97 protein-coding genes (1 of these 97 running past the window's edge) are annotated in these 115,343 nt (G+C 63.4%); 60 read left to right on the top strand and 37 right to left on the bottom strand.

Annotated elements, in window-relative coordinates; genetic code table 11:
• Positions 1 to 418, bottom strand: partial view of an AraC family transcriptional regulator gene (locus AC3WJI_RS02410; protein ID WP_492755638.1) — the 5' portion only. The gene continues 395 nt to the left of window position 1, outside the view; the window shows 418 of its 813 coding nt (coding positions 1-418); the start codon lies at positions 416 to 418; its stop codon lies off the left edge, out of view.
• A 134-nt stretch (positions 419 to 552) separates the two neighbouring features.
• On the opposite strand from AC3WJI_RS02410, the gene AC3WJI_RS02405 reads away from it, so the two are divergent.
• Together AC3WJI_RS02405 and AC3WJI_RS02400 are read left to right on the top strand one after the other, a co-directional pair.
• Positions 553 to 1,248 carry an O-methyltransferase gene (locus tag AC3WJI_RS02405; protein ID WP_492755637.1) on the top strand — a complete coding sequence of 232 codons (696 nt, stop codon included), beginning with the start codon at positions 553 to 555 and terminating at the stop codon, positions 1,246 to 1,248.
• Positions 1,245 to 1,991: a siderophore-interacting protein gene (locus AC3WJI_RS02400; protein WP_492755636.1), complete on the top strand. Its 747-nt coding sequence runs from the start codon at positions 1,245 to 1,247 to the stop codon at positions 1,989 to 1,991. Before AC3WJI_RS02405 ends, AC3WJI_RS02400 begins: the two co-directional genes overlap by 4 nt.
• 102 nt (positions 1,992 to 2,093) lie before the next feature.
• Here the strand turns inward: AC3WJI_RS02400 and AC3WJI_RS02395 are convergent, their stop codons facing one another.
• Positions 2,094 to 3,029 (bottom strand): AraC family transcriptional regulator, encoded by a 936-nt coding sequence (locus AC3WJI_RS02395; protein ID WP_492755635.1) that lies wholly within the window; start codon positions 3,027 to 3,029, stop codon positions 2,094 to 2,096.
• A gap of 92 nt (positions 3,030 to 3,121) precedes the next feature.
• Here AC3WJI_RS02395 and AC3WJI_RS02390 point away from each other — a divergent pair, with 92 nt between their 5' ends.
• Complete coding sequence (locus tag AC3WJI_RS02390) at positions 3,122 to 3,868, top strand: SDR family NAD(P)-dependent oxidoreductase (protein WP_492755634.1); 747 nt, start codon at positions 3,122 to 3,124, stop codon at positions 3,866 to 3,868.
• A gap of 257 nt (positions 3,869 to 4,125) precedes the next feature.
• On the opposite strand, the gene AC3WJI_RS02385 is transcribed toward AC3WJI_RS02390, so the two are convergent.
• Positions 4,126 to 4,860 (bottom strand): SDR family NAD(P)-dependent oxidoreductase, encoded by a 735-nt coding sequence (locus AC3WJI_RS02385; protein WP_492755633.1) that lies wholly within the window; start codon positions 4,858 to 4,860, stop codon positions 4,126 to 4,128.
• A gap of 82 nt (positions 4,861 to 4,942) precedes the next feature.
• Between AC3WJI_RS02385 and AC3WJI_RS02380 the strand changes: the two genes are divergently transcribed.
• A complete protein-coding gene (locus AC3WJI_RS02380) occupies positions 4,943 to 5,347 on the top strand; it encodes a winged helix-turn-helix transcriptional regulator (protein ID WP_492755632.1) in 405 nt (134 codons plus the stop codon).
• 402 nt (positions 5,348 to 5,749) lie between these two features.
• Here the strand turns inward: AC3WJI_RS02380 and AC3WJI_RS02375 are convergent, their stop codons facing one another.
• Positions 5,750 to 6,556, bottom strand: coding sequence for a helix-turn-helix domain-containing protein (locus AC3WJI_RS02375; protein WP_492755631.1), 807 nt, complete (start codon positions 6,554 to 6,556; stop codon positions 5,750 to 5,752).
• Positions 6,557 to 6,687: 131 nt separating this feature from the next.
• On the opposite strand from AC3WJI_RS02375, the gene AC3WJI_RS02370 reads away from it, so the two are divergent.
• Positions 6,688 to 7,248 (top strand): carbonic anhydrase, encoded by a 561-nt coding sequence (locus AC3WJI_RS02370; RefSeq protein ID WP_492755630.1) that lies wholly within the window; start codon positions 6,688 to 6,690, stop codon positions 7,246 to 7,248.
• Positions 7,249 to 7,296: 48 nt separating this feature from the next.
• On the opposite strand, the gene AC3WJI_RS02365 is transcribed toward AC3WJI_RS02370, so the two are convergent.
• Positions 7,297 to 7,737, bottom strand: coding sequence for a hypothetical protein (locus tag AC3WJI_RS02365; protein WP_492755629.1), 441 nt, complete (start codon positions 7,735 to 7,737; stop codon positions 7,297 to 7,299).
• Positions 7,738 to 7,880: 143 nt separating this feature from the next.
• On the opposite strand from AC3WJI_RS02365, the gene AC3WJI_RS02360 reads away from it, so the two are divergent.
• Positions 7,881 to 8,693 carry an SDR family NAD(P)-dependent oxidoreductase gene (locus AC3WJI_RS02360; RefSeq protein WP_492755628.1) on the top strand — a complete coding sequence of 271 codons (813 nt, stop codon included), beginning with the start codon at positions 7,881 to 7,883 and terminating at the stop codon, positions 8,691 to 8,693.
• Positions 8,694 to 8,766: 73 nt separating this feature from the next.
• Here the strand turns inward: AC3WJI_RS02360 and AC3WJI_RS02355 are convergent, their stop codons facing one another.
• The 3 genes from AC3WJI_RS02355 to AC3WJI_RS02345 all read right to left on the bottom strand — a co-directional run bounded on the left by AC3WJI_RS02355 (position 8,767) and on the right by AC3WJI_RS02345 (position 11,097).
• Positions 8,767 to 9,396: a LysE family translocator gene (locus tag AC3WJI_RS02355; protein WP_492755627.1), complete on the bottom strand. Its 630-nt coding sequence runs from the start codon at positions 9,394 to 9,396 to the stop codon at positions 8,767 to 8,769.
• 33 nt (positions 9,397 to 9,429) lie between these two features.
• Positions 9,430 to 10,128: a dienelactone hydrolase family protein gene (locus AC3WJI_RS02350; protein ID WP_492755626.1), complete on the bottom strand. Its 699-nt coding sequence runs from the start codon at positions 10,126 to 10,128 to the stop codon at positions 9,430 to 9,432.
• 84 nt (positions 10,129 to 10,212) lie between these two features.
• Positions 10,213 to 11,097, bottom strand: coding sequence for an MBL fold metallo-hydrolase (locus tag AC3WJI_RS02345; protein ID WP_492755625.1), 885 nt, complete (start codon positions 11,095 to 11,097; stop codon positions 10,213 to 10,215).
• Between the two features lie 87 nt (positions 11,098 to 11,184).
• On the opposite strand from AC3WJI_RS02345, the gene AC3WJI_RS02340 reads away from it, so the two are divergent.
• A complete protein-coding gene (locus tag AC3WJI_RS02340; RefSeq protein WP_492755624.1) occupies positions 11,185 to 12,096 on the top strand; it encodes a LysR family transcriptional regulator in 912 nt (303 codons plus the stop codon).
• A 43-nt stretch (positions 12,097 to 12,139) separates the two neighbouring features.
• On the opposite strand, the gene AC3WJI_RS02335 is transcribed toward AC3WJI_RS02340, so the two are convergent.
• The gene (locus AC3WJI_RS02335) at positions 12,140 to 12,991 is read right to left on the bottom strand and encodes a LysR family transcriptional regulator (RefSeq protein WP_492755623.1); all 852 of its coding nucleotides are present in this window, start codon (positions 12,989 to 12,991) and stop codon (positions 12,140 to 12,142) included.
• A 157-nt stretch (positions 12,992 to 13,148) separates the two neighbouring features.
• Between AC3WJI_RS02335 and AC3WJI_RS02330 the strand changes: the two genes are divergently transcribed.
• Positions 13,149 to 13,925 (top strand): SDR family NAD(P)-dependent oxidoreductase, encoded by a 777-nt coding sequence (locus tag AC3WJI_RS02330; protein WP_492755622.1) that lies wholly within the window; start codon positions 13,149 to 13,151, stop codon positions 13,923 to 13,925.
• Between the two features lie 691 nt (positions 13,926 to 14,616).
• Here the strand turns inward: AC3WJI_RS02330 and AC3WJI_RS02325 are convergent.
• Positions 14,617 to 15,429, bottom strand: coding sequence for an SDR family NAD(P)-dependent oxidoreductase (locus AC3WJI_RS02325; RefSeq protein ID WP_492755621.1), 813 nt, complete (start codon positions 15,427 to 15,429; stop codon positions 14,617 to 14,619).
• On the opposite strand from AC3WJI_RS02325, the gene AC3WJI_RS02320 reads away from it, so the two are divergent.
• Positions 15,418 to 15,753: a winged helix-turn-helix transcriptional regulator gene (locus AC3WJI_RS02320; protein ID WP_492755620.1), complete on the top strand. Its 336-nt coding sequence runs from the start codon at positions 15,418 to 15,420 to the stop codon at positions 15,751 to 15,753. The two genes, AC3WJI_RS02325 and AC3WJI_RS02320, sit on opposite strands and share 12 nt — an antisense overlap.
• 168 nt (positions 15,754 to 15,921) lie before the next feature.
• Here the strand turns inward: AC3WJI_RS02320 and AC3WJI_RS02315 are convergent, their stop codons facing one another.
• The 4 genes from AC3WJI_RS02315 to AC3WJI_RS02300 all read right to left on the bottom strand — a co-directional run bounded on the left by AC3WJI_RS02315 (position 15,922) and on the right by AC3WJI_RS02300 (position 22,031).
• Positions 15,922 to 18,999, bottom strand: coding sequence for a S41 family peptidase (locus AC3WJI_RS02315; RefSeq protein ID WP_492755619.1), 3,078 nt, complete (start codon positions 18,997 to 18,999; stop codon positions 15,922 to 15,924).
• 148 nt (positions 19,000 to 19,147) lie between these two features.
• Positions 19,148 to 20,359: an MFS transporter gene (locus tag AC3WJI_RS02310; RefSeq protein ID WP_492755618.1), complete on the bottom strand. Its 1,212-nt coding sequence runs from the start codon at positions 20,357 to 20,359 to the stop codon at positions 19,148 to 19,150.
• A gap of 41 nt (positions 20,360 to 20,400) precedes the next feature.
• Positions 20,401 to 21,597 (bottom strand): aminotransferase class V-fold PLP-dependent enzyme, encoded by a 1,197-nt coding sequence (locus tag AC3WJI_RS02305; RefSeq protein WP_492755669.1) that lies wholly within the window; start codon positions 21,595 to 21,597, stop codon positions 20,401 to 20,403.
• A 17-nt stretch (positions 21,598 to 21,614) separates the two neighbouring features.
• Positions 21,615 to 22,031 (bottom strand): ester cyclase, encoded by a 417-nt coding sequence (locus tag AC3WJI_RS02300; RefSeq protein WP_492755617.1) that lies wholly within the window; start codon positions 22,029 to 22,031, stop codon positions 21,615 to 21,617.
• 103 nt (positions 22,032 to 22,134) lie between these two features.
• On the opposite strand from AC3WJI_RS02300, the gene AC3WJI_RS02295 reads away from it, so the two are divergent.
• The 3 genes from AC3WJI_RS02295 to AC3WJI_RS02285 all read left to right on the top strand — a co-directional run bounded on the left by AC3WJI_RS02295 (position 22,135) and on the right by AC3WJI_RS02285 (position 24,455).
• A complete protein-coding gene (locus AC3WJI_RS02295) occupies positions 22,135 to 22,992 on the top strand; it encodes a LysR substrate-binding domain-containing protein (protein ID WP_492755616.1) in 858 nt (285 codons plus the stop codon).
• Between the two features lie 94 nt (positions 22,993 to 23,086).
• Positions 23,087 to 23,896, top strand: a complete 810-nt coding sequence (locus AC3WJI_RS02290; RefSeq protein WP_492755615.1) for a winged helix-turn-helix domain-containing protein — start codon at positions 23,087 to 23,089, stop codon at positions 23,894 to 23,896.
• Positions 23,897 to 23,954: 58 nt separating this feature from the next.
• Positions 23,955 to 24,455, top strand: a complete 501-nt coding sequence (locus AC3WJI_RS02285; protein WP_492755614.1) for a YybH family protein — start codon at positions 23,955 to 23,957, stop codon at positions 24,453 to 24,455.
• 16 nt (positions 24,456 to 24,471) lie between these two features.
• On the opposite strand, the gene AC3WJI_RS02280 is transcribed toward AC3WJI_RS02285, so the two are convergent.
• Positions 24,472 to 25,410, bottom strand: coding sequence for a LysR family transcriptional regulator (locus AC3WJI_RS02280; RefSeq protein WP_492755613.1), 939 nt, complete (start codon positions 25,408 to 25,410; stop codon positions 24,472 to 24,474).
• Positions 25,411 to 25,580: 170 nt separating this feature from the next.
• On the opposite strand from AC3WJI_RS02280, the gene AC3WJI_RS02275 reads away from it, so the two are divergent.
• The 4 genes from AC3WJI_RS02275 to AC3WJI_RS02260 all read left to right on the top strand — a co-directional run bounded on the left by AC3WJI_RS02275 (position 25,581) and on the right by AC3WJI_RS02260 (position 28,074).
• On the top strand, positions 25,581 to 26,201 hold the full coding sequence (locus AC3WJI_RS02275) for an NADPH-dependent F420 reductase (protein ID WP_492755612.1): 621 nt from the start codon (positions 25,581 to 25,583) through the stop codon (positions 26,199 to 26,201).
• Positions 26,202 to 26,268: 67 nt separating this feature from the next.
• Positions 26,269 to 26,862 (top strand): malonic semialdehyde reductase, encoded by a 594-nt coding sequence (locus tag AC3WJI_RS02270; RefSeq protein ID WP_492755611.1) that lies wholly within the window; start codon positions 26,269 to 26,271, stop codon positions 26,860 to 26,862.
• 532 nt (positions 26,863 to 27,394) lie between these two features.
• Positions 27,395 to 27,526, top strand: coding sequence for an excalibur calcium-binding domain-containing protein (locus AC3WJI_RS02265; RefSeq protein WP_492755668.1), 132 nt, complete (start codon positions 27,395 to 27,397; stop codon positions 27,524 to 27,526).
• Positions 27,523 to 28,074 (top strand): hypothetical protein, encoded by a 552-nt coding sequence (locus AC3WJI_RS02260; protein WP_492755610.1) that lies wholly within the window; start codon positions 27,523 to 27,525, stop codon positions 28,072 to 28,074. Before AC3WJI_RS02265 ends, AC3WJI_RS02260 begins: the two co-directional genes overlap by 4 nt.
• Before the next feature lie 122 nt (positions 28,075 to 28,196).
• Here AC3WJI_RS02260 and AC3WJI_RS02255 read toward each other — a convergent pair whose 3' ends face one another.
• Entirely contained in the window at positions 28,197 to 29,165 is a 969-nt protein-coding gene (locus AC3WJI_RS02255; protein WP_492755609.1) for a hypothetical protein, read from the bottom strand.
• A 316-nt stretch (positions 29,166 to 29,481) separates the two neighbouring features.
• Between AC3WJI_RS02255 and AC3WJI_RS02250 the strand changes: the two genes are divergently transcribed.
• The 7 genes from AC3WJI_RS02250 to AC3WJI_RS02220 all read left to right on the top strand — a co-directional run bounded on the left by AC3WJI_RS02250 (position 29,482) and on the right by AC3WJI_RS02220 (position 35,399).
• Positions 29,482 to 30,231: an SDR family NAD(P)-dependent oxidoreductase gene (locus AC3WJI_RS02250; RefSeq protein ID WP_492755608.1), complete on the top strand. Its 750-nt coding sequence runs from the start codon at positions 29,482 to 29,484 to the stop codon at positions 30,229 to 30,231.
• Positions 30,232 to 30,284: 53 nt separating this feature from the next.
• A complete protein-coding gene (locus AC3WJI_RS02245) occupies positions 30,285 to 30,710 on the top strand; it encodes a hypothetical protein (protein ID WP_492755607.1) in 426 nt (141 codons plus the stop codon).
• A 25-nt stretch (positions 30,711 to 30,735) separates the two neighbouring features.
• The gene (locus AC3WJI_RS02240; RefSeq protein WP_492755667.1) at positions 30,736 to 31,995 is read left to right on the top strand and encodes a cytochrome b; all 1,260 of its coding nucleotides are present in this window, start codon (positions 30,736 to 30,738) and stop codon (positions 31,993 to 31,995) included.
• Between the two features lie 54 nt (positions 31,996 to 32,049).
• Positions 32,050 to 32,601 carry an RrF2 family transcriptional regulator gene (locus AC3WJI_RS02235; protein WP_492755606.1) on the top strand — a complete coding sequence of 184 codons (552 nt, stop codon included), beginning with the start codon at positions 32,050 to 32,052 and terminating at the stop codon, positions 32,599 to 32,601.
• Positions 32,598 to 33,245: a response regulator transcription factor gene (locus tag AC3WJI_RS02230; RefSeq protein WP_492755605.1), complete on the top strand. Its 648-nt coding sequence runs from the start codon at positions 32,598 to 32,600 to the stop codon at positions 33,243 to 33,245. The genes AC3WJI_RS02235 and AC3WJI_RS02230 overlap by 4 nt, the downstream gene beginning before the upstream one ends.
• Before the next feature lie 80 nt (positions 33,246 to 33,325).
• Positions 33,326 to 33,706, top strand: a complete 381-nt coding sequence (locus AC3WJI_RS02225) for a response regulator transcription factor (protein ID WP_492755604.1) — start codon at positions 33,326 to 33,328, stop codon at positions 33,704 to 33,706.
• Positions 33,707 to 33,854: 148 nt separating this feature from the next.
• Positions 33,855 to 35,399 (top strand): sensor histidine kinase, encoded by a 1,545-nt coding sequence (locus tag AC3WJI_RS02220; RefSeq protein WP_492755603.1) that lies wholly within the window; start codon positions 33,855 to 33,857, stop codon positions 35,397 to 35,399.
• Positions 35,400 to 35,441: 42 nt separating this feature from the next.
• Here the strand turns inward: AC3WJI_RS02220 and AC3WJI_RS02215 are convergent, their stop codons facing one another.
• Positions 35,442 to 36,263: an alpha/beta fold hydrolase gene (locus AC3WJI_RS02215; protein ID WP_492755602.1), complete on the bottom strand. Its 822-nt coding sequence runs from the start codon at positions 36,261 to 36,263 to the stop codon at positions 35,442 to 35,444.
• A 344-nt stretch (positions 36,264 to 36,607) separates the two neighbouring features.
• On the opposite strand from AC3WJI_RS02215, the gene AC3WJI_RS02210 reads away from it, so the two are divergent.
• From AC3WJI_RS02210 to AC3WJI_RS02170, 9 genes are all read left to right on the top strand, one after another.
• Positions 36,608 to 37,369 carry an SDR family oxidoreductase gene (locus tag AC3WJI_RS02210; protein WP_492755601.1) on the top strand — a complete coding sequence of 254 codons (762 nt, stop codon included), beginning with the start codon at positions 36,608 to 36,610 and terminating at the stop codon, positions 37,367 to 37,369.
• The gene (locus AC3WJI_RS02205) at positions 37,366 to 37,818 is read left to right on the top strand and encodes a hypothetical protein (RefSeq protein ID WP_492755600.1); all 453 of its coding nucleotides are present in this window, start codon (positions 37,366 to 37,368) and stop codon (positions 37,816 to 37,818) included. The genes AC3WJI_RS02210 and AC3WJI_RS02205 overlap by 4 nt, the downstream gene beginning before the upstream one ends.
• A 46-nt stretch (positions 37,819 to 37,864) precedes the next feature.
• Positions 37,865 to 38,329, top strand: coding sequence for a carboxymuconolactone decarboxylase family protein (locus tag AC3WJI_RS02200; protein ID WP_492755599.1), 465 nt, complete (start codon positions 37,865 to 37,867; stop codon positions 38,327 to 38,329).
• 63 nt (positions 38,330 to 38,392) lie between these two features.
• The gene (locus tag AC3WJI_RS02195) at positions 38,393 to 39,133 is read left to right on the top strand and encodes a sensor histidine kinase (RefSeq protein WP_492755598.1); all 741 of its coding nucleotides are present in this window, start codon (positions 38,393 to 38,395) and stop codon (positions 39,131 to 39,133) included.
• A gap of 2 nt (positions 39,134 to 39,135) precedes the next feature.
• Positions 39,136 to 39,765, top strand: coding sequence for a glutathione S-transferase N-terminal domain-containing protein (locus tag AC3WJI_RS02190; protein WP_492755597.1), 630 nt, complete (start codon positions 39,136 to 39,138; stop codon positions 39,763 to 39,765).
• Between the two features lie 5 nt (positions 39,766 to 39,770).
• On the top strand, positions 39,771 to 40,535 hold the full coding sequence (locus tag AC3WJI_RS02185) for an SDR family oxidoreductase (RefSeq protein ID WP_492755596.1): 765 nt from the start codon (positions 39,771 to 39,773) through the stop codon (positions 40,533 to 40,535).
• Between the two features lie 19 nt (positions 40,536 to 40,554).
• Positions 40,555 to 41,334, top strand: coding sequence for an alpha/beta fold hydrolase (locus AC3WJI_RS02180; RefSeq protein WP_492755595.1), 780 nt, complete (start codon positions 40,555 to 40,557; stop codon positions 41,332 to 41,334).
• A complete protein-coding gene (locus AC3WJI_RS02175; protein ID WP_492755594.1) occupies positions 41,331 to 42,572 on the top strand; it encodes a ferritin-like domain-containing protein in 1,242 nt (413 codons plus the stop codon). Before AC3WJI_RS02180 ends, AC3WJI_RS02175 begins: the two co-directional genes overlap by 4 nt.
• Positions 42,573 to 43,058: 486 nt before the next feature.
• Complete coding sequence (locus AC3WJI_RS02170; RefSeq protein ID WP_492755593.1) at positions 43,059 to 43,958, top strand: HEPN domain-containing protein; 900 nt, start codon at positions 43,059 to 43,061, stop codon at positions 43,956 to 43,958.
• Between the two features lie 1,158 nt (positions 43,959 to 45,116).
• On the opposite strand, the gene AC3WJI_RS02165 is transcribed toward AC3WJI_RS02170, so the two are convergent.
• The 4 genes from AC3WJI_RS02165 to AC3WJI_RS02150 all read right to left on the bottom strand — a co-directional run bounded on the left by AC3WJI_RS02165 (position 45,117) and on the right by AC3WJI_RS02150 (position 46,670).
• Complete coding sequence (locus AC3WJI_RS02165) at positions 45,117 to 45,314, bottom strand: DUF6771 family protein (RefSeq protein WP_492755592.1); 198 nt, start codon at positions 45,312 to 45,314, stop codon at positions 45,117 to 45,119.
• Positions 45,315 to 45,527: 213 nt separating this feature from the next.
• On the bottom strand, positions 45,528 to 45,704 hold the full coding sequence (locus tag AC3WJI_RS02160; RefSeq protein ID WP_492755591.1) for a DUF3606 domain-containing protein: 177 nt from the start codon (positions 45,702 to 45,704) through the stop codon (positions 45,528 to 45,530).
• 173 nt (positions 45,705 to 45,877) lie between these two features.
• Positions 45,878 to 46,378 (bottom strand): DNA -binding domain-containing protein, encoded by a 501-nt coding sequence (locus tag AC3WJI_RS02155; RefSeq protein WP_492755590.1) that lies wholly within the window; start codon positions 46,376 to 46,378, stop codon positions 45,878 to 45,880.
• 16 nt (positions 46,379 to 46,394) lie between these two features.
• Positions 46,395 to 46,670, bottom strand: a complete 276-nt coding sequence (locus tag AC3WJI_RS02150; RefSeq protein WP_492755589.1) for a transcriptional regulator domain-containing protein — start codon at positions 46,668 to 46,670, stop codon at positions 46,395 to 46,397.
• 590 nt (positions 46,671 to 47,260) lie between these two features.
• Here AC3WJI_RS02150 and AC3WJI_RS02145 point away from each other — a divergent pair.
• From AC3WJI_RS02145 to AC3WJI_RS02130, 4 genes are all read left to right on the top strand, one after another.
• Positions 47,261 to 47,797, top strand: coding sequence for an RNA polymerase sigma factor (locus AC3WJI_RS02145; protein WP_492755588.1), 537 nt, complete (start codon positions 47,261 to 47,263; stop codon positions 47,795 to 47,797).
• Positions 47,798 to 48,081: 284 nt separating this feature from the next.
• Positions 48,082 to 48,777, top strand: a complete 696-nt coding sequence (locus AC3WJI_RS02140; RefSeq protein WP_492755587.1) for a FecR family protein — start codon at positions 48,082 to 48,084, stop codon at positions 48,775 to 48,777.
• A gap of 134 nt (positions 48,778 to 48,911) precedes the next feature.
• The gene (locus tag AC3WJI_RS02135; RefSeq protein ID WP_492755586.1) at positions 48,912 to 51,974 is read left to right on the top strand and encodes a TonB-dependent receptor domain-containing protein; all 3,063 of its coding nucleotides are present in this window, start codon (positions 48,912 to 48,914) and stop codon (positions 51,972 to 51,974) included.
• 37 nt (positions 51,975 to 52,011) lie between these two features.
• Positions 52,012 to 54,435: a S9 family peptidase gene (locus AC3WJI_RS02130; protein WP_492755585.1), complete on the top strand. Its 2,424-nt coding sequence runs from the start codon at positions 52,012 to 52,014 to the stop codon at positions 54,433 to 54,435.
• Here the strand turns inward: AC3WJI_RS02130 and AC3WJI_RS02125 are convergent.
• The 3 genes from AC3WJI_RS02125 to AC3WJI_RS02115 form a co-directional block, all read right to left on the bottom strand.
• Complete coding sequence (locus tag AC3WJI_RS02125) at positions 54,369 to 56,102, bottom strand: asparagine synthase-related protein (protein ID WP_492755584.1); 1,734 nt, start codon at positions 56,100 to 56,102, stop codon at positions 54,369 to 54,371. The genes AC3WJI_RS02130 and AC3WJI_RS02125 overlap by 67 nt on opposite strands.
• 106 nt (positions 56,103 to 56,208) lie before the next feature.
• A complete protein-coding gene (locus tag AC3WJI_RS02120) occupies positions 56,209 to 56,856 on the bottom strand; it encodes a lasso peptide biosynthesis B2 protein (RefSeq protein WP_492755583.1) in 648 nt (215 codons plus the stop codon).
• A gap of 246 nt (positions 56,857 to 57,102) precedes the next feature.
• Positions 57,103 to 57,729, bottom strand: coding sequence for a GntR family transcriptional regulator (locus tag AC3WJI_RS02115; RefSeq protein ID WP_492755666.1), 627 nt, complete (start codon positions 57,727 to 57,729; stop codon positions 57,103 to 57,105).
• Between the two features lie 315 nt (positions 57,730 to 58,044).
• Between AC3WJI_RS02115 and AC3WJI_RS02110 the strand changes: the two genes are divergently transcribed.
• On the top strand, positions 58,045 to 58,548 hold the full coding sequence (locus tag AC3WJI_RS02110; protein WP_492755582.1) for a helix-turn-helix domain-containing protein: 504 nt from the start codon (positions 58,045 to 58,047) through the stop codon (positions 58,546 to 58,548).
• Between the two features lie 467 nt (positions 58,549 to 59,015).
• On the opposite strand, the gene AC3WJI_RS02105 is transcribed toward AC3WJI_RS02110, so the two are convergent.
• A complete protein-coding gene (locus AC3WJI_RS02105; protein WP_492755581.1) occupies positions 59,016 to 59,294 on the bottom strand; it encodes a hypothetical protein in 279 nt (92 codons plus the stop codon).
• Positions 59,295 to 60,174: 880 nt separating this feature from the next.
• Between AC3WJI_RS02105 and AC3WJI_RS02100 the strand changes: the two genes are divergently transcribed.
• The 3 genes from AC3WJI_RS02100 (at position 60,175) to AC3WJI_RS02090 (ending at position 69,560) form a co-directional block, all read left to right on the top strand.
• A complete protein-coding gene (locus tag AC3WJI_RS02100) occupies positions 60,175 to 62,265 on the top strand; it encodes a putative bifunctional diguanylate cyclase/phosphodiesterase (protein ID WP_492755580.1) in 2,091 nt (696 codons plus the stop codon).
• Positions 62,266 to 62,517: 252 nt separating this feature from the next.
• Positions 62,518 to 63,711, top strand: coding sequence for an SGNH/GDSL hydrolase family protein (locus AC3WJI_RS02095; RefSeq protein WP_492755579.1), 1,194 nt, complete (start codon positions 62,518 to 62,520; stop codon positions 63,709 to 63,711).
• A 434-nt stretch (positions 63,712 to 64,145) separates the two neighbouring features.
• Complete coding sequence (locus AC3WJI_RS02090) at positions 64,146 to 69,560, top strand: autotransporter outer membrane beta-barrel domain-containing protein (RefSeq protein WP_492755578.1); 5,415 nt, start codon at positions 64,146 to 64,148, stop codon at positions 69,558 to 69,560.
• Positions 69,561 to 69,589: 29 nt separating this feature from the next.
• On the opposite strand, the gene AC3WJI_RS02085 is transcribed toward AC3WJI_RS02090, so the two are convergent.
• Positions 69,590 to 71,617, bottom strand: a complete 2,028-nt coding sequence (locus AC3WJI_RS02085) for a S8 family peptidase (protein ID WP_492755577.1) — start codon at positions 71,615 to 71,617, stop codon at positions 69,590 to 69,592.
• 948 nt (positions 71,618 to 72,565) lie between these two features.
• Between AC3WJI_RS02085 and AC3WJI_RS02080 the strand changes: the two genes are divergently transcribed.
• Both AC3WJI_RS02080 and AC3WJI_RS02075 read left to right on the top strand, forming a co-directional pair.
• The gene (locus tag AC3WJI_RS02080) at positions 72,566 to 73,339 is read left to right on the top strand and encodes a metallophosphoesterase (RefSeq protein ID WP_492755576.1); all 774 of its coding nucleotides are present in this window, start codon (positions 72,566 to 72,568) and stop codon (positions 73,337 to 73,339) included.
• A 46-nt stretch (positions 73,340 to 73,385) separates the two neighbouring features.
• On the top strand, positions 73,386 to 73,724 hold the full coding sequence (locus tag AC3WJI_RS02075) for a PilZ domain-containing protein (RefSeq protein ID WP_492755575.1): 339 nt from the start codon (positions 73,386 to 73,388) through the stop codon (positions 73,722 to 73,724).
• A 93-nt stretch (positions 73,725 to 73,817) separates the two neighbouring features.
• Here AC3WJI_RS02075 and AC3WJI_RS02070 read toward each other — a convergent pair whose 3' ends face one another.
• The 3 genes from AC3WJI_RS02070 to AC3WJI_RS02060 are packed head-to-tail and all read right to left on the bottom strand — an operon-like array spanning position 73,818 to position 77,271.
• Entirely contained in the window at positions 73,818 to 75,062 is a 1,245-nt protein-coding gene (locus tag AC3WJI_RS02070; protein WP_492755574.1) for an oligosaccharide flippase family protein, read from the bottom strand.
• The gene (locus tag AC3WJI_RS02065) at positions 75,059 to 76,186 is read right to left on the bottom strand and encodes a glycosyltransferase family 4 protein (protein ID WP_492755573.1); all 1,128 of its coding nucleotides are present in this window, start codon (positions 76,184 to 76,186) and stop codon (positions 75,059 to 75,061) included. The genes AC3WJI_RS02070 and AC3WJI_RS02065 overlap by 4 nt, the downstream gene beginning before the upstream one ends.
• The gene (locus AC3WJI_RS02060) at positions 76,183 to 77,271 is read right to left on the bottom strand and encodes a glycosyltransferase family 4 protein (protein ID WP_492755572.1); all 1,089 of its coding nucleotides are present in this window, start codon (positions 77,269 to 77,271) and stop codon (positions 76,183 to 76,185) included. The genes AC3WJI_RS02065 and AC3WJI_RS02060 overlap by 4 nt, the downstream gene beginning before the upstream one ends.
• Before the next feature lie 91 nt (positions 77,272 to 77,362).
• On the opposite strand from AC3WJI_RS02060, the gene AC3WJI_RS02055 reads away from it, so the two are divergent.
• From AC3WJI_RS02055 to AC3WJI_RS02035, 5 genes are all read left to right on the top strand, one after another.
• Positions 77,363 to 77,632 (top strand): hypothetical protein, encoded by a 270-nt coding sequence (locus AC3WJI_RS02055; RefSeq protein WP_492755571.1) that lies wholly within the window; start codon positions 77,363 to 77,365, stop codon positions 77,630 to 77,632.
• 142 nt (positions 77,633 to 77,774) lie between these two features.
• Positions 77,775 to 79,079: an O-antigen ligase family protein gene (locus AC3WJI_RS02050; RefSeq protein WP_492755570.1), complete on the top strand. Its 1,305-nt coding sequence runs from the start codon at positions 77,775 to 77,777 to the stop codon at positions 79,077 to 79,079.
• 8 nt (positions 79,080 to 79,087) lie between these two features.
• Positions 79,088 to 79,888, top strand: coding sequence for a glycosyltransferase (locus AC3WJI_RS02045; protein ID WP_492755569.1), 801 nt, complete (start codon positions 79,088 to 79,090; stop codon positions 79,886 to 79,888).
• Positions 79,889 to 79,956: 68 nt separating this feature from the next.
• A complete protein-coding gene (locus tag AC3WJI_RS02040; RefSeq protein WP_492755568.1) occupies positions 79,957 to 81,141 on the top strand; it encodes an acyltransferase family protein in 1,185 nt (394 codons plus the stop codon).
• Between the two features lie 40 nt (positions 81,142 to 81,181).
• Complete coding sequence (locus AC3WJI_RS02035; protein WP_492755567.1) at positions 81,182 to 82,354, top strand: acyltransferase family protein; 1,173 nt, start codon at positions 81,182 to 81,184, stop codon at positions 82,352 to 82,354.
• Here the strand turns inward: AC3WJI_RS02035 and AC3WJI_RS02030 are convergent, their stop codons facing one another.
• A complete protein-coding gene (locus AC3WJI_RS02030) occupies positions 82,355 to 83,479 on the bottom strand; it encodes an acyltransferase family protein (RefSeq protein ID WP_492755566.1) in 1,125 nt (374 codons plus the stop codon).
• A 142-nt stretch (positions 83,480 to 83,621) separates the two neighbouring features.
• Here AC3WJI_RS02030 and phbB point away from each other — a divergent pair, with 142 nt between their 5' ends.
• The 6 genes from phbB to AC3WJI_RS02000 all read left to right on the top strand — a co-directional run bounded on the left by phbB (position 83,622) and on the right by AC3WJI_RS02000 (position 92,654).
• Entirely contained in the window at positions 83,622 to 84,344 is a 723-nt protein-coding gene (phbB, locus tag AC3WJI_RS02025; RefSeq protein ID WP_492755565.1) for an acetoacetyl-CoA reductase, read from the top strand.
• A 130-nt stretch (positions 84,345 to 84,474) separates the two neighbouring features.
• Positions 84,475 to 85,857: an exopolysaccharide biosynthesis polyprenyl glycosylphosphotransferase gene (locus AC3WJI_RS02020; RefSeq protein ID WP_492755564.1), complete on the top strand. Its 1,383-nt coding sequence runs from the start codon at positions 84,475 to 84,477 to the stop codon at positions 85,855 to 85,857.
• 60 nt (positions 85,858 to 85,917) lie between these two features.
• The gene (locus AC3WJI_RS02015) at positions 85,918 to 86,484 is read left to right on the top strand and encodes a polysaccharide biosynthesis/export family protein (RefSeq protein WP_492755563.1); all 567 of its coding nucleotides are present in this window, start codon (positions 85,918 to 85,920) and stop codon (positions 86,482 to 86,484) included.
• A gap of 17 nt (positions 86,485 to 86,501) precedes the next feature.
• Positions 86,502 to 87,872: an outer membrane beta-barrel protein gene (locus AC3WJI_RS02010; protein ID WP_492755562.1), complete on the top strand. Its 1,371-nt coding sequence runs from the start codon at positions 86,502 to 86,504 to the stop codon at positions 87,870 to 87,872.
• Positions 87,873 to 87,897: 25 nt separating this feature from the next.
• On the top strand, positions 87,898 to 89,988 hold the full coding sequence (locus tag AC3WJI_RS02005; protein WP_492755561.1) for a GumC family protein: 2,091 nt from the start codon (positions 87,898 to 87,900) through the stop codon (positions 89,986 to 89,988).
• A 239-nt stretch (positions 89,989 to 90,227) separates the two neighbouring features.
• Positions 90,228 to 92,654, top strand: a complete 2,427-nt coding sequence (locus AC3WJI_RS02000) for a hypothetical protein (protein ID WP_492755560.1) — start codon at positions 90,228 to 90,230, stop codon at positions 92,652 to 92,654.
• Between the two features lie 83 nt (positions 92,655 to 92,737).
• On the opposite strand, the gene AC3WJI_RS01995 is transcribed toward AC3WJI_RS02000, so the two are convergent.
• From AC3WJI_RS01995 to AC3WJI_RS01980, 4 genes are all read right to left on the bottom strand, one after another.
• Positions 92,738 to 94,393: a TolC family protein gene (locus AC3WJI_RS01995; RefSeq protein WP_492755559.1), complete on the bottom strand. Its 1,656-nt coding sequence runs from the start codon at positions 94,391 to 94,393 to the stop codon at positions 92,738 to 92,740.
• Between the two features lie 35 nt (positions 94,394 to 94,428).
• The gene (locus tag AC3WJI_RS01990) at positions 94,429 to 95,766 is read right to left on the bottom strand and encodes an HlyD family type I secretion periplasmic adaptor subunit (protein WP_492755558.1); all 1,338 of its coding nucleotides are present in this window, start codon (positions 95,764 to 95,766) and stop codon (positions 94,429 to 94,431) included.
• The gene (locus AC3WJI_RS01985) at positions 95,766 to 97,526 is read right to left on the bottom strand and encodes a type I secretion system permease/ATPase (RefSeq protein ID WP_492755557.1); all 1,761 of its coding nucleotides are present in this window, start codon (positions 97,524 to 97,526) and stop codon (positions 95,766 to 95,768) included. The genes AC3WJI_RS01990 and AC3WJI_RS01985 overlap by 1 nt, the downstream gene beginning before the upstream one ends.
• A 297-nt stretch (positions 97,527 to 97,823) precedes the next feature.
• On the bottom strand, positions 97,824 to 98,894 hold the full coding sequence (locus tag AC3WJI_RS01980) for a calcium-binding protein (protein WP_492755556.1): 1,071 nt from the start codon (positions 98,892 to 98,894) through the stop codon (positions 97,824 to 97,826).
• A gap of 468 nt (positions 98,895 to 99,362) precedes the next feature.
• Here AC3WJI_RS01980 and AC3WJI_RS01975 point away from each other — a divergent pair, with 468 nt between their 5' ends.
• Both AC3WJI_RS01975 and AC3WJI_RS01970 read left to right on the top strand, forming a co-directional pair.
• Positions 99,363 to 100,664, top strand: a complete 1,302-nt coding sequence (locus tag AC3WJI_RS01975; protein ID WP_492755665.1) for a UDP-glucose dehydrogenase family protein — start codon at positions 99,363 to 99,365, stop codon at positions 100,662 to 100,664.
• 1 nt (position 100,665) lies between these two features.
• Positions 100,666 to 101,643 (top strand): SDR family NAD(P)-dependent oxidoreductase, encoded by a 978-nt coding sequence (locus tag AC3WJI_RS01970; protein ID WP_492755555.1) that lies wholly within the window; start codon positions 100,666 to 100,668, stop codon positions 101,641 to 101,643.
• A gap of 40 nt (positions 101,644 to 101,683) precedes the next feature.
• Here AC3WJI_RS01970 and AC3WJI_RS01965 read toward each other — a convergent pair whose 3' ends face one another.
• Complete coding sequence (locus AC3WJI_RS01965) at positions 101,684 to 104,398, bottom strand: VCBS domain-containing protein (protein WP_492755554.1); 2,715 nt, start codon at positions 104,396 to 104,398, stop codon at positions 101,684 to 101,686.
• Between the two features lie 289 nt (positions 104,399 to 104,687).
• Between AC3WJI_RS01965 and galU the strand changes: the two genes are divergently transcribed.
• Entirely contained in the window at positions 104,688 to 105,554 is an 867-nt protein-coding gene (gene galU / locus AC3WJI_RS01960) for a UTP--glucose-1-phosphate uridylyltransferase GalU (RefSeq protein WP_492755553.1), read from the top strand.
• A 626-nt stretch (positions 105,555 to 106,180) separates the two neighbouring features.
• Positions 106,181 to 107,479, top strand: a complete 1,299-nt coding sequence (locus AC3WJI_RS01955; RefSeq protein ID WP_492755552.1) for an exopolysaccharide biosynthesis polyprenyl glycosylphosphotransferase — start codon at positions 106,181 to 106,183, stop codon at positions 107,477 to 107,479.
• A 159-nt stretch (positions 107,480 to 107,638) separates the two neighbouring features.
• Here the strand turns inward: AC3WJI_RS01955 and AC3WJI_RS01950 are convergent, their stop codons facing one another.
• The gene (locus AC3WJI_RS01950) at positions 107,639 to 108,046 is read right to left on the bottom strand and encodes a hypothetical protein (protein ID WP_492755551.1); all 408 of its coding nucleotides are present in this window, start codon (positions 108,044 to 108,046) and stop codon (positions 107,639 to 107,641) included.
• 41 nt (positions 108,047 to 108,087) lie between these two features.
• Between AC3WJI_RS01950 and AC3WJI_RS01945 the strand changes: the two genes are divergently transcribed.
• Together AC3WJI_RS01945 and AC3WJI_RS01940 are read left to right on the top strand one after the other, a co-directional pair.
• Entirely contained in the window at positions 108,088 to 110,862 is a 2,775-nt protein-coding gene (locus tag AC3WJI_RS01945; protein WP_492755550.1) for a M10 family metallopeptidase C-terminal domain-containing protein, read from the top strand.
• 1,298 nt (positions 110,863 to 112,160) lie between these two features.
• Positions 112,161 to 113,207, top strand: a complete 1,047-nt coding sequence (locus AC3WJI_RS01940) for an IS110 family RNA-guided transposase (RefSeq protein ID WP_492755549.1) — start codon at positions 112,161 to 112,163, stop codon at positions 113,205 to 113,207.
• 204 nt (positions 113,208 to 113,411) lie between these two features.
• Here the strand turns inward: AC3WJI_RS01940 and AC3WJI_RS01935 are convergent, their stop codons facing one another.
• Positions 113,412 to 114,407: an esterase-like activity of phytase family protein gene (locus AC3WJI_RS01935; RefSeq protein ID WP_492755548.1), complete on the bottom strand. Its 996-nt coding sequence runs from the start codon at positions 114,405 to 114,407 to the stop codon at positions 113,412 to 113,414.
• A gap of 361 nt (positions 114,408 to 114,768) precedes the next feature.
• On the opposite strand from AC3WJI_RS01935, the gene AC3WJI_RS01930 reads away from it, so the two are divergent.
• Positions 114,769 to 115,343 (top strand): lamin tail domain-containing protein (locus tag AC3WJI_RS01930; RefSeq protein ID WP_492755547.1); only part of this gene is annotated, 575 nt, incomplete at its 3' end.

Raw genomic sequence — 115,343 nt, 5'->3', positions numbered from 1 at the left:
GCCGTGAGTTCGCACCGCCCTCCTCATAGAGGAGTGGCAGATTGGCGGAGCGGATCAGGAGTTCGCGCAGCAATGGCGTGACCGACACCGCGCTGCAGGTGGCCGGAAGGTGGACGGCGACATTTTTGGCAACAAAGGCGCCGTAGCCCTCCAGCGCACCCGTCACCTTCATCGCGTGGACCGCGCCGCCCGGTATCCAGATGGCACTGCGCGGCGGAATGATCCACAGGCCGCCTTCGACTTCGCAGCTCAGCGCGCCCCTCTGTACGAGCAGCAGCTGGCTCTTGGCGTGATGATGCGGATCCAATTCGAAGTCGCCGAATGTTTCGGACGCGAAGCCGTACGTTACGACCGGCCGCGGCACATCGTCGGGTTCGACCCAGTCGGTCGCATCGGAGAGGTCGTTCAGGAGCGGCATGGGCAGCCCCCGCCCTCAATGGCGGATCTGAATAACAATCTGTCGAGCCTTCGGAATGACGCCAGCTCCGGCGTCTCCTATCTGCTCGGTTCGCATCAGTCGAGGCCAATCGGCCTCCCATAGCGAGGGCATCCATGACTAGTTTGAACAGCGGCCTCGTCGGCCAAACGCTTATGCAGCTTCACCAGGCTGCTGAAGCGGCGGACGCACCCTTCATCCGGAAGATGATGGCCGACCTCGAGACGTCGGGCGAAACGATCGAACAGGCAGCGAGGCAGCTGATCGCCGACGAGCGCAGCGACTATCGCAAAGTATATAATGGGCACGCCGAGCACTTCTTGTCCGTGACGCCACGCTATGGCCGCTTCCTCTACGCGATCGCTCGCGCCTGCAAGGCGAGACGGATTATGGAGTTTGGCACTTCGATGGGGATCTCGACGATCTATCTCGCCGCGGCGCTGCGCGACAATGGTGGTGGGCAGCTTATTGGCTCCGAGCTAGAGCAAGGCAAGGTGGCGCGGGCACGGGCGCATGTTGAAGCGGCAGGCCTTGCCGACCTGGTAGACATTCGTGAGGGCGATGCGCTCGACACGCTCAAAGATGTCGGCGGTGAGGTCGATCTGGCGTTGGTGGACGGCGCCTGGTCGCTGTACCTGCCAGTGCTCAAGTTGATCGAGCCGCGGCTGCGGCCCGGCGCGGTGATCCTGGCCGAGAACGCCTTTGCAGACGATTACCTCGAGTATGTCCGCGATCCCGCGAATGGCTATCTCGCATATACGCTTCCGATCGACGAAGGTCGCGGCAATGAATTTGCCGTGCGAGCCCTGTGACGGTGCCGGTGGTCTCGGATCGTAGGGCTGCGAAGGCACCTGGCAGGCTCAGCAAAGCGCTGCTCGGCCTGTTCATGAAACGGGTTGCCATTGCGGCGGTCGAGGACGTTGCGGATGGCTTTCGGCTCGTCACGCTGAGAGGGCCGGCGCTTGAAGGCGCGTCTTGGGTGCCAGGACACAAGGTCCAGGTCGCGATGGGCTCCACATTCGTCGCGCGGACCTACACTCCAATAGATTGGAGCGCCGCCGCGGGAAGCGCTCGCATCCTAGGCTATGCGCACGGCGGCGGCCCGGGAAGTGCGTGGTTGCGCGGCCTCAGGGTGGGCGACGAATGCGAACTCTTCGGACCGCGCAGCTCGCTCGATCCCAGTAGCGCGACGTCGCCACTGGTCGTGTTCGGCGACGAAACCTCGATCGGGCTCACGCATGCGCTGGCATCGACAAACCGGCTTGATCCCATGAACTGCTGCTTCGAAGTCAGCGATGTCAGAAGCGCCCGCCAGGTCTTGGCGTGCCTCGGCCTCGACGGGGTAACGCTGGTCGCCAAGCGCGATGCGGATGCACACGTCTCGGACATGGAGGCCGCGCTCGGCCCGCCCATTGCCGCTGGCGGCTCTTTCGTGTTGACGGGTAAAGCGAGCACGATCCAGCGGCTTCGACAAAATCTCAGGTGGGAAGGCGTTTCAACGGCACGCATCCTCGCCAAGGCATATTGGGCGCCCGGGAAACGAGGACTCGATTGACGCCGAACCCAACTGCGGCCCCGCTGGATCTCAGCGGCGGTGTGCGAAAGGACCCAGTGGACGTTCAGCGCTTCTTGAGCGTCACTCTAAAGCGACACCCTTTCATGTTTGAAAAAGCGGGTCGCGTGCAGCCAGATCGCCGGCCGCCCTTTGTCGTGCGTAGGTGGTCGGCGAAGCGCCGACATGGCGCGAGAAGGCGACGCTGAAAGTGCTCGCCGAGCTGTAGCCGACCTGCCGGGCAATCTCAGCGACGCCGAGCTTGCCATCCCCCAGGGACCGTTTGGCGAGCACCATGCGCCAATGCAGGAGGTACTCCATCGGCGCCATGCCGACGGTGCGCCGGAAGCGCTCGAAAAAGGTCGAGCGCGACATCGCGGCGGTCTTGGCCAAGCTAGGCACGTCCCAAGCGGCCGCCGGGCGTTCGTGGATGGCACGCATTGCCGCCGCCACCCGCTCGTCGCCTAGCCCGCGCAGGATGCCCGATGGGCAGTGCGGACCGGACGAGCGAAGCGCTTCGATGAACAGCACCTCCATTAGCCGGGCGAGGACAACATCGCGCCCTGCCCGTTCGCCCCTGGACTCCTCAACTGCCAGCTGGATCAAGGTCGTCAGGCGCGGCTCCCCGCGCGCGTGGATCAGTGACGGCAGCAGTGATACGAGCAACGCGGCGTCCGGCGAGCCGAAGGCGCAATGACCGACGAGCATGCGGACATCCGGGTCGCCGACTTGGTCACCTAGGCGGAAGACGTTAGGATCGATCTCGACTGGCATGCTGTCGAGGCCGATCGGGGGCGCACCAAGGGTGCTCGATGAAGTGAAATCATGGGCGGCCGGGATCAGCACGAAGTCGCCGCGCTCGATGAGCAGCGGTGCTTCGCCTGGAATGTCCAGGCGGACGGTCCCCTCGAGCGCCGCAAAGAAGAAGGCGCGGCCGTCCTCCACCCGGCGGACGCGCCAGCGACCTGCCGCCTCTACGAACTTGGCATAAGACAGGTCGGGCTGAAGCAGGCTGACAACCTGCGCGAGGGGATCGGTCAACTCTGGACGCTCGCCAAACAGATGCGGACGGACGAACGTAGCATGTCCCGGCGAGGATGCCATCTGATGGCGTGACTATGACAGGAGCTTGCATGCCGACAATTCTGATTACCGGATGTTCCTCGGGCTTCGGGCTGGAGATTGCCCGCCACTTCGTTGCGCGCGACTGGGACGTCATTGCGACGATGCGAACGCCGCGCGAGGATGTGCTGCCCACGTCCGAGCATATGAGAGTGTTGCCGCTCGACGTGACCAGTGCCGACAGCATCGCCCATGTCGTCGAGGCGGCGGGGCCGATCGACGCGCTCGTCAACAATGCCGGCATCGGCTTCCTCAACGCCCTGGAGGGCACGCCGGTCGAGGCTGCGCGCCACATTCTTGAGACCAACACGCTCGGCACCATCGCCATGATGCAGGCGGTGCTGCCGCAGATGCGCGAGCGGCGCGACGGCGTCGTCGTCAACGTCACCTCCTCGGTGACCTATCGGCCACTGCCGCTGCTGTCAGTCTACACGGCAAGCAAAGCGGCCGTGAACGCCTTCTCTGATAGCGTCGCGCTGGAGCTTGCGCCCTTCAACGTGCGCGTCCGGGTCGTTCTGCCGGGCCGGGCACCGGCGACGCGCTTTGGCGACAATGCCCGCGCGTTGATGACCGGCGGCTTCCCTGAGGCCTATATGCGGTTGGTTGAGCAGGTGATGGCCGGCTGGCAGCAGGACCCCGGACCGACCACCTCGTCTGAGGACGTTGCCGAGGCGGTCTGGCGCGCGGTGACTGACATCAACGCGCCGACGTATCTGCCGGCGGGTGCCGACGCGATCGCTTCGTCACAGGCAGGTTAGAGCGATCGACGGGCCCGCAGTCTTGTGGGCCCGCTTGCAGCCAGTGAGAGACTATGAGCCTCTCAGTCGAGTTGCTTCGTGGAAACCTGATTCGGCCACTCAGGTCAAGCTTCGTGCTTTCCAACTCCGGAAGCTCGTTCATATCCACGCCGCGTCTGCTTTCGCTCAATAGAAGAGAGCACATCGGGGGTTTAAGTCACGGGTCTGGCAGTATTGATCACGAAGCCAGCGGGCTTTTCGCCCGCTGGCAGAGTTACTTAAATTTGCGCCAAACCTCCATCGGTGAACAGCTCGCTACCGGTCATGAAGCTGCTGTCGGAGGAAGCGAGAAACGCGGCAGCCGCGGCGACTTCGGACGGGTCGCCGACATGCCCTATCGGGGTGGCAGCTCCCATCTCGATCATCGCATCGCGACCGACGACCTCGGCTGCCAGTTCGGTCAGCGTTGGTCCAGGCGATAGGACGTTAACGCGAATACCGGTTCCGCGCAGGTCCTGCGCCCAGCTGCGCGCCAAGTTGCGGACAGCTGCCTTCGACGCGCTGTAGATGCTGAACGCAGGCGTTCCCATCACCCCGGTGGTCGAGCCCGTGAGGACGACCGAACCACCCTCGCCCATCAGCTCCAGTCCCTTCTGCACCGTGAAGATCGTGCCCTTCACATTGATGTTGAAGGTCTCGTCATAATGTTCAGGCGTAATCTCGGTTAGCGGCATCAGCGCGCCGGTTCCGGCATTGGCGAACAGGATATCCAGCTTGCCGCGCTCCTGCTTCACTGTGCCGAACAGCCGGTCAAGGTCGCTGGCAACGGTTACCGAGCCCGCCACGGCGCGGGCATTCGGGCCGAGATCGGCCGCTGCCGCGTCCAGCTTTTCCTGCCTCCGCCCAAAGATGTAGACGAACGCACCTTCCTCGATGAAGCGCTTCGCCGAAGCCAGGCCAATGCCCGTGCCGCCACCGGTGATAATCGCGGTCTTGCCTTCCAGTCGGTTCATACGTGCCTCCAGTTCTTGGTTGCACGCAGCTGGCGTGTTGCCTACCTAGCGACAAGTATGCACCTTTAGGTAAGTACCCGAAATGTCTGATGTGTTGCAAACCACCATCGCCGGCCCCGCTCCAGCCGCCCCCGGCTTCACCTGCGGACTCGACGCAACGCTCAAGATCATCTCGGGCAAATGGAAACCGCTCATCCTATATTTCCTGCTACGCGGGCCGACGCGCTACGGCCAACTCAAGCGTGCCGTGCGCGATGTTAGCGACAAGGTGCTGATCCAGCAGCTAAAGGAACTGGAAGCCGACGGCGTGTTGCGGAGGAACGACTACAAGGAGGTACCGCCACGCGTGGACTATACGCTGACGCAGCTGGGCCAGAGCCTTGCCCAGGCGCTTGAGCCCTTATGCATCTGGGGAACCGAGAACATGGTGGAGATGCAAAAGATTTTCGCCGAGCGGGATAGCTGGCTTCGCGAGAAGCGCACCTAGCTGCGCCTTCCAACGAACAACCATCCGGCTCCGGGTTGGACGCGAGCTGTGCTGAACGGCTGAAACTGACGTTTGCCCATCGTCAGCTTTGCGACGGAACGACCCAGTTGCGGACATTCGGGGCCCCCTTCCCGCTTCCCACCTTCGGACATTCGTCAGAAGCGGCCCCGACGGCAGCTATGCGCCCATTATCAGACCTTCAGGCAGCACCACGGCCTGCCCGACAGCTGACATTGGTAGGAAAGACCTTAGTACATGCCGGCGCCACCGCTGACGGTCTCGCAACCTCTCGTTCAGCGCGAACCCACGATCACCGTCTGGAACATAACAAGGGCCCGGAGGGTGATTTTCTTGTTCTCAACATCCTTGAAGGAAAAACACCTTTTTAGGGCGGCCGCTCATTCAGGTTCCCTCGAGGAGCCTGAGGTGTCTGCGCTCGGTTGCCTCATCTGCGGGGAACAGGCACTCGATCCGCAGTTCCTGTGCAGCGATTGCGGTCGGTGCGCCGACTGTTGTCACCATCGAGAAATAGCGCAGGACCGCTCCGCTCTTGAGAAAGCCGATCGGGATCATCGGGAGATCGGTGCCGCTGGGCCTGCCTACCGGCGCGGCCTCGAACCCTGAATATGCGAGCAGCTCTTCGATGAGTTGTTGACCGGCCTGGTCCAACACGCGTCCCACCGCCTCTCGGCGGACACGATCGATCAACGATCGAGCTACCTGATCCCAATCGTCTATGAACGGTCGCAAACAGGCTGGATCGAAAGTCAACCGCAGGAGATTGCGCGGCTGCGGCCACTTCGAGAGGTCTACAAAACAACCGAAAAAGCGTGGGGCAACACTGTTGGCGGCCAGCACGTTCCAGTGCCGGTCCAGCAGGACCGCCGGGTATGGCTCCTGCTGATCCAACATGCGTCGGGCAGCGGAGGTGATCGCGCGCATCTGCGGCGCATCCCAAGCCTGCTCCGGATAGAGCGGCGCGTAGCCGGCGGCGAGCAGCAGGGCATTTCGCTCGCGCAGGGGCACGTCCAGCGCTTCGGCGACAGCGAGCAGCTTATCGCGACTTGGCACGCTGCGCCCGCTTTCGACGAAGCTGAGGTGCCGCTGCGACATATCGGCGTCGAGCGCGGTCTCAAGCTGGCTTTTGCCCCGCTGGCTTCGCCAACCGCGGAGCAGTTCACCGAGTCCGCGGTCTGGACCGACTGCCATCAAAGCTTACTCCCAAGTCGCGCTCACATAAGATCGCCGAGATCTACACGCTATTACCTCGAGCGTAATTGAGTATGTGATCTCCTCGTCTCATCCTGCGGCATCAATCTGCGAAGCAAAGAGAGACGACCATGAGCTACATCGATAGACTTCTGGCTAGAAACGAGGACTTTGCCCGTGAGCAGGGGGCTGCCGGCACTCTCATGCCATCGCTGCCGCAACAGCTGCCGCACGTAAAAGCGGTGATCATCGGCTGCGCCGACATGCGAGTGGATCCCGCTCAGCTTCTTCAGCTCGAGCCGGGAGAGGCCGTTGTGATGCGCAATATCGGCGGACGCGTCACGCCAAGCCTGCTGGAGCAACTGGGCCTGCTCGGCCGCATCGGCGAAGTGGCACATGCGATCCCTGGCGGCGGCGGAGAGTTTCATATCATTATCCTGCACCACACAGACTGCGGCATCTCGCGCCTCGTTGGCAACCCCGAGATGCTGGCCGGCTATTTCGAAGTCCCGGAAGGGGAGCTGATGGAGAAGGCCGTCACCGACCCGGAGGCGGCAGTTGTAGCGGACGTGGCGGCTCTGCGCGCCGTTCCGGCTCTGCCCGCCCAATGGATGATCTCCGGGCAGGTGTACGACGTCGCAACCGGCGCCGTGCGCGTGATCGTGCCCGCCGCTCCGCTCCGTGCCTGCTAAGTGCGGAGTAGGTGGCCTATCTCACTCGTCGCTGTCACAGCGTTTCCGCTACCAGCAGGCACAAGAACCGGCGGCCACTGCCCAGAGGCTGGCGATGTGAAATCGTTCGGCTCGGTTGATCAGGCCGCGCCACCCCGCAGGAGGCGTCTCCGGGTCCCAGTCCATCGTGTCGCTGTTGATCCGCATGGTCGCGACTATCCGGGCATAGATCCAGAAGATGTCACCTGCGAGTGCGACACTGCGGAGCATCAATTCCAAACCCGCTACCGACACCATGGTCAGGGCGATGGTGGTGAAAAAAGCCGGGCCAAACACGGCAGGTACGAGGGCGCGGAGCCGGCGGATGAGAGCCTGGCGAAGCCGGATCTGATCTGCCTCGCCAAGAAACGTTGGTTGGACCACGAAGCCATAATGTGAGCCGACCTCTATACCCACCAAGGTTCCCGCAGAGAAAAGGTTGATAATCGACAGCAGCGACAACCAGGACATCACGCACTCCGAACGCGAGGTTAGCCCCAAGAAGCATCAGTCGGTGCATCGGCGCACCTGCGTTGTGCGCAGATAACATCTGCTCGCTCTCCGCACCTTCTTTATTCACGGCCCTCGGCATTGCTACGCGCTCGGAGACAAACATGATTATCGACCTCAAAGGCCGCCGGGCCATTGTGACCGGTTCATCCGCCGGAATCGGCCGCGCCACTGCAGAAGGGCTCGTTCGTGCCGGCGCGTCTGTGATCGTCAACGGTCGTGGATCTGAACGCGTTGATCAGACGGTGAGCGAGATGCGCGCCGCCTTTCCGGAAGCCGAGATTGGCGGCATCGCCGCCGATCTCGCGACCGCGGAGGGCGCCAGCATCCTTCTGGATCAGGCACCTGATGCCGACATACTCGTGAATAACGTCGGAACCGCGTTCATCCGGGACTATCGCGGGCTCGACGACATCGTGGCCATACCCGACGAGGATTGGATGGAGCTGTTCCAGCTCAACGTGATGAGCGGCGTGCGTCTGTCGCGTCACTATCTGCCGCGCATGGTCCTGAGCGGTTGGGGACGTGTGGTCTTCGTCAGCAGCGAATCCGCTGTTAACATTCCCAAGGAGATGCTCGATTACGGCATGACCAAGACCGCGCAACTCGCGGTCTCGCGTGGCTTGGCCGAGGCGGTCGCGGGCACTGGCGTCACAGTCAACGCCGTGCTCCCGGGGCCGACCCGCTCCGAGATCCTAGGTAACTTCATGACCAAGCAGGCTCAGGAGCACGGGATCACCCTTGAGGAGGCGGAGCAGGGCTTCCTCCAAGCGCTCCGTCCGACGAGCCTCATCCAACGTTTCGCCACGACCGAAGAGGTCGCCAACATGATCGTCTACGTCTGCTCGGAACAGGCCTCTGCAACCACCGGAGCGGCTCTACGGGTTGACGGGGGCGTGGTGCGTTATCTCGCCTGACGGGCTCCCGCCGAGCGTGCGAGGGCCATCACCGCGCCCGTCGGCCTGCGCCTAGACCGCCGAGGCGCACGTATCAGGCAGGCTTGGCCTTGAGCAGCAATATTCCGAAGCCGATAAAAATGGCACCAGTCAGGCGATTGAACATGCGCTTGATAGACGGACGTGCGAGGTAGCGTGAGAGCGACCGGCCGCCGGCTGCGTACACGACGTACCAGAAGCATTCGATCGCCGCGAACGTGGCTACCAAGATCGCGAACTGCGGGGCCTGCGGCGTGGTCGAGCTCACGAACTGCGGAAGGAACGCTGCGGCGAAGAGGATGAGCTTGGGATTGCTGATACCGATCGCAAAACCGCCGCGGAACAGGGCGATGCGGGAAAGAACCTGAGGTAGGTCGCCCGCGCCGACGTCCAGCGGCGCAACCTTGCTCCGCCATGCCTTCATGCCGAGGTAAAGCAGGTATGCGACGCCGGCATATCGCATGACCTCGAACGCGCCGGGTAAGGCGAGCAGAATTGTCGTTAGCCCCGCGGCGGAAGCGGAGAGAATTGCGACAAGAGCCAAGAGGCAACCAGCCATCGCTGCGGCGCTGCGGCTGAACCCTACATCGACACTGCGCGACAGGATGTGCAGCATGTTCGGACCTGGTGTTCCCGACAGCACGAAGACCGAGCCAGCGAACAGCCACCAGACGTGCATGTTCATGAGTTCACCCTCGTATCGCTGTTCCGGACCCTCTTACACTTCAGCAGGCCTACCCTGCATCGTTGAAAACAGGGCGAGCAACTTGCTCCAACCACGCTCTGCTTGTTCTCGGTCGTAGACGGGGAAATCGGGCAACATCCATCCGTGCGCAGCAGGGTAAACTTCCACCGAAAAACTTACGCCCGCATCCTTCAACGCGTCTTCGAGACGTTCTGCCATTTCGGGCGGATAGCTGGAGTCGTCTTGCGCTGCGGCGATATAAACCTCCGCTTGCAGCTTCGTGGCAAGCAGGTGCGGACTCGCGGGGTCATCGGTCGCGAGACGGCCGCCATGGAAGCTCGCTGCTGCAGCAATGCGGCCCGGCCATGTACCCGCGGCCGCGATCGCCATTCCGCCTCCCATGCAGAATCCGACCACGCCCACACGCCCGGCCAGCACATCGTCGCGCGTGTCCAGATAGGCGAGCAGTGCGCCAGTATCCTGGGCCGCTTTCGCGTTGTCCGTCGTCGCCATTAGCGGTCCGAGCACCGCGCGAAAATCGCCGGCGAGGACTTCCTGGGGCACGAACGGTCCGTACGATCCGTAGCGATAGAATAGGTCCGGCAGCAGCGTTACAAAGCCCGCGTCCGCGATCCGCTGCGCCAAGTCCAACATCGCAGGCCTGATGCCGCCCGCATCCATGTAGACGATTACCGCCGGCAGGGTGCCATGCCTGCTCGCGGGTGTGAACACGAAGCAAGGGCACTCGCCGTCCGAGGTCGGAAGCAACAGTCGTTGATGCGGCACGGCTAAACTCCGATTTTCGAATCGTGCGGCTCAGACGTACGTCCATGCCCATCCCTTACCCTTCTTGCTGACCCGGCCCGCGCCTGTCGACGGAAAGTGCGAGCTGAAGAAGATCGCCTCATGATCTGCGGCGAAATCGAGCGCCCAACCACGCGAAGCAAGCGTCCGCTCACGCACCGGATCGAACACTGACATCAAGTCCGGCCTGGCGACCTGTATGGGATGGTGGAGGACGTCGCCCGCGAAGATCGCACGCTCGCCGGCACTCTCCAGCAGGATCGACGCATGATCGTGCGTGTGCCCGGGAGTCGAGTGGAAGCTGAAGCCCGGGATCTTCTCACGACCGTCGACCACGATCTGTTCGGCCATGCCAGCCTCGACGATGGGGGCGACGCTGTCGGCCTGCACCTGAAAGCTCGTCCGGTTCCGCTCGCTGAGGTTCGCGGGATCCGTGAAATAGGCATATTCGCTGGCCGAGAATACGTGTCGGGCATTGGGGAACGTCGGCACCCAGCGGCCGTCCACCAATCGGGTGTTCCAGCCGACATGATCGACGTGCAGGTGGGTATGCAGAACATAGTCCACCTCCGCCGGAGCTACGCCCGCAGCCGCCAAGCGGGCGAGGTACGGAGTGTGGAGGTGGTCGAAGTACGAGGCGTTTGGCCTCGATTTATCGTTACCAGCGCCAGTGTCGACGATCACGGTCAGGGCGCCGATCCGGATTATCCAGCTATGGATGCTGAGCAATAGATGGCGGTGGGCGCCGTCAACCGTTTCGGGCATGGCGGCGAGAAGCTCTTCATCTTCAAAGCTCCACTCCGGCAGCAGCTGCTTCGGCGTGAACGCGTCGATCGCGCAATCCTCGACGCGGAACACACGGGCATTGCCGACCTGGTATTCGCGCACATTAGGCATAGAACTTTCCATTGCCCCCAAATAGGGACGGACACTGCTGACTGGAAAGCCGCTGTGGCTTGATGCTCTCATGATCGTGAGTCACGAATGCGCGCAGGTGAAATCCTAGAGCTCAACACCTTCCTGGCCGTCGCCGAGACAGGCCGCTTTGCAGCCGCCGCCGCTCGGCTTGGCGTGACCCCGTCAGCAGTGAGCCAGTCGATCCGTCGCCTAGAAACGAGGTTTGGCGTTCGATTGCTCAGTCGCACCACGCGCAGCGTTGCCCTGACCGCGGCGGGCGAGGCCCTGTTGCACGAGGTGAAGCCGGCACTAGCGCGACTGGCGACCGCCAGTCAGGCCGTCGATCAAACACAAGAAGCGCTTGGGCGTGCGGTTATCGGACTGTCCGCCGTGGCCATGGAACTCCTGCTCATTCCCGTTGTCGACGCGTTCCGGGCTGCGCATCCCCAGTTCAGGCTCGATCTGGTGGTGGAGGACAGGCTCTCCGATCCTGTGGCCAGCCGGTTCGATGCGGTGATCAGACGCGGAGACCTCCTGCAGCAGGACATGATCGCGCGGCGGCTGGATGCGGACGACGAACTCATTTTGGTAGCGGCACCATCGTGGCTGGCGATGCGCGACGTCCTTCATCCCCGAGACCTCGCCGACCAGCGGATCGGAATACGGCGTCCTCGATCAGGTGCGATGCTTCCCTGGTCGCTCAGGCGGCGAGACGAGACAGTGAAACTGCGCGGGTCGCCAACGATCGTGGTTGAGAGCTCGATCGCCGCCCGTCTGTATGCGATTGCCGGGCAAGGAGTCGCCCTGCTCGCGAGCAAGTTCGTCGCCCAGGCGATCGGCAAAAATGTGCTTCAGAGGGTCCTCCCGGAGTGGAACTGGCCAGCCGCAGGTTTCCACCTCATGTATGCCGATCGTGGAAGCTTGCACCCCGCTATTCGCGAGCTCGAAGCGGCGATGCGGCGTGAAGCCAGTAGTTCGGCTGACACCCCTTGCGTATGACACGGTTGGCGTGGGTCGACCGGCATCAACTGCGCACCTTGCCTCAGCGTCCTTTAAGGACATCGACGACAGCGCGCACTGCCGATGAGAGCGGTGCGCCTGCAGCGTAATATAGGTGGAACCCGGGGTAGGTCGGCGACCAGTCCGCGAGCACGCGGACCAACCTTCCATCTTGGAGCATCGGTGTCACGATTTGATCGACGCCGTGCCAGATACCGATTCCCCGCAGTGCGGCGTCCAGCATGAGATCGGCGTCGTCGGTAACGAGCGTGCCTGTCAGGTCCAGGACAACTGTTTCGCCCCCCCGCTCGAAAGTCCACCGATAGAGCGCCCCGCCGGGGCCGCTGCGGCAGCCAATGCAGCGGTGAGCCAGAAGGTCAGCGGGGTGGTTCGGCAAGCCATGAGAGGCGAAATAGTCGGGCGAGGCGACGATGGCGGTTGTGAAAGGCTTGGTCAGAGCCACCGCGATCATGTCCTGTGCCACTTCGCTACCCAGCTGAATGCCCAGATCGAAGCCGTCGACAAGGTCGCCGGGGCGCTCGACGGTCCGGGCGTCGAGCGTCACATGGGGAAATCCGACGGCCAGTTGCTCTATGATCGGCGCGACGATCATCTGGATCGCCAGCCGGGGCGCGGCCAAGCGCACTGTTCCGCTTGGCGCGCCCTCAGGAGTACCAATCGCTGACATCGCCGCGTCCATCAACGCCAGCGCTGGCGCGAGGTCCTGTAATAGCCGCGTCCCGGCTTCAGTCGGTGTAACGGCCCGGGTTGTACGGTTAAGCAGGCGGTGACCCACCCGGTTCTCGAAGGCACGCACCGCATGGCTCAGTGTGGACGGCTTGAGCCCGAGGTCTTGGGCGGCGCGCCTGAAGCTACGAGCCTCGGCGACTGCCACGAAAGCTCGCGCCTCGGCATATTCTCCAGGCGTCAAACGTCTTGTCATTGGTGATTCTCACACAGCTCCCTGTTGCTCGGCAGCCCGCTTATCTGGTGGCACGCGGACGTTATCTGGAGCGCATTGGCACGCAAATCCAGAGAGAGCATGGCTGAGAATGAACAATCCAAAATCTGAACGACTGGCCGACAAAGTCGCGATCGTCACCGGCGCCGGCAGCGGGATCGGGGAAGCCGCCGCTCGTACCTTCGCTCGCGAAGGTGCCCGTGTCGTGCTGGTTGGACGACGCGAGGCGCCTCTCGAACGTACCGCTGAAGTGATCCGTGCTGCAAATGGGAGCGCGAGCGTAATTGCCGGCGATGTGTCGAACTCGGGGGACGTCGACCGCGTAGTCGCCACCACAATCGATCGGTTCGGGCGGATCGATCACGTCTTCAACAATGCGGGCATCCAGGGCTCGGGCGGACTGATCATCGACATGTCCGAAGGGAGCTTCGACGAGCTGATCGCCATCAACCTGAAAGGGCCGTGGCTGATGATCCGGGCTGCGTTGCGCGCGATGATACAGGCGGACCAGCCTGGCGCGATTGTGAATACGTCGTCGTTCCTGTCGACAGCGGCCACAGTCGGTACTTCGGCCTACTCCGCAAGCAAGGCGGGCCTGGACGCTATGATCCGCGCAATCGCGTTGGAGGCAGGGCCGCACCATATCCGGGTCAACAACATTAGTCCGGGGGTGATCGACACCCCTATGCTTCGCGCCCATGGCGACGCGATTATCCCGCCGCTTGCCGCCCGCGCAGCGCTCGGCCGGATCGGCACGCCGGAGGACATTGCCGACGTCGCGGTCTGGCTGTGCACGGACGAAGCACGTTTCATCACCGGTCAGTCGATCCTTGTCGACGGCGGCTTCAACATTCCCGGGCCGCGGTGACGCGCCGGCGTGCAAGATGGTAGGGTCAGCTAGACGAAACTATGCCGACCTCGGCATTTTAGTCACTAGGTGATCACCAACGTAGATTCCAGTCAGAAGACACGCACGAAACGTTAGGAAGTCGGTCCAAAGCTGGTGAGCTGTGTCGAGGTTGCACTTTCGGGAGAGGAAACGATGCTGAGGATATACTGGGCTGCCATGGCATTGTTGCTCATCGGAGCCGCGCCAGCGCCTAGCATGTGGAATGGCACATGGCGCTTCGCGCCGGAGCGGAGCAGCCCGGGCACAAGCGGTTCGGCGGCGGCTGCCTACCGGTTCAAGGTAGAAGAGGATGGAGCCTTCGCTGGGAGATCCCGTCGCCGCGCGAGGTGCTCAACGGCCGCCTGGATGGGCGCCCGATGCCGATCGCCTATCCTGGAGCGCCACCCGGCCTTACGCTAGCTGTAACCGGCGTGAGCGCTGGTGAGTGGACCTATCAGGTCGCAAAGGATGGTCAGGTGATGGGCGGAGGCCGGATGGTGCTCATCGACGGCGCGTCGGCCTGGGTGGACCTGACCTGGGGACGCGACGGTCCAGGTCATGGACACATGCTCGTCTACGTTCGATCCTAGCTAGATTACGAAGCGCCGCCGATTTCGAGTCGAAGTTGAGGAGATTTGCAGAAAGCCAGAACCCTGATGGTAAGCGCCGTCTACGGCAGCGAAGAGAAGCCACCATCGACGTGCAGGTTCGTACCCGTAATGTAACCAGCTCGTGGACTAGCCAAAAAGGCGACGGCATCCGCAAGCTCCTCAAGCCCGCCGACACGTCCGAGCGGCAGGGCTGCAAACAGTGTCAGCACGCCACGCTCGATGTCTTGCCATGGCGCATCTTCAGCAGCGATGCCGCGAGCAGTGGCCGCTGCACGGAAGCCTTGTTCAAGCTTGGCGCTTCTGATCGTCCCAGGCGATACGGTGTTCACGGTCACCCCGTTGACGGCAACCGCCTTCGCCATCGACGAAGTTATCGCGTTTATTGCTGCCTTCGCGGCGGAATAGTCCGCGCCGGTGACAGGAGGCATCGTAGCAGCGCCGCTTGAGATGTTGATGACTCGTCCCCAGCCTGTTGCCCTCATCGCGGGGAGCAAGCGCGCACTCATCCGCACCGCGGCGAGGACGTTGCGATCGAACGTCGCTAGCCAGTCCGCCGCGCTTGCGGTCTGCCAGTCTGTCTTGGGGCCCGATCCGCCAGCGTTATTGACCAGAATGTCTATGGTACCAAGATGGTCTTCTGCATCGCTCGCCAGCCGCTCCACAGCATCGTCATCGGTTAGGTCGCCCAGGACGGCGAAGGCCCGGCCTCCCTTGGCGCGAATGGCGCCAACAGCCGCGTCCGTCTGCGCACGATTTCGGCCGTGCACGGCAATTGTTGCGCCTTCGCGTGCCAGCGCGGAGGCGATGGCTTCGCCGATGCCTTTGCTGCTTGCGGTCACCAGCGCCGTCTTCCCGCCGAGTTGCAGATCCATCACGCCAAACCCACCTTTACAGTCGAGTGGCAGACGTCGAGCAATGCGGTGGACGAGACAAGTACGCACAATAAAGTTCCTGCGAGCGCCGACCGAAGAGAGGCTTGCCTTGGCCCGGACGGTGCTGCCGAACATGTCGTCCGCGTCATCCGGATGGTTCAGGGTCGCTGGAAGCTTGCCATTCTGTTCCGACTCTTCGCTGACCCTGCACGGAGGTCATCTCAGTTCTTGCGCGATATTCCGGGCATGTCACAGAAGATGCTGACCCAGCATTTACGGGAGTTGGAGGCCGACAGCCTCATTGAGCGGATCGACTTCCGCTAGAAGCCGCTTCGGGTAGAGTACCGGTTGTCACCCGAGGGCCGTAAGTTGATGCCTTTGCTCGTCGAAGCACGGAGGTTCTCCGAAGGCCATCCGTAGCCGGGCGAGCCTCAACAGGTCGGCGAGCCGGCCTTCGCACCATTAGCTCTAGCCGACCACGCCGTAGCGTCGCTACCTCTTAGGGGCTGGTTGTCCGGTGATACCGCCGCTCCCGCCCAGCACTGCACGGATCGCAGCTTGGAGTTGCGGGTCCTTTCCGGACTCGAGATCATGAGGGGTCAAATCGGCGTCGACATCGGGGCTGCTGCCCTCGTTCTCGATGATCAGGCGGCCCTCAGCGTCGCGTAGCGCGTCCTTCGGAACCGTCACAAAGGTGCCGTCGACAAGAGACCACGGCGCCTTGACTCCCCGGACGCCGCCCCAGGTGCGCCGTCCGACAACCGGGCCCATACGCCACTTTTGGAAGAAGTAAGGGAATTGATCGCCGTCCGACATCGAAAACTCGTCGGTGATCACGACGAGCGCGCGCGGGGAAACTGCTCCTGGGAGGGTGGTCGAGGCGCCGTTCCTGTTGACGAATCCACCGGCAAGCGGGCGGCGTAGCAGGTCGAGCACCCACTGGCTGGTGAAGCCACCCGTGTTGCCGCGAAGATCGAGCACGAGCCCTTGCTTGTCCGTCTGAGCGTAGAACTGGCGGAGCAGGTCCTCCGCGCCGGCACCGTTGAAGTCCGACAGGTACATATACCCGACTTTGCCGGCAGAGAGGCGGTCGACGGACGCACGATTGCGCTCGATCCAGTCGAGCTTCCTGATCTCGCTTTCATCCTCGACGGCGTCGACTTCGACCGTGCGAGGTGAGCCGCCGTGCCCGCGTGCCACCGTCAGGGCAATTTTGCCGCTCTTGCCCAGGAGGAGCGCGAAGGGATCGTCGCCCACCCTCAGCTGCTGGCCGTCGATCGCGAGCAGCAGGTCGCCTTCCCGGACATCGAGTGACGGGTCTCCGAGCGGAGCGCGAAAGCGCGCCCGGCTGGGATCACCGCGATAGATGCGGGCAAGTGCAAAGCGGCCGCTCTCTGCGTCCGGAACGAAGTCAACGCCCAGCAGCGCCGTATCGACGCCGGGACGCGGGTCGCCGCGATCTCCGCCGCCGATGAACACGTGGCTCGTCGACAGCTCGCCTTGCATCTCACCGAGCAGGTAGATGAGGTCCTCGTGCGATCCTACCAGCGGCACCAGCCTGGCATAGGCCTGGCGAATGGCGCGCCAGTCGACGCCGTTCATCTTCGGATCCCAAAACAAGTCCCGATAGAGGCGCCACGCCTGCTCGAACATGACACGCGCTTCCGCCCGAGGGTCGACGGTGACCGTGGCTTTCGAGAGGTCCAGCCGTTCGGCCGGCGCGTTGCTATTTAGCTGAACCACCTCCCATCCGCCTCGCCGCCGGACGAGCGCTGTTGCTCCGTCGGGGGATAGCGCGAAACCGTCGATATCGTCCGACACCACCCGATCGCCTGCGGTCTTCAGGTCCAGTCTGCGCAGGGTCGTCGCTTCGCCGGGCAGGTCGCCCGATAGACCGCTGGCTGCTGTCGCGCGGTAGAACAGTGCCTGGCCAGCCACCTCGAGATCCGCAAAGCCGCCCGAAGATCCGGCACTCACCTCGACGGCGTTCGCCGTGAGGCTCGACAGACTCTCCACAGGGCTGCCGCGCTGCCCCACTGGGGACGGGTTGGGGAGGGCCACTGAATACAGCCCATCCGATTTCAGCGAGGCGACGGTTCCATCGCGGTCCCGGTCCGACACAAAGGGGCGTTCGTGGCGGCGCGACACGAAGTAGAGCCGCCGGCCATCGGCCGAGAACACCGGGTCGTGATCATCCTCCAGCGCAGCGCTGATGACGTGGTCCCGCTCTGCCGCGACGTCATATAGATGGATAGCGCGCAACTGGTTTGCCCGGAGCTTGCTGTAGGCGAGCCATTTGCCGTCGGCCGACAGGCGAGCGTCACGGATTTCGGCGAACGGATCGGTGTCGACGTGCTGGGCTCCGCCTTGGGCGACGTCGACCAGCCAGAGCCCATGCTGCGCGTCGGCGACCACGAGCTTAGCACCGTTGGCAGACCAGCGCGGGGTGTAGAGATAGCCCGACGTGAAGCGCGTCAGGCTGCGCGCCGGACCGCCTCCGACCGGCATGACGGCGACCTGCTGATTGCCTCCCCGATCTGTGATAAACGCCAGGGTCCGGTTATCGGGCGAAATGGACGGTCGGCCCTCCACGACCGCCAGCGTGTTGGTCAGATTGCGCACCTCGCCCCGACGATCGGCCCGGATGAGATCGCCGCGAGCAGCAAGAATTGCGGCCGATCCTCCGGCCGTTGCAAAATCCGATCTGCTTGCGAAGCGCGCGAGCGGAACCTCGCGTCTCGTCATGCGGCCACCATCTGGGACCTGGACCCGCACCTTCCGCAACACGCCGTGCGCCGGATCGAGATGGTACAGGCTGCCGCCCTGCTGGAAGGTGATGCCGCCCGGCCCGACGGACGGCATGTCGATGTCCAGGTCGGTGAAGCGCGTCAGCTGCCGCGCGGCGCGTGTATCGAGGTCGACCGCCCAGATGTTCGCCCGCCGTTCCTGACCGCGGTCCGACAGAAAGAAAATCTGCCGTCCCACCCACATCGGCACCGTATCGATACCGGCCCAAGTGGTGACCCGTTCAAGCGCGCGGCTTGAGAGATCCAATGTCCAAATGTCAGGGGCCTGGCCGCCCCGGTACCCCTTCCAACGGTCGCCGCCGAAATTGCGGAAGCTCCGGTCAAACGCGAGCTTCCGGCCATCTGGAGACAGGCTGGAGGTGCCTGAATGGCCGAGCCGCAGCGATGTCGCCAGGCCGCCCGTAACCGGCACAGAGAAGGTCTCGTACTGATGGTAGAGCGCTGCTGTCCGAACCGACACGAAGAGGATGTTCTTGCCATCGGGCGTCCAGCCGTTGACGACATTGTCATAGGTGTCGAGGGTGGGGCCGTGCGTCAGGCGCTTCGGTATGCCGCCAGCCGCCGGAATCACGTAAACGTCTGACCCGCCCTCGCGTCGCCAGGTGAAGGCGATCGAGCGCCCGTCCGGCGAGAAATGCGGACCGAGGACTTGCCCCGGATCGCTCGTGAGGGGGCTGGCCGTGCCTCCGTTCAGCGGAACGGTCCACAGGTTGCCATAGGCAACGAACGCGATCCGGTCGGTGCCGGCATTGGGAAAGCGCATCAGCACGGCCGGCGGCGATGCTTCCGATGCAATAGCGGCACACATGGACGTCACGAGCGCAAAAAGAGCGCCGATGGCGCGGAGACGAGGCATAGCGAGACCTTCAGGGTGATCGAGAGGGAAGGAACAAGAGCAGGGGATCGCGCTGTCAGGAGCGGACTGGGCTCCCGGGGCGGAACTTGAGGGCGAACAGCAGGATCTGCAGGGCGGACAGCAGCGCCATGACCAAGAAGGCCGTCTGCAGCCCGGCCGCCTGCGCGGCGACACCGGAGACCAGCGCCCCAGCCGGCAGGCAGCTCCAGCTGATCATCCGGTAGATCGAGTAGAAGCGGCCGACCATCCCGGTGGGTACGGTCTCCTGCACGATCCTTCGAGAGTTGACACTCCACAGCGACGAGCCGCAGCCGGCCAGAAAAATCGCTGCCCCGACGGTCACCGGGTCGCTTGTCACCGCGGGCACACCAAGCATGGCTGTAGTTCCAAGGACATTGGTGAACATAGCCCGGCGTCGGCCGAGCAGGCGCGTGAGTGGCACGGCCAATACCGCGCCCACGAACCCTCCGGCCCCAAGCATGGCCACAAGCACACCGTATTTCTCCGATGAGAGGTGCATCGGCCCGGGTGCTACCGCGAACAGGACGATCAGCGTCCGCCACGCGCTCCAGCACGCCGCGACCGCGCCGACGAGCAGCGTCATGTAGACGAGGTCCTGCCGGCCAAGGAGAAACCGCAGGCCTGCAGCGCCCTCCGTTGTCATGCTCTGTTCCGCCGCCACGCTTCGCACGCGGTAGTGGCCGCGCAGCGCGATCGTTGCCCCGGACGCGATCAGAAAACCGGCTGTTGCGACCAGCAGCATCGTGCCTACGCCAATGGCGAAGAGCAGCCCGCCCAGCGCCGGACCTATGCTCTCGCTGCCGAGAGTCTCGATCGCCGTGATCCAGGCGTTCGCTCGCGGAAGCCGGGCTGGCGAGACCGCCATTGGTACGATCGCCGTTTCGCCGGTCATCGCGACGACTTCGGCGACACCGAGCACCACGGCCGCCGGGTAGAGGATAACCAGGTTCCTCATGCCAGCGGCGAAAACCACCAACAGCACGACGGCCGAAGCAAGGCGCGCGATGTGCGCGCCTGCCAGCAGCATGCGTCGATCGAGCCTGTCGACGAGGACTCCGACATGGAACGAGGTGACAAGCCATGGTGCGCTGAAACACGCAACCAGTGCACCGATCGCGATCGGGTCACTGGTCATCTTGGCGGCGAGTAGTGGCAGCCCGATGCGGATGATCCCGTCGGCCAGGTTGGCGAGCCCGGTCGCTAAGACGAGCGCGACAAAATTACGGCTATGATCGGTCCCGGGCATGTCGCCAGGAGCGCTTAAGTGATGCTGCTGTTTTGAAGCCATCAGGCGAGGCCCGTGGCCAGCTCGCGGTCGAGGACGTCAACCAGGCGGTCGATGTCATCGCGGGTGTTATACGCATGCGGCGATACGCGGAGCACGTCGTTCAAGCCAGCCCGGGCAAAGGCAATCGGCACAAAGGCTCGGCCGATCGCTGTCACGTCGATCCCATGCCGAGCCAGCTTGTCGCTCAGCTCCGACGCCGGGATGCCATCGGCCACAAGGGTGATGATGCCGGACTGCGGGTCGCCGGGCTCGAGCAGCCTCAGCCCCGGCAGGCGCGCCAGATGCGAGAGAGCGTACCCGGCCAGGTCGCAAATTCTCTTGTGGACGTGCTCGATGCCAAAGGCGAGTTGCTGCTCGATCGCATTGATAAACCCGAGCCGCAGAGCAGCGGATCGCTCCGCCGTCTCGAACCTACGGGCACCTTCTCGCCAGCTTCGCCCAGAAGGCGTCTGAGTCAATGATCGATAATCAGATGTTGCGGGCACCAGCGCGTCGGCGAACGCTGCCCTGACGTAGAGGAGCCCGGTGCCACGCGGGCCACGCAGCCACTTGCGACCGGGTGCCGACAGCGCGTCGCACCCGATCGCCTTCACGTCGGTCGGTAACTGGCCGACAGCCTGGGCGGCATCGAGCAGGAACGGCACTCCGGCCGCACGCGCGAGGGAGCCGACGGCAGCGACCGGGTTGACGATGCCGGAGCCCGACGGCACCCAGGTCAGAGCGATGAGGCGCACATCACCGCCGTCGATCGCAGCGGCAAGCGCGTCGAGGTCGACAGTGCCGTCGCGCCGACTGGGAACCACTTCAACCGCTGCGCCAGACCGCTCCGCAGCGAGCAGAAGGGCCGCATAGTTGCCGCCCCACTCGGTTTCGCTGGTCAGGATCACGTCACCGCGCTTGAACGCCATCGCGCTGAGAATGGCCTGCCATCCGCGAGAGCTGCTCTCGGTAAAGGCGACCTCCTCAGCCGAGCAGCCGAGCAGCTCGGCCGCCAGCGTGTAGCCGCGCCGAAGCACGGGCTCCGCAAGTTGATCTGCCCGGTACGAGCCTTCCGCCATCTCGCGCTGCAGGTGAGACTGGATCGCGCCGATCGTTGTCGCCGACATCAGCGAAGCCCCCGCATTGTTCAGGTAAACTCGCTGCGACCTCGCTCGGCCTTCCGGGTGCGCCGTGCCGGCACGCCGCCCGGTGCCCATTTGCGTCAAGGCACCGGTCATCCGGCACTAAGCTGCGTGTAGAGTTCGAACGCGCTCCGCTCGACCCAGCATTCCGCCAGCCGATCTCCTTCGACGCGCCAGATGGCGAGGCCCGTGAACGCGATTGGGCGCTGGTCCGCGGGAAGGCTGAACATGCCGTTGTTGCGGCCGCGTGTGATCCAACGCGACACTACGCGGTCCCCCGATGCATTGGTGATGATCTCGAGATGCTCGTTGGTCGCGTCCGTAATCAAGGTCTGCATGGCCACGACCCACGCCTTGAACGCGTCCCTTCCCTCGACCACCGACCCTGCCGTGGTGATGCGGTAATCGGGTGTCATGAGCTCGTCGATCGCTGCCAAGTCGTGAGGCGGCGCCCAGACACGCCGGAAGAACTCCCGTGCGAGTGACTCACCTTGTTCGACCTGGCCCATCTCTGACCTCTTAGGCGCGCGACTTTCCGCAAGAGTCTCCGGATCACCGCTGCTACGCAAACGAAGGTTTGTACGGCCGGTCATAAGCACTCATAATGCCCCTATGATCAGGAACATCGATGTCGCGCTGCTGCGCGCGTTCGTCTGCACTATCGACCACGGGAGCCTGACGGCCGCCGCCGCCGCGCTCAGTCTCACGCAAAGCGCGGTTAGCCAGCAGCTGCTTCGGCTCGAGCGACTCCTCCAGGCCCAATTGCTCATCCGCGATCATAATGGGTCGAGGACAACCCCTGCCGGCGCGAGACTGCTCGAAAGAGCAAGGGCGATGGTGGCGATGAACGACGCATTGTGGATCGAAATGACAGGTCGAGAGGTGACTGGCCGGGTCCGCCTTGGCGCGCCTGACGACCTGATCGGCACCGTCGTCCAGCCGGCTCTGAAGCGGTTCTCGTCGACCTTCCCCGACGTCGAGCTGTCCGTGCTCTCCTCCCCATCTCCAGAGCTGATGAGCGCCCTCGAAACAGGCCAGATCGACCTCGTGCTAAGCGAGCAACTCGACCCGGTGCCTGGGCATGAGCTACTTCGCAGAGAAAGACTTGTCTGGATCGGCGCTCCTGGCGGGAATGCGTTTCGGCGAACGCCGATGCCGGTGTCCCTTACCGCGCCGGGGTGCGCCTTTCGCGCGGTCATCAGGAAGGCGCTCAACGATGCCGGGCGACCATCCAATCCGGTCCTTGACGGCGAGGGAACCGAGGCAACGCTGGCCGCAGTCCGCGCAGACCTCGCTGTTGGCGTTTGGCTGGAGTCGATGGTGCCCGAGGGATTGGAGGCGCTCAACGAAGATGAGCTGCCGAGGCTCCCCGAGTTCGCCATCCAGCTCGGGCTGCCTTCGAGGTTCCCGGCATCGGCGGCCACACAGATGCTCGCGGACGAAGTGCGCCGCGAGCTGGCCATGATGTAGCCGGGTAGCGCTCAAGCGGGATCGAGAGGAACGAGCGATGGCTCCGCACCGAGCCGGCTTGCGCGCAGACGAGCCACACCGCACTATCTTGGCGGTGACGGCTCAACAATTCACAATTGGACGTTGGCATTTCGACCCCTCGAGCCCGCTCCTGCGGGCCGGGGACGACGAGCGCCGGCTGGAAGAGCGCGCTGCCCGCACGCTCGAGCTCCTTTGCTGCCGGCGTGGCGACGTCGTCAGCAAACAGGATTTGATTGCAAGCGTCTGGGGCGGTCGATCCGTCAGTCCCAATAGCGTCGCTGTGGTGATCAGCGACTTGAGGCGCGCGATAGAGGACGACCCGAGTGCGCCCGAACATATCCTGACCGTCAACAAGCGGGGCTACCGGCTGGCTATCCCGCCCCAGGCGGAAGCCGTCGGCGACACCGCCTCCGCCCGCCTGCGGCGCCGCCCGATTGTGGTCGGCGCAGCGGCGGCCGGACTGGTTGCCATGGCTCTTGCCGCCTTCATGATCCATGGCGCAACGACAGCGATCGAAATTTTCGCCGAGCCCGTCGTGAACGACACTGGTCGTCGCGATCTAGACGCCGTCTCGCGCGCCCTGACTCCCGTGGTCGTCGACGGCGCCATTCGGATCGGCTCCCAGGTCACGCCCGGCAAGCCCACAGGTCCCGCTACCGGCCGCCGGCGCATAGCGATCCGATCGCGCCTGATCCTTTGGAACGGTGCGCCGGAGGTGGCGATCACAGCGGTCGATGCCGATACCGACAAGGCAATCTGGTCAGGCTTTGCGGCAGGACCGATAGAGGCGCTCGCCCGCAACACGACGAAACAGCTCGCCCGGCTGAAGGCCCCGCTTGAGCGGGAGAGCCCTTCGCGAAGAACCTCTTTACCGTTTCTTTAATTGGTGTCCGAGCCAGCAGACCGCATCCCGCTCCTCCCTTCTGCTCGAGGAGTTACACATGCCCATTCGTTCTTGGACAGCCCGGTCGGCGATCGTCGCATCGCTCTTTCTGGCGGCTCAACCAGCCACGGCGTCGATCAGGGAGGACACGGCCGACGTCGACCATCTAATCGCTGCCTATCACGAGGCAGTGGTCTCGCACGATGCTGCCCGACTGACCGCGCTCTTCGTCCCGACGGGCAGTGCGTGGTTCAGCGTCCTCTCGGATGAGGGGCTCGCCCGGGCGCGAGCGAAATCACCGGCAGCATCGAAGATCCGGCCAGGGTCCCTGGAGGCGTTTGCCAAGCTGGTCGCGACCTCGAAGTCGAGCCTCGACCCGCGTCATACCGACCTACGGATCACGAGTGACGGCGATGTTGCTACCGTGACATTCAAGTTCACGTTCCTGATCGACGGGAAGGTGCAGAACCGCGGAGCCGAGAGCTGGCAGCTCATCAAGGGTAATGACGGATGGCGCATCGTATCCATCGTGTTCTCATCCACTCCGCCAGCCATCTAACCGAAGCTAGCCACGCCTACTGCACGGCGACAGCCAGGCGTGGACTTGCCACGGATCCCTGTTCCTGATCTTCGCCCGCGAGCCGCGAAGCGTAATCCCCCAGGCGACTGCTGATGAAGTCTAGGAACAGGCGTACCCGTTTGGTCCGACGCGTCTCGCCATGCGTCAGCAACCAGAGCGTCCCGTGAGAACCGGCTCGGGAGCCCGGCACTCTGACGAGCCCATCGCTAGAGTCGCCTACGAAACAGGGCAGGACACCAAGCCCGACCCCCTGGTAGATGGCTGAAAAGTGTGCGCCGGCTTCGGGCGCCCGGAAGGGGGTCGGCGCTTCAACTACATCACTCACCCGGGCCCATTCCGGGGTGGATGCGCTACCCTTGATGACCCATCGAACGGGACGGTTGCGATCCGCAAGCCAGTCCTCGTACACGCCCTGTGCCATGTAGACGGCGCTATTCACCACCGGCCCTTGTAGACCATGCAGGTTCGGCGGGAGCGCATTTCGATCTCGAACGACACGAAGAGCGACGTCAGCCTCCCTGTTTGTGAGGTTCACGGTAGCTTCGGACGATAATATCTCGATCTCGATTTCCGGGTAGGCACGTCCGAAATTCGCGAGATCCGGCATGAGCAGATGGGTAGCGAGAGTCGGAGCCATCGCAACGCGCAGCAAGCCGCCGGCGCCTTGGTCTCGCCCGAAAACGCGCGTCTCCAGCTGCCTTGTTGACGACTCGATCTGCTCCGCCAGTCCTTGGACTTCCTCGCCTATGTCCGTGAGCCGATAACCCGATGGCAGCTTCTCGAACAATCTCGCGCCAAGGCGACTTTCAAGCTGGGCTATACGTCGCAGGACCGTCGTATGAGTGACGTGTAGCCGTTCCGACGCTGCTCGGAGCGATCCGCTGCGGGCGACGGCAAGAAAGTACCGCACGTCATCCCAATCAAATGTGTTCATTGATGCACCACATTCCGGTCATCTAAGCGGGTTCAATAAGTAGCCTACGCTACAACAGGCACCGGTGCAAATCTGCACCGCCCCTGTGCCGAGTTCATGACTGATCGATTATCGCCCACGTCGTTATCTCAGGCGGGCGCCGAAAACCTCGAGCTTTTCGCCGCCGCACTTTGCATGATGGAGTTGGTCAGGTGAGCTATGCGATCGTTGGGTTCGGCAGGATCGGTCAAGCCTTAGCAAAGGCGTTCGACCGCGCGGGAATCGAGGTTGCGGTGGCGGCAACCCGAGCGCCGGAGGAACTTTCCTCGATCGCTCACGCTATCGGGCCGGCTGTGCAGCCGAGCGCCCTTGCCGAGGCGCTGGAAGCAGACGTGATACTTCTCGCCGTGCCCTTTCAGGCGCACGGCGAAGTGGCTAGTCAGCGATCTGACTGGACCGGCAAGACCATCATCGACGTTACGAACGCCTATGGTGTGAACCCTTCTGTTCTAGGCGACCGGCCATCGTCCTCCGTCGTAGCGGCGTCATTCCACGGCGCGAATGTGGTCAAGGCCTTTAACCACCTGCCGGCGTCGACGCTGGCACAGGACCCGGCCGTCAATGGAGGGCAAAGGGTGATCTTCCTTGCCAGCGATTCGGAAGATGCCGCTGCCGACGTAGGATCGCTTGTCGAAACTCTGGGCTACTCGCCGCTTTATCTCGGCAAACTGACGGAGGGCGGCACCCTTGTGCAGGCAAAGGGCAGCAGCTGGGCTCACCTCATCTTCCAAGATCTCGTAAAGTTCGGATGAAGCTGACGCCAATTCGTTCGTCGACATCGGCTGGCTCGACTAGGCTCGCCGCACGGAGGATATACACATGAAGGTTGCTCTACCAGAGCCATCGCTGGACCAAATCTTCCGATCCGCTCGCACCTATTATGGGTGGACCGATGACGCTGTGGAGGAATCGACCCTCCGCGAACTGTACGATCTACTGAAGTGGGGCCCGACCTCGGCGAACAGCTGTCCTGCTCGCTTCGTGTGGGTACGTACCGAGGAAGGCAAAGAGCGGCTCGCGGCACTCGCTATGGAGAAGAATAGAGCCAAGATTCTGGCGGCGCCGGTAACAGTCATCATTGGGAACGATCTGGCGTTCGCCGACAACCTGCCCAAGCTAATGCCGCACAACACTGATGCAATCCGCGCTGCGCTCGCCCCGACGGCTGTCGCGGAAGCGACTGCGGCTAGGAACGGCACGCTGCAAGGAGGTTATCTGATCATCGCGGCGCGAGCTCTCGGCCTGGACTGCGGACCGATGTCGGGATTTGACAATGCCAAGGTCGATGAGGCGTTCTTCGCAGGCACCAGCATTCGCTCGAACTTCATTTGCAGTCTCGGCCACGGTGACGAGGCATCACTGTTCCCGAGGATGCCTCGGCTGAGCTTTGAGGAGGCAGGGCATTTCGCTTGAAGTTTACGTCGGCGGAGGTACCCCACCTACAGGGGGCCTCACGACCAGAGATCTCGATCGCGTCCGGCCAAAAGCTTCCGGTCGGCTAACCGAACGCAAGTGCCGCCGCTCAAGCACGTCTGCAATCGGGGCGATAGCCGTCATTCGATGCCCGCAACCGACGAACGGCAGCTATTTCGGATCTCGAGCCGAAAAGCTGACAGTCGGCAAGCGGCCCGGGAGCTGCCATCCTTGCGTCCGGCGCGCCGACCGACTGGAAGCGGGCCGGGAGCGGTCCATCTGCTTTTGGCTTCGTAGGTAACTAAACGGACGTGCGCAACCTCGGGGCTCCGCACCTATCGGCATGCTTAGCGGCGTCTTGACTTCATATCAGTGGCAGAGGCCACCACGCGTTTGGACGAGGAGACGGAGGATGAGCTTGCCTTTATCTGCGCTTGCGATTTCAGCGGCGACCACGATCTTGGCTACCTAGCCCTCGAACGCAGATCAAAAGCGTGAGGCGCGAGCCCATCCGACAACAAGCGGATGAGAGATCTTATCGAGCTCGACACGTTTCGCAGATTGCACCCAAACAACAACCGCCGGGGCGACACCAATCCGGCGCGATTTTCCGGGGTACAGCCGAGAGTCAGGCCGCGATGGTGACGGAGTGGGATGCGAATGAATGAACAGGACGGACTCTCTGAAATCATGGTCGATGCGACGCCGAAGTTAGCCGACGGTGGTGCTCTAAAGCGCAGGGCTGAGCTGACACAGCCTGTGTTTGGAGCGCTGCTGATCACGGGGGTTCCTCCCGTCATCTTCCTAGCCATGCTTATTCCTAGGGCGGTCGACCTCAACCAGCACAGGCCGGCGACAGCGCTCACCGCACTCGAGATACTAGCGCTCTTCGTACTGATGGCAGCCGCTTTGATAATTTCGGTTATCGCAGGTGCTGGCCTGAAAAGAGCGCTAGTTGAACCGCCGTACAAGCGGTCGTTGTGGATCGTTGGCGTTCTCCAGCTTGCGGTCTTTGCTCAGCTACTTTTCGCAGGTTTCATCAGCAGAGAACTGCTTGGCACCATGAACCCGCTGCCCTCGAACGTCACGGGACCTATTTCAATCGCTGCCATCGCTTGGGTCTTTCTGGTGGGATATGTAGCGAAGATCCCGTGGGATGGCGCTGTGAGCATCGTCGCCGATCCAAACTTTAGCCGCAGACGCTCCCTCTAGGCAGCCCGGTTCCAGCACGTTCGCGACTGCAAGCGGGCCGATTGCGGACTGGCAGCTAACGGGCTGGACTACGCGGAAAGCTGCCAAGCCGAAGCTAACCTTAACAGATAGGCAACTGTGAGCTAATAGATCGCCGGCGGATCGCTCGCCGGAAAGCTCTCCTCAAGTGCCTCGTCCAGTTCGCGATCGAGCGCCTCGACGCGCGCGTCTGCCGCAAGCTGTCGAGTCAACCACAAAGCGAGATTGCGCGCATAGGCTCGGATCGAAAGCTGCGCCTCGGGTGAACGCGCGATGCCGTCGCCCGGAGCCTCCTCAACGAAGCTCGGACAGCCTTTGGCGGGATCCCAATTATAGTCGGCAAAATGATGGAAGGTTGATTCCGCCCAGGCTGGCCCTCCGGCTGCCGAAGGCTCGAAGGCAACAGCGATGTTGAAGGTCCGACCAGTGATCTTGCTGGTGCCGGTTGCGATCACGCGAGCGCTGCCATCCGTCGGCGGCGCGCCGACTGCGCCCTCGTGCGGATGCGCGGGCAAGAACCGGATCGATCCTCCCGGCAACGCCGGGTCCCGCAGTACCGGATGAGGGTCACCGACAATCTCGATCTCCTGAAAGTCGCCGTTCGCTCCCGAATGGTAATTCGGCCAGAGGATGCTGGTGGTCTGGTCATCGTCGATCGCATGGCGGCTCGTGTCGGGATCGGGATGCTTGCTGTGGAAGAAGTGCGCCTCGCCGACCCCGCCGAGCGTACATACGGAGCAGCCCAGGTCCATGTGGTCGCGCGTGACAAGCAGCCCGCCACCATTCTGGCGGAAGCGGCTGATCGCAGCGCAGTCCTCGGTCATCAGGCCGTCGCCGGTGTCGACGGCGAACAACCAGAGCGCGGCATAGTCGGAGCGGTCGAGCGTGGAAAGCACGGGGTCCGGAGCGCCTGGCTCGGCCCGGTCGCGGGTCGTGACGGTAAAGACCGGGGCACCGTCAGCGTCCGTCAGCCCGGCGAGATGGTCCCGCAGCATCGAAAAGCGCGATATGTTCCAGTCGTCATCGACGGACGGGATCGTGGTCTGCAGCAGGATCTTGGTCGGCGACGCCATGTTTCACTCCCGGGCATCTGCGGCTGTGGAAGAGCCGGACAGGTAGGACGCTCGACTGCCATTTCGTTGGCCGCAGGGTGAAATCGGAAAAACCCCTGCGTTCATCATCCCTGTCACGTCCGATTAACACGGCACCCCAGGTGGCTCCAGCATCTGCCACAGCCCGCGCCCGGTTCTGGCGGAAGCGAGCGCTGGACACATCTGGCCAGTGGCGTGGCAGAAGCTCGACCCTTGGCCATGCGGGTCTCGACCAAGGGACAGATAACGAGGGAACTCGCATCGCCTACCTCCAACCCCAATCAAGGCTGGAGGAATCATGACCCTGCTCAGCGGCAAGACGGCGATGATCACGGGCGGCACGAGCGGGATCGGCTTCGCGATCGCCCAACTGTTCGCTGCCGAAGGCGCACAGGTGATCGTATCGGGCCGGCGCGTGGACGCCGCGAAACGGGCTGCCGACCTCATCGGGGGGAACGCAGACTATGTCGTAGGCGATGTCAGCGATCCGGAGTTTCACGCCTGGGCAGCGGACGTGATCGGTGAGCGCTTCGGTGGTCTCGATATCTACATCGCCAATGCCGGCATCAACACCATCCGTCATTCTGGGGAGGTCCCCGAGGCCGAATATGACGCCCAGTTCGCCGTGAACACTCGCGGTGTATTTATCGGGGTCCAGAAGATGCTGCCGCTGATGCGTGACCACGGTGCGATCGTGATCACGGGTTCGCTCGCCAGCGACAAGGTGCTTGATGGTCACGCCGTCTATGCCGGCTCTAAGGCAGCGATTGGCGCATTCGCGCGCAACTGGGCGCTTGAGCTCAAGCACCGCGGCATCCGCGTCAACGTGCTCAGCCCAGGACCCACCGACACCGAGATTCTGGGCAAGCTGGGCGTCTCGCCCGACGAGCGTCCCGCGTTCGAGGCCCAGATGGCGGCCGCGATCCCGCTTGGGCGCTTGGGACGCCCCGACGAGATCGCACAGGCTGCGCTCTTCCTGGCGTCCGATGCGAGCAGCTTCGTCACAGGGGTCAACCTTCGCGTCGATGGCGGCATGGCGCTGGTGTGATCCCGCTCCCAGTTCCGCCGGCTTTCAGCACATCCACAGATAAGGAAGAACCTATGTCCAATCCGACCTTTGACCCGGCCATCACGGACTTCATCGCCGACGTCGTCCATATCGGCAGCGCCTACGACCTCGACGGCATGGAGCGGCTCTACACCGAAGACCAGACGTTCCTGATCCTCACGCCGGAAGGCACGGTGAAGCGCTTCACGCGCGCCGAAGCGTTTGCCGAGTTCCGATCGCGGCGGGACGCCGGCGAGCCGCCGCTCTCCACCGAGTATCGCGTGCTCCATGTCGAACAGCAGGGAAATGACGCGGTAGCCTTACTCTATCGCCGCATGAGTCCTGCTGCTCCGCCGGTCATGTACGAGCTCCGGCTGCGCAAGCAGACGCGCGGCTGGGCAGTCGCCGGCGAGACCGTCACGCCCTGGCCAGGCACCACTGGCGGTGCGTTCCTGCCGCCTCGTCAGCACGCCGCGTGACACCCGACGACCGGAGAACTGGCGCATGACCTTCCCGTGGGCGAAGCAATATGAGCCGAAGCATCCAGTGATGCGCTGGATCGACGGGAAGCTGCCGCTGCCGCGCTTCGTCTATAACGCCACTGGCGTGGGCTATCCTGTTCCGCGCAACATCAACTATTTCTGGAACTTCGGCGTGCTCAACGGCGCTGCGCTGCTCATCCAGATCGTCACCGGCATCGTGCTGGCAATGCACTATGCCGCGAGTACTGGACTCGCCTTCGAGCGGGTCGAGCACATCATGCGCGACGTCAACAACGGCTGGCTCATCCGCTACGCGCACATGAACGGGGCGTCGCTCTTCTTCGCCTCGGTTTACGTCCATATGTTCCGCGGCCTCTATTTCGGATCATACAAGGCGCCGCGCGCAATGGCGTGGCTGCTCGGGCTCGTCATTCTGCTCCTGCTGATGGCCACGGCTTTCATGGGCTATGTTCTTCCTTGGGGGCAGATGAGCTTCTGGGGAGCACAGGTCATCACTGGTCTGTTCGGCGCTATTCCAGTGATCGGCGAGCCGATTCGAGTTTGGTTGCTTGGCGGCTTCTCGCCCGACGGCGCCACGCTCAACCGCTTCTTCGCGCTCCACTATCTTCTGCCATTCGTTATCGTCGGGGTCGCGATCCTCCACGTTTGGGCGATCCACATCCCTGGCTCGAGCAATCCCACCGGAGTCGAGGTACAAGGGCCTCAGGACACGGTGCCCTTCCATCCCTACTACACCGCCAAGGACGGGTTCAGCCTCGCGGTGGCCCTGACGCTCTTCTCGGTGGTGGTTTTCTTCTACCCCAACGCTTTCGGACATCCCGACAACTACGTTCCCGCCAACCCGCTATCGACGCCGGCGCATATCGTGCCCGAATGGTATTTCTGGCCGTTCTACGCGATCCTGCGCGCATTCACGGCCGATTTCATCCTCCCGGCAAAGCTGTGGGGGGTGCTCGCAATGTTCGCGTCGATTCTGGTGCTGTTCTTCCTGCCGCTTCTCGACCGCTCACCGGTCCGTTCCGGGCGCTACCGCCCCCTCTTCCGCGCATTCTATTGGTTCGGCCTGATTCCCTGCGTGCTGGTGCTTGGTTGGTGCGGCGGTGCTCCTGCGGAGCCGCGCTACGTCATCGTCTCGCAGATCGCCGCGATCTACTACTTCGCGCACTTCCTGATCGTTCTTCCGATCGTCGGGCAGATCGAGAAACCATTGCCGTTGCCGAGTTCGATCACGGCGTCCGTCCTCAGCGGTGCCAACCCCTGATCGTCCATCCGACCGACATTGCCTAACTAAACGCGGACTGATATTGTCCGCGTTATGGCACATCTCTCGGTCAGCGTGGAATACGGCATTCACTGCCTGCTCTGGCTGGTGGGGTCCGGCGAGACGCCGCTCAGCAGCCGCGACCTGGCCGAGCTCCAAGGCGTTTCGCACAGCCTACTCGCCAAAATATTCCCCAAGCTCGAAAAGGCAGGAATCGTGCGCGCCTCGGAGGGCGTGCGCGGCGGCTATGTGCTCGGCCGACCGGCCGAGGAAATCACATTCCTCGAGATCGTCGACGCGATCGACGGGCGGAAGCCCTTGTTCGACTGCCAGGAAGTGCGCGGGCGCTGCGCCGTATTCGACAATCAGCCTCCGGACTGGGCGACGGGGGGCGTGTGCGCGGTGCATGTCGTGATGCTGCAGGCGGAGAAGGCGATGCGCGACACGCTCGCCCGGCAGACATTGGGCCAGTTGGCTCAGGGTTTTTCGGACTTCGCGCCCGCCGAGTTCAAGGCCGGCGTGGCGACCTGGATCGGGGCGCGCATCGAAGGGCGTGTCCGCAAGACGGCCGCGCCCGGTCGGTCAGAAAGGGAGGGTGGAGCATGACCTTTCTCGCAACGCTCGACGAGCGCCCACTGGTGCTGATCGTCGACGACGACGCGGCCGTGCGCACCTCGCTCGAGGAACTGATGCTCTCGGTCGGGATCGACGCGACGGGCTTTGGTTCTACGCGCGAGCTGCTCGAGGCGGAACTGCCCGAGCGGCCCGGCTGCCTCGTCCTCGACGTCCGCATGCCGGGCGCGAGTGGTCTCGACCTGCAGCAGCATCTCGCTGCCACCGGCAACGCCAAGCCGATCGTCTTTCTTACCGGACACGGTGATATCCCGATGACCGTGCAGGCGATGAAGGCCGGCGCGGTCGATTTCCTGACCAAGCCTTTTCGCGATCAATCCCTCCTCGACGCGGTGACCGCGGGCATCGAGCGCGATATCGCCCGTCGAGCCGATGCAGCACTCGTGAAGCAGCAGGTCGACCGCTACGCGACACTGACCATGCGTGAACGCCAGGTGCTGGCAGAGGTCGCACGCGGGCGGCTGAACAAGCAGATCGCCTTCGACCTGGGCATCACCGAAGTGACGGTGAAACTTCACCGCAGCGCCGTCATGAAGAAGATGCGCGCGGCTTCGATCGGAGAGCTGATCCGCGCCTGGGACCTGCTTCCGCCAGAGCTGCGCGAACGCACCACCTAGACCATGGTATGGTTACGAACACACCGGAATTCAGCGACATCCGCGGGAGGCCGAGCCGGCCGCGTCATTGAGGACTGTGTGTGCGCCAGCCGCCCCTTATTGCGATCGTGGATGATGACGATGCCGTTCGCGAAGCGCTGTTCGACCTTCTGCAAGTCGAGGGTCTCCCTGCCCGTACCTTTCGCGACGGTGCCGAACTGCTCGCTGACGCGGCGGCAGATGATTTTGCCTGCGTCATCACGGACGTCCGCATGGGCGAGATCGATGGGCTCGAGCTCCAGCGGCGGCTTCGCGCCCGCGGCTGCCCGGTGCCGGTGATCTTCATCACCTCCTCGGTGGAGGATGCCACACGCATACAGGCGATGCGCGGCGGCGCCGTGGCCTGGTTCACCAAGCCGGTCGCAGACGAGGCGCTGCTGGCGACGTTGCGCTCGGCACTGGATGCAATGCGAGGGGCATGAAATGACGGCGGGCCCCCTTTCACTCGCGGGGAGCGAGCGCGCAGGCAGCGCCGTCGGCTCCGGCCGCCTCCTGCCCCGCCCTGGTACCAGCGCTCAATATGCTGCTGCCACCGCCTGGTGGGCACTCGACATCTCTGCTGCCCGGCCCATGATCGACGCGATCGTAAGCGGTGACGCACCGGCGGACTGGGTGGGCGCCTTGCTCGCCGAGGTGCGCATCGCAGACATCGACGACAACAATCTTCATCTGCTGGGTCCGCTCGGTGGGCGCGGCCGCATGATCGGCGAATTGTTCACGCGCTTCTGCCCGCCCGAGAGCTGGCGAATTGGTGCGGACCTGATCATGGCCGCAGTCGCCAATTATCCCCCCGGCGCGCCGCTTACCCGGGAAATCACCTCGATCGCCTTCGGGAATGGCTGGACGACCGTCTCCACCGATCCGGCGCACCCGGACATCGTATTCATCGCCGTCGGAGGCGTGCTGGCGGACGATCGCTCGCTCTGGGCGGTACGCGCAAGCGAGGAGCGCTACCGCAACCTTTTCCACAACATGCCCAGCGCGCTGATCCAGGTGGATTCGCGCGCGATGCGGCCGATCTTCGAGGAATTGCGCCGTCAGGGCGTGACCGACATCGCCCGCTATCTCGACGAGACGCCCGAACTGGCGCTCCGTTCGCGCGACATCGTCAGGGTAACCGACGCCAATCGTAGCGCGATCGAGCTGCTCGGGGCGAAAGACGTCACCCAGATTCTCGGACCGGTCGACTTCGTGTTCGCGGCGTCGCCTGACAGCGCCAAGCGCGTGATCACCGCCCATTTCGAAGAGCAGCGCAACTGGGTCGAGGTAATGAAGCTGCGCACGCTCGACGGCCGGCTACGCGACGTCGAGCTCTCGGTGACCTACCCCACGCCGCCCGAACGGCTGGACGTGACAATCCTCGGCTTTATCGACATCACCGAACGGCTGCGCACCGAGACGCAGCTTCGTCAGCTCGAGGCGGATTACTCGCGCGCCGCACGCATCTCGATGCTCGGCGAGCTCGCCACGTCGATCGCGCACGAGATCAATCAACCTCTTTCGGCAATCGTCACCAATGCCGAGACCAGCCAGCGCTGGCTGTCGCGCGACGACCCCAACCTCGCCAAGGTGCGCCAGCTCACCGCGCGTATCGCCGAAAGCGGGCGTCGCGCGAGCGCCATCGTGCAGCGCATCCGCGGCATGGCGGCGAGGCGTGCGCCGGAGCGTACCCGGCTCGACCTGAGCGCGGTCGTCGAGGAGGCCCTGCTTTTCGTCCGCCACGAGATCGAGTCGCGCTCAATTCAGCTGTCGACTTCGTTCGACGCCGGACTGCCGCACGTCCATGGCGACCGGGTGCAACTACAGCAAGTGGTCGTGAATCTGCTGGTCAACGCCGTGCAGGCGCAGGGCGTTGGCGGCGGGCGGATCGAACTGGAGACCGCCGCGAGCGCGGACAATATGGTGGTCTTCACCATCCGTGACGGCGGCCCCGGCATCGTACCGCAGGACCTTGATCGGATCTTCGGCAGCTTCTTCACCACCAAAGACGATGGCATCGGCATAGGCCTGGCGCTCTGTCAGTCGATCATCGCGGCGCACCAGGGGACGATCACTGCCTTCAACCATCCCGACGGCGGCGCCGTCTTCCAGTTCTCGCTACCCGCCTCGCGGTAACGCCCGGCGGCGCTTGGGGGACTCCGCCGGGCGCCTGCGCGCTCAGCTGCGCAGGAAGGCGAGCAGATCGGCGTTGAACCGGTCCGCATGGGTAGCGGTCAGCCCGTGCGGCAAGCCCGCATAGAAAAGGGTCTGCGCACCCTTGATCAGCTTGGCGGACTTGTAGGCAGAGTCGGCGATCGGAACGATCTGGTCATCGTCGCCGTGCACGATCAGCGTGGGCACGTCGAACTTCGCCAGATCCGCGGTAAAGTCGGTCTCGCTGAAAGCCTTGATGCAGTCATGGGCGTTCTTCAGGCCTGCCTGCATGCTGATCAGCCAGAACTCGTCGAGCAGGCTCTGCGGCACGTTCGCGCCCTCGCGATTGGCGCTGAAGAAGGGGATCGCAAAGTCGCGGTAGAATTGCGAGCGGTTGGCGAGAATGTCGCGGCGCAGCCCGTCGAACACGCTCAGCGGCAGCCCCTCGGGATTGGCCTCGCTCTGCACCATGATCGGAGGGACCGCGCCGAGCAGCACCGCTTTTTTGACGCGTGCGGTGCCGTGCCGGCCGATATAGCGCGCGACCTCGCCGCCGCCGGTCGAGTGGCCGACCATGACGATGTCCTTGAGGTCGAGAGCCGTGAACAGCTCGGCGAGATCATCGGCATAGCCGTCCATGTCGTTGCGCGAAGCAGTCTGGGCCGACTTGCCGTGACCCCGGCGGTCGTGGGCGATGCAGCGATAGCCCTGCTCTGCGAGAAACTGCATCTGGATGCTCCAGGCTTCGGAGCTCAGGGGCCAGCCGTGCGAGAAGGTAACGACCGAGCCTTGGCCCCAGTCCTTGTAATAAAGCTCATGTCCGTCGCTGGTGGTGAACATCGGCACCGTATTTCTCCTTGTGCGCCTGCGCGGACCGCTGCGGCCCGCCTCCCGGCAGGATGGCGCTAAGCGCAAGCAGGGCTGCGCATCGACCGGACCATGGCACTGGCGCGGCCCGCCGCCGGTAGCGGCGATGCTCTCGGTGGGATGGGGCGCACCAACCCTGGCCGCCTTTCTGGGCGACAGATTTACATCCGGCGTGGCCGACCTGCACTTTGGGAGAGGGCCCCCTGCCGATTGATCAGCCTGGCGCATGCCTCGGCATGATGGAGGCGCGGCGCCCGATCCGCGATCCTCCACCACGTGATCCGGGCCATCTCTTCCCATGCCCGGCGATAGAGGATCGAAACATGCGCATCGTCGTAATCGGCGGCACCGGACTCATAGGGTCGAAAGCGGTCTCTCGACTGGAGCAGGAGGGGCACGAGGTGCTCGCCGCGGCGCCGGACACTGGCGTCAACACGCTCACCGGTGAAGGTCTGGACCGCGCTCTTGCCGGCGCCGAAGTCGTGATCGACGTCTCCAACTCGCCGTCGTTCGACGACAAGCCGGCGATGGACTTCTTCCAGACCACCGGGCGCAACATCGCCGCGGCCGAGAAAGCCGCCGGAGTTCGGCATCACGTCGCCTTGTCGGTCGTCGGCACCGACCGACTGCAGGACAGCGGCTATTTCCGCGCCAAGCAGGTTCAGGAATGGCTGATCAAGGATTCCGGCATTCCCTGGACGTTGGTCTACGCTACCCAGTTCTTCGAGTTCCTGCGCGGCATCGCCCAGTCGGCAACCGAAGGTGACACGGTCCGCCTCCCCTCCGCCCGATTCCAGCCGATGGCTGCACAGGACGTCGCGGCAGCGGTGGCAGAGGCAGCGCTAACGGGTCCGCTCGACGATGCGATCGAGGTCGCAGGCCCGGAGATCTTCCGCATCGACGAGTTGGTCGCGCGGGTGCTCGCGCATGACGGCGACCGTCGCCAGGTCGTCGCCGATCCGGAGGCGCTTTATTTCGGCGTCAGGCTCTACGACGACACGCTCCTGCCGGGACCTGCCCCTCGTCTTGGCAGCTCCAGCTTCGACTGGTGGGTCGCCAATGTTCCGCCGCCGGTGAAGCAATGACTGCGCGTCGCGACACGCGCGGCGTGGATGCCTCGGGCTTCCGCCAGGTCAGCTTTTTCTTCGCATCGCTGCTGGGAACGGCCGCGCTCATCAACGGCGCCTATATGCTGATATCGCCCGCCGGATGGTATTTCGCGGTGCCGGGGGTGACCACGACCGGTCCGTTCAACCAGCATTTCATCCGCGACATCGGGATCATCTTCCTGTTCATCGGCACCGCCTTTCTGATCGGGCTGCTCCTGCGCGACTATCGGGTGGTGCTGTGGGGTGGCGCGACGCTGTGGCTCTGCTGCCATGCGCTGTTCCACCTTTGGGAAGTCGCGGCCGGCATCTGCGGCCCCTCCGTCCTCTTGCGCGACTTTCCGGCCGTGTCGCTGCCCGCGCTCATCGGCCTCGTGCTGACGCTCTGGGCGGAGCGCGAGCGTCGCACATCGCATGCGGCAGGCTGACCCCTTTTCCCTGGAACCCTCTGGTTCCCATCCAAGGAGACTATCCGTGACCCCTCGCATGAACATCTTCCAGGTCGCTCCCGAAGGCACCAAAGCGATGATGGCGGTGGAAGCCGCGATCGAGAATAGCGGCCTTGACCATGGCCTGCTCGAGCTCGTCCGACTGCGCGCCTCGCAGATCAACGGCTGCAGCTACTGCATCTACATGCACGTGAAGGATGCGGTGTCGAAGGGCGAGAACCATGCCCGCATCCATGTGCTCGACGGTTGGCGCGACTCGCCGCTGTTCAATGAGCGCGAGCGCGCCGCGCTCAACTGGACCGAGTCGCTCACCCGCGTCTCCAAGACCCATGCCCCGGACGCCGATTATGCGATGCTCCAGGCCCAGTTCAACGAGACCGAGATCGCCTGGCTCACCCTGCTGATCGGCGCGATCAATCTGTGGAATCGGGTCCAGATCGGGCTGAAGGCCGTCCATCCGGTCGAGTCGCCGGCCGCGGCCGCTGCCTGAGCCCCTGCGGCTGCGGGGCACGTCCCCCAGGCCCCGCAGCCGCCCTTCTTCGAGGAACCGCCCGTGAACCCGCATCAGGCCACCGGCACGCCCGTGCCCGAGATACTGCCGCCGCTCGACGCGGTGCCGTTGGAACCCGGCGCTCTCGCGGTGGCGGGCATCGTTCACGATCTCGGCAACCTGATCCAGATCGCCACGTCGGCGATCAACATCGTATTGCGGGCCCCGGGGATGCCGGCCGCGCATACCGGGCCGCTATTGCACCGCGCCCGCCTTTCGCTCGATCACGCCGGCGCGATTGTTCGGCAGAACCTGGCCCGGGTGCACGCGCCGGCGGTCGCGCCATGCGATCTCGCGGCGAGCCTCGCCGATGTCGCAGCCCTGGTCGGAGCGCTGGATGCGCCCGCCCTGCGCCTGGAAATCGAGGCCGCGCGGGACCTGCCGATCGCGCTATGCGACGGGGTGGGGCTGCGCCGCGCTTTGCTGAATCTCGTTCTCAATGCCCGCGACGCCATGGCGGGCAACGGCACGGTGCGGATCGAGGTGCGACCCGGCCACGCGACGGTCGATCTGCTTGTCGTCGATCACGGTATCGGGATGAGCCCCGACGCAATCGCCCGGGCCTTCGATCCGCGCTTCACCACCAAGCGGGATGGCCTGGGCGGGATAGGGCTACCGATGGTCGCGGCCTTTGCCCGCAGTGCCGGCGGTACCGTCCGGATCGATAGCGCGCCCGGTATCGGCACTGCGGTGACGCTGCGCGTGCCCGTCGCCCCACCCGAAGACGTCAACGAGGAGATCTGACCATGAAGCTCTATTATGCGCCCGGCGCCTGCAGTCTGTCCGGCCGGATCTCGCTGCACGAGGCGGGCCTGCCGGCGGAGTTCGAGCGGGTCGACATCAAGACCAAGACCACCGAGCTCGGCGAGGATTATCTAGCGATCAATCCGAAGGGCTATGTCCCGCTGCTGGTGCTCGACGAAGGCGAGGCGCTCAGCGAGAATGTCGCAATCCTCGCACATATCGCCGACCGCCATCCCGCGCTCGGACCAGGGGGCCCGCTCGGCCGCATCCGGCTGATCGAGATGCTGTCGTGGCTGTCGACCGAGCTCCATGTCGCGTTCAAGCCCTTCTGGCATTCGCAGGACCCGGCAGAGCGCGCCGCTGCGAGAAGGGCGGTGGCCGACCGCCTCGCGCTCATCGAGGCGCAGATCAATGAGCTCTATCTGTTCGGCCCGCGCTTCACCGTGGCAGATGCCTATCTGTTCGTCATGCTGCGCTGGGCGGTGGCCTTCGACGTACCCCTCTCGCCCCAGATGATCGGCTATTTCGAAAGGGTCGCTGAGCGGGAGACCGTCCGTCGCGCTCTGGCTGAGGAAGGGCTGGCGCCACCTCTTCCGGCGATCGACGCCGCCTCATTCGAGGGCCTCGTATGAAGATCGTGGTGATCGGCGGCAGCGGCCGCATCGGCACACGCCTCGTGCGCAATCTGCGTCAGGCGGATCTTCGGGTGTTCGAGGTCGCGCCGCGCTTCGGCGTGGATACCGTGACCGGACTCGGGCTCGACGACGCGCTAGGCGATGCGGAGATCGTCATCGACGTGTCCAATTCGCCGTCCCTCGACGGAGCGGCCGCGCTGCGCTTTTTCGAGGCGTCGAGCCGCAATCTGCTCGCGGCAGCGCGACGTGCCGGGGTGCGCCACCACGTCGTGCTCTCGATCGTCGGTGTCGATCGTCTCGCTGCCAGCAATTACTTCCGCGCCAAGCGGATCCAGGAGGAGATGGCGGCGGACTCCGGCATTCCCTTCACGCTCCTGCGCTCTACGCCGTTCTTCGAGTTCATTGCCGATGTAGTGCAGGACGGCACGGCCCGCGACATCCCGATAGCGCCGGCTTTCGTCCAGCCGATCGCCGGCGAGGAGCTGGCCGACCTGCTCGCCGACGCCGCCTTCAGCGATCCCGCAGGCGGAGTTATCGAGGTTGCAGGCCCCGACCGCCTCCGCCTCGATGAGGTCGCGGCCGAGATCGCGACTGCGCACGAAGACGGGCGCCGCATCGTTCCCGACATGGGTGCGCGCTACCTGGGCGCTGAGCTCTCCGAGGATTGCCTGCTCCCGGGCCCGGATGCCCGCATCGCGACCCTACGCTTCGACGACTGGCTGCGCGACAGCCTCCAACCCTTCCGCATCCCGATCACTCAACGCTGATCTTCTCGAGGAGACTTCCATGCGTCTTTCCACGCTGCTGCTTCCCGCAGCACTCCTGCTCGCAGGCACCGCGACTGCCCACGACACCTCGCCCCCCGAGAAGCCCGTGATCGTGCTCGTGCACGGCGCCTTTGCGGAATCCGCGAGTTGGGAGGCGGTCATCACGCGACTGGAGCGGGATGGCTACACGGTCATCGCGGCCGCCAACCCCTTGCGCGGCGTCGCAAGGGACGCGGCTACCGTGGCCAGCATCGTCAAGTCGGTCAAAGGGCCGGTGGTGCTTGTCGGGCACAGCTATGGCGGTCCGGTGATCACGGAGGCGGCGAACGGCAACGGCAACGTGAAGGCGCTCGTCTACGTTGCGGGGTTCGCGCCCGACACGGGCGAGTCCAGCCTCACGCTGTCCGCCAAATTCCCCGGCAGCACGCTCGGCGATGCCTTGTACCCGATCGCGCTGCCCGACGGTGACGAAGACCTCTACATCCGAGCCGACAAGTTCCACGCCCAATTCGCCGCCGACGTGCCCGCCGCCCAGGCCGCGGAAATGGCTGCGACACAGCGCCCCGTCACCTTGTCGGCACTGGGAGAGCCTTCGCGCGTCGCCAGCTGGAAAGAGCTGCCTTCCTACATGATCTACGGCACCGCCGACCGGAACATCCCGGCAGCAGTGATGAAGTTCATGGCCGAGCGCGCGCATGCCCGCAGGACGGTCGAGATCGCCGGCGCCTCGCATGCGCTGATGGTCTCGCACCCGGGCGAGGTCGCAGCGCTGATCGAAGAAGCGGCGGCCGGCAAGTGAGCGTGGAATCGGTCACGCGCGAAGCGGTGCTTCACGCGCTGTACGAGGCGGCGGAGCTCGAGCACAATCTGATGTGCACCTATCTCTATGCCGCCTTCAGCCTGAAGAATGGCGAGGCGGAAGGACTGAGCGCGTCCGAGGCCGAAGCGGTGACGCGCTGGCGCCGCGCCATCCTCGGCGTCGCCGTCGACGAGATGAGCCATCTGGTGGCCGTGTGGAACATCACCTCGGCGCTTGGGGGTACGCCGCGCTTCGGCCGCACGAATTTCCCCCTCGAGCCCGGATACCTGCCGGCCAACATCGTCGTGCGGCTCGCGCCCTTCGACGAGGACGTGATCCAGCACTTCATCTATCTTGAACGACCCGATCCCTCCGAGGAGCCCGACGGGAACGGCTTTGCCGCGCCTGCGCCGGAAGTTCGAACCCCGGCAGCATTTCGCCTGACCCCGACCGGTTTCGACTATGCGACGATCGGCGACTTCTACCAACGCCTCGAAACCGAGCTGCGTAGGCTGGTGGAAGATCTCGGCGAGCACACCGTCTTCTGCGGCGATCCAGCCCTGCAGCTGAGCGCCGCCGAGAACCGCCTTAAGGGTGCGACGGTCGTCACCGATCTCGACAGCGCGCTGGCAGCGCTCGCGGAAATCGTTGTCGAAGGGGAGGGCGCGCCCGAGCATCGCGAGAACTCACATTTCGCACGCTTCCAGGCAGTCCGGACCGAGTTAAGACAACTCCAGACCGCGAACCCTGCATTCGCGCCCGCGCATGCCGCCGCAGTCAATCCCGTCCTGCGCAAGCCGCCACATCCAGAGGGTAAGGTCTGGCTCGAAAATGCAGAGGCCATCGCCGCGGTCGACGCCGCCAATGCGACCTATGTTCTCGCATTGCGCCTTCTGGCCGGCGCCTACGCGGTGCCCCGCCCGGATCCGCGCAAAACGCTCTTCGTCAGCGCCGCCGTCGCCCTGATGCACGCCATCGGTGCGTTGGGCGAGCGTGCCGCGAGGCTTCCTGCAGGTCCGGCGAACCGGGAGTACAACGCCGGGATGTCGTTCACTGCACCGCGGGAAGCGTCACCATTCCCGCAAAGCCCGGCCACGATCGGGATCTATGCCGAGCGCCTTGATCAGGTGGCAGCGGCTATCAAAGATATGGATCCGATGGATCCCAGGTGCGCGCACGCGCGGCAGATCGTGAAGGATCAGGCAGACCGCCTCCGAGCGGCGTTGGCCCCGGTTTGATGAGAGGACGATGATCCTGAGAACGAAGCGAACGCCGGCGTTCAATTGGACCGGACGCTGCGCTTCGGGTTCGCAATTTAGTAGAAGCCCACGGGCCAGCATCGTCCTTGTGTCGGTCGTTCACATCCCTGCCAAGGCAAGACGATAAACGGCCGGTTCCGGGGGGCGCCGAAACGAAGCTGAACGACCAGGATTGGGCGCGTAGCTGCCACACGAGCTTCATGAACGAACGTCCGCTTTCGTCGCTGCAGCGCCCGAAAGCAGACCGGCCGCTATCCCCCCATGGTGGCCATCCTAGCTGCATGAACAAGCGGCGGCTTTCGCGACTGAGTGCCGGGCCAGTGAGTGACGGGGATTGCGCGCTAAGCGGAATCTCCCAGCGCCCAAATGGCTGTCCGTCCGCGTTGACTCGCTGATACGAAGTCGGTCGAGCGGCACCGCATCCCACTTGCCAATCTGGCCATGCCTGCCAGAGTCGGATCAGACATGCGAACCGATCTCGATCATTTGCCCCAGGCGAAGCAGCGCGAACTCGCGCTGCTGGTGCGTATTCTGTTCGAAGAATTCGCCGAGATTTCTGCGCGAACGACCGACCCGAAAAGGAAAGCGGCGCGAATCCTCAAGCTGGTGCTGTACGGATCGTATGCGCGGGGAGACTGGGTCGATGATCCGATTGGCGGCTATCATTCGGACTATGACATCCTCGTGGTCGTCAACGATGAGCGGCTTACGGACATCACCGAATATTGGGCGGCAGCCGACGACCGGTTGATGCGCGAAGTGACCATAGCGCAGGCGCTCAGCGCGCCGGTCAACTTCATCGTCCACACGCTCAGGGACGTAAATGGGCAGCTCGAGCGCGGGCGGCCATTTTTTGTAGACATCCTCAAGCAAGGGATCGCGCTCTACGAGGCCGAAGAGAACCCATTTGCGGCACCACGAAATCTTCCTCCGGAAGATGCCGCGGCCGAAGCCAGACAACATTTCGAGCGCTGGTTTCTCAGTGCGGTTGATTTTGCTCGGCTAGGCGAGCTCGCGGAAGCAGAAAGTATGCAGAACAAGGCTGCCTTTTTGCTTCATCAGGCGGCAGAACACTTCTATCACTGCGTTCTGCTGGTGCTAACGCTGTACAGTCCAAAGTCGCATCGTCTCAACTTCCTTCGCTCACTCGCTGAAGATATTGCGCCTACGTTAATCGAGGCATGGCCACGCGACGACAAAGACAGCCGGCGCCGCTTCGAGCTGCTCCGGCAGGCATATGTGAACGCGCGCTACTCCCCGCACTACAAGATCACCTCCGAAGAGCTGACCTGGCTCGGCGAGCGTGTCGCGGTGCTCCGCGACCTGGTCCGGGCGGTCTGCGAAGAGCGGCTTGCGCGCGACTGACGGCGCCCCCCTAATGGCGTGCTGCCTTCGCGCAAAGTTTGCGACGAACCCTTGTCCTCGAGACAGCCTTATGACTTCACGCGGGCGCTCTGATCAGCTCCTCGCACCACGCTTTTCGCCGCAACACCAGGACTATCAAAGTCCGCCCCCAGCGGCGTCTAGCCGGCGGCAACGCCGCAGCACAAGAAGGCTCACCGGCAGAGCGGGCGGAGCAGCGGCGTCGAACCGGGCTTCGAGCATCGGACGGCAATTGTCGACCGCGCCGAAACCGGGCGCGCCGCCCGCCCGCGTCGCCGGAGTGCCGCGGGGCCGTGATCTGGCGCCGCACTCTGCCCGGCGCGCAGCGCCGGCAGTCTGGGTCCTCAGCCCCGCTCTTTATCTAAGGCGGCGCTGGACGCGCCGAGGCACGGGGGGCCAGGGCATGCCCGCGGTAGTCGCTTCTCAACTGCCCTCGATAGCGACGCGAGGCCAGCCCATTTTCATAGCGATGACCGCCTCCGACGATGCCCGATGCAGTTGACCGTCCCACGCCCGATCGGCGTGACCTTCGTCCAATCGGTCGCCGGCGTTTCCGCCAATCCCTTCGCCCACACCGCATAGCGCTTGGCCATCTCGTCACCAAAGGCGCGGCGGTCGCGCGGCGTCTTCAGCAACTCGCAATTATTGTCTACGGTGGCGGCGACATCGGAGGATCGAGCGGATCACATGCGGACGGACGAAGCCGCCCTGCCCGCGCGCATCGGCATCCAGGCCGATCACCAGATCGAGCACCGCGTCAAACAGCCGCTTGGCATAGTCCGCCTCGCTCGCCTCGGGTCACGCTAAGGTGTCAGTCATGTGTTCGCTCCAATTCGTTGAACGCCATGCAAATGCTCTGGAGATGGATCACCCGGCAGCGCCGAGACATCGCGCACGTAGAACGTCCTTGGCGCCGCATTCGCCGTCATTGCCGCAGGCCGTGCGATGCGGCTCAGCTACGCGGACGATCGTCCTAGCAGCCCTCAGATGCCAGGCGCATCGCGACCGCGACCGACATGATCTGCTATTCGATGTCCCATCGCCCCGCCGAGGCCAATGCCCCCTGCCGGTCCGACCCTTGTCTAGACGGCGTGTGCGACCGCGAGCGCCCTACGGTCTGGGCCGTGGACGCCGGCTCGGTCACAGTGCCAGCGCGAGCTGGTCGGGATGCGGTTCCGGCGCGAAGCCGTCCTCGAGCCGTTCCAGCACTGTCTCGGCCAAGGCTTGCGCGGCGCGCTGGCGCAGGCGCGGATCGCGTACCGTGAGGCCAATCTGCGCCCAGGCGGGCGCCGCGAGGATGGCGGCTGTCAGCGCCGAGGATGATGCGACTCGTTCCATACGTCTTTTTAGAACGAAAAGTGAACGACAGGAAAGAGGGGCGTTGCTGCCTGAGGGCCGAGGAAGAAAAGCACCCCAAGCCCCGTCCCCAACTCGCGGCTCCCGAATGGCCCTGGCGACGATGTGGCGTGCACCCGTTGCGCGCCCGAGAGGGCGGCCGGCTCGGCCCTGCGGTTTTGCGGCGGGGAGGAGCGTCCCCGCCCCGCCGTTCACTCAATCGCGCAGATACTGGCGGACCTTGTCCGCCGACGAACCGACCGCGTCCACCGCCTGCTGCAGGCGTTCCCGGGTCACGCCGAGCGCCACGGTCCAGTAGCGCACTTCATGATCCTCGCCCATCGCGATCCGGTCGCGATCGGGCGATCCGACCTTCCTGCTATCGTCACCCATCACGCTTTCTCCATCGTTGCGATGAGAAAACGCCGGATACCCGCCGCGTTTCCTTAGAAGCGCTGGCGCGCAAGAGGAGACGATGCCCGTTGAGGAGCGAACACCGCGACAGGCGCGTTCGCGCGGCTTCGCCCGCCGGACCGCCGCGCACGGCAGCCCGCGTGCGAGCGCCGTCAAGAGACCAGGCGGAGATAGCCGCCATCGCGCAACGCCTCTCCTTGACGAACGAGGCGGCGGACCCGCGAGCGCAGAAAGTCGGCGCCGTCGCGCCAGTCCTCGACGGCGCTGTGCCCGAACAGCGCACGCGCGATGTCGCGGTGGCTGGCGCCCGCCTGCCGCGCATCGATCGTCCGCAGCAGCGCGATCCAGCGATCCGCGCGCGGATCGCGCGGAAACAGCTCCGCCGGCATCCGCCCGAGCCGCCACAGGCCGGCGAGTCGCCGCAGGGTGAGGAGCTTGGGCTCGAGGTCGTGCAGCCCCTCGATCGCATAGCGCAGGCGCACCGGACCGCTCAGTAGCGCACCGCTGCGCAGCGACAAATGGATCTGCCGGGCGCCCTCGCCTAGAACCAGCTGCTGGGCGGCACCCGGTACCGTCAGCAGCTGCACATCGATGGCGAGGCGCCGCAGGTCGAGACTGTCGCGGTCACCCGCGGGCGCAGCAAGAGCGTCCACCGTCACCACCCCGCGATCAACTTCCTCGCGCCACATCGGGCAGGCCGTGCCGGCGTCGTGCTCGGGATCCTCGCGGAAAGCTCAGCCCCCACCGCGCCGCACCTCCCGGCGGCGCCTCGACCGCGAGGAGGCGCAAACCGCGTGCCCGCCGGACAGGGGGCGCCTCGCCAACATCGGCGCGGTAGCGCGGATTGCGGCGCAGAAACTCCCAGGCAAAAGCCTGGCGAGGAAGCGTCAGCAACGGCCGATAATCGGCCGCGTCCCGCCAGTCCGGCCCGATCTTCGAAGGCACGCAATGCCTCGCTATCCGCCTCGCTAAGGGGCCAGCAGAGCATGGCCCAGGACCGTTGTCGCGGCACGCGCCGAGTCGCCGCGCGATCTCGGCGCCGCCCGCAAGGATCTGCGCGAGATTCGGCAAATTCCGGGTAGTGAACCGGCAAATTCCCTCGCGACGCAGGGTCCCGCCTGCCGCAGGCGTGGCAACAGACGGGCAAGGATGGCGATTCGCGCGATGCTGCCGGGTTGCGGCGGGGGATCGGCGCGGGCACGCTCGAGGGGTCGGGTGCCGTGAAACAGCGCCGGTCCGGGAGCCGGGGTAATGGCAGCGGACCGTCCGCAACTAGCGGGCCTTTGCACGAAGGTTCCAACACCCGACCCCCTCCCCGCGCTCGCCTGCCATTTGCCAAGCGCCGGCGGCTGGGACAGCATGGTCCTGCCGCCGACGCATCGGCGGCAGGGGCGTGGAAACCCCTGTGCAAGACCGGCGCGTCCCGCGCGCCTTCTGCGCGGAGACGCGTGCGCGAGCGTCGGCGAATAGCCGGCCGCCGCGCCTGCATGGGATTCCTTGAGCAGCAAAGCCGCCCCCGGACAGGGAGTGGAGCCATGGCGGGCGCGGATCCGCGAGCGGAGCAGGACAGGCAGGCGGACGCGGCGCGGCGTCGGTTGATCCTCGACGCGCTCTATCGACGCCACGCCGGCTGGCTCGGCCGGGCGCTCGCCTGGCGGCTGCGCGCAACGCCGCTCGAGGTCGACGATCTCGTCCAGGAAACCTATCTGCGCGCGGCGCGCTACTCGCCGGAGGAAGCGCAGCGCCACCCCCGCGCGCTGCTGCTGCGCATCGCGGTCAACCTGGCGCGCGACCAAATGCGGCGCAACAGCGTGCGCGGTGGGCTTGCCGACCCGATCGACACGCTGGACGAGGTCAGGCTCGGCCGTATCGAGCCCGAGCAGCATGCGGCGCTGGCGATGAAGCAGGCGATCCTCGCTTTGCCGCCGATTTACCGCGATGTCTTCGTACTGAGCCGCTTTACCGGTTTGACCTATGAGGAGATCGCGAGCCATGTTGGCGTCTCGGTGAAAACGGTCGAGTGGCGGATGGGCCGGGCGCTGGCGATGTGCGCGGCGACGCTGCGCGACTGAAGAGCGAAGCCTATGGGGACGGACGAGATGCGCGCGGACGAGCAGGCTGGCCAATGGCTGGCCCGGCTCAACACGCGCTCAGTCACCACCGAGGAGCTCGAGGAATTCTACGCCTGGCGCAGACTGCCGGGAAATGCCGAGCGCTATGCCCGCCTCGAAGCCATGTGGCGGCAATCGCGGGTGCTCGGCGACGATCCGGATTTGGCCGCCGCGGTCCACGACGCGCTCGAGCGGCCGCGGCTCGGCAGCCGGGGCTGGCGGCCGAGCCGCCCCGCCGTGGCTCGGTGCTTGCCGGCGCGGCGGCGGTTCCGGTCGCGGCGAGCGCCGGCTGGCTGCTGCTCGGCCGGGGCCGCTCCTACGAGACCGCTATCGGCGAGCAATTGCTGGTCCGCCTGGCCGACGGGTCGCGCATTCGCCTCAACACGGACAGCGCGCTCCGCGTGCACCAGGGCAATGGTAGCCGCCGCGTCACGCTCGATCGCGGCCAGGCCTTTTTCGAAGTCCGCCATGACCCCGAGCGACCGTTCGAAGTGCTGGCCCGCGACATGGTGGTCCGCACGCTGGGTACCCAGTTCGACGTCCGCCGCGCACTCGCGCAGATCGCGGTCGTGCTCGCCCAGGGCGCGGTGCTCGTCGCCGGCGGCCGCGATGGCCGCGATACACGGCTGACGCGCCCCGGCGAGCGCGCGACGCTGCTGGCGGACGGCACGATGCAGGCCGCCATGGTGGATCTCGAGGCCGCAACCTGCTGGACTTCGGGCCGGCTGATCTTCCGCAGCACGCCGCTTGCCCAGGCAATCGCCGAAGCCAATCGCTATAGCGAAGAGCGTATCCGCCTCGGCGATGCAAGCCTGGCGGATGCCAAGGTCGACGGCACGTTCGAGACCGGCGATATTGCCAGCTTCGTCGCTGCGGTGTCCGGATTGTTCTCGCTGCAAGCAAAGCGCACGAAAAACGCTATCCTTCTCACGCGCGGCTGAGCCACGCTTCTGGCGAAATAAATGGCGAGCCGCAATTAGGGTCGCGCCCGCACCAGCGCGTTACTTCATCGATCGCGGCTCGATTGCGCGATTTGGGTGAACGGCCGGCAACCCCGGCTCGCGGGGAGAAGGTCATGGGGGATAAAGACAAGATCGTCGGGGGCAAGCGATCGGTGCTGCTAGCGGGTCTCGCTGGCGCGGCGGTGATCGTCACCGCTGCGCCGGCCGAGGCGACACAACAGGTCCGCGCGTTCGACATCGCGGCAGGGCCGCTCGGCGACGCGCTCGCCGCTTATGCACGCATCACTCGCCGCCAGCTGCTCTATTCGAGCACGCTGGTCTCAGGGCGCCGGGCGGGCGCGCTCCATGGCAGGTTCTCGGACGATCAGGCGCTCCGGCGGCTGCTCGACGGCAGCGGGATCGAAGTGCGTCAGGCGGGCAAGGCATTCATCCTGGTGCGGCGCCCCACCCCGCAGCCGCAATCCGCGGCGGTGCGGCCCCGCGCCAAGCCGCGCGCGGCACGGTCGCAGCCCGCGCCGGCCGCAAGGCGGGCGGGCGCGGACGCCGCAGCGCAGGAAAGCGACGAGACCGTGGTCGTGACGGGCTCGAACATCCGCGGCATCTCGGAAGGCGCCTCCCAGGTGATCGTGGTCGACCGAAGCGAAATCGAGCGCGCCGGACATGGGACTGTCGGCGACGCGATCGCGGCGCTGCCGCAGAATTTCGGCGGCACCGGCACCGAAGACACCAGCCTCACCGCCGCGGACCAGACCACGCAGAATATCGGCCTCGGCACCAGCGCCAATTTGCGCGGGCTCGGTAGCGATGCCACGCTGATCCTGGTCAATGGCCGGCGCATGCCGGGCTCGGGCGGCCAGGCGGACTTCACCGACATCTCGCTGATCCCGCTCGCCGCGGTCGAGCGGGTCGAGGTCCTCACCGACGGCGCCTCCGCCCTGTACGGCTCCGACGCAGTCGGCGGCGTGATCAACATCATCTTGCGCAAGTCGCTGGAAGGCGGCGAGAGCCGCCTCCGGCTCGGCACCACCACGCGCGGCGGCGCCGGGGAGGTCCAGGCCGGTCAGGTGCTTGGGGTCCGCTGGGCGGGTGGGCACCTGCTTGCAGCGTACGAATATATGCATCGCAGCCGGCTGCGCGCGGACCAGCGGGCGTTCACCCGATCCGCCGACTTGCGTCCACTCGGCGGAAGCGACTGGCGCTCCTATTTCGCAACACCGGGCACCTTGCTGGCGATCAGCCCGGCGGGATCGCTGGTGCCGGCCTTCGCAATCGCGCCGACGAAGAATGGCGTCGGGCTGACGCCCTCCGACTTCACGCCGGGCCAGAATTATTCGAACTTCCGCGAGGGCACCGACGTGCTGCCGCGCCAGGATCGCCACAGCGTCTATCTCTCCGGCGCGCAGCAGCTGAGTGGCGAAGTCGAACTGTTTACCGAAGCGCGCTATGCGCGGCGCGACTTCGAGAGCTTCGGCCAGGCGACGACGACCTTGGCGCAGGTCACGCCCCGCAACCCCTATTTCTACAGCCCGACCGGTGCACCCTCCGCGCTCATCGGCTATTCGTTTCTCCGCGAAATCGGCCCGATCCGCCAGCCGGGCAGCGTCGACAGCTGGAGCGTCACCGCCGGGGCGACGCTGCGCCCACTGGCAGATTGGCGCGTCGAGGCCTATGCGACCCGCGCGCGCGAGTTCACCCGCACGGCCTATGCCAACATCGTCAACACCAGCCTGTTCGCGGAAGCGGTCGGCACCGTGCCCGACGACCCCGCCACGCCGTTCAATCCGGCGATCGACGGCTATTTCAATCCCTATGGCAACGGGTCTGCCAATAGCGCACGGATACTCGACTTCATCCGCCAGGGCTTCGCGCACAATCGCACGACTAGCCGGCTGACGACGATCAACATCAAGGCTGACGGAAAATTGTTCGCCTTGCCAGGCGGTAACGTGAAGGTCGCGGTGGGTGCCAACTTCCGACGCGAGGGGTTCGGCCGCAGCGGCGAGAATTACTTCTCGGGTACCCACCCCACGCCGCTCGGCGACACCGATATAGGCCGGTCGGTCGGTGCCGGCTTCGCCGAGCTTGCCCTCCCCTTGTTCGGAGAAGCCAATGCCCGTGCCGGAATGCGCCGGCTGCAGCTGTCCGCCGCGCTGCGTCACGAGCGATATAGCGACTTCGGCAGCACCACCAATCCCAAGCTCGGCCTGATCTGGGAGCCGGCCAAGGGACTGTTGGTTAAGGCGAGCTACGGCACCTCCTATCGCGCGCCGGTGCTGCGCGAGGTGCGCGACGCGGTGCAAGTCTCCTACGTCCAGCTGCGCGATGCGGCAGGCGTGCTCACGCCGGTCGTCACGCTGTTCGGCGGCAATCCGCGCCTGCGGCCGGAAACTGCGAAGACGCTCAGCTTCAATACCCGCTACGTGCCCGATTGGGCGCCGCGCTGGCGCGCCGAGGCGACCTGGTTCCAGACGGATTTCCGCAACCGGATCGAGCGCCCGGCCGCGGACAATCTCAGCGAGGCGCTGTCGGATGCGATCTATTCGCCCTATATCACGCGCGTCGACCCGGCGCACGACCCGGCCGACCGCGCGCGGCTGATCGCCCTGATCGACGATCCGGGCTCGCTGATCAAAGGCTATTTCCCGCCCGAATTCTACCGGGCGATCCTCGACGGACGACTGGTCAATTCCGCCCAATTGCGCGTGCGGGGGATCGATCTGCTCGTCGCAGGCGACCTCGCGCTGGGCGGCGGTGCCGCATCGCTCAGCCTCAATGTTTCGCACATGCTCGACTACCAGCGCCGGATTACGCCCAAGGCGGCGCTGGTCGAGCGCGTCGGCACCTTGTCCAATCCCCCGGCTTGGCGGCTGCGCGGCACGCTCGGATACGATCGCGGAGCATGGGGCGGCTCGGCGACGATCAATCATGTCGCCGGCTATCTCGACGATGTCAGCAATCCGACGCGCGCGGTCGGGAGCTGGACGACGCTCGACGCGCAGATCCGCTTCGCGCCGGCGACGATGCGCGATGCCGGTTGGAGCGTCGCGCTCAGCGCACAGAACCTGCTGGACGCGGATCCGCCCTTTGTCGATCAGTTGACCGGGTTTGGCTACGGCGCGGCGAGCGCCGACCCGCTGGGCCGTTTCGTCTCGCTGCAGATCGTCAAGCGATGGTGACCCCGGCCTAATCCCTCCAGCTTTCGGAACTTCTGCCATGCGTTTTCCATGGATTGCAGTCCTGTGCCTGCTGGCGGAGCCGGCGGCTGGGCACCCCTATACGATCGACGACCTCCTGCGGCTCGAGAGCTATGGCCAGGTGCTGACCGACCCGGTCGGACGCTGGGCGATCATCGAGCGTCGGGACCGGTACGACAGTGCCCCAAGCTACAGTTATGACTGGGCAGTCCGCCGCGCTTTGTCGAAGCTTCTCGTCGCAGACCTCGCCACCAGCGCGCGTGCCGCTCCATTGTTCGCGCAAGCGCGCGATGCCGGCTATTGGGCGGGCGGTTTCTCGCCTTCGGGCAAGCGGCTCGCCGTATTCCGCTTGCAGCGGGACCGGCTGCAGCTTGGCGTCGTCGAGATGGCGACGCGCACCGTGCACTGGCTGGCCCTGGTGCCGGATATGCCCGCAGCGCAGCCGGGCCCGGTCTGGATCGATGACGATCATTTGCTCGCAGTGTCGCTCGACGATCGCGGCCTACCCGGCCTGCTCCAGACGCCGACCAATGCGCAGCGTGCAGCGCGCCGCGGCTGGGCGCTGGCGGAGCGCGGCCGCGAGCCCTCGTCGAGCATACTCGGCAGCGGGCGCTTTCTCGACTTGGGTACCCGCTATCGCGGCCGACATATCGTCGAGGTCAATCTGATCGACGGGGCGACCAAAGACCGGTTCGCCGGCGATGTGCTCGACCTGGCGCTATCAGGCGACCGGCGGCACCTCGCGATCCTAAGCAAGGGGCCGGCCGTCCAGCCCGACCCCAAGGCAGCGGTCGATCCGGCGTTCGAGCCGCGGCGGCAACGCCTCACGCTGCTCGAACTGGCTAGCGGCGCGCGCCGAGACCCGTGCGGATGCGACGTGCTGCCAAGCCTGCTGCATTGGTCCCCGAGCGGCGCACAGTTGCTGTTCTACGGCCGTCAGGACGGCGCGCCCTGGTCGACCGGGCGGCTCTATCGCCTGGACGTGCGCCGCGGCGTCACGACCGGGCTGCCCGCCGGCATCGTGCCAGTCACCCAGATCGCCGGCGGCAGCGCGCGCTTGGTGCGCGCCGCCTGGATGGGCCAGCGCGCGATCGTGTATGCCGAACGCACGTCCGACAAGCGGCGCGATTGGTATCTCCTCGATGCCCATGGCGCCGCACGTGCCTTGACGGCCGTCTTCGCGAGCACCCCGCCTGAACTGGCGTCGGCCCGGGCGCCGGGCCTGTTCATCGGGGATGTCGACGGACTCTGGCAAGTGGACCTTGGCGGTCGACGCGCACGCGTCGCTCCGGCACCAGTGTCGCAGGTGCGGCCGGTGCTGCTCGACGGGCACGCTCTAGGGACGCGCGGCTGGATAAATGCGACGCCCGCGCGCGTATTCGCGGTGCTCGATAGCGGCACCGGTCGTCGCGCCGTGATCGAAGATCCTAGCGGTCATTTTCGCGCCTGGCCGATCCTGCCGCGCGATGCGATCCTTGCCGCGGCGCAGGCCGGGGCGATCGTCTACCGCGAAAATGCGCGCGGAATCGGCACGCTGGTGTATGTCGGCAGCGGCGGTGAGGTCGAACTCGACCGCGTCAACGGGCATCTCGCCGCGGTCGACCTGCCCGAACGCGTGCTTCTGCACAGCCGTGCCCCTGACGGCAGCTTACTCAACCACTGGCTGCTGCTACCGCCGGCCCGAGCCGGTGCGCGAGCACCGCAATTGGTCGTGGTGCCCTATCCCGGCTACCCCTATGGCGCTGCGCCGCCGGCAGATTCCAGCCCGGCGACGCCGACGACGATGACTCATCCGCTGCTGCTCGTGGGCCAAGGCTATGCCGTGCTGCAACCCAGCCTTCCATTGCCGGACGGTCCCGGCGAGCCACTGGCCGCGATCGAGAGCGTGCTCGCCGCCGCGGTCGCCGCGGCGCAGGCGAGCGGCCGCGTCGCCCCTACCCGGCCGTTTCTGCTCGGCCATAGCTATGGCGGCTACACCGTGCTTGGGATGGCGGCGGTCAGCCGCCGCTTCGGCAAGGTGGTCGCGGCGGATGGCGCCTATGATCTGGCAGCTGCGTACGGCGCGATGGATCCGCGGATTGATTATGCCGAGAATGGCGTGTCGCTGACCATCCCGATCGGCTGGGCCGAAAGCGGCCAGGGCCGAATGGGTGCCCCACCCTGGGCGGATGCGGCCCGCTATCAGCGCAACAGCGCCTTCTACGGTGTCGCGGACATCGACGTACCGGTGCTGCTCGTCCATTCCGATCTGGACTATCTGCCGCAGGCACAGGCCGAACGCATGTTTCTGGCGCTCTTCCGGCTTGGCAAGGACGCGATGCTGTTGCGGTATCGCGGCGAGAGCCACAGCCTGACCAGTCCCGCAAACCTGCGCGACTATTGGACCCGCGTCTTTGCTTTCCTTGCCGACGATTCGCCCAGGACACCGTCGTTCCCCCAATAGCGCGCCCAGGCCTCGAAGCTTGCATAGACGACGATCAGGCGCGAGCTGTCGCTCCAGATCAAATTCTCCTCGCGCAGCGCCGCGTCGATGCCAGCACCGTCGAGCAGTCCCTCGGCGACGAGTACGCCCTGCAAGAGGAAGTCACGCAGCCACAGACGGTTCTCCGCGACGGCCCGCCGGTAATAATTGGTCGCATCACCCTTGTCGCGCCGCGCCTGAACAACCGGCGGCAACCAATCGCGGAAGACCTCACGGGCCAATGCGCGATCGCCGGGGCCTGCCGCAAGTTGGTAGGTCGGGATAGCCAGGCAGGCCTCGACGACCGGCTGGGCCAACAGCGGATGAACCAGGGCAGCGACACGACTGCGCCAGGTTGGACTGTTGAAGTGCTGGCAATTGGCGATGGCTTCGAACTGGATCCGCCGTGCCGGTGCCAGATGTTGGTCCCCCGCCAACCAAGGGTGTCGCCGTGCCCTTGGTGCGTCGGCAAGCGCCGCTTTGCCGAGGTGCTGCCCGGGCAAACCAGCCAGCACGGGGTGGCGGCGCCAGAGCAGGTCGCGCAGCATCAGGCCCTCGACGTGCCAGAGCGAGCGATGCGCGCGCCGCGCCGCGTCATAGGCGATCTGCGAGAAATGTGCGCGCCATCCGACGGCGCGCGCATAGTCGACTGCGACGAGCGCGGTTGGCAGATTTGCGAAGACAGCGTCGCCGCCCTGGCCGGTGAAGATCGCTGTCGAATCGAACGCGGTGGCGACGCCGATGCTCGCGCGTTCGAGGACCGGGTCGAGCCCGTACAGAATCGGCTCGACCGGCTGTTCGCCGGAAAAGATTTCCTCAAACCGCAATTCGTCGGCCTTGGCCGTCACTTCGACCAACCTGGCTTGCCATCGATCGGCGACGGCCCGCGCCTCAGGGCGTTCGTCTCCTCCGGCATGCGCAACCGCGAAGTTGACGCAGCTGACATCGACTGGGACGGCCGCGCTCGCCAATGCGCCAAGCACGATCGCGGAATCGAGGCCGCCCGACAATTCGAGGGTCACGCTGTCGTGCGATGCCGCGAGGGCGCGGACGCAACCGGTAACTGCGCGGCGCAGCCCCTCCGCGCGCGGCGCGCGCGCGGCGTGCGGCGCCGCCAGCGTCGGCTGATCGGGCCAGAGCTGCCGGATCGCGCCAACCGAAATCCCGTCGCACCGACAGGCGCTGCCGGCGGCGACCTGATGAAGGCCAGTCAACAATGCGCAGTGCGTCGGCAAAAGCGGATCGGCCAATGCCGCTGACAGCAGCGCTCGGTCGATGCGAAGGGTGATACCAGCCGCCTTGCGCAGCCAATCCGGAAGAGCGGGCGCAATTAGCTGGAGACCCTCCGCCTGCGCCACGAACGCTGGAAGGCCACCGCCCGGATCGCGTAGCAGCGTCACGCCAGCAACGCCTGCAACGCGCCGGATTGCGATGTAGGACCCCCAGACCGCGCGAAATAGGGCCGCATCGTCAAGCAACGCCAGGCGATCGGGATCCGCCGGCGTTGCCGGAGAACTCTCGAGAAGCGCGCGATCGAACGCAGCCCCGATGATCACCAGATTTCCTGTCGCGTCGATCGACGCCCGGACCGCGCGGGCGTTCGTTTGCGAGAATATTGCCAGTCCCGGCTTTGCAAGTTGCAGGCGCAACTGCGGGGCATGTTCGGCGAGCGCACACTTGAGCGTCGCGATTGCCGACGGATCCGGGGTCTGCGGGGGCCAGACCGCGGCAATATAGCCTGGGACGGGAGGAGGTTCAGACGGCGACAATGGGCGTGAACCATCGAACATGCTCGAGGCTGTCGTTCAAGACGACACCCTCATGTTCCACCCAGCAATGGGCCTCGAACGGATAGGTTCTGACCCCGAATACCCAACGCGTGCGGACGCCGCAGTGAAGCAGCAAGTCGATGAGGAACATCGAGCTCGGCAAGCAGTCGCCGAGACCCGGAAACAGCGGTTGCGCGGCGCGCGCCGCCCGCGCGATCCGGTAAACGTCTTCCACTTCCCGGGCCTTCGTCGCGCGCCCCTTGCGCCGGGCGACCGACGCCAACCAGCGGCATGGCCGGGTAACCCCCAGGCGGAGCGTGTAAGCTGCCGCAAGGCAGAGGCGAGCGGCCAGAAGTGGCGTCCATCGACGGCGCCCGCCAGGCAATGCGTCGAGATCGGTGATGGCCTGAATGGCCGGCGGATCGTAGCGCGCCGGGGCATCGATCGTCCCGAACAATCCCGCCGCTTCGAGCGCATCGATCATCTCACCGCTCGGCCTGAAGCGATTATTGCCGGTCAGTGCGGTTTTCAGGCCCATGGCGAGGTCGCGCGGTACGCAGAAATATGCGTCGGCGCGGGAATCGAGCAGCACGAGGTCGCCTTCGATGTCGGCCAGATAGACGCCGGGGAGCATTCCGTATTGCATGAGAGCATTGAAAGAGAGGCGGCGGTCAAGCCGCCTCTCGATCGCCTTACGGCCGCGGGATGCCGAGGAACAGCTCGCCGGGCTCGTTAGGCTGCACCAGGACGATCGCCTTGGTGAGCGTGCTGACCCGTCCGACGCGGACCAGCCGTGAGTTTGGCTTGTTCATGTTGACCTCCAGGGTTGCTTAGCCGCACCGTGCGGCCTTCTCCTGCAGACGCCCTGCGGCCTCTATTCTCAAACTATATGACGGCTATTTCTTCCACGGGATGCGGCGGCGAGGGCAAACGCGACCGGCTCGGCGCGACTGCGACGCCGATCGAAGTCGGCCCGCACGACATCGCTCAATTCCCTCCAGGCGTGCCGGGCGAGCAGGTCGAGCGATTTTTGGACGAAGTCTGATCCGCCCAGCAGCGCGAGCTCCGTCTGCCGTGCTGGCGTCAGGACCTCGACATAGACGTGACCGGCCATGACCATGCGCGTGCTGGAGGACAGGGAGACGAGAGCGCGGTGCACTTCGCCAGTTTCGTCGTTGGGCGTCGCTAACGCGCCTGGTTCGAGCCTGACACGAACCGGCGCTGGCCGATTCAACTGCGGTTCGGCCGCATCCTTCAGCGCTGCGAGCACATGCATTTCGCAAAGGTCGTACAGCTCGATGAGATCGAACCAGGAGGGCAAAGGCACGAAATAACCGTGCCGTCGACGGTCATCGACCAGCCGTTCGCCGGAAAGCCTCGCCAGCGCTTCACGCACTGGGGTCGGACTGATGCCTAAAGTGGCCGCGACTTCGGTTACGATGATCTGGTCGCCGGGCAATCGCCCGCCGGCAGCCAAGTCCCGCCTGAGGGCTCGGTAGGCACGCATGAAAGGATCGCGTCGCTCAGGTACAGCCAAATTGGATGATTCGCTCACTCGCTAAGCATCCGGGCAATTGCCTGGACGTCCAGTGATAGCCGCCTCAATCCTAATGACTTGAATCCGTTTTGGACCCGAAAGGCGAATTTCGGCGGCTATAGCGCATTTGCCAGGTTGGTTCTGGCAAGATGTTGCGGCAATCGCGTGCAAGAGCGTAGGATTGCCGGCAGAAAGTGGTTGGTAGCGATATCCATTTGCGCGACGCTAGCTAAGGATGAAGCTGGTTGGGCAGAGGCATCGTCCATCGTCGTGAGCGAGGAGAGAATGAAGAGCAAGGAGGAGCGCGCGGATATTGTCTTGCTTTCGGCTGCTCTCAAGGCGGTACGCAAGGAGCGACGAATGCGCGCGAGCGAAGTCGCAAGAGCAATGCAGATGCCGCTGCGCTCTTATGAGCATTTCGAAGCGGGGCGCGGACGTTTTACCTTCGATCGCTTGGTCCGCTTCGCCGAAGTCACCAACAGCGACCCTCTCGGCATCGTCGCGGTACTCGCGCTCAAATCGCCAGAGTTCGCGCTGCGCTGCGCGGACAACAAATTGATGACGATATTGATGATCGCGATCAGTGAGTTGAACGAGGATCTAGGCGACGACATCGTCTTCTTGGAACCCGGGATCCTGATCGGGGCCTTCACGCGCGTCGCAAAGGACCTGACTGCACACATTGCAAAGCGCGACCTTTTCGCCGAGACTTGGCTGGAAGAGCGCAGGGAAAAGGTTCAGGGCGCTCGCCCTCTCGCGACGCGCCGACTGCGACGCACGGCGGACTGAGTAACGCGCGCGATAATCGATAGGCGTCGGGACCGCCGGCTGACCTTCGTGCCCGGAAGATTGCTATTGTCTACTCCCTGAGAGGGAAGCGCGAAGAGCCTGTACGGCCAAGATCAATGCCACTGCACCAAGACACTCGTCAGGCCTCTCCAAAACATTAGTCAGGTATCTCCGCCAAATTCCTATCGGCGGAAGCGCCTCAGTTGCCCGCTCAATTCGCGGTCAGGGCCCTGAGCCACAAGCTTGACGGGCTCTGACGCCGCGTTTGCCTGGCTTCAAAATGGTGATTCAGCTTGCGCAACACATCGGCACTTTGACGCTGGGCATTGGCAGGCATCGTCGACTCCCCCTTGCGGGCCAATTGAACAGTATCGCTGTTCGCCGCCTTGCGGCTTTGACGTGCGCAAAGCACTCTCGGATTTGGCCGATCAGGGAAATTACGGGAGCCGACCGCTCGCGCCCCCAGGCTAACTCGGCTGCCTTTCGCGCAGCCGGTCCCGTCCCTTACGCGTGATCGAGGCCTGATAGATCCGCGGACCTCCGTTATCGATCACTAGCGCCTCGTAGCCGAGCATTCCGCTGTCGCTGAGCTCCTCAATGGTGTCGAGGAATGCCAAGGCACCCACGCGTCCGCTCAAGCCCAACGCGCCAGGGGACAGGTTTGTGGTGTTCGGCCAAGCGTCCGACAGTAGCCGCAACAGGTGATCCCCTGTCGCGGTGCTTTGCTTCGTCAACGACATCGTCATGCCCGCTCGCTGCGCCCAATCTTAAATATCATTCAAATCGAATGCGGCAACGCGCGCTGCAGGAACGATGATCCTCGGCGGCGCAAACCGGCTGTGGACAAACTGGGCGTTCGGTTCCCACCGTCGGGACGTCTCACCGGAAGCCGGTGGCTTTGACGTGCGCGCCTGCAACAAAGCATGGGGACGGCGAAGATTGCGCTTTTAAACCGCGCTGGTTGCCAAAGGCGACTCCGCGGAATTTCTTCGGGCAAGATTCAAGCTGGAAACATGGAGTTCGACGCCATTGACGGCGCGGTCGCCAAGCGCGGCGCCTTGCCTCGCGCCGGCTATCTGCGTCGCGGCGGTTGCATGGCAATACCCATGTTTGCGGCACCCCGTGCAGGCGGGCCAATATCTGTCCGGTGCGCACCCGACCACGGACCCATTTTAGAACTCGGGACTCAGAGCTCGAAGTTCGGGGCTCGAGGCTCCCGCGGCAAGCGGGCAACGATCTGGCCTGGCGGATAACCCGCTTACGCATGTTTGCCGGGGGCGCTGCCTACACATTCTTAAACAGGAGATGGTCAAATCATCTTGTGCTGCCGGAGTATCAAATATGCCACGCCTTGCAGAAGTCACGGGACCAGCGTTGACCTCTCACCCTAGCGCCCGCGCGGAGCGGTTTGAGCAATGCCCGAGATGCCGACAATGGTTTGATGCTCGCGACCTGATTGAGGTGCTCGAGCACGATCTCGATCGCTCCGTCCAAAACCGGATGCATTGACACACAACCAGCAACGCCGTGACCACGATGAAGGCGCGAGAGAATCCTCACATCGCGCTGATCCCAACCTATGGGTAAGCCTTTTGCGGGTACGTGCCTCGCGTACAGGAGGTGTTGTTGCGACTTTCGATATCGAGCCGCGTTTCGATCGCGTATAGCGCGGTGCTTGCCTTGTCGCTGCTGCTCCTGGGTGTCGGCCTGGTCGTCGGCAATGGCGTGCGCAGCGCCAACCTTGGCGTCGAAATGCTAAGCGAAACCCTTCAGAGGCTCGGCGATCAAGATAGGGCACAGGAAAGACTTCGGCTCGCAATCGGCGAGTCGACGCGCGCCGCTGAGGCGAGGAAAGTTGTGCCGCGCCTGCGCTGGCAGTCGCTATCAAGCCAAGTGCAGGAGTTCGAGCGCATGTCCGCCGCGGTGGTCGCGCCGCCTTCGGCTCCGCCTTACCTGCGCGCCGCCATTCAGCGAACCAAGATCGCTGCCATGAATTTCGCTCCTGCTTGTCGACGCTTGATACTTGTAGCCCGCACTGATCCGAATACGATCAAGGCGGCGATGCCGCGCTTCATCGACACGCTCAAGCAACTCGAGCGCGCGCACATGGAAGCCCGTGATTTGGTGGCACGGCAAATCGGGGCGGCGGCCAAAGCTAACGCTATCGAGAGCGGACGGAACATCAACGGCGTCCTTGTCGCCGGATTTGCCATAGTGATGATCGTTTTTTGGATGACCACTTGGCTTCGTACCCGACTATTGTCCCCGATATCTGTCATTGCCACGCGCCTTCGCGAGTTCAACGAGGACCGGCCTGAAGGTTCCATCCCCGGATTAGCGCGCGACGACGAGCTGGGCGACCTCGCCCGCGGACTCGCGGAATATCGTGCGGCGGTCGAAGAGCGCCGGGTCGCAGAAGGACGTGCCGCATTCCTGGCCCACCATGATGCCCTTACGGGTTTGGCCAATCGTCTGCTGTTCGAGAACCGACTGGAGCATGAAATCGCCCGTGCGCGAAGGACAGGCGACGGTGTTGCGGTGCTTGCGATCGACGTTGATAATTTCAAGGCGATCAACGATCGGCACGGGCATGCTGGAGGTGACCGCGCGCTCCAGCGGATGGCGCAGCTCCTGTCGCGTTGCGCGCGAAAGGCAGATTTGGTCGCTCGTCTGGGCGGAGACGAGTTTGCGATTATCCAGTCCGGCTCAGCGCAACCCGAAGCTGCGGAAGCACTGGTCTCCAGGCTATTCAAGGCAAGCGCCGCGACCGCGAACGAGGATATCGCGATCCGCATGAGCGTTGGCGTGGCAGTCTCCGCGCCGGAATGGGCTAGCGACGACCTGTATGACCTGGCGGATCTCGCTTTGTATCGGGCAAAATCCGCCGGCCGCAATACCGCCCGTTTCTTCGACGCCGGCCTGCAGGAACAAGAACGATTGCGGCTGCGGCTCGCGCGCGACCTCGAACAGGCTCTGACGGCCGACCAGATGCACTTGGTGTTCCAACCCATCGCCGATGCGGCGTCACTGCGAATCCGCGGCTACGAGGCGCTGCTGCGCTGGCGGCATCCCGCTCTGGGAGACGTGCCCCCTGAGCGCTTCATTCCTATAGCGGAGTCATCCGGCCTCATCGACACGATCGGACAATGGGTAATCGAAAAGGCAATGGCGGCAGCGGCTACCTGGGCTCCCGAGCTCTCGCTCTCGCTCAACCTTTCCCCGATCCAATTTCGCCGTCCCGGTCTTGCGAGCCAGCTCGTAGCGATCGCTGGACGACACGGCGTCAGCGTCGACCGGCTCGAGTTCGAAGTAACCGAGAGCGCGACACTCCTCGGTTACCAACGCGAGGAGGTGCTCTCGACCTTGCAGGCGCTTCATGCTGCAGGTGCCTGCGTTGTAATGGACGATTTCGGCACCGGCCACTCCTCGCTCAGCAACCTGAAGGATTTTAACTTCGACAAGCTCAAGATCGACCGAAGCTTCGTCGCGGCAATGAACCATCACAGGCCCTCTGCCTCGATCGTGCGTGCGACCATCGGGCTGGGGAAAAGTCTCGGGCTGACGATCGTTGCGGAGGGTGTCGAGGATGAGGGCCAGCTCGCCCAGCTACGGCATTGGGGTTGCGACCAGGTGCAGGGCTATCTGATCGGACGGCCGACCAGGCAGGTCGCGCCGTCTGGCGTCCCGTCCACCGTCCTGGGGTCTGCACCGTCCTGATGCTGCGGGACGCGCGCGCCGTCCCAAGCGATGCCACAGCGTCAACAGCAAATCTTGTCCTGACGACCAGCTTCTTCTCGTCCGGACGGGCCGCAGGAGTCGGCCAGTCAAGGCGCCCCGAGTCTCCGGACGCGACGGTTTGACCGACATTTGCTGCTGGCTGGCGGATTGGACACGTGGTAGTTTTGGCGTGCCATCGAACGGGAGCACTCGCTTGCGGTTTAGGGCGGCATCTATCGTTCGCGGAGGACCATGATTCGTACTCATTTTGGGGTTGTTGCCTCAATCTGCCTGGCAGCAGCGTTGAGCGGCTGTGGCGAAACGTCGGGCGGAAAAGCATCCCCAACGCCGGTCCCGAGCCCGTCGCCGTCACCGACCCCCACCCCCACCCCAACGGGCGACATTCCCCGCAACGCCAAGATCGCCTTTATCGGATCTTCGGTGGTAAACGGCGTCGGCGCCAGCTCTACCGCCGCGAGTTGGACGACCAGGATCGCGCAGTATCTCGATACTCGCTTTCTCATGGTGGAGAGCCGCACCTTCGCGGCGAATCGAACGGGCGCGGAATTTGGCGCCTACCGGATCGATTCGGACCTGGATCGCGCGGCGTTCGTCCCGGACATTGCTTTTGTCTCATTCACCAATGACGATACCGACCCCCTGGTCGTGAAGACGTTCCAGGATGCGATTATCTACAAGCTGCGGCAACGGAACCCCAACGTGGTCGTGGTGCTGGTCGCCGTCGCGCGGGACGCCGATGAGGCGGAGCGTCGGGCGAACATCGTCCCGGCGCGCGTCGCAGCGACCAGCCAGTTGGCGGCGGCTGAGGGTGCCGGGGTCTTGTTCATCGATGCGGGCGCAGCGCTCTGGGAGGAAGTGATATCCGGTCGGCAGACGTTGAACAGCCTCTTGCAAAGCGGCTTTCCGACCGACGCTGGTTATAAGCTATATGCCGATGCGATCGCAGCCGACCTCGGCCCCCGCCTGGTAGGGCTGAGCGGCGCTGGTAGTTCGTCATCGGCCTACATTCTCGATTCTAAGCTCCAAAATGCGCGGCTCGTCGACGGCACCAGCGTGACGGGGGGCAACTGCGCGGCGTATTCCGAAAACAGCGAGCAATATCTCTCGCATGGAATGGTGTGCACCGCCGGCCAATCCTTCACGCTGAACTTCACGGGAACGACTCTCGGCATCACGCGGGGGACGATTGGCAATGGCGGCAATCTCGATTGCACCGTCGATGGCGGAACACCGCAAACGATCTCGTTCTACGAGGCCGGTCTGAACCTCGCGGCACTGCGCCCCTTGCGCGTCTATGAGGGGCTGGCCAACACCTCCCACCAGCTGAGTTGCGCCGTGAGCAGTACCTCGCCTTCTGGATCGGGCGGAAGCCGGGTCATCATCGGAAGCTTCATGCTCAGCTCGGGACGCGTGCTGACCAACTGACCACCTGCTACGGCGCCGCGCTTGAGCGCAGCTGCCGTCCCTTATTTCCCAGCCTGACTGATCGCATGTGACGGCCTGATCGCTATCGCAGATGCGCGCCTGCGTCTGGGCATGGTTCGCGACCGATTGTCCCGTCATCAGCGCGCGTCCCTGTCTGCCAGGGGCGACGATGGCGTCTGGGGCGCCCCCATCGCTTGCCGTGGCAAGAATGCACCTGCTCGACTGAAGGACTGATGGCCTGCCGGCAACCCCGGGCTTTGGACCCAAGCGAATGCGGGGCGTCCCCTTTTGGTCCGAAAAAGTATGAAGAAAATCTTGTAAAATTTGTTTAAGATCTAATGAACCACGTGACCAGCTGGGCGTTGGCAAGGGTCTGAAGATCCGCTCGGCTCGGTTGCCGGGGTGGGAGTTGCACCGATGTCCGGGGGGTTGATTTGACCGAGAAGTTCGCATTCCGCGCTTGCGCGGGTTTCCGCTCGCTTGCCCTTGCCGGCACGTCGTTTGCCGCACTCGTCTCACTTGGCGGCGGCGAAGCCGCAGCCCAGGCGTTGCAACCGGGCTATTCCCCTGCGGCGAACAATGGCGGTGGGTCGAATCCTGGACGCGCGGACATCATCACCGACAGCGGCACTACCGGCACGATCAGCGGCGATTACAAGCTACGTGGCACCAGCGCCCGTCGCTTCCGGTTCGAAAGCCTTACCGTCGCCGAACGGCAAGCCCGCGGAGAGGTGCTCGCGGGGTATGATCAGGTCGATGGCAAGGTGAACGTGGCGCTCGGCGCCGATCAAAAGCGGACCACGGTCGTCTATCCTGACCAGATAAAGGGTACCACCGTAGCGACGACCGTTTATAGCAACGACTTGCTGAAAGCGGTCAACGCCACCAGCCGCGACACCGCAGCCTATTACGACACCGGCGCTCCAGTGTATGGCGACCTTCGGCTCGCCGATATCAACGCTTCCAAAATTACAATCGCTACCGGCAACAAGGCCAAGAGTGTCTACGATACCGTCAACCTCGCGATCGTAACCGCGGATAGTGGCTCGACGCTCTATAACGTCACTGCCGCCAGCAACATCGTCTACGATTCGGTCACGGCAACGATGAGTGGCATCGATCAGGACGGCCTGCGCCAACGCGCGACCCAAGACTATGATGTCAAGGTCACGAGCTTCTCGGGCGTGGCATTCAATGGCAACGACAAAGTTACGGACTTAGAGAGTCTCAAGCGCTATAACACCAGCATCATCGCCCAGCTTCAGGCCGGCACGATCACGCCTAGCCAATATGAGAGTCTCATCCAGGCCGCGGCACAAACCACCACGCGCACCGTCACTGTGCGGAATGACCCGCTCGACCGATATCACGCGCCGCCGACCACAAGCGAGCGACTGTTCATCAAGCTCGACGGATCGACGCTCGTCACAACCGCGGACTCGCGGCTGGTCGGCATGGCGCAAGCCGACAAAAATACCGACGGCGGCAATACCCTCGTGCTTGCGCAAAATGGCTCGGCGATCACGAATAACGGCGTCATCGCACAGGCGGGCGCCGCGCCTGGCATCCGGCTCGATGGCGCCGGGACAAGCTTGACCAATAGCACCTCCGGCGTGGTCGGGATCGGCTACGAGGTATTGGATCGTTCGAGCGGCGTGGCCGTGCCTACGGGGAACGATAGCCGGGCCTATACTACGAACAATGTCGCAATACTGGCGAGCAACGGCGCCACGGTGCTCAATGAAGGCATCATCAACGTTGCCAATCGGGACATCGCCAGCCTTCCGAACAACCCGGAATACGGCAAGGCCAATGTCGGCATCGCCGTCGGCTCTGGCGCTTCGGTTGCGAACCGGGGAACCATTCTGATCGGCGGCGGCGACAGCGTTTCCGCCAATCAGCTGGGCTCGTTCGGCGGGGCTGTGGGAATCGTCGCATCGTCCGGCGGCAGCGCCCTCAATGCGGCCGGCGGCACGATCCGCGTCGGCACCACCTTTGCCGAGAACGCGACGGATCTCGCCGGCGTGCGAGACGTGGTTTCGGTCAATCCCGCGTCCGGCATGACTTCGATCAACGGTGGCGGCAGCCTGGTCAACGCCGGTACGATCCGCCTGGGCTCTCTCGTGCAGAACGGCGCAGGCATGACGATCGCCGGAGACGGCGGCACAGCGGTCAATGGCGGAGCGATCATCATCGATCCGTCGGCGGCAACCTCTCCGACCAAGCGCAACACCGCGATCTCGGTGCTCGGAAGCAGCGTGGCGGGCGCGACCAACGCGCTGAATGCCGCCACCGGCGTGATCACCATCGGCGGCGTCAATGGCGTCGGCTTGCTGGTGGAGAATGGCGTGGTCGGCGGCTCGGCGCGCGCGGTCAACGATGGAACGATCATCGTCGACGGCGGGATCTCGAGCGACCGCCTGCGAAATTATGGCATTTACGTCGCGAATGCGAGTTCCTCGGCCGTGCAGAACGGTTCGATCCAGCTGACCGGCGAGGGCGCGATTGGCGTGCACGCCCGCAACGGCGGCGTGGTCGACATCACCAGCGGAGGGACGGTCGATTTCCGGGGCGTTCGGCAGATCGGCTATTACGCGCTTGGGGCCGGCTCGTCGATCGGCGGGATTTCCACCACGACGGTGGTCGATACGCGCGGCTCGACCGGGCTGCGAGTTGAGGGCGGTGCAGTGTCGCGGAGCTCCGGACAAAGCTTCCTGGTGTCCGGCCAGGATGCAATCGGCATCGTCGGAACCGGCGCCTCTGTCGGTACCACCGTCGATGCGTCGGGAGTGCGAATCGAGGTTTCCGGATCGGGTGCGACGGGTCTGCTGATCGAGGGCGGTGCTACCGGCGTGATCAGCGGAGCGAGCGACATACGGCTCACCGGGGCGTCCACCACTGCGGCAGTCGTCGACGGTCAAGCGCATGATATCGATGGGGTAGCGGTTGGTGGCCCGGTCGCTGGAACGCTGCTGACGGCGAACGCCAATTTGACGTCCAGTTTCAACAATGTGAGCGGCTACATTGCCCGCAACGGCGCGGCCTTGGTCAATAGCGGATCGATCGGGCTCACCGGCGCCGGCAGCACCGGCATCCGCGCCTCCACGGGCGCGACGGTTACGAACAGCGGTTCGGTCAGCGTCGACGGTGCTGGAAGCGTGGGGCTCAACCTCACCGGCGCGGGAACGACCGCAGTGCATAGCGGAACGATTGGCGGTCGCGGCGTCGGCATTCGAATTGCCGAGGGTGCCGCCTTCACCAATAACGGGACGGTCGCAATGACATCCGGCACGGGCATATTGCTCGACGGTGCGACCTCGGTCCTCGCCGGAACGGGCGCCAGCGCTGTGCGCGTCGATGACGGCACGGCCGCACTGCGGTTGACCAATGCTGCCTCGGCGACGACGGCGGGTAGCTTCACGGGGGGCGGGACTGCGCACGCAGTGCTGATCGACAACGGCGCAGGCGCGCTCACGCTCGGCGCCGGGTCGGTCACCAGCACGGGCACCGGCAACGGAATCGAAAACCGGAATAGTGCGAACGCGTTGCGCCTCGACGGTACGGCAGTGACGGCAAACGGCAGTGGATCGGCGATCCGGACCGCAGTGGCGCTAGTCAGCGGCTCGACGGCAACGGTGACCGCGGCGGGCACCAATAGCATCGGCTTCGATTACCGAGAGCTGGACGGCGGGCCTGCGAGCGGCGACCTGGTGCTCGATGCCGGCATGGCGATCACCGGTTCGGGCGCGGGGGCGATCGGAGCTCGTCTCAACACCACTGGCGCGGTGCGCGTGACGGGGCAGATCTCGGTCACGAACGCGCAAGGTGGGGCCGCAATCGTCACAGGACCGGTGCGGTCGCTGGACAATAGCGGCACGCTTCGCTCGATCAGCGTTGTTGCCCCGGTCGTCGACCTGTCGGGCGGCGCCGCGGCGTTTAGTAATAGCGGTACGATCACGGCAGCCACGTCCTCGGCGACGGCGATCCGCGGGGGCGATAATGGCCAGGCGGTGACCCAGTCGGCCGGCACCATCACCGGCGCGATACGACTGGGCAACGGTTCGGACACGTTTCTGATGACCGGTGGCACGCTCGATGGCGCTTTCTCGGCAGGCGCTGGAAATGACAATGCGACGTTCCGCGGCATCACGGACGCTAACATCGCCGGTCTCACCGACATTGGCGGAAACGGCGTTGCGGGCGGCGCCGACACCCTCACCTTCGATGCCAGCCGCACGACCGGAACCCGCAGGATCACTGGCTGGAACGCAGTCAACCTGACCAACGGCTCGACCCTGACCTCGGACGGCGACCTACTTCTGGTCGGCGGAGGGGCGGCGCGGATCGACTCGGGCTCTACCTACTTCGCCGGAAACGGCACGCGCGCGGTGTTGGGCGCTGCCACGGGCGGCACGGCAACGATCACCAACGCCGGTATCATCGACCTGACCAATGGTGGCTCGGGCGCTACCGATACCCTCACCATCCGAGGCAATTATGTGGGCCAGAACGGAGTTCTGCGGTTGCAGACGGTGCTGGGCAGCGACGGCTCCGCGTCCGATCGGCTGATCATCGATGGCGGCAGCGTAAGCGGAACGACGACGATCCAGGTCACCAATCTCGGGGGTCTCGGCGCCCGGACTACCGGCGACGGCATCGAACTGGTTAGTGCAATCAACGGTGGCACGACCACGGCGCTGACGACGGGCACGGGCTTTGTGCTCGCCGGCGAACATGTGGATGCGGGCGCTTTCGAGTATCGGCTGTTTGCATCCAATCTCGCGGGTACTAACCAGAGCTGGTATCTGCGCACGCAAGCCAACACGCAGACCGAGATTCCGACCGATCCGGGAACCCCGACGCCGGTCGACACGACCTTCCGCCCAGAGGTTCCGCTGCTCGCGTCGCTGTCGGGCGCGCTGCGCCGGGACGACTTGGCCATGCTGGGCACCTATCATCGCCGGATGGGCGACGAGACCGAAAGCGCCAGCATCGATCCCTCGCGTGCGCAGATCCCGGGCCGTTTCTGGGGCCGTGCACTGCTCGACGACGGGGTCTTCCGCTCGACCGGCGACGCCCGCCAAACTTCGGACGGGCGCGTGCGCGGTTTCCAGCTGGGCGCGAACCTCTTCCGCTACGGGACCGCGGGTGGCGAGATGCATTTCGGCGTCTATGGCGGGTATAGCGAGGGCCGCTACGACACGCTGGGCTACGCCGGCGGCGTCGAAAACCGCGCGGTCGGCCGGCTCGACCCGGAAACGCGCTATGCGGCGCTATATTGGTCGTATCTCGCGAACAGCGGCTTTTATTTCGACACGGTGGTCCAGGGCAGCTGGTATAGGGGCGACGCAAGCGCGAGCACGGGAACCAAGCCGAAGATCCACGGCTCCGGTGTGCTCGCGTCCGTCGAACTCGGCTATGCCCTGCCGCTCTCGCCGAGCTGGAGCATCGAGCCGCAGGTCCAGCTCGTGGCGCAGGGGACGTCGCTCGACCCCACCGCCATTCCGAACGCCACGGTCCGCTACGCCGACCCCGGCCATTTGACCGGCCGCGCTGGCGTTCGCGTCCGCGGACGCTTAGCCGGCGGACTTCAGCCTTATGTGCGCGCCAACCTCTGGAAGACGTTTGCGGCGACCGACCGCACGCTGTTCGTCACGCCCGCGGCGACCACGATCATTCGCTCGCCGGAATCGGCGCTGTGGGGTGAGACCGGCGCTGGCCTCACATGGACGCTGGGATCGCGCCTGTCGCTCTACGGAGAAGTGGATTACCGCAAATCGCTCGACGACGGCCGCGGCTTGATCGGTCATTCGACAAGCGCGTCGGTCGGCTTGAAGTTCGATCTCTAGAGGAGCGGCCAAACCGGCCGCTCCATTCGTCAAAACATCAGCGTGTACCCTGCGAGGCCTCGCACCGTATCGTCGGTCAGGTCTCGCATCACGCCGATCCGCAGATTGGACCGGAGAGTGCCGCGCACGAAACCGGCTGTGAGCTGCAGCCGGCGAACGGTGCTGGCAAGATCGGCATTCGTCGAGCCCAGGATGAGCGAGTGCGTGGCCTGATCGTAGCCTCGCCCAAAGGTCAGGCTGGCTTGACCGCGCTCGATGGTAAGCGGCTGCGCGATGCCGAAACTCAGCAGTCCGCCAAGCGCTGGTCCCGTTGCCTGCAAGCCCGCTCGAGTGGCCCAGAGCGCCGATGCGCCCGTCACCACCGAGACCGGGTCGATCTTCAGGCGCGTAACCCCTAGCGAGCCATAGGCTTCGATATCCCAGCCCGGCACGAACGCGTATTTATGGTGTAGTTCCATCATGCCGGTCCGCGTGCCGCGACCAAGTGCGAGCGGCCCGCTCTGGACCGCCACACCGAGGATCGAGCCACTCTCGTCGACCCATGAGGCGCGAATTTCGGTGTCGCCATGGGCGAGTGAAACCGTCGTGGCCTTCGCCCGGGACCGCCCGCTCCTTCCGCTGGCGAAGCTCACGCCGATGCGGCCGAGCGCCGTTTCCTGATCCACCGCCACGCTGTTGCCGGCTTGGGGCGTGTAAGCGAGGATGCCGTCGGCGAAGGGCGCGAGCCCCATGATGTCGTTTTGCAGCGACTGTTGCGCATTGTAGCCGACACGCACACCGGTCCGCCCGGCGCGATAGGCCACCTCGCCCGATGTCATGACCTGGCGAAACGCACTGCTCTCCGGACCGACGCGGTAGCGCGCATAGCCCAAGGTCGCGCTAAGCGGCCCCGCGTCGAACGCGCTCCACCCGCCCTGGCTGAGCTGTCCAAGGCGGCGACGCAGCCACTGCCCATCGGTGGTCTCCGCGGACACGACCATGCTGGCCAGCGAGCCCTGGAAGTCACGGCCAAAACTGTCGAGCACGGTGACGTTCGATAGCGCCGTCTGGATCGAGCCGGTCCCGACGGCACCAGGCACGACCATCGCGGTATTCGACATCGCGCTTTGCGACGTGCCGTTCGAGAGCACCGGGTTCACCGGAGAAAGTGCGGCCTCCGCGTCGACCAGACCGGCGCCGAAGACCGGATCAACTCCCGGGGCGCCGATATCCCTGGCCGTTGACAGGATGACCTGCCCCGCCTGCTGGCCGGTCAGCTGCGGCCATTTGCTGAGGATGGTAGCGACAAGCCCGGAAACCTGTGCGGCCGCCGAACTCGTGCCCGAAAAGCCTCCCACCGAACCGTCGAGCCGAGTGGTCACATTGGTGCCGGCCGCCGTGACGGTACGGTCCGCCATGTTTCCGGCCTTGTTGGAATAGCCCGCAAGTGCGTAGCTAGTTTGTGCCTGGGTATCGAGGGCAACGACGAACAGCCAGGCATTGCGGTTATCGTCGCTGACGTTGACAGCATCGACCGGGTTGTCGCCCCCGCTGTTGCCGGCGGCGTTTACGAGCAGCCCGCCCGTCGACCCGTAGCGCGCTACGGCATTGCGCAGCGCGACGTTGAACCCCTGCGAGGCCAGCGAGCGATTTACGACCTTGATCCCGACATTGGCAGCGTAATCGATCGCTTCGCCGTCATGAGCGAGTGCTTCTGTTCCGGTGGTGTAGTTGTAGTCGGAGGTGCGCAGGATGGCGATCTTGGCATCCGGTGCGATGCCGACCGTGCCGTGACCGTCGGCTCGTGCGGCGATGATGGCCGCAACCGCGGTGCCATGATCCGATCGCGCGTCGCTGAGCTGATCGCGCTTCGTCGTGGTCCCGTCGCGCGTCTCGTATCCGAAGTCCTTAGAGAGCGGCGAGATTTGTCCCGCGAAGTCAGGGAGCGCTGTGTTCACGCCATCGTCGAGGACTCCGACTGTTACGCCCGCACCAGTCCAGCCGTGGTCAAGAGCATACAGCGCACGGACGAACTCGTTGGCCACGTAGTTCTGCCGAAATTCAGCCGTATCATTCACGGACCGGATGGGCTGCTGTGCAGCGGGCGTGACAATAGCAGACCCGTTTCCCCCGGTGGGGTCGGTCTGCGAGGGCGTCGGAGTGGGCGTGACACTGCTGGCGCCATCGGGAGGCGGGGCGGAGACTACGGGCGCGCTTCCGCTCGAGTTCACACCACCCCCGCCGCATGCGGATAGGGACGCCATCGCCAAGATGCTAGCCGAGAACGAAAGGTACCGCATTGACGCACTCCAGTTTCCTGCGAGCACGCCTAACGCGGATTCCCCAATTTATATTTAATGCAACGGTAGCGTTATTGGGGTGTAGCCTCAGTATATTACCGATCCGTTAACTACACATTGTCCTCCAAAACCGGGATTTTCGCGAGACGGGCTTCAATCTGCACTGGGAAACAGGCCTTATTATCATGACGTCGACGATCCGATGACGCGCCGATTCACGTGGTGCAACGGGACCCGGATCGCTTTGACTCTGTCCGCGGCGGCGAACATGCGAATCAGGAGAACGAAGCGCTGGAAATGGCCGGAAGCGCGCAATCCGTAGTGACAGGCTCCCGGCCACCGACAAGCCCGTCACGAGGGATCGATGACGAACACGCTAACGTATCAACAGCCTAGACCCTTCACCACGTCGAAAATACCTTCATTCGTCTCCCTCCGTTTCACCAAATCGCTGTCGAGCCGGGAGCCTGAGCCGGCTCGCAATGGCAACCTGCAATGGCTGCGGTCGACTCGCTTCGCTCCACGGGCTATGCGGACGATCCCCCGCCCGGCACGTCCGGGCTGCGGGCGGCAGATCGCGAGGCCCCATTTCTCTATCTGCCGCCCGCTCAATATTGCAGTATGACGGCCCGCGGCCCGAGCGCCGCGTAACATCTCGGTACAAACGCCCAACAACATCATGCGTCGTGCACGACTTGTGAGCTGCGCTAAGAAGTTTCAAAAGCGATGGCGACAATCGGAATTAGGAACTGGCAGCGGCCCGGCGCTGATGACCGACGCCGCCCGCACGCCCCATCGCTACCCGAGGGGGTGCGGCTCTACGTCATGAGTGACATTCACGGTCAGACTGCCCTGCTGGCCCGGCTTCTCGATCGGCTAGCGCTCGATGCAGAAAAGCGAGGTCCAATCGATTGCCGAATCTTGATCCTCGGCGACCTGATTGATCGTGGCTCGGGTTCAGCGCAGTTGCTGACCTTTTTTTCCTCATTAGGCAGCGCGAAGGTTATCTGTCTGCTCGGCAATCACGAGAAGGTCTTGCTCGACGTGTACGAGGGAAACCTTGAAGCCGCGTCGGTCTGGTTTCGTTTTGGCGGCTGGGAAACGCTCGAGGGCTTCGGCGCCGATCCGGCATTGCGGGGCACCACCGATCCACGATTGATCGTCCAAGAAACTCGGCGCGTGGTGCCGGCCAAGTGCGTGAACTGGCTTCGGGCCCTTCCGAAAAGTTACGCCCTCGGCGACTATTTTTTCGTGCACGCAGGAGTGCGTCCGCGCGTGCCGATCGAAGACCAGGACGAGGACGACCTATTGTGGATCCGAAGCCTATTTCTCAACAGCCGTACTTGGCATGGCGCCATGATCGTGCACGGCCATTCTCCAACCGCCGGCAGGGTGGAATTTCACCCGAACCGGATCTGCGTCGATACCGGCGCCTACAGCAGCGGAAAAATTGCGGCGCTAGCTCTCGAAGGAAAGCGTTCCTGGACGATCACCGGCTGATTTAGGATTTTAGCCGACGTTAAGTCTCGCGCGGTATGGGTGCCGCATGAACGCTTTCGCCACGCATGCAGCCGGCCGCGGGATGCGAAGCGCCGAAGATCGCGCATCCCCAAGGCTTGTTGCCAACTCCGCGCCGGTTGCGGTGTCAACCGGCGGCACGATGATGGCAGTGCAGCTCGCCGACCTCTCGCCTGAAGGATGCCGTATCCGGACGCCGGCCCGGCTCACTTTGGGTGCGTTCGTGACGTTCGAGGTGGAATGCGATGCGATCTGCGGCTGGGTAGCCTGGAGCCACAACAATTGGGCCGGCATCTGCTTCGCAAGTCCGCTGCCGTCCGCCCGCCACTCGGCGTGGATCGGCGACTCCCAGAAGAACAAGGGCTAACCGAAACCACGCCTAGCGCGACTGCAGGCAGGAGCCCACGCCTCGGCTATCGGACGGCGGCAAGCGCCGCCGGGTCAGGACGATTACCAGATGCTATGCTATTGCGCGTATGCGGAAACGATGCATCAACCACACCGAGAGTCCATCCCGAAGCGGGTATTGCAGCGCCAGCAGAATCAATGCGAGAGGCTCGCGGCTCAGCAGTGCGGCGGCGAGCACGAACAGCGAACAGGCGGTCGCGATCAAGTGTGCCCAGAAAGCATGTTGTGCGACTGACTCGCGGTTCAACGAGAAGGCCTGAGAGTAGACGGCGTGCAGTATGCCGATCCCGTACCCACAGAACAGGATCACGGTTGCCCATTTGCCGCTATCGAATTTTTGCATTTGCGGGATGAAGTGGATGGCGAGCAGGAAAATCAATGCCGTCGCAAAACCCACAAGCGAGAATGCCAGGCTGACGCGCCGCAAGAGGGGCCAGCCCGGCATCGTATCGACGAACCTGCGATAATAGACGTACATCGCGGGTTTCAGGATGTTGTAGAGAAAGCGTCCAGTGGAATAGGCAAGGGTGTAGACGCCCAGGAACTCCAGGCCGAAAATTGCGCCAACAAGAAGCTTGTCGACGTTCTCGAGGCTGGCAGGAAACATGTTAGAGAAGCTGTAAAGACGTGACTGGCTGGCGCCGTCATGGCGCAGCAAGCGTATTACTCGGCCCGGCACGAGGCGCCAATCGACCGTGCTGCGGGCAAAGGCGGCAAAAAAGACGAGATTGCATGCGCCCATGAACAGCAACTGGCCGAGCACCGCTTCGGTAATGGAAAGGCCACCCTCAATCAGCAGCACGAACAGAACCAACGCGCCACCATATTTGAGGCTTTCGACCAGAAACAACTTTTGGAAGCGGCGGCGCGCCTGGAGCATGGCGACGTACAGATCGAACGGATAGATGACGGCGCCGATTGCGGCGATCGCCACTACCTGCCACGGCAATCCGTCCCAAAACAGACGAACGATCAACACCGCGGCGAGCCCGGCCAGACCGAACACGAAACGGTTCACGACGATCGCCGTGCCGCTTTCCCGATCTTCGTCGACTACCGCGCGGATGAATACCTTGTTGCTCTCGGTCAACGCGACCAGCGCGAACAAAGAGTAATAGGAGAACAGGGTGCGGTATTCGCCGGTTGCGGCCAGCCCCGCTCCGAAGCTCAGGAAAAGGACGATGAAATAGTTCATACCGCCCTGCAGCGCCGCGGCAGCAATGGCGAACGGTCCCTTCGCCAGCCAGTCTAGAACGGCAGATCGCCGTCTCGCCGCCGGCAAGGATCCCTCACTCATGCGATGCTCCCAAAGATCGCCGCTTCGGCTTCAGCATATTGACGCAGCCCGAACCGGGCCTCGATGAGCGCCCGTGCCCGCGCCCCGACCTTCGCATCGCCGGCGGCACGCGCGCGGGCAATGGCTTTAGCGATGCTGTCTGCGTCGAAACCCTCGGCGAGATAACCGGTCACCCCATCCTCGATCAGATCCGTCGTGCCCGGGGTAGGCGTGCCGATGCACACGAGCCCAGTCGCCATTGCTTCGATGAGCACCTTGGGAAGTCCCTCGTGAAGGCTCGGCAGGACGAACAGGCTGTGCGCCTGCATCCGCTGGGCCAGCGCGACATTGTCCATTGTACCGGCGAAATCGACCGGGATCTGGAGGCGTTCGGCCTGTGCACGCAGCGCCGGCTCGCCGTCGCCCTTGCCGACGAGCGTCAACCCGCAGCCGAGCTTGGCACAGGCGTCGAGCAATGCGGAAAGGTTCTTCTGAGGTTGCATGCGGCCGACGGCGATCGGCGCAGATGCGAAATCATACTCCGTCTTTGCCACGAAGACGGAAGTGTCGACGTAGGTGGGCAACAGCCGGATTTTGCCGACCGTTCCTGGAAGGCGGCCGATCGCGCGCTGCGCTTCCAGCGAGGTGACGATGATCGCAGCGGCGCGGCGGGCTCCCACACTTTCGACCAGCTTCGCAGCGGCGGCCTTTAGCCGCTCGCCATTGAGGGCAAAACGTCGCGACAAAACATAGCCCAATCGCAACACCAGCGGACGGCCGGTCAGCAAGGAGGCAAACGTGGCAGCTGCCGATCCGCTGATCTGGTTGGTCTTGATCGCAGCGCTCCGGGCGATCGCCGCGCGATGCGCGAGAACTCCCTTGATCGACCAGCCCTTGCCCGCCTTGCCCGACGCCGGCGCCAGAATGTCGACGCGGGCGTAAAGCGGCTCTTGTCGAGCCTGCTCGCTGATGAACGCACGGTCGCGGGCGTCGTAGGAGAAAATCTGTATGCGATCGAAGGCGCCTAATCGCAAAAGCTCCCGGTAAACGAGGATCTCGCGGGAGAACACGCCCTCTTCCTGCCACCAGGCAAGTGATTTTCCCGCCGAGAGGAACAGCGTCAAGATGCGGTCCGCGCGCGTCATCGGGATGCGGGCTCCAACCCTATCGACCGGTAGATCGCGGAGGTACGGTTCGCGACGTCGTCCCACGTCAAGAATCGAGAACGGTCGGGAATGAACCGCTCGCGGTCCTGCGCCACCCGCGCGAGGGCCTCGGCAATCGCGGCGGGATCTTCCGGATCGAAATAATGATGGGCGTCGATGCCGAAGTCGCGATTCTCTGGGATCGAGCTGAGCAAGATTGGCGCGTTCCAGCTCACCGCCTCGAGCACCGCATTCGAGCTCCCCTCGTGCATCGACGAGTTCACATAAGCGAAGGCGTTCTTGTACAGCGCGCCTAGCGACGAGCGCGGCAAGCGGCCGAGCAGGCGGACGCGATCGGAAAGATGCGGGGCGACCTGCTTCATGTAGACCGGATCGTCGACGCCCCCGGCTACGACGAGCAGCATGTCGGGATGTGCGCGTGCGAACTCCTGGAAACCCTCGACGAGGCGATGCACGTTCTTTTGTTCAGTGACACGGCCCACCGCCAAAATGTATGGCTTCTCCGGTAGCGAGATGGACATCGAAGCGTCGAAGTCGGCCGCAGTGTCGGTCGCGTTCGGGATTACGTGAACGTTTTTCTTGATGCCGCGAGCCGCAAGCCGGTCGGCCAAAGCGGGGGTTACCGCGATGACGGCGTCCGCGAAGCGCAGCTGGTATTCGGCGGCGAGAAAGCCGCTTCGGCCGATCAGCCCCCATTTGGGCACGAGGTAATCCGCCGAGCCGTAGCGTACGACAGTCTTGCATCCCATCGCCTTGTAGGCCCAAAGCAGGATGGCCGAGCCCAACCCCTGGAAATGTACCAGATCGGGGCGCCGGCCGACGGCCCGGACCAGCGCATTCGCGTAGTAAAGCAGCTTGTCGGTACGCAACAATCGGCTGTCGGGCGTGGCGATGAGCTTGACCCCGCGATATTCGGAGCTTTTTATGTTGCTGCGCAGTCCGGCGAGCGTGACATCCCAACCGTCGCGCACCATCAGTGGGAACAGGCGTTCGGCATTCTTCTCGGCACCACCTTCGACGTCGGGTATCCCCCGCGCGCCCACCACAAATATTCGATTTCGCATTTTCAGCCCCCCGGCCGGCCCCTGCCACGAGCCTCTTTAGACTTCGTTAAGTTCAATAAGCGATACAGCGGCTCGCTGAAAAGGACATCCCATGGCGCGGGCCGCGAAGAATCAAATCGAGCATTTCCCCGCGCCGTCGGCCACCCCCCGGCCCGACGTCGATGTCGGTGTGCTTGGCGGACCAGTTGCTGCAATGCAACAGGAAATCGCGCAGCGCTTCAGCCAGATACCGCCGCTCGCTAGTCCGGATTTGGGACTTGCAGACGCGTTCGAACGGACTGTCGCTCGACTGTCGCGACTTTCCGGCCCAGCAGCGCTCGTTGGTTTTTGCGCCGGCCTCGGCTGGCTGATATGGGGTTGATCGGACCCAAGTCTTTTTGCACGGCAGCATAGTGACACCCGCGCTCGCTCCGCGCTAGGGAACCCCGTCCCGCCTTGGAAAGACCCGGCACGTGGTTCTCGCTATCCCTGCCCCTTCGCGACAACGCCCAACCGCGAGCACGGTGCTGGCGCATCTCGCGCTTGGCGCGCTGTTTCTCACGGTCGCGCTGTCGATCTGGGCAGTCCGCGTGCGCGTCGGCCCGCTGCCGCTTCGCACTGCCTGCCTGCTCAGCTCGGGTGCCTTGCTGTTCAGTGGGGATGGCCGGCTACTCACGCGGTCGCTTCATGACCTCGCCCGCCTGCTCCTCGTGCTGGTGCTGTGCGCGCTGCTCGCGCTCATCGTCAGCCTTGTCGCGTCGGCGAGTCCTGCAGAGATCTTTCAGCAGTTGCTGGAATTGCACCTCCAGGCGATGATCGGCTCGATCATTGCTTACGGGCTCGTGCTCCGCTTTGGCGTCGCCCGTGTGGCCGTGGTCCTGCTGATCCCGTTCGGAATTAGCGCCGTCGTAGCGCTCGCGCAGTCGCTGGGGCTGGACGCAGCATGGCGCGCCCGTGCCTTTTTCGGCGCGCTCATGCACGATCCTCCTATCACCCAGGATTTCTATGTACGGCGCTATCGCGCGCTAGGCCTTTCTTACTCGCCCGTGCTGTTCGGTACGCAGATCTGCGTCGCGCTGGCAGCGTTTTACTATCTTCGGCTAGGGACCGGCACCGCGCCGAGAAAAGGCATCGACTGGATGTTGATGGCGGTGCTGGCACTGGCGCTTCTGCTTTCGATTGCAACCGGCAATCGCTCTCCGATCATGGGAATGCTGGCCTTCGTCGCGGTCTATGTGCTCGTGCGCGCGCCGGGGAAGTTTCTCGTCGCGCTTCCCCTGATCTTTCTCGCGCTTCTCGCGATCGGCCCATTGATGGATGTCGCCAACAGCGCCGGCGTCCGCGTGGCGCGAACCGAGGACGGCTCGGCGGCGGGGCGCAGCACGCTCCTGCAATATGGCCTCCACCTCCTGGCACGACGCCCCTTTGGCTATGGCCTGACGTTCAACAGCGTCGATTATTGGCAAAGTTTCGTGAGCCAGGCGCGCTATCTCGAGAACCCGATGGCCATTCGCCAGTGGCCGCTGCACAATTACTATATCAACGTGCTCCTGAAGCATGGCGTATTGGTGCTGATGTTCATTCCGCTCATCGTACCGTGGCGTAAGCGCACTTTGCTGCTGTGGATGCCGTTCCTGCCGTACATGATCCACGTCTTCTTCCATAACGACGGACCGCTGCAGGGGGATTTCCTGGTCTTCTACGTGATTGCCGCTGGCATCTACCTGGCGCGGCAGCCCGCCCCCGAGGACGAGCCGGACAAGGTAACTGTGTCTACCGCGAAGCGACCCAAGCGCGCGTTCGCCCGTCCCGAAACGAAAGCGGCCTGAGACAGATCATGCAAACAGCCTTCATCATGCCGACCTTGGGCGAACCTGGTTGGGACCGGCATCTGCCGTCGCTTCTCAACCAGAGCTGCGCTCCCGATCAGATCGTTGTGGTGGTCGATCGACCGGTGTCCGCCGCCGAACGCGCGCAATTCGCGCAGGCGTGGCCCATGGTCACCTTCCTTTTCAACGACAGCAATCTCGGGATCACCCGCTCGCTGAACCGGGCGCTTGCCGAAACGCAGGCCGAGTTCGTTTTCCGGGCCGACGACGACGATGAATCGCGGCCCTCCCGGATCGAAGAGCAACTCGCCTGCTTCCACGCGACGAACGCCGACTTCGTCGCCAGTTGGGGCGAAGGCGTCGCAGGCGACAATGCGCGAAGCTATGCAATCCGCTGTCCCACCGACAACGCCGAAATTCGAAGCGCTCTGCTCAAGCGCAATGTTTTGCTCCACCCGTCACTTGCGTTCCGCCGGGCGCCCATCATGGCGCTGGGCGGCTATGACGAGACCTTCGTCAACGCACAGGATTACGCGCTTTACCTCGCCGGCCTGCGCGCCGGCCTGCGCTTCGCGGCGGTGCCGAAGCCGCTGGTGAAGCGCTTTTATCATGCCGGGAACATCTCGGTTCGCCGCCGGGCAAACCAGTTGATGTACAGCTGCGCTGCGCGTGTCGCTCACCATGCTGCGACGGGCGATCGCGTCGCGTTTCTGCGCACGCTGTGCCATTATGGGCTGTTGGCCGGCACACCCAATTGGGCACGGCGCGCGCGGCGCATGCTCTTCGCGCTTGCGGGCAGAGGCCGCTGAGCACCCTTCTCCGCCTTTGCCACGGGGCGGAAAGTTGAAGGTTAACGAACCCTATATCGCTGTTGCTTATGCCCGACCGGAAAGGCATTGCTGCCACGCGATCGGACCGGGGGATCATCATGCGACCGCATCAAGTTGACGCCCGGCCGGGCGCTTCTGCCGCAATCGGTAAGAAGAAAGACGAATTCATTGAAATCTGGCGTGGCGTCGCGATCGCGGTCGTCGTCTATTTCCATTACGTCCAGCGCCTACCCGCAGAGGCCTATGGCCTAACGCGAGGGCCGGTGCTGCCGTTCTACTCGGGCAATGTGGGCGTCCTCGTCTTCTTCGTGATCTCGGGTTTTCTGATTTCGAAGTCCCTCGAGTTCAGCAGCAGCCTGAGCGACTTCTACGCCAAGCGGCTGTCGCGGATCTGGCCGCTGTTCCTGCTCGCCTCGGTCTTCACCTTCGCAGTCATCCAGCTTACCGCGGCACCGATCCTGTTCGAGGGTGCCAAGCCGATGATCCGGAAGGCGCCGGGGATCGTGGATTTGATCGGCACCGTCCTGTTTCTGGGCGACTTCAATATCCAGTGGGTTGATGGCGTGTTCTGGTCGATCCTGGTCGAGCTGAAATTTTATGCGATCATCGGCGCACTGGCAGCGCTATCGCCGCGGCATTATCCGCGCATATTCGCGACCCTCGCGTTTATCGTGTCCTTCGCGCAAATCGGCCTCACCGTCTTGGTTCCCGAGCTGGCTTTCTGGCCGGTGAAACTGATGAATGGGCTGCTGGTGGCGCAATACCTGCCCTTCTTCGCGGCAGGCGTGCTATTGTACAAGCGCGACACCAGCCCGCTCTTCTCCCTCAATGCGATCATGCTCTTCGTCAATCTGATCGACGATTCGGGACGGTTCCCAGGCTTCAATCTACACGACACGATCGCGTTCATCTTTGCCTTTAGCGGGCTCATGGCGCTTGATGCCGTGCTGCTTCAAAACCGGATCTTCCGCTTCCTCGGCAAGTATAGCTACGCGCTCTACCTGTTTCACCAGATCAACGGCATCATCATCATCTCGCTCCTGACTCCGCAACTGGGCATCGAACAAGCGGCGCTCATCGCATTTGCCTGCACGCTGCTCCTGTCGGTACTGGCCTCCTGGATCGCGGAGTGGCGCTTCCGCCGCACGACCCATCGCTTGCTGGCCCGGATGTTCGGGTGGATCGGGCTTCAGAAGCTCAGCGTCAGCGAGCGTGTTGGCGAAGCGCAATGACGACATCAAAGCATTCAATTCACGGGCGGGACAGCATCGCATGACACTCGAGGACCGGCTTAAACAGGTCGACGGCAGGCCGACCGGATTTGACTATATGCGCATCATCCTCGCGTGCGGCGTTATTGGCTGGCATTCGATTGTCACCAGCTACGGCCCGGCCTTGCAGGACGCGATCCAGGCCGGACCATGGCGCGCGCTGAGCGCGATCATTCTGCCGATGTTCTTCACGTTGAGCGGTTTCCTCGTGGCAGGGTCGCTCGAGCGGTGCCGCACGCTGGTCAGCTTTCTCGGCCAGCGCCTCATCCGCATTTATCCGGCTCTGGCGGTAGAGGTACTGCTGTCGGCGATCCTGCTGGGTCCGCTGGTCACCACGACGCCGCTGGCCGGCTATTTCGCCGACCAGAAATTCTGGCTCTATCTCGTCAACGTGACCGGTCATATTCACTATGAGCTGCCAGGCGTCTTCCTCGCCAACCCGAACCCGGACCGGGTGAACGGCCAATTATGGACGGTACCGTTCGAACTCTATTGCTACATGGCGATCGCGGTGCTGGCATTCTTCGGTCTCGCCCGCCGACGCCGCCTGTTCACGATCGCCGTCGCAATACTCTGGGGCCTACTGGTCGGGGCCTATCTATACCGTAACGGCCTTGGCAGCGGCCGCGCGCCAACCAACATGCCCGGCTACTTGCTGGTGATCTGCTTCCTCATCGGCATCACCTTCTACCTGTGGCGTGACAAGATCCAATGGAACGGTGTGCTCGGACTCGTGTCCGGCGCGGTGGGCGCTGCGCTCCTTATCTTCCCAATGATCGGAGATTATCTGGCGCCGCTTCCACTCGGCTATTTCACGATCTACCTTGGCCTCACGCATTTCCGTAAGATCCGCCTCCTGCAGGGTGCGGACTACAGCTACGGCATCTTTCTCTACGGCTATGTGATCCAGCAGGCCTGGATGAGCCTCAGCCCGGCGCTCCACCACTGGTGGATCAATATCGGGCTGGCGTTACCGACAGCAGCGGTCTTTGCGGCACTGTCGTGGCATCTGGTGGAGAAGCCTGCACTGGGAATGCGCAAACCGCTTAAGAAGCTTGAGGATCACTGGCTGCTTCGTCGTCGGCGCTTCATGCCGAACCTGCCCGAAACGCTTGGTCAGCTTAAGGTTCCCCGGCGGGTCGAAGAGACGGGCTCCCCTGGGCAGGCGGCCTGATCAGCCAGGCTGCGGGACGTCTCCTGATCGAGTCTCGCGAGCGCCGGTCAGGCGCCGCGCCAGCCCGAGCTTGCCGAATAGGCGCTGGAGCGGTTCGCGTAGCAGCCGGTAGCAGGGGCCCTCCACGCTGAGCGAAAGTGCGACGCTAAGCGCCAGCGTCGCCGCGATCCCCACCGCGATGGCTGCATCGATCCCAATCGAAACTGCCAGGGCCTTGATCAGGATCAAGCCAATGATTTGGTGGATCAGAAACCAGGCATAGGCAAAGCGTCCGACAAAGCCGAGCACGCGACGACCCGATAGGAGATCGATGGCGACGGTCGCGGCCGTCACCAGCAGGACGATGCCCGTCGATGTCCAGTCGAAATGGTAGATATGGGCAATGGTGAGGGCGCCGTGCGCGATGATCACGGCCCCGAGCGGGATGAGCCACCTCCGGGGCACGCCGGGCGACGCGATGACGAGGCCTGCCGCAAAATAAGGGAGATAGGAGGCAATGAGCAGTCCGTTGAGAGCCTTTTGCACGAGGCCCGTGCCCGGGACTGAGAGATATTCGAGCGCGGTGACGGCAGTCCCCAAGAGGATGGCTGCGATTATGACGGGAACGACATAGCGATCACGGATCAGCCAGGCAGCAATGCCGGTGAGGATCCAGAACTTGACCACGATCAGCAGTGGCCAGAACGCGCCATCGGCCCAGGAGAAGCCCAAATCCTCGAGGAAGAGAAGCGAGCCGAGAATATCGACGAGATGCACCACCTCGGTATTGAACGCCTTGGGCCCGTCCGGCACGACCGGTGGGGGCACAATGCGCGTCACTACGAAGATGAGTAGCGATGCCGCGACGAGCAGCGGCCAAAGCCGCGCTAGGCCGTCGGCCCAAAGCGTCGAAAGGGTCCCCGAACGCGATCGTGCGCGCTCGAAGAGATAGCCGAAGACACCGAAGCCGATGTAAATGCCGAACTTGCCCAAATGGCAGACCAACGCCGCGGGCTCCGGAACGCCCATCCAGGGCGGCGGGACGCGGTCGGTGAAATGCCCCCAGACCAGCCAGAGCAGGCCGACCGCGAGCCATTGTTGCCAGCGCTCCGTCGGAGCTCCACTTTTTGTCTCTGCGACGTTCATGATCAAGAGGTATCCGAGCCACGCAGCGCTCGCAACCGCAGGGCTGGGAGAACTCCACGTCTCCTTCGATAAGCCCAAAATATTTACCAGTATCGCCCTACCCCACGCCTTAACCTGATTAATGTCTAAGGGGAGAGACGGTTTGACACGGGTTGCAGTGGTCACGGGAGGGGTGCGCGGTATTGGAGCCGCCATTGCGAGCCGGCTGAAGGCGGATGGATTCCTCGTTGTCGCGAATTATCGCTCGAACACCGTGGCGGCGCAGCGCTTTGAAAGCGAAACGGGAATTGCGACGCGTCAATGGGATGTCGCCGACCATGACGCCTGCGCCGCCCAGCTGACGCAAATCGAACGCGCCTTCGGTCCGGTCGAGATCCTCATCAACAATGCGGGGATCACCCGGGATGGCATGTTCCACAAGCTCAGCCGGGCGGACTGGGACGAGGTTCTGCGGGTCAATCTGGGCGGCTGTTTTAACATGGCGCGCGCGGTCTTCCCTGGCATGCGCGAGCGCCGCTGGGGCAGGATCGTCAGCATCAGTTCGATCAACGCACAGACCGGCCAGGCAGGCCAGACGAACTATTCGGCCGCGAAGGCCGGGGTCATCGGTTTCACCAAGGCGCTGGCACAAGAAGGCGCGCGCGTCGGGGTGACCGTCAACGCAGTGGCGCCCGGCTATACCGATACCGATATGGTAGCCGCTGTGGCACCAGCGGTCATGGAAACAATCCTCGCAAAAATCCCAGTCGGTCGGCTTGGCCAGGCCGACGAGGTCGCCTCGGCGGTGTCCTGGCTGGTTTCCGAGCAATCGGCTTTCGTGACCGGGAGCACGCTGTCGGTGAACGGCGGGCAATCGATGGTCTGAGTGCGCAAGCGCTGCGCTGAACGACGTATCCGTGGCGATGGCGATGCCGGGCGAGGACTGCGGCGGCCGATAGTTCCGGAAATCTAAACCAATACGCATCAGGAAATGCGCGATGAACGCCGGAGGTACAATGACAGCGCTTGGGGGGACATTTGCCGAGCCCGAAACGAAGCACCGCGATGGCGTGGTTGCGAACACGCAGCTGACCCGTCTGGCGGTGTATCTGGCACAGCTTGTACTCGACGCCGTCGCCGTCTCGATCGCGGCTTCGGCGTCGGGGTTGGCCGGCCTCTCTCCGCTCGCCGGGACGTCAATGTGGCTGCTCTTGGTGCCGAGCTTCCTCGTCATCAACTTCTGCACGCACGGCTATAGCTATGAAGCGCTGACGAGTTACGGTCGTGGCTGTTCGCGCGCTTTGCGGGGTTGGCTGCTCGCGCTTGGCATCGTCACATTGCTGAGCGCCACCCGCGCGAACGACCAGGAACTCAGCCGAACGGCGATCTTCGTGATCGCGGTGGCCGGTGCGTTTCTGCTGGTCCTCTTCCGCCTGCCGCTCGCCTGGCTGGTCCGCCACGTGCTCGGCACCCGCTTCATGCGGCGGCTGCTGATCGTCGACGGGGTCCCGCTATCGGCGCCGGCAAGCTTCGTGCGGGTTGACGCGCAGCGCATGGGGATTGCCCCGGATCTCGGCGACCCGCACATGCTTCACGCCTTTTCCTCGATCGTCCAAGGTGCCGACCGGGTGGTGGTCTCCTGCGCACCGGAGCGCCGTGCAGCCTGGGCAATGTATCTCAAGGGGGTCGGATGTTGGGGCGAACTGCATCTGCCCGAGTTGAAGGAGCTCTCCCCCTTGCACGCGGAAGCGCATTTGGGGGTGATGGGGGTCCGGGTCTCGACCGGCGCCCTGGATCTTACCAACCGCACGCTGAAGCGTGTGCTCGACCTGTCCGTCGCGGTACCGGCGATCGTATTGTTGAGCCCGCTTTTTGCAGTAACGGCGTTGGCGATCGCTCTGGATAGCCCGGGACCCGTCCTTTTCCGCCAACGGCGTATGGGACGGTGCAACCAGCTCTTCGACGTTTACAAATTCCGCAGCATGCGCACCGACACCTCGGACTTTGCGGGGACCCGATCCGCAGCGCGCGACGACGATCGGATCACGCGGGTCGGACGCTTCATCCGAGCGACCAGCATAGACGAATTGCCTCAGCTCTTCAACGTGTTGCGGGGTGATATGAGCCTGGTGGGGCCACGCCCCCACGCACTGGGCTCGCTGGCGGGTACGCAGCTTTTTTGGCAGGTTGACCAGCGCTACTGGCTCCGGCACGCAATCAAGCCGGGTGTAACCGGGCTCGCTCAGGTGCGCGGATATCGGGGAGCGACCGATCACGAGGACGATCTCGCCAACCGGTTGGTGAGCGACCTCGAATATGTCTCAGGATGGTCGATCACCCGCGACATCGGCATCTTGTGCCGGACGCTGCTGGTGCTAGTCCACAAGAACGCGTACTGATGTGCGGGGCCGCCATCGGCGGGATATCAGTGAAACGGCAGCGGGGGCTTCGACGTGGGAATGAGACTGAGCATTGTGCCTGTATCGGCACTCTTGCTGCTGGCGGGATGTGCGGCCAATTCGGGCCCGGTGTTGTCAGCGGCAGCATTCGAGCAGCGCTTTCCGCCGAGAATCGCGGTCCTCCAGCCGGGTGACAAGATCAAGCTGGCGCTGTACGAGGACCCGGCGTTCAACGGCGACTATCAGATCAGCCCCGATGGGACGATCTCGCTGCCCCTCATCGGATCGGTAAAGGCAGCAGGTCTTGAGATCGAAGCGCTACGCCGTACCATCGAAACCAAGCTGGCCGACGGGTTCTACAAGAATGCGCGGGTCTCCGCACAGGTGCTGTCGCTGCAGCCGGTCTACGTTCTCGGCGAGGTCAACCAGCCTAACGCTTATCCGTATGCACCCGATCTTACGCTCGGCAAGGCGGCGGCGCTGGCCGGCGGATACACGTATCGGGCGAGGATGGATCGCGTCGTCGTGCAGCGCGCAGGGACGCGGCAGGAAGTGATCGTCGAGGCAAACCAGACCATGGCGCTGGCTCCGGGAGACACCGTTCGCATTCTAGAGCGCTACTTCTGAGCCGCCGGGGTCGAGCTATGCACACGGCGCTGATCGGACGTCTGCTCACCCCTGTGGTGCGCGGCGGAATCATGCTGACCGCGGCAGGGGCATCGGTGAACGCCGTCAGAGCGCAGGATGCGCCGGAGTCGGTCTTCGAAACGCAATCCAGCCTCACCGAAATGCGGGCTGATATCGAACGCCTTCGTCGTAACGACCAGGGTCTTGGGAAGCGTCGGCAGGGTGCGCCGGATGATCCGTTCGTGCTGGAAGTGCCGGACCGTTTCCAGCCGCTCGGTATCCGGGCTGGGGATTTCCTGTTGCATCCTGCGGTCGAGATCGGCGCGGTCAACAACAACAATGTGCGCATCTTCGAAGACAGCGCCGACGCTGCCGTGACCGGAGTCGCGCGTGTCGAGGCCGCCTCACAAAATCCCGCATATCTGCTCGGCGGCTTCGTCCAAGCCGCCGGCACGCGCTATTTCTCCAAGACACGCGAGAACACGGCCCAGCTTTCCGCGGGTGCCAATTTTCGGCGGCCGTTCGGCTCTGACCTAGCGGTGGAAATCAACGTCACCGGCGGTCAATTCACCGAAGACCGTGCGACGGCCTTCGCTCCCGTGAGCAGCTTGAAGCCCGTGCGTTACGATCGCGTGTCCGGGCGTGCCGCCTTGCGGGTCACGCCCGGGCGGCTGGCGCTCGAGCCTTGGGTCAAGGTCGATCGCTTCGCCTATCACGACGCGCAATTGCTCTCCGAGCCGACGACTCCGCTCCTGCAGCGTGATCGAAGCCTGGTGCGGCTGAGCACGGGTGCGTCGCTCGGATATGCCGTCTCAGGCCAGACTCTGCTTTACGTCGGGATGGAGGGCAATCGGCGCGACTACGATCTTCGACGCAATCCAGACCGGGACTCGGGCGGCTACGCGGTGTTCGCCGGTTCGCGCATCCGGCCCTCCCAGCTGACGCGGCTCGATGTGGCGGTCGGCTATACACGCCAGAACTATTCCGGGGCGCTCGCCGACCCCGCAGCGCTGTACTTGCGCGCGTCGCTCGACTGGAGCCCCTTGCGCGAAACGCTCGTCCACCTCCGCGCCGTTCGCGATATCTCCGAAAGCGGCGCGCTTAATCTCGGAGGCGTCGTCCGGACCATTGCCAGCGCGGGAATCGAGGAAGAGTTGCGCCGCAACCTGCGCATCGAAGGCTCGATCGAATGGCAGAACTACAACATCCGGACGATCGACGCAGATGACAACCGGTATCGCGCCACGGGGGGCCTGCGCTATCTTGCCAGCCGCAACCTCGAGCTCTTCGCGCGCGGAGAATGGCTGATCAGCCGCCCGAGTAACGTAGTTGTCACGCCCCAATTCGATCGCACGCTCCTCGCCATTGGAGCACGCGCCAAGTTATGAGTTCAGTTTTTCCAGAGGTTTCCGCATGACGTTCGAACAAATCTGGGCGGTCGTTCGGCGCGCTGCGCCCTTGGCCTTGATCGGAATGCTCGGACTTGGAGCAATCGCGCTTGTCTACAGCCTGCTCACGCCCCGCCTTTACGAGGCGACGGCGCGCGTAGTGGTCGAACCGCAGGCGCAAAAGCTGACGTCCGACGACGTCGTCGCGGTCCCAGGGCGCGATGTCGAGGTCGTCGATACCGAAGTCGAGTTCCTCGAATCGAGCTCTGTTGCCGCTCGAGTAGTGCGCAACAGGAAGCTGGTGACCGATCCCGAATTCGGCACCGGCGCGGTCAATGGCACCGCAGCGAAATTCGCCGATGCATTGCACATCCGCCGCGTCGGAATGACCTATTTGATCGATATTTCGGTAGAATCGCAGTCGCCGCGCCGCGCCGCGGAACTCGCCAATGCTACCGCGGAAGCGTATGTCGAGCTCCAGAAGGAGCGCAAGCGATCCACGCTTCAGTCTGCAAGCGACTTGTTGCGGCAACGCGTCGACCGCTTGGTCAACGAAGTCCAGGCAGCCGAAGCCGCCGTCCAGCGTTACCGTATCGATAACAATTTGATGAGCGTGAACGGCACCACCTTGGCCGAACAGAGCGCGGCCGAGTTGAGCGAGCAGCTCGCGAGCGCCCGCGCGCAAGAACGGGCGGCGCAGGGAGAACTCGCTGCAGCCGCGGGTGCAAGGGTCGGCACGGACACCGCGCAGGCACAGCAATCGGTAGGGACGCTGCGCGCCCAGCAGGCGACCGCCCAGCAGGCGATGAGCGAGGCGGAGAGCCGGTACGGCAATCGGCATCCGACCTATCTCGCGGCCCAGGAGCGGCTCAGCGAAATCAATCGGGCAGTCGAGGCAGAAACAGCGAGAGCGCGTTCCGCCGTGGGTGCGGAGCAGCGGCAACGGCTCGCGGATTTGCGCGCCAAGGCTTCGGCAGCGAGCAATCTTCGTGCATCCCTCGAAGCCAGCGCAGGCGCCAACGAAGCGGGACTCACGCGCAACAGTCGCGCGTCGACCGAATTGGCCGATCTCGAGCGCACTGCGCAGGCGAAGCGACAGACTTATCAGGCCGATCTCGGCCGCCTCCAGCAGGTTCAGACGCAACTCGGCACCGAGCAGTCTGATTCGAACATCGTTGCGGCAGCGATGGTGCCTGGGGCGCCCTCCAAGCCGAACGTCAAACTAAACCTCGCCTTCGGGCTGGTCGCGGGGCTACTCGCCGGCATCGCCGTTGCGGCTATCGTGATGATGTTCGAATCGCATTTCACCAGCAAAAGGCAGGTCGAACAGGCGCTTGACCTTGAGGGCCTTCCATCCTTGCCGACGGCACGCTCGGCCGATCTCGACGTTCGGCGTGGGACCGGCTCTGTGGCGATCGCCCGGGAGATGCTGGACAATCCCACCGAGAGCTTTGCGGAGATGCACAAGAATCTGGTGAACGCGCTCGACCGCCCTGTGGACGGAAGGCCCAATCAGGTCATCGCAGTCACTTCGACGCTTCCGCGGGAGGGCAAGACCACGGCGGCGATCTGCCTGGCTGCGATCGCCGCACATACCGGAAAGCGCACGCTGCTGGTCGATTGCGATCAGCGGCGCAGAGGCGCGACGCGCCAGTTCCTCGACGACGTCGGCAAAGGCCTTTCGGACGCGCTGGCGGAGCCGCAACGGTCTCGAGACATGATTCTGCGCTCGCCATTTGAGGGGCTCGATTTGCTGCCGGCTACGAAGTTGCCGGGGTCCGAAGTGGACGTCTTCGACCGCGAACGTTTCGGAGCCCTCATCGAAGTGCTGCGGTCACACTATGACTTGGTGCTGCTCGACACGGCCCCGGTGCTGCCGATTGCCGACACTAGGATCCTTGTCGAACATGTCGATTCCGTGCTGTTTCTGTGCCGCTGGCGCTCCACGTCACGCAAGGCAGTGGAAACGGCGCTCGACATCCTCGGCCGGACCGGTGCGTTGATCGCGGGCGTTGCGTTGACGCAAGTCGACCTCAAACAGCAGTCTCGTTTTGGTTACGGTGACGATATCTTTTACTATCGCAAGTACAAAAGTTATTACCAGGAAAACGTGTGACCGGCGCCACAAAATTCGTGTAATCTCGTCAACAATACGGGATTTATACTTAAGTGATTTTCCGAAGGAGCTTCTGGCGACTAGGCTCGATCCTATTCCTTATTGCCATTGCTCTCGCGGCGGCAGCGACAATGCTGTGGTCAACGTCGATTAACGCTGTTTCAGAACCAAATTTTTCAACCTCCTCCGTTAGATACGTCCCGGCACAAGTTCGGGAAGCATCAATGACAGACCAGGTTTTGGCCTTCGCGGGCGCGGAAGGCTACGGAAGCTATACTTCGGGCGGACGCGGCGGGATCGTCGTCCATGTGACCAGTCTCGCCGATTCCGGCGAAGGGTCGCTGCGTTGGGCACTCGAGCAGGTCAAAGGACCGCGCACGGTCGTGTTCGATGTCGCAGGTACGATCACGCTCAAAACGCAGATTCTCGTGCAGGACGGCAATGTGACGATTGCCGGGCAGACTGCTCCGGGCGAAGGCGTGACGCTTGAGGGTTCGCGGATCCGAATCAAGGCAGACGAAGTGATCATGCGCGGCTTGCATATCCGGCCGGGTGACGGTGCAGTCGGAACCGATCCGGGGGACCGCGATGGCCTGATGGTCGGCACCACCGATTTCGTCGTCAACAACGTCGTCATCGATCACAATAGCTTCAGCTGGGCGATCGACGAGAACGTCTCGATCAACGGCAAGGTGCAGGACCTCACCTTCTCGAATAACATCGTCGCTGAGGGGTTGAGCCACAGCACGCATCCCAAGGGCGAGCACTCAAAGGGGCTGCTGGTCTCCAACTGGGACGGCGCTGACGGCGACGACGCGCGCATCAGCATCGTCAAGAACCTGTTCTCGGACAACGAGCAGCGCAACCCCGAGGTGCGTGCGGGCCAGGACATCGAGATCGTCAACAACTACATTTACAACGCCGGTGTGGCGCACGCAGTGATCTCGCTCGGTGGGGCCAATGGCGGCGCCACCACGGTAACCGCCTCGGTGATCGGCAATGTCGTCACGCCGGGCGCGTCGACGCATCGTGTCGCTAACCCGGTGGCGATCAGTTCGATGGAAGCCGACAGCCACATCATCCTTTCGGACAATCTGTATACCCAGCTCGCGACCGATGCGAACGGCAACCAGGACCAGTCTAAGCTATATTGGTACGCCGGGTATTCGGCGAAGAACCTTGCGACGATCGTAGGCGCTATGACGAAGACCGCGAGCGGCGTGACGGTTCTGGATTCGACCAAGGTCGCACAATACGTCCTCGCCAATGTCGGGGCCATCAACGGCTCGGGCCTCGATTCGGTCGACACGCGGATCGTCAAGGAGGTGATTAGCAAAACCGGCGAGATCATCGACAAGGTGTCCGAAGTCGGCGGTGCGAGCCGGGCGATCGTGCTCGGCGCGACGGACTCGGATCGCGACGGGATGCCCGATTGGTTCGAGGACCTGTACGGGCTCGACAAGCGTCACGCCGATCACAACGGCGACAACGACAAGGACGGTTTCACCAACCTGGAAGAATATATCAACGGACTGATCACCGGTTTCGATCTCGGCCGTTCCAAGCTCGATGGTCCGCGGCAGCAGGCAACAGCCACAACGGCAATCAAGGCTACCGCACTGGCGAGTGCGACCGACGTGATCGGGTTCCTCAAGGGTGCCGGCAAGATTGACCTCAGCGCGGTGGTGAAGAACTTCGACACACCGCACACTGCAAACGAATTCATCGAAATTGCCTATGCCAATGGAAATAGCTACATCTCGGTAGACACCGATGGCGTGGGCGGCTCCAGCATCAAGCAGCTAGTAGCAGTTGTCGAAGGTGCGAAGGTTACGCTCGACGACATCACGCTGAACCATGCGGCAATGCCGATTGCCACCACGAAGGGCGACGATGGCGATCTCGCTCAAGCTGAACAGCCGGTATACGATCCGCACATCTATTTGGCCGGCACTGCTGGAAACGACACGTTCACGATCCGCGAAGCAATGAACCGCATCGTCGAGACGGTGAATGGCGGCACCGATCTCGCGGTAAGCTATATCGACTATACTCTCGACGCCAATGTCGAGAACCTTTCCCTCAAGGCTGGTACGGTGGGAATCGGCAACGCTCTCGACAACAAAATCGCGGGCAATAACGATGCAAACCGTCTCGAAGGCCTAGATGGCGCCGACCGCCTGTCCGGCATGGACGGCGCGGACCTGCTTTTGGGCGGAGCTGGCGACGATTGGGTCGAAGGCGGTGCCGGCAATGACGTGATCTATGGCGGGACCGGGATCGATACCCTTGTGGGCAATGCCGGCAGCGATCGCTTCTGCTTCGATGGCGCCGATTCCCGGATCGGTTCCGCGACCACGCTGGATCGCATCACCGATTTCTCTGACGCCGACTGCATCGTCGTCGATGGAGCGCTAGTGGATTTCGCCTCGCTGGCGTCCGCGACGATCAAGGGGGCAAAGATCAGCGATGCGCTGTCGGCGGCCAACCTGCTGGCGAAGCAGGGGCATGACATGGTCGTCGTGAACGGCACCAAGGATAGCTGGCTGTTCTGGGACTCGGACCACAATGGATCGCTGGACAGCGGCGTGACGCTCAGTGCCATCGCCATTCGCCCCGAGCTGTGGTCGAGCAAGTTCGCCGGCGAAATCTCGCCACTGCTCTAACGGCGTCACAATCTAAGGGACCCGCTGCGCAGGGCGCGGCGGGTCCCCGCTCGCGCAAGGGACAAGCCTACGCCGCAAGCGGATCAGTTGCGCTCGGGCGCCGCCGCATCCGCCTTCGGTCGATCCGCAGGGCCAGACACCTCGATCACCGTCTCCGGATTGGCCGGCACCACCGATTCGGGCAACAAATCCACCGCACTATCCACGCGAACGGAAGCGGAGGGATCCCGAATGGGGCGATCGCTTGCGACATCTCCTACGATCAGCGAGTCCAAACCGCTGACCGCGGTAGTCAGGCCAGGCCAGTCCCCACGGTGCGCAGCGCGACGAAAATCCTTTTCGGGATCGTAGCCGGCGATGCCAGGGATCAGTCGAGACGCCTCGAGCAACCCGGACACGGCGAGCAGGTTTGCCCTAGCCAGATTCTCGTTCGCGAGAACAGATACGTAGGAGTTACGAATCGTCAACAGGTCGCGCGCCAGGTCCAGCGTGTCGAGCGTGGTCCGCGCACCTGCCTTTTCCTGGATCAGCGCACCTTCATACGCCTTGCGGGCCGCGTCGCTCGCGGCAGCATAATGCTGGAGCGAGGCACGTGCCGCAGCAAGCTGATTCCAGTTGCTTCCAACGGTTTCGCGTACTTCGCGGAGGGCTTGGTCTATCAATAACCAATCCGCTTGATTTGCTTCACGCGCACCGTCCACTCTCGCCTGGCGAAGCCCGCCGTCGATCAACGGCACCGAGACGACGATCTCTCCGCGTAGCGACTGCGCTCGCAAGCTGTTTCCATAGGGAGAGACAGGGCCCGAATTGGCGCTTCCGCGCAGCGCGACATCCGCGCCTTGCTCCGCCTTGGCCTGTTCGATTGCCGCGCGGGAGATCTTCTCGCGCGATTGCGCCGTGCGAATGACCGGGCTGTTGGACTCGGTAAACAGATAGGCAGAACTAAGATCGACGAACGGGACGCTCAGGAGCACCGGAGGCGCCAATTTTGCCGAGGGAGCGGCGCCGACGATCTGGACAAACTGCGCCCGGCTGACCGCGAGCTGGCCGCGCGCGCTGATCAGTTGCGCCTCGCCCGCTTCGAAACGGGTGCGAACCTGCTCGAGATCGCTGGCGGTAATGTCGCGAACGTCGAACCGCTCGCGACTGTTGAGATACTGGCGTTCGAGCAAAGCCAGATTCTGCTGGGCAATATCGACGAACGCCGTGTCACGTTGAACGCTGATATAGGCGTTCAACGCACTCAGTAGCAGCTGCGATTCGACCAGCCGCAAAGTATCGCGCTGGAATGCCACCTGGGCCAGCGCTGCCCGCTCTGCGCTGGTGGCCCGTCCTGACGTGAATATCGGCTGGGTGACGATCGCCGAGGCGGTCGAAGACCAGCCCGACTGCGGCAGCGCGAGGTTTCGCGTAAGATCCGTTCGATCATAGGCGTATCCGTGCGATCCGGTTACCGTCAGCTGCGGTCCGAAAGCCGCACGCGCCGCCGGGACCTGATAATTGGTGGAGCGCAAGGTCGCCCGCTGCGCAAGCAACTGCGGATTGCGCTCGTAGAGCACCGTGATGGCTTCAGGAAGGTTCGTGACCTCCTTGATTTCAGCTCCAGGCATACCCGTCGGCCGGCCGGCGAGATCGATGAGTGTCGGGTTGAATACCGGCTCGGCGACCAGCGGCGCGGGTACGGTTTGCGCCGACGAACTGACCGGTGCCCAAAACGCTGCTCCGGCGAACAGCGCCACAACTCCCCTGCCCCCACGCATCTGCATGCCCTTCGTCAATTGTCCCGGAACGCGCGCGCGAATTGGTCGCGCAGCGGCTTGGTGATGTAGCTCAGCATCGAGCGACTGCCGCTTTGGATGTAGATCTCGGCCGGCATACCCGGCTTGAGCGCCAACCCCCCAAGCGCCTTCAAACCGGTCTCGTCGATCGCGATCCGAACGGCGTAGTAGCTACGCTGCCCCTCATTGTCGGTGGTCCGCTCCGGCGCGACGAAGACGACCCTTCCTTCGACCTCCGGTGTGGCAGTCATCGAAAAAGCCGAGAACCGTATCCGCGCACGCTGCCCCTGCGCCACCTGATCGATGTCTGCGGGGCTGATCATCGCCTCGACCAGCAACTTGTCCGTGTCCGGCACGATCTCCATGATCGTCTCGGCGGGCCGTACAACATCACCGATGGTCGCAAACGCCATCTTGTCGACGACCCCGGAATAGGGCGCGCGGATCAAGCTGCGGTCCTTGGCGTCGCCGGCCGTAACGCTTCGCACCTGCTGCTGGTTGAGTGTTCCGTTGACCGCAGCGAGCTGGGTTCCGGCATCCGAGCGCCGGGTCTCGTGCATCTGCAACATCTGCTCACGCGCTTCGGTGATCCGCGCTTCGGTTTGCGCGATCTGAGCCTCGAGACTGGCAATGCTGCCGCTGAGTTCCGATGATGTCCGTTCGAGCTGGTTCAGTCGGTTGATCGTGACGAGATCTTTGCGCCAAAGGTCCCGAACGCCGTCCTGCTCCGGCTTGATAAGCTCCTGCTGCTCTCGCAAGGACCCAATCTGGGCGCGATAGCCACGGATCTGCTGTTGATATTGCGTTACGCGCGCTGCGAGCTGGCTGGCGATGCCCGTACGCTCGCTGGCGCGGATCGCGAACAGCTTCTGCTCGTCCGCCATGGCCTTGCGGGCGCCTGGGTCCTCGCTCGACAAAAGCTCCGGCGGAAATGCGATGGCCGCGGTACCCAACCGCTCCGCTTCCAGCCGCGCGCGCTGCGCCATCAGCTGGTACACCGAGAGAGAGGAGAGCTCGGCGTCGGTTCCGGTCACGGTATCGTCGAACTGCATCAGCGGCTGGCCCTTCACGACATGGGTGCCGTTCTTGACGAAGATACCGGCGATGATCCCGCCTGTCGGATGCGCCACGCGCTTGACGCGCGATTCGACACCTACCTGCCCTGCCCCGATTACCGCGCCACCGATCGGCACGAGCGTCATGGCACCGCCAAAGCCAAAGACGAGAAGCCCGATAGCGATCCAGGTGGTACGCAGTTTTTGCATGACCCGTTTCCGCGGGTCCTGCATCACGTCCTCGTAGCCGTCGTCGGCCAGAACGATGCCGGTAGCCATTACGCGGTACCTTTCGTCGTAACGTTTGCCTGTGGCGGGCCGGATCGCGCGTCGGGCTGGCCCGAAGGCAGACTGGGCGCGGTGATCTTGGCGAGCACTTCGGCCCGAGGTCCCAGCATTTCGGCACGGCCGTTGCGCATGAACAGCACGAGATTGACTTGGCTCAACGCAGAGGGGCGGTGGGCAATGACGATCGCTATTCCGCCCCGCGCACGAACAGCGGCTATCGCATGTTCGAGCGCCCGCTCCCCGTCCGTGTCGAGATTTGAATTCGGCTCATCGAGAAGTACCAGAAAAGGATCGCCGAACAGCGCGCGCGCCAGACCGATACGCTGGCGCTGACCAGCTGAGAGCTGCGCGCCGTCGGTGCCCACCGGCGTCTCATAGCCTTGCGGGAGCTGAACGATCATATCATGCACGCCCCCCGCTTTCGCGGCCTGCACTATCTTCTCCGACGAAGCCTCCGGATCAAAGCGCGCGATGTTCTCGGCTACCGTTCCATCGAGCAACTCAACAGTCTGCGGCAAGTACCCGAGATAGCTGCCCAAGGTGTCCGCCGGCCATTGATCGAGCGTGGCGCCGTCGAGCCGCACTTCGCCGCGCACCGGTCGCCATACTCCGATCAGTGCGCGCGCAAGCGAAGTCTTGCCGGCCGCGCTCGGCCCGACGATCCCAAGCGCCTCGCCCGCCTTGAGTTCGAGATCGACGCCCTGCACCGTCAGCCGCTGACTTCCCGGCGGCGCAACATGCAAGTTGCGTACGCTCAAGGAAATCTCGGGGCGCGGCAGCACGACCATCGTGTCGGGCTCTGGTGGAATGCGGTTGAGCAAGTCCACGAGGCGCTTCCAGCCCTGACGCGCCGCGGTGAACCCCCGCCAATTCGCGATCGCCATATCGACAGGAGCCAAAGCACGCCCGGACAGAATCGACGACGCGAATATGACCCCCCCGCTGGCACTGCCCTCGATGACCAGCAGCGCGCCTACGGTGAGCAGAGCGGACTGCAGAAACAAGCGGAAGACCTTGCTGGCACCCCCGAGCAACGCGGCAGTCCGGGACAATGAGTCATGGGCAGATAGGAAGCCATGATTCATCATCGCCCACCGGTCTTGCAACCGTTGCCGCATGCCGAGGGCAGTAAGCACCTCCACATGCCGCAGGTTGTTCTCGGCGCTGTTGTTGCGGTGCGCTGCCACCTGGCTGAGCCTCAGCGTAGGCTCCTTCGTCATCCGATCTGTGATGATCGTCAGGATGACTAGCACAATCGCCCCCACCAATGCCGTCACGCCGAGCCAATAATGAAGCAGGAAGAGCACGCCGATGAAAAACACCATCCACGGAAGGTCGATGAGCGCGGAGGGGCCAGGGCCGCTGAGGAAACCTCGCACCTGATCGAGGTCCCGCATCGCAATCAGCCCATCCCCGGGCATTTGAATCCCCTGAAGGCGAGCTTCCGAAATGGCGCGCTGCACGCGGCCGCCGACCTCACGGTCGATTCCGAGGCCGACGTCGGAAAGGATTCGCGAGCGCGTCGTATCGAAATATGCCTGAAACAGATAAGCGACGACAACCATCATGAGGAGTCCCGCCAGCGTCGGCACGCTGTGGCTGGGCAACACCGAATCATAGACGAGCATCATGTAGATCGAGCCGCTGAGGAGCAGCACATTCAACACGGCGCTGATCACCACGACGCCGACGAACGCGCGCTTATACCGCGACAAGGCGATCCCGAGTTCTGATTGCTTGAGCCGGCTCATCGGACCATCCGCTCGGCGGCCGCACGATGTCGCGGCCACCCTGTTGTTTCGCCTCGTGCCGATGGCGCGACGCGATCACCCCCCGGTGACGCTCCCCGGTGCCAGAAAACTTTCCTCGATACCACCGCTTTTGCGCGTCGCGCAGACTTTGCGGCAAGCTGATTGGGCAATCTCCTCAAGGAATTACTCGCCGCGTCGAAGTCATCACGCCTGACCCGGCGGACGCAGAAAAACGGCCGAGATTTCTCCCGGCCGCCTTTCTCGATTTTCAGCAAGCGGACCAGAAGTCCCGCTTGCTCAGAGGAATACGAAGTCGCCGGCCGAGACGGTCGCCGCGGCGAACGTCGCCAGCTGCACCTGGGCTGCACCACCGGCGCCGTCGGCGTCGTACCAGAGGCTATGGGTCACCGCGTCGAAGATGAACTGCGCACCGCCACCGACGGCCCCGCTGCCCAAGGTCAGCGAGGCTGCGACGTCGTAGCCGTCTGCCGCTGCAAACGCGAGCTTGTCGATGCCCGTCTCGAAACCGCGGATCATGTCGACGCCATTGGCAGCGCCGGCAGCATCGAAGATGAAGGTGTCGGCGCCTGCGCCGCCAGCAAGCGAGTCATTGCCGCCGCGCCCACGGATCGTGTCGTCGCCGGCGAGGCCGAGGATCTCGTTGACCCCATTCGTGCCCGACAGGACATCGGAAGCGAACGTTCCCTCGAGGTTCTCGAAGCCAGTGATCTTGTCGATGCCCTGGCCAGTGTTCTGGTTCGACGTGATCGAGAGGTCGACCGTAACGCCGACACCGGCCACTGCCCCAACCTTGAAGGTGACCAGGTCCGTCCCGGCGCCGCCGTCAAGCACGTCGTTGCCGAGACCGCCACTGATCACATCGTCGCCACCGACACCGTAGATGCTGTCGTTGCCGCCGAGGCCGTGGAGCTGGTTCTTTCCCTCGCTGCCACGAATTGCATTGGCCAGCTCGTTGCCGTTGCCGCTGGAGTAACCGTTGCTGTCCGTCGCGGCAGTTGCAGCGATCAGCAGGATCTCGCAGTTCGCCTTCAGCGTGTAGCCAGCGAGGTAGGAGACGACCGTATCCTTGCCTTCGCCCGCGGCTTCGATCACCTGATCGCCATCGCCCTGAACGTAATAGGTATCGTCGCCGGTGCCGCCGTACATGCGGTCACCGTCGCCGCCACCGGTCAGCTGATCGTTGCCGGCGCCGCCATAAAGCGTATCCTGACCGTCCCCGCCGTAGAGCACGTCATTGCCATCGCCGCCGTACAGAATGTCGGCCCCGGCATAGCCATAAAGATAATCATCACCCGTGCCGCCGATCAGCGTGTTCGCACCAGCGTCGCCATACAATGTCTCGTCCATGATCAATCTCCCAAACGCGCGAATCCAATCGGACGGGCACCCCCCCGACCTGAATGAAGAATATTATTTTCGATCCCGAGCTGAATTTAACACTCGTTTAACATTTAAGCTCTGTCAACGGCGGATCCGCGTCGAAGCGTGGCATCAGGTCGATGAACCGTTAACCATCATGAAGGGCTGCGGCAGAGCCGCGCAAATTAAATGTTCAAGCTTCAAGGACTTAGGATCGCCGAACCCACTCCGAGGCGCGCCACGGTGAGATCCTCTATGAGCAAAACCGGTTCAAATTGGGGCGACTGAACCGCATTGTGCGCTGCAAAATATCTGCCTTTCATAGGCAAAATGCGCAGCCAATTCGTGTACGACGTCCGCGACTCGCAGTCAGGCGATCAGGGGGCAGCAGTCGACACGACGTCCTGGCGACGCGGCATCGCGCTCGCTCAGCAATTTCGGGAGGAACGGGAATCCATGAAAATCACGATGGTGGGATCCGGATATGTGGGGTTGGTTTCCGGAGCGTGTTTTGCCGACTTTGGCCATGACGTAGTGTGCGTCGATAAGGACCAGGCCAAGATCGATTTGCTCCTTAAGGGAACGATGCCGATCTACGAACCAGGTCTCGACGAACTGGTCGGTCGCAATGTCGCAGCCGGGCGCTTGCGCTTCACGACAGATCTGCCTGAGGCTGTCCGGGGTGCTGAGGCCGTGTTCATCGCGGTGGGTACGCCATCGCGGCGCGGGGACGGCCATGCAGACCTGAGCTATGTCTACGCCGCGGCTGAAGAGATAGGGCGCTCTCTCACCGGTTTCACGGTGATCGTTGACAAGTCTACCGTTCCGGTCGGCACTGGCGATGAGGTCGATCGGATCATTCGCGAGGTCAACCCGACTGCGGACTTTGCCGTTGCGTCAAACCCGGAATTCCTGCGCGAAGGTGCGGCTATCGACGATTTCAAGCGGCCCGATCGCATCGTCGTCGGCTCGGAAGATCCGCGGGCACTGGCGGTGCTGCGGGAGGTCTATCGGCCGCTTCACCTCAACAAGTCGCCAATCGTGGAGATGAGCCGCCGGGGTGCTGAGCTCACCAAATATGCAGGCAACGCCTTTCTTGCGACCAAGATCACGTTCATCAACGAGATCGCAGACCTGTGCGAGAAGGTCGGCGCGAACGTCCAGGAGGTGGCGCGTGGGATCGGTCTCGATGGCCGCATCGGTGACAAATTCCTCCACGCGGGCCCTGGTTACGGCGGTTCGTGCTTCCCCAAGGACACGCTCGCATTGCTAAAGACTGCGCAGGATTACGAGGCGCCGCAGCGCATTGTTGAAGCTGTGGTCTCGGTGAACGACAACCGCAAGCGCGCGATGGGCCGCAAGGTGATCCAGGCAATGGGCGACGACGTGCGCGGAAAGACCGTCGCGATACTCGGCCTGACGTTCAAGCCGAACACGGACGACATGCGTGACAGCCCCGCGATCGCAGTGATTCAGACCTTGCAGGATGCCGGCGCAAAGATCCAGGCCTTCGACCCCGAAGGGCGGGAACAGGCTGAAAAGGTGCTCAGCGACGTCACCTATTGCGAAGGTCCGTACGAGGCAATGGACGGTGCGGATGCAGTGGCGCTTGTGACCGAATGGGACGCGTTTCGCGCGCTGGATTTGAAGCGGATGAAGACCCTGCTGAAGCAGCCGGTCGTCGTCGATCTTCGCAACATCTATCCTCGTCACATAATCGAGGAAGCTGGCTTCACCTATACAGCGGTGGGTCGCTGAGGTGGCGGCCCCTGTCCTTGTCACCGGCGCTGCGGGCTTCGTCGGCCATGCTACCGCCCATCGCCTCCTTGAGCGCGGAGAAGAGGTCGTCGGGATCGATGTCATCAATGACTATTATGATCCGGCGTTGAAGCATTCGCGTCTCGCGACCTTCGAAGGCAAGTCCGCTTTTCGCTTCGAGAAGATGGACATTGCGGATGCCGAAGCGATAGCTGCTCTCGTCAAGCGCGAGAAGATCACGCGCGTGGTGCATCTCGCCGCGCAGGCTGGTGTGCGGTACAGCATCGAAAATCCGTTCGCCTACGAACGGTCAAACCTCGCCGGCCATCTCTCGGTGATGGAAGCCTGTCGCCACGCCGACGGTCTCGAGCATCTGGTCTATGCGTCCTCTTCGTCCGTCTATGGCGACAAGCCGATGGGAGGCACGGGCTTCACGGAGGACGAACCGGCAGCCTCACCGGTCTCGCTTTACGCAGCGACCAAGCGCGCCTGCGAACTGATGAGCCAAAGCTACTCGACGCTCTACGGCATGCCACAGACCGGCCTTCGCTTCTTCACCGTGTATGGCCCGTGGGGCCGGCCGGACATGGCGTATTTCTCCTTCACGCAGAAGATCATGAAGGGCGAAGCGATCGAGGTTTACGGCGAAGGCAAGATGGCCCGCGACTTCACCTATATCGACGATATCGTCGAAGGTGTGCTGGGCGCATTGGACAACCCGCCGCCCGGTGGCGCGCATCGCGTTCTGAATATCGGGGACAGCCATCCGGTGGGGCTGATGGAGATGATCGAGACGCTCGAGCGCGCGCTCGGCAAATCCGCCGAGAAGATCATGCGGCCGATGCAGCAGGGCGACGTGACCGCCACGTATGCGGACGTGTCGAAATTGCATGCGCTGACCGGCTACAAGCCGAAGGTCATGCTCGCAGAAGGACTAGAGCGCTTCGCGCGATGGTACCAGGACTATTATCGGGTCTGAGAATTTAGGGCGGCGGCGCGAACCGCCGCCCTTTTCAAGTTCAAAGTAGAAAGTCGCTGGTTCCGAGATTGACGAAGCCGGCGAGCTTGATCGTGAACTCGGCCGTATTGGGATCGTTGTCGGTGTTCCCGAGCACGATCGTGTTGTCGCCGTCATAATACCAGATCAAATTATGATCGGCGCTGAAGCGCACCGAATTGACCGGAGAGTCGAAAGTGAAGTCGGTGCCTCCCACCCGATACTGAGATAGGTCGATGCGATCCTGTCCGCGGGTGAAGTCGGTGATCATGTCGCCGGAGTCGCGGTTGTCGAGGAAACGGAACACGTCGCTTCCCGCGCCGCCGGTAAGCCGGTCCGCCCCATAGCCACCGATCAGGATGTCATTTCCTGCATCGCCGTTCAGCACGTCATTGCCCGACCCACCGAACAGTACATCGTTGTCATTGCCGCCGGCAAGGCTATCGTTGCCGGTGCCACCGTACAGGGTATCGTTCCCCGATCCGCCAGTCAGCGTGTCTTTGCCGGCCCAACCATACACCGTGTCGTTGCCGTTCCTCGCGTCGAAGGTGTCGTTACCGGTGGTGCCATAAGCGACATTGGCGTTGTTGAGTGCAGAGCTGCTGAACGACGTAAACAGCGACGCTCCGCTCTTGAAGCCATCGAGATCATTCGCGTCGCCCACGCCGGAATAGACATCTGCGGCCGACGCCCACTCGTTCAGACCCTTGACCGTGACGTTGATCGCATGCTCGGTGCCGTCGGCGGCGTGAATGACGACCTGGTCGATCGTTTTCTGGCCGTCGTTGAGGTTGTCGAGCTGGCCGTCAAACGGATTGAGCAGATACAGCCAGCTGCCGTCGTTGGTCAGCACCAGATAGCCATACTCACCCTTGTAGATGCCGCCATCAAATCGCGCTGGACCATCCGCATCGGTGATTGTCAGCTTGCCGGAGGCAAGCAGATCGCGATCCTCGGTGACGGTGCCGGTATCGTCCCCGCCGATTACCGCCGCCTCACTGGTTCCCTTGACCGTGAACGTCAGAGCCTTCTGCGTGCCGTCGATGCTCCGGACCATGACCGTGTCCGTGCGCACATCGCCGGCTTTCAAGGACTGGACCGCTGCAGTGTTATTGTTGAGCGTGTAGGTCCAATTGCCATCGCCGCCCACCGCTAGCGAGCCATAGGTTCCGCTGATCGTTCCGGCCTGGAAGCCCGCCTCGCCGCTATCGGCGTCCACGACGTTGAGCTTGCCGCTCGCGGTGACGATCTGATCTTCGATCAACGTGGCCGAGGCAGCTCCCGTAATGACCGCCGCGTCGTTCACGCCCGCGACGCTGATCGAAACCACCTTAGTAGTGCCATCCGCGGTGCGAACCGAGAGTGCGTCCGTGGCCGCCTGCCCTCCTTTGAGCGACTGTGCCGCGACATTGTCGAGCGTGTAGGTCCACTTGCCATCGGCAGCGATCGTAAGAGTGCCCCACGCGCCTGCCAGAGTCTCAGGCACGAAAGCGGCCTCCCCGGCGTCCGCGTCGCTGACGGTCAGCATGCCCGAAGCCGTGAGTGGCCCGTCCTCGGTAACGGCTCCAGTAGCCAGGCCGCCGACAACTGCCCCATCATTGGAGCCCGTGACGGTAACCTGCACGGTCGCCGTAGCCGTTCTCCCGAACGGCGTGGTGATCGTATAGGACAACACCACCAGCGCCGTCTGACCGGAAGCGAGATAGTCGAAGTCGCTACCGGGATCGAACAGCAGCTTGCCGTCGACGATGGACGCGGTGCCGGATCCCGAGGGCGCGGCCGCCCAGCTAAGCGCCAGGGGCGCCGGTCCGCTGTCGTTTGCGAGCACGTCGATCACCAGTGCCGCATTTTCGTCGGTCGTGCCGCTGTCCGAGGTAGCCGCCGGAACCAGATACGGTTGGATCTGCGCCCAGGAAGTGCCAAGCCCGCTCGCGTCGGCAATATTGATCTGCTGGATCAGCCCATTGGGACGCGCGATCGTAAGGACCGCATTGTCGTTGGTCAGCGCCTTGGCAACGCTGGCCTCCGGATGCGTCGCTAGGAAGGTGCCGATATCAGAATAGCTTGCCAAGGCGATGGTTGCCGCGTTTGCGCCATAGCCATCGAGGCGAATTACGTCGCCCTCGACGAAGTTCAGATCGGCGATCCGGTCGGAAGCGCTGGCCTCCGCCACCTCAGCGATATCAAACAGGAAAAGGTCGGCGCCCGCATCGCCCTTGACCCAGTCATGCCCAGCGCCGCCGATCAGGACGTCGTTACCCGCGCCCCCTGCGAGGCTGTCATTGCCCGCGAGGCCGCGCAATAAATTGGCGCCCGCATTGCCGCTGATGCTGTTGTCCAAGGCGTTGCCTGTCCCCGAGAGATTCTCTACCCCGATAAGGGAGAGCACCTCCAGATTGTCACCGAGCGTATAGGAGATGCCTGATCGCACATGGTCGACGCCCTCGCCTGCCCTCTCGACGACCTGATCCCCGGCCGAGTCGACGATATAGGTATCGTTGCCTGTGCCACCTTCCATGTAATCATCGCCCAACCCACCATCGAGTTGGTCGTTACCCTCGCCACCATACAGCGAATCGTTGCCCGTTACCCCGCGGAGATTGTCGGCGCCGTCTCTCCCGTAGATAATATCATCGCCGCCTCCCCCATAGATGTTGTCGTTGCCGTCGCTACCGTAAATGGTGTCGTCCCCCGACGTCCCATTGGTCGTGCCGCTACCGGCGAAAATCTCAGCCATTTCTATTTCCCCCGCTACAATACTCCTTCCAGAAACGAGGCACGCGCTGCCGTCGGTTTCCGTGTGGAGTCGTTGCACGCGAGGCATAGGTGGCTAATTAACAATTTAGCAATATTTGCTTTTCCGCCGTCCAGCTTTGGCACAATTCCGGGTCGAGTAAATCTTTAATCAGCTGCGCCGATCTTTGATTGCCTGCCCAGCAAGCGGTCTTGTGAAGTTCGAGCGTCAAATCCTTATTGTGTCGGCTGGACAAGCCCTTTAGGCGGCACCCCATCAGGGGGGACTTCCGATGATCAAGCCGCTGCGCAAGGCCGTTTTTCCGGTGGGGGGCCTCGGCACCCGTTTCCTGCCCGCCACCAAGGCGATGCCTAAGGAGATGCTGCCGGTCGTCGACCGGCCGCTGATCCAATATGCGGTCGACGAGGCGCTGGAAGCGGGGATCGAGCAGATGATCTTCGTCACCGGGCGCGGCAAGAGCGCGATCGAGGACCATTTCGACATCGCCTATGAGCTCGAGACGACGATGACGTCGCGCGGCAAGTCGCTCGATGTGCTCGAGGCGACGCGATTGAAGCCCGGCGCGGTCGCCTATGTCCGCCAGCAGGAGCCGATGGGGCTGGGCCACGCCGTCTGGTGCGCCCGTGACATTGTCGGCGACGAGCCCTTCGCGGTGTTGCTCGCCGACGACTTCATGCTGGGCGAGCCCGGCTGCCTCAAGCAGATGGTCGAGGCGTACAACAAGACCGGCGGCAACATGATCTGCGCGGAGCAAGTCCCCGACGACCAGACGCATCGCTATGGCATCATCACCCCGGGTGGCCGCGACGGCGCACTGACGGAGGTCAAGGGATTGGTCGAGAAGCCGGCCCCGGGGACTGCGCCCTCCAACCTGTCGGTTATCGGACGCTATATCCTCCAGCCCGAAGTGATGCGCGTCCTCGAAGGACAAAGCGCGGGCGCGGGCGGCGAGATCCAGCTGACTGACGCGATGGCGCGGATGATCGGGGACCAGCCGTTTCACGGCGTGACCTTCGCCGGCACTCGCTACGATTGCGGCGACAAGGCCGGCTTCATCCAGGCGAACATCGCGGTTGCGCTGAAACGGGAAGACATCGCGCCCGCGGTGCGAGCATTTCTAGACAAACAAGTTTATTAAAGTCGAGGCACAGCACTTTCCAAAACCTAAATGCAGCCCTATCCTGTGAACCCAGACGTCAACAGGCGCGTTAAATAATTACAAGTTTGATCTGGGAGAGACCTCAGATGGCATATTGGCGAGCGTACCAGTCTCCTGCCATCCAGCATGGCACTCCGCATCGCGTTCGGAAATCGGTACCTGCCTCGTCGCTCGCAGCTTCTCCGGGGCATAACTGGAACTTCGAGCCACCGTTTCTCCCTGTCCAAGGAGACATCGTCGAGCGGCTTGTGTGCTCTGCCTCGCGAGTGGCAGGTCCGGTGTCGCTGGCGTTGGCAGTGGCCGGCATTTTGACGCTGATATTTTAGGCTTCGCTTTTTGTGATTGGCCTAAAATGCGGTCAATTGCGTCATCTCAGGACACCTTACGCGGCATTTGACTCCTCGCACCTGCACAACGAACTAGATATATTATTTATAGTTCGTTAAGGTTTGCTGCATTGCAACATTGCGATTCGCAGTAGACTTCCCTGGGGGGCAAGGCGAGTGACTGTTCACAGGCAAATTGCGGCTGCGGCCGAGTTCGCACCATATGCTCATGATAGCGGTGCGCGACTGTCGAGGAAATCCCTCCGTATCCTCCTACATATGGAGCTGCTGGGGATTGATGTCGCCTCGCTGGCCCTCGGCCCGCTCATCGCATCCGCCCTGCTTGTCCGGTTTGGCTTTGCGCAGGGCGATGCCTATGCATCCTACGCCGTGCTTGTCGCCTATGCGACCGTGGCGGTCATGCGCGGCGCATATTCTACCCCGGCGCTTCTCCGCGCCCTGGAATCCGTTCGGCTCGCCCTGTTTTCTCTGGTCACCGCGGTCTTGCTGATCCTCATGGTCGCGTTCTTGCTTAAGAGCGGCGCGCAAATTTCCCGCATGACCTTCGGCACCGGTGCCCTGACGAGCGCACTGCTCCTGGCGGGCGGACGGCTGTACTTCACTCGGCAAGTCAAGAAATTCACTGCGGGAACGCTGACCGATTCGCTGGTAATCGTGCAAGGCAAGCCGCTTCGCTCTCATGCGCTGGGCACCACGATTGTAGACGCGGATGCAATCGGCCTGCGTCCCGATCTGCACGATCCCGCAATGATCGCATATTTCGGGCAGCTGGTGCAAAATTTCGATCGCGTTGTGGTCGACAGCGATCACGATCATCGCGCCTGGGCCCTGTTTCTGAAGGGCGCGAACATCAACGGCGAAATCCTGGTGGAGCGCTCGAACGACGTCGGGGTAATCGCGCTCAACCAGTTTCAGGGCTCGGACACGCTCGTCGTGGCGCGGCAGCCGCTTGGCTATTCGGATCGCCTGAAAAAGCGCCTCCTGGATCTCGCCATCACCGTCCCCCTGATCGTCATGCTCTCGCCGCTTCTCCTAGTTGTGGCACTTGCGATCAAACTGGACTCGTCTGGTCCGGTCTTCTTCCGTCAGGACCGGGTGGGACGCGGCAATCGCCTGTTCAAGGTTCTGAAGTTCCGAAGCATGTACGTGGAGCGTTGTGACGCACAGGGACAGCGTTCCGCATCGCGCGCGGATGACCGCATCACTCGGATCGGAAAGTTCATTCGCTCGACCTCGATCGATGAGTTGCCGCAGCTCCTGAACGTACTCTCCGGCGATATGAGTCTCGTGGGGCCTCGCCCCCACGCACTTGGGTCCCTGGCCGGGGACCGGCTCTTCTGGCAAGTCGACGATACTTACTGGCTGCGGCACCAGCTCAAGCCTGGCATAACCGGACTGGCACAGGTTCGCGGCTTCCGAGGTGCGACGACTGAGGCGCGCGACCTAACCGACCGACTTCGGTCGGACATGGAATATATCCAGGGCTGGGACATCTGGCGCGACATCGCAGTGCTCGCCAACACGTTCCGCGTGATCGTCCACAAGAACGCTTTTTGATTTCTTGAGGGAAAGGACCTCGCGTAGGGCAGCGAATACGCTGGCCTCAGCCGCGCGCTGATTGATCCGGTACACGTGCCCAGCGATCTACGCCCTTCGCGCTAGGCGACCGGCCGTAGCACGATCGACAGGGCGCGTTCCGGGACCATTGGTCCCGAATTACCTCGAGAATCCGAATCGCTTTTCGAGTTCGGCCCTAGTCGCGATCTCGCGCTTAGCCCCGGTCTTAGTCTTAACATGCTCAAAGAGGTCGGGTCGTATCTCGTGCCACCACGGTAGATCGATCGCGCTCTGCTCGTGCAAGTGCGCGAGGTAGGCATCGAGCGTCTTGAAGCGCCGTCCCATGGCAAAGGGCAAGTTCGCCACGCCGTTAGATTGACCCACGCCGTTCACCGCCCGCCCTTGCTTATGTTTCACACCAAGAATCGCAGTCTGCGCCTGAGCAGGCGCAGCACAACCGATGCCGAGGGCACAGGCCAGAATGGCACGGCTCCATGTGGATTTAACAAACATTTCGCGGAGCATAGCGTGTTGCCAGGTGAAAGTTAATATGTTCTGAATAGGCATCGTTTAGCGATCTTCGCAAACGGCATGAGGGGCTTTGCAACATGTCATCTCCACTTACGCGAATCGACACCGAGGGGCGAATCACTTCGATCCGAGAATATGACCACGACCTCAGCGAGCTCGCCGCTGCTGCTGCCGTGGCCGACGAGCCCGAAGGGCTTAGCATCGCGGTCGGCGGCTCTGCGAGCGGCGTGATCAACGCAAATGGCGACACTGACACATTTACGGTATCGCTCGTCGCTGGACAGACCTACCTTTTCTCGCTTCGTGGCACCGGCGCTGGCGCGCTCAGCGATCCGCTCCTGACGGTGCTGAACCCAAATGGAGTGACCGTCGCAACCGACGATGATGGCGGCATTGGAACCAATTCGCTGGTGACGATCACGGCCACGACCACGGGCCTATATTCGATCCGGGCAGCCTCGTTTCAAAATCCGGATACCGACAATGTCGGCGGATACACCATTGACGTCCGGCAGCAGGGCGTCGACGCGGTGGGCGACACGAATGCGACCGCAGGCACGCTGGCACTCGGCACCACCTTCGGATTTCGCGAGTCGGGTACGGGCGGGTCCCCCGTGGATCCAGCGCTGGCTGGCGATCTCGATCGCTATGCAGTCACGCTTGAGGCTGGGAAGTACTATACGTTCAGCATTGCGGGAGGCTATGAGCCGGGCGCTGGCGCCAGCAACAATAGTGCGCTCGACACCTTCCTTATCCTACGCAATGCGGCCGGCACGATCGTAGCTACCAACGACGACGTCAGTGCAACGGATTTCAGCTCTTCGATTGGCTTCTTTGCGCAAACAAGTGGCACTTATTACCTCGATGCGACGGCCTATGCTGGCGACACCGGCGGGTACGTACTGCAGTTCGACAATGTCAGCTTGTCGACGCTTAACCCGCTGGATGCGATCAATTGGCGCACCGCAGATAACGTTCCCTTCGTCGACGTCGGAGGCGTACCGACGGCCTATGTCTATTTCGCCGCGGCAGGTGAGAATTTTGGCGAGCGTGCGGACGACGGTGTCTCCCCGATGGTCACCTACGGCTGGAATGACTTCGAGAAGCAGCAGGTAATGGTCGCTCTTGAGCAATACGAGAAGATTCTCGGAGTGAACTACGAGATCACGACTGACGTGAACCAAGCCACGTTCCGTCTGCTGACTACGGTCTCCGATCTCTATGGTGCGCGCTTTTACCCGCAGGACGAGGCCTATGGCACGCAGCAGGGTATCGGAACCTTCAATATCGCAAATGGCGGCTGGTCGTACGACCATCAGCAGGGCCTCGAGCAAGGCGGGTTCGACTTCGCCGTTGTGCTGCACGAATTCGGCCATGCCCATGGCCTGGCCCATCCGCACGATCGCGGCGGCGGCTCGGATATCATGCTCGGCGTCGTTGGGGCTACGGGCTCGCTCGGTGTGTTCGATCTGAACCAAGGCGTTTACACCGTGATGTCGTACAACGACGCATGGCAGAAACACCCCGATGGGCCATCGCCGCTCACCGGGGCCGGGGTCGACAATGGTTGGTCGGGAACCCTCAGCGCTTTTGACATCGCGGCGTTGCAGCAGCGCTATGGCGTGCACGCCTACGCTACTGGGGATAACGTCTATCAGCTTGCCGATAATGTCGACGATGCGTTCTATCAGACAATTTGGGACACCGGCGGCACGGACACCATCGCGTATGGCGGGAGTCGAAACGCGCAGATCGACCTTACGGCGGCCACCCTGGATTATTCGCCGACCGGTGGCGGCGTGGTCTCGTTCGTCCGCAATGCGCCTGGCACCCCGTCTGCTCAGCAGATCAAAGGTGGTTTCACGATCGCTAACGGGGTGGTCATCGAGAATGCCACCGGCGGACTTGGCAACGACACGTTGATTGGAAACGATGTCGCTAACGTTTTGACCGGCAATGCCGGGAACGACACATTGATGGGCCGCGCTGGTGATGACACCTTGATTGGCGGGCTTGGCAACGACACGCTCAACGGCGGCGACGGGTCCGATACGGCCGACTTCGCCGACGGACCGCAAGGTGTCATCGTTAATCTTGCGCGCGGCACTGCGTCGGGTGCTGGCAACGACACGCTGATCGCCATCGAGAACGTCCGCGCTTCGCGCGGTGACGACACTATCACGGGTGATAGTTTCGCTAACCGCATCAAAGGCGAGACCGGCAACGACCATATCGATGGCGGGGCTGGAAACGATTTGCTCTATGGCGACGGCGGCGACGACACCATTACGGGGGGCGCCGGAGACGATTACATGGATGGCGGCGCCGGATTCGACACCATCGATTTCTATGGAAACTCGCGCGGCGTCGTCGTCGATTTGGGCAATAACCGGGCCCAAGATACCGGTGCCGGCCTGGATCGTTTCGGCAACTTCGAGGCGGTACGCGGCACCGTCTTCAGCGACAGGCTGACCGGCAGCGCCGGAGATGAGCGTTTTAAGGGCGAAGCCGGGGACGATTTCATTTTCGGCCTAGGTGGCAACGACACCCTCTATGGCGACGGCGGTAATGACACCCTCAACGGCGGTACCGGATACGACGTTCTGGGCGGCGGCGCAGGCGTCGATCGCTTTGTCTTCGATAGCCTCGATGGAGATTTGGTCGCTGACTGGACCACGGGCGAGAAAATTGACGTGAGCGCTTTCGCAGGCGCTAGCGTGAACATCGTTTCGCGCTATGGACGCGCGACCGTCTCGTTCGACCTGGACCACGATGGACAATTCGACGACGGCTTTTTCACCGTCAACATCGGTTCGCAGGCATTCTCGTCCGGCGACTTGATCCTCGCCTAAACAAGCCTTCTGCGTTATTTAGGGCGGAGGGAAACCTCCGCCCTTTTTGTATGTCATGTTTGCCGGAGCTGACAGGAATACGATTTTAGTGGCGCTGCGAGCTTAGATTGGGAGCAGTAAGGCTGCGCCGGTCACGACGAGTGGTCAAAAAAGCTTTGGACGGGCATCCGTCGCAGTCCGCTGACGCGAGGAACAGCGCCTTTTGCGTTCAGTGCTGTTGATCGAGCGAGAAGCTCGTATAGACCTCGCTAGGCTCCCTGGAACATGGGCTAGAGCCAGATCCATCGCTTGAAGTTCGTGCCATCGGATCTTCGTGGGGCAAACGGGCACGAAACCGAGGATGCAGGCTATGCCGCAACCTCTCTCGCTGATAGTGCTCCTGGTCTTCCAACAAGGCTTTGGCGTAGTTGCGCCAAAAGACGAAACCGACAGTCAGTGTGCTGATCAGCCCGAAAGCCATCAAGATGAGGAAGGGCCCCAACCATTGTTGCGAAAATGGGTCAAACGCATTTCCTCGCGAGCCCCAGGCACGGAAAATCGCGACCAAAAACCCTAAGACCGAAATGTAAAAAACCGCTCGGACGCCGCCCGTATGTCGCTTCATTACTCACCCCCATCGCCGTGCAGACGATCCCCCCGCCCGCGACCTTTCATACGACGCCACCGCCCAACGTGAAGGCGATGGCCGCAAATCTGCGTCACAGATACCGATCGCAGGTCTATTTGTCCTCAATGCGACGCGACTGAGCGCGTCTCTTCCTCCCCGAGACTGTCTCGATATGACGCAAGAAGATAAGCAAAAGTTTAAGGATTTGGAAGAAATCAATCGTCGATTCGACAAGCGGGCGGCAGCTCGCGACGTCCGCCGTTCGATCGACCGAGGCCGGATCTAGTCCAAGCCTTCAGGGGGCGCTTAACGACGTTCGCCGCTGGTTCCAGTGCGACCGGCTAAGCGCGAGAATGATCGGGTCAATGTCCGACGGCTCGATATCCGATGCAATAAGGGTCCGTCGGGCGAAATCTGTGAACATATCGAAGCACGCTTCGCCGGCTTGGCTCGAAGAATGCCGCAACGGAGTGCGCTGAGGAGGAAAGGCAGCGCGGCGTGCGCCATGCCACGACGGAACATTGCACTGCGCCGACATAGACCGAGCAATAGATAACGCTTTGACTGCACTAATTCCGACACGCTTGCGTGCGTGTCGCTTGAGGTGGATATATAAGTCGCCGGACTTCGTCATTCTTATGAGGATACAATCCTGGTTAAAAAGTGAAGCCGGCATCTTGACGGGGGAGCGATGGAAAGCCGAGCAGCGTGGGTCGGCATCGATACATCGAGCCGCACCTTTGCAATTTGCACCGTTGATGAAACGGGGCTTTGCATCCATCAGGCCGTGGTGCCATCCGACCCAACCGCGGTGGTGGCTTATCTTCGTCAGACCACCGAGCTGCGTGCGATCGCATTGGAAGCATGTTCGACTTCTCTTCACCTCGCTCGCGTGCTGACCGCGCTGGGGTATCCAGTGAGTTTATACGATCCTTTGAGAATCCACCGATTTCTCACGGTTCAGGCGAACAAGACTGACGCTAACGACGCTTTCGGCTTGGCTGAAGTCGCGCGAGTCGCAGGCGGACGCCTTCGCACCGTTTACCTGCGTCCGCCGGACCTCTCCCTGCTTCGATCGAAGCTGATGATCCGCGAGCGCGTCATCAAGATGCGAAGAGTCAATGAAGGGTCGCTGATCAATCTGATGCACTCTTACGGCGTGCGCAGCGATATTAAAATCACTTCCGAAGCGAGCCTGCGCCGCGCAGTGGCGGAGATGGTGGACCAAGCATCCCAGCATTACGACCTTCCGCTCGCAGATCTTGTTGCACCGCTGGTTGCATTAAGCGCCCAGCTGAGGGCGACTGAGCAAATGATCGACGGTGAACTGCGACGCTACGCGCGACGCGACCCGACATGCCAGCGCCTGATGGGCGTGCCTGGGGTCGGCGTAATCACTGCGATTTCCTTCAAAACCGCAATTGGAGATCCGAGTCGTTTTGCCAACGCAAGCGATGTCGGGGCATATTTAGGACTTGCTCCGAAGGTCTGGAAGACCGGTGGCACTTCCAGACGGCGCGGAATCTCCAAGGCCGGAAACGCGCTAACGCGGCGGCACCTTTATATCGCTGCCAAGGCGGCTTTACGATGCCGAGCTCCCGGTAGGCTTCAACGCTGGGCTGGTGGCATAGCCGAACGCTCAGGCCGGAAAAAGGCATTGGTCGCACTTGCGCGCAAGATGTCTGTTATCATGTTATCTCTGTGGAGAAATGAATCGTATTTTGATCCTATTGTTTGAGCGCGCGGCCGAAGAGTCGCGATCTGCCACGACTGCGAATGAAAACCCAACGCCTCGAGCTTGACGTAATTAGTGCAGCTGCGCCTACTCAGAGCCATGAAGATCATGGCTCACACTTTCGATGCGCTAGAGGGGTCGAAAAGCAGTAGCGTTGATCGAGGGCGGTTCGGATCCCCAAAGGCGGCAGACAAAGCGTAAGCTCCTTTAGTGCACAGAACGCTGATCGGCCCCTTGCCATCGAAATTTAAGAAGTAACGATCGCTGCCAGAGTTCGCCATTATCGTCCGAGGCGATCCAAACGAACGTTTCCGCACCTCTTTGAGTGACTGCCAAAGCTTCGAAATTGTCGTGGAGAACCGGTGCCGCGAAGGTAGCAACCTCTTGTCCCTGATATACTCCATCAGCACGCTTGTGCGCGATGTCTACTAAGACGAGTTTGGCAGTGAACAGTTCGGGTAACGAAAATCGTCGATTGAGCACGAGCAATCGCCCGTCGGGTAGCTGAGTCGCATCTGTAGGATCGTAACCCTCGGGTGGGACGTAGGCGAGTTGCTGTGGTTGCTCTCCGCTTTCAGTCGGGTCGGCCTCAAAGCGCAACATGACACGCGCATCGGCTCGGCCTGCAGGACGGCCCATTTCGCTAATGATCAAGAATGCGCCGTTTCGTAGCCGTACCATTGCCTCCGCGCCACCGCCCTTTGGCCAATCCGCCATTGCAAGGGGGCGTGCCGCTGCCTCGGCGCGCGTCATGCTCGCGTTATAGCGCCATATTGCGTTGCGACGCTCGTAGCCGATCCAAATCTTGCCGGTGTCTGGGTCTTGTGTCAGCGACTCAGTATCGCGATCACGTTTCCACAATCCAGTGCCAGGACCTGGCAGGTCGGCAAATGCTATATCGTTCGGACGAAAATCGTCTCTCATTTGAAATTTGACGATGTTCCCGCTATCGCTCAACAGCGTGAAAGCGTTGCCGTTGACGCGCATTGCTGAAAAGCTTCCGAAGGCGTCGTCGTTGCTACTCAGGGCTACGCCGCCAATAAAGGTCAGTTGTCCTACTTTGAACCGGAGCGGATTTGACCTATCGAGAACAACGGGCGTTATTTTAATTTCCGGACGGTCACCCAGGATTCGACGTTGCCTGAGGCTCGAGGACGAAGCTGCCAGGCAAAGTAGCAAGACGATCAAGGCGAGATAGCGCATTCCCGCTTCATACCGGTCCGCCGCATGCGCACTAGGGTCTTTTCGTGGCCCTCCGTCCCTTTGCTCAGCCAGCGGACGAGCGGAGATTAACGCGCGTACCGAGTTCTATCTCGATCGCAATCTTTCATTTTGGCAAATTCTATGCCAATTTTTTTTAATGGGCGGGTGTGGCTCGACCTGGCCACATCCGTGGTTCCAAGGAAGACACCGAGCTATTCCAAAACGAGACAAGGGTTGAGCGGCGCAACCTAGCTGTCATGATCGAGCCCTAGCCCAGCGCCAAGCGCCAGTTCCAGAGTCTCTTCCCCGCGCTGCTTCCGTCCCGTGCCCCCGCACGAGGACCGCCAACAGAGGATCGATCATGGCTGCCAACGTGTTCATCAACGAGATTCACTACGACAATGCCGGTACGGACACCGGGGAGTTCGTCGAGATCGCCGGCGCCGCCGGCACCGATCTCACCGGCTGGAGGATCATCCTCTACAACGGCGCCAACGGGCAGAGCTACAACACCGTCACCCTGAGCGGCGCGCTGGCCAATCAGCAGAACGGCTTCGGCACCCGCGCGGTGACCTACCCGGTCGACGGCGTCCAGAACGGTTCGCCCGACGCGATCGCATTGGTCGATCCCAGCGGCGTGGTCGTCCAGTTCCTCAGCTATGAAGGCGTGTTCACCGCCACCAACGGCCCCGCCGCGGGCCTGACCAGCACCGATATCGGCGTGTCGGAGAGCAACACGGCGCCGGTCGGCGGCTCGCTTGGCCTGGTCGGCAGCGGCACCAGCTACAGCGACTTCCACTGGGCGGCGATCGGCGACGATACCGTCGGCGGCGTCAATGTCGGCCAGACCTTCGGCGGCGTGACGCCGCAGCCGGGCACGCTCAGCATCGCCGATGCATCCACCGCCGAGGGCAATAGCGGCACCCACGACATCGT

It is taken from the genome of Sphingomonas sp. FW306-1B-B10E (assembly GCF_058782005.1).
Note: the sequence above shows the minus strand (reverse complement) of the source record. Positions and strands in the feature narration are given on the sequence as shown.

What these genes read in the sequence shown, in the direction of transcription:
- AC3WJI_RS02405 (WP_492755637.1), top strand. Translation starts at nt 553, where the DNA reads ATGACTAGTTTGAACAGCGGCCTCGTCGGCCAAACGCTTATGCAGCTT.
- AC3WJI_RS02390 (WP_492755634.1), top strand. Translation starts at nt 3,122, where the DNA reads ATGCCGACAATTCTGATTACCGGATGTTCCTCGGGCTTCGGGCTGGAG.
- AC3WJI_RS02385 (WP_492755633.1), bottom strand. Translation starts at nt 4,860, where the DNA reads ATGAACCGACTGGAAGGCAAGACCGCGATTATCACCGGTGGCGGCACG.
- AC3WJI_RS02380 (WP_492755632.1), top strand. Translation starts at nt 4,943, where the DNA reads ATGTCTGATGTGTTGCAAACCACCATCGCCGGCCCCGCTCCAGCCGCC.
- AC3WJI_RS02375 (WP_492755631.1), bottom strand. Translation starts at nt 6,556, where the DNA reads ATGGCAGTCGGTCCAGACCGCGGACTCGGTGAACTGCTCCGCGGTTGG.
- AC3WJI_RS02370 (WP_492755630.1), top strand. Translation starts at nt 6,688, where the DNA reads ATGAGCTACATCGATAGACTTCTGGCTAGAAACGAGGACTTTGCCCGT.
- AC3WJI_RS02365 (WP_492755629.1), bottom strand. Translation starts at nt 7,737, where the DNA reads ATGTCCTGGTTGTCGCTGCTGTCGATTATCAACCTTTTCTCTGCGGGA.
- AC3WJI_RS02360 (WP_492755628.1), top strand. Translation starts at nt 7,881, where the DNA reads ATGATTATCGACCTCAAAGGCCGCCGGGCCATTGTGACCGGTTCATCC.
- AC3WJI_RS02355 (WP_492755627.1), bottom strand. Translation starts at nt 9,396, where the DNA reads ATGAACATGCACGTCTGGTGGCTGTTCGCTGGCTCGGTCTTCGTGCTG.
- AC3WJI_RS02345 (WP_492755625.1), bottom strand. Translation starts at nt 11,097, where the DNA reads ATGCCTAATGTGCGCGAATACCAGGTCGGCAATGCCCGTGTGTTCCGC.
- AC3WJI_RS02340 (WP_492755624.1), top strand. Translation starts at nt 11,185, where the DNA reads ATGCGCGCAGGTGAAATCCTAGAGCTCAACACCTTCCTGGCCGTCGCC.
- AC3WJI_RS02330 (WP_492755622.1), top strand. Translation starts at nt 13,149, where the DNA reads ATGAACAATCCAAAATCTGAACGACTGGCCGACAAAGTCGCGATCGTC.
- AC3WJI_RS02325 (WP_492755621.1), bottom strand. Translation starts at nt 15,429, where the DNA reads ATGGATCTGCAACTCGGCGGGAAGACGGCGCTGGTGACCGCAAGCAGC.
- AC3WJI_RS02315 (WP_492755619.1), bottom strand. Translation starts at nt 18,999, where the DNA reads ATGCGCTTTCCCAATGCCGGCACCGACCGGATCGCGTTCGTTGCCTAT.
- AC3WJI_RS02310 (WP_492755618.1), bottom strand. Translation starts at nt 20,359, where the DNA reads ATGCCCGGGACCGATCATAGCCGTAATTTTGTCGCGCTCGTCTTAGCG.
- AC3WJI_RS02305 (WP_492755669.1), bottom strand. Translation starts at nt 21,597, where the DNA reads ATGGGCACCGGGCGGCGTGCCGGCACGGCGCACCCGGAAGGCCGAGCG.
- AC3WJI_RS02300 (WP_492755617.1), bottom strand. Translation starts at nt 22,031, where the DNA reads ATGGGCCAGGTCGAACAAGGTGAGTCACTCGCACGGGAGTTCTTCCGG.
- AC3WJI_RS02295 (WP_492755616.1), top strand. Translation starts at nt 22,135, where the DNA reads ATGATCAGGAACATCGATGTCGCGCTGCTGCGCGCGTTCGTCTGCACT.
- AC3WJI_RS02285 (WP_492755614.1), top strand. Translation starts at nt 23,955, where the DNA reads ATGCCCATTCGTTCTTGGACAGCCCGGTCGGCGATCGTCGCATCGCTC.
- AC3WJI_RS02280 (WP_492755613.1), bottom strand. Translation starts at nt 25,410, where the DNA reads ATGAACACATTTGATTGGGATGACGTGCGGTACTTTCTTGCCGTCGCC.
- AC3WJI_RS02270 (WP_492755611.1), top strand. Translation starts at nt 26,269, where the DNA reads ATGAAGGTTGCTCTACCAGAGCCATCGCTGGACCAAATCTTCCGATCC.
- AC3WJI_RS02260 (WP_492755610.1), top strand. Translation starts at nt 27,523, where the DNA reads ATGAATGAACAGGACGGACTCTCTGAAATCATGGTCGATGCGACGCCG.
- AC3WJI_RS02255 (WP_492755609.1), bottom strand. Translation starts at nt 29,165, where the DNA reads ATGGCGTCGCCGACCAAGATCCTGCTGCAGACCACGATCCCGTCCGTC.
- AC3WJI_RS02250 (WP_492755608.1), top strand. Translation starts at nt 29,482, where the DNA reads ATGACCCTGCTCAGCGGCAAGACGGCGATGATCACGGGCGGCACGAGC.
- AC3WJI_RS02245 (WP_492755607.1), top strand. Translation starts at nt 30,285, where the DNA reads ATGTCCAATCCGACCTTTGACCCGGCCATCACGGACTTCATCGCCGAC.
- AC3WJI_RS02240 (WP_492755667.1), top strand. Translation starts at nt 30,736, where the DNA reads ATGACCTTCCCGTGGGCGAAGCAATATGAGCCGAAGCATCCAGTGATG.
- AC3WJI_RS02235 (WP_492755606.1), top strand. Translation starts at nt 32,050, where the DNA reads ATGGCACATCTCTCGGTCAGCGTGGAATACGGCATTCACTGCCTGCTC.
- AC3WJI_RS02230 (WP_492755605.1), top strand. Translation starts at nt 32,598, where the DNA reads ATGACCTTTCTCGCAACGCTCGACGAGCGCCCACTGGTGCTGATCGTC.
- AC3WJI_RS02220 (WP_492755603.1), top strand. Translation starts at nt 33,855, where the DNA reads ATGATCGACGCGATCGTAAGCGGTGACGCACCGGCGGACTGGGTGGGC.
- AC3WJI_RS02210 (WP_492755601.1), top strand. Translation starts at nt 36,608, where the DNA reads ATGCGCATCGTCGTAATCGGCGGCACCGGACTCATAGGGTCGAAAGCG.
- AC3WJI_RS02205 (WP_492755600.1), top strand. Translation starts at nt 37,366, where the DNA reads ATGACTGCGCGTCGCGACACGCGCGGCGTGGATGCCTCGGGCTTCCGC.
- AC3WJI_RS02190 (WP_492755597.1), top strand. Translation starts at nt 39,136, where the DNA reads ATGAAGCTCTATTATGCGCCCGGCGCCTGCAGTCTGTCCGGCCGGATC.
- AC3WJI_RS02180 (WP_492755595.1), top strand. Translation starts at nt 40,555, where the DNA reads ATGCGTCTTTCCACGCTGCTGCTTCCCGCAGCACTCCTGCTCGCAGGC.
- AC3WJI_RS02170 (WP_492755593.1), top strand. Translation starts at nt 43,059, where the DNA reads ATGCGAACCGATCTCGATCATTTGCCCCAGGCGAAGCAGCGCGAACTC.
- AC3WJI_RS02165 (WP_492755592.1), bottom strand. Translation starts at nt 45,314, where the DNA reads ATGGAACGAGTCGCATCATCCTCGGCGCTGACAGCCGCCATCCTCGCG.
- AC3WJI_RS02160 (WP_492755591.1), bottom strand. Translation starts at nt 45,704, where the DNA reads ATGGGTGACGATAGCAGGAAGGTCGGATCGCCCGATCGCGACCGGATC.
- AC3WJI_RS02145 (WP_492755588.1), top strand. Translation starts at nt 47,261, where the DNA reads ATGGCGGGCGCGGATCCGCGAGCGGAGCAGGACAGGCAGGCGGACGCG.
- AC3WJI_RS02135 (WP_492755586.1), top strand. Translation starts at nt 48,912, where the DNA reads ATGGGGGATAAAGACAAGATCGTCGGGGGCAAGCGATCGGTGCTGCTA.
- AC3WJI_RS02130 (WP_492755585.1), top strand. Translation starts at nt 52,012, where the DNA reads ATGCGTTTTCCATGGATTGCAGTCCTGTGCCTGCTGGCGGAGCCGGCG.
- AC3WJI_RS02120 (WP_492755583.1), bottom strand. Translation starts at nt 56,856, where the DNA reads ATGCTCCCCGGCGTCTATCTGGCCGACATCGAAGGCGACCTCGTGCTG.
- AC3WJI_RS02115 (WP_492755666.1), bottom strand. Translation starts at nt 57,729, where the DNA reads ATGCGTGCCTACCGAGCCCTCAGGCGGGACTTGGCTGCCGGCGGGCGA.
- AC3WJI_RS02110 (WP_492755582.1), top strand. Translation starts at nt 58,045, where the DNA reads ATGAAGAGCAAGGAGGAGCGCGCGGATATTGTCTTGCTTTCGGCTGCT.
- AC3WJI_RS02105 (WP_492755581.1), bottom strand. Translation starts at nt 59,294, where the DNA reads ATGACGATGTCGTTGACGAAGCAAAGCACCGCGACAGGGGATCACCTG.
- AC3WJI_RS02095 (WP_492755579.1), top strand. Translation starts at nt 62,518, where the DNA reads ATGATTCGTACTCATTTTGGGGTTGTTGCCTCAATCTGCCTGGCAGCA.
- AC3WJI_RS02080 (WP_492755576.1), top strand. Translation starts at nt 72,566, where the DNA reads ATGGCGACAATCGGAATTAGGAACTGGCAGCGGCCCGGCGCTGATGAC.
- AC3WJI_RS02075 (WP_492755575.1), top strand. Translation starts at nt 73,386, where the DNA reads ATGAACGCTTTCGCCACGCATGCAGCCGGCCGCGGGATGCGAAGCGCC.
- AC3WJI_RS02070 (WP_492755574.1), bottom strand. Translation starts at nt 75,062, where the DNA reads ATGAGTGAGGGATCCTTGCCGGCGGCGAGACGGCGATCTGCCGTTCTA.
- AC3WJI_RS02065 (WP_492755573.1), bottom strand. Translation starts at nt 76,186, where the DNA reads ATGACGCGCGCGGACCGCATCTTGACGCTGTTCCTCTCGGCGGGAAAA.
- AC3WJI_RS02060 (WP_492755572.1), bottom strand. Translation starts at nt 77,271, where the DNA reads ATGCGAAATCGAATATTTGTGGTGGGCGCGCGGGGGATACCCGACGTC.
- AC3WJI_RS02055 (WP_492755571.1), top strand. Translation starts at nt 77,363, where the DNA reads ATGGCGCGGGCCGCGAAGAATCAAATCGAGCATTTCCCCGCGCCGTCG.
- AC3WJI_RS02045 (WP_492755569.1), top strand. Translation starts at nt 79,088, where the DNA reads ATGCAAACAGCCTTCATCATGCCGACCTTGGGCGAACCTGGTTGGGAC.
- AC3WJI_RS02040 (WP_492755568.1), top strand. Translation starts at nt 79,957, where the DNA reads ATGCCCGACCGGAAAGGCATTGCTGCCACGCGATCGGACCGGGGGATC.
- AC3WJI_RS02035 (WP_492755567.1), top strand. Translation starts at nt 81,182, where the DNA reads ATGACACTCGAGGACCGGCTTAAACAGGTCGACGGCAGGCCGACCGGA.
- AC3WJI_RS02030 (WP_492755566.1), bottom strand. Translation starts at nt 83,479, where the DNA reads ATGAACGTCGCAGAGACAAAAAGTGGAGCTCCGACGGAGCGCTGGCAA.
- AC3WJI_RS02020 (WP_492755564.1), top strand. Translation starts at nt 84,475, where the DNA reads ATGACAGCGCTTGGGGGGACATTTGCCGAGCCCGAAACGAAGCACCGC.
- AC3WJI_RS02015 (WP_492755563.1), top strand. Translation starts at nt 85,918, where the DNA reads ATGAGACTGAGCATTGTGCCTGTATCGGCACTCTTGCTGCTGGCGGGA.
- AC3WJI_RS02010 (WP_492755562.1), top strand. Translation starts at nt 86,502, where the DNA reads ATGCACACGGCGCTGATCGGACGTCTGCTCACCCCTGTGGTGCGCGGC.
- AC3WJI_RS02005 (WP_492755561.1), top strand. Translation starts at nt 87,898, where the DNA reads ATGACGTTCGAACAAATCTGGGCGGTCGTTCGGCGCGCTGCGCCCTTG.
- AC3WJI_RS01990 (WP_492755558.1), bottom strand. Translation starts at nt 95,766, where the DNA reads ATGGCTACCGGCATCGTTCTGGCCGACGACGGCTACGAGGACGTGATG.
- AC3WJI_RS01985 (WP_492755557.1), bottom strand. Translation starts at nt 97,526, where the DNA reads ATGAGCCGGCTCAAGCAATCAGAACTCGGGATCGCCTTGTCGCGGTAT.
- AC3WJI_RS01980 (WP_492755556.1), bottom strand. Translation starts at nt 98,894, where the DNA reads ATGGACGAGACATTGTATGGCGACGCTGGTGCGAACACGCTGATCGGC.
- AC3WJI_RS01975 (WP_492755665.1), top strand. Translation starts at nt 99,363, where the DNA reads ATGAAAATCACGATGGTGGGATCCGGATATGTGGGGTTGGTTTCCGGA.
- AC3WJI_RS01965 (WP_492755554.1), bottom strand. Translation starts at nt 104,398, where the DNA reads ATGGCTGAGATTTTCGCCGGTAGCGGCACGACCAATGGGACGTCGGGG.
- galU (WP_492755553.1), top strand. Translation starts at nt 104,688, where the DNA reads ATGATCAAGCCGCTGCGCAAGGCCGTTTTTCCGGTGGGGGGCCTCGGC.
- AC3WJI_RS01955 (WP_492755552.1), top strand. Translation starts at nt 106,181, where the DNA reads ATGGAGCTGCTGGGGATTGATGTCGCCTCGCTGGCCCTCGGCCCGCTC.
- AC3WJI_RS01950 (WP_492755551.1), bottom strand. Translation starts at nt 108,046, where the DNA reads ATGCCTATTCAGAACATATTAACTTTCACCTGGCAACACGCTATGCTC.
- AC3WJI_RS01945 (WP_492755550.1), top strand. Translation starts at nt 108,088, where the DNA reads ATGTCATCTCCACTTACGCGAATCGACACCGAGGGGCGAATCACTTCG.
- AC3WJI_RS01940 (WP_492755549.1), top strand. Translation starts at nt 112,161, where the DNA reads ATGGAAAGCCGAGCAGCGTGGGTCGGCATCGATACATCGAGCCGCACC.
- AC3WJI_RS01935 (WP_492755548.1), bottom strand. Translation starts at nt 114,407, where the DNA reads ATGCGCTATCTCGCCTTGATCGTCTTGCTACTTTGCCTGGCAGCTTCG.